78 protein-coding genes, 1 pseudogene and 1 CRISPR repeat array (2 of these 80 running past the window's edge) are annotated in these 115,343 nt (G+C 49.7%); of the genes and pseudogenes, 35 read left to right on the top strand and 44 right to left on the bottom strand.

Annotation, left to right across the window (positions count from 1 at the left end; all coding sequences use genetic code 11):
• A protein-coding gene (locus Q0577_RS25505; protein WP_298741406.1) for a TonB-dependent receptor crosses the window boundary here: on the bottom strand, positions 1 to 2,472 show its 5' portion. The gene continues 663 nt to the left of window position 1, outside the view; the window shows 2,472 of its 3,135 coding nt (coding positions 1-2,472); it begins with the start codon at positions 2,470 to 2,472; its stop codon lies off the left edge, out of view.
• A gap of 446 nt (positions 2,473 to 2,918) precedes the next feature.
• On the opposite strand from Q0577_RS25505, the gene Q0577_RS25500 reads away from it, so the two are divergent.
• Positions 2,919 to 3,707 carry a nucleotidyltransferase domain-containing protein gene (locus Q0577_RS25500; protein ID WP_298741404.1) on the top strand — a complete coding sequence of 263 codons (789 nt, stop codon included), beginning with the start codon at positions 2,919 to 2,921 and terminating at the stop codon, positions 3,705 to 3,707.
• Positions 3,708 to 3,798: 91 nt separating this feature from the next.
• On the opposite strand, the gene Q0577_RS25495 is transcribed toward Q0577_RS25500, so the two are convergent.
• Both Q0577_RS25495 and Q0577_RS25490 read right to left on the bottom strand, forming a co-directional pair.
• On the bottom strand, positions 3,799 to 4,203 hold the full coding sequence (locus Q0577_RS25495) for a response regulator (RefSeq protein WP_298741402.1): 405 nt from the start codon (positions 4,201 to 4,203) through the stop codon (positions 3,799 to 3,801).
• Positions 4,204 to 4,331: 128 nt separating this feature from the next.
• Entirely contained in the window at positions 4,332 to 4,754 is a 423-nt protein-coding gene (locus Q0577_RS25490; protein WP_298741400.1) for a DUF1801 domain-containing protein, read from the bottom strand.
• Positions 4,755 to 4,872: 118 nt separating this feature from the next.
• Here Q0577_RS25490 and Q0577_RS25485 point away from each other — a divergent pair, with 118 nt between their 5' ends.
• On the top strand, positions 4,873 to 5,547 hold the full coding sequence (locus Q0577_RS25485) for a phosphatase PAP2 family protein (RefSeq protein WP_298741398.1): 675 nt from the start codon (positions 4,873 to 4,875) through the stop codon (positions 5,545 to 5,547).
• Here the strand turns inward: Q0577_RS25485 and Q0577_RS25480 are convergent.
• Positions 5,524 to 6,252: an SGNH/GDSL hydrolase family protein gene (locus Q0577_RS25480; protein WP_298741396.1), complete on the bottom strand. Its 729-nt coding sequence runs from the start codon at positions 6,250 to 6,252 to the stop codon at positions 5,524 to 5,526. The two genes, Q0577_RS25485 and Q0577_RS25480, sit on opposite strands and share 24 nt — an antisense overlap.
• Positions 6,253 to 6,438: 186 nt before the next feature.
• Between Q0577_RS25480 and Q0577_RS25475 the strand changes: the two genes are divergently transcribed.
• Both Q0577_RS25475 and Q0577_RS25470 read left to right on the top strand, forming a co-directional pair.
• On the top strand, positions 6,439 to 6,894 hold the full coding sequence (locus Q0577_RS25475; protein WP_298741394.1) for a VOC family protein: 456 nt from the start codon (positions 6,439 to 6,441) through the stop codon (positions 6,892 to 6,894).
• Positions 6,895 to 7,263: 369 nt separating this feature from the next.
• A complete protein-coding gene (locus Q0577_RS25470; protein ID WP_298741392.1) occupies positions 7,264 to 9,768 on the top strand; it encodes a phosphocholine-specific phospholipase C in 2,505 nt (834 codons plus the stop codon).
• Here Q0577_RS25470 and Q0577_RS25465 read toward each other — a convergent pair.
• On the bottom strand, positions 9,752 to 10,123 hold the full coding sequence (locus Q0577_RS25465) for a hypothetical protein (protein ID WP_298741390.1): 372 nt from the start codon (positions 10,121 to 10,123) through the stop codon (positions 9,752 to 9,754). The two genes, Q0577_RS25470 and Q0577_RS25465, sit on opposite strands and share 17 nt — an antisense overlap.
• Positions 10,124 to 10,325: 202 nt before the next feature.
• On the opposite strand from Q0577_RS25465, the gene Q0577_RS25460 reads away from it, so the two are divergent.
• Positions 10,326 to 12,764, top strand: a complete 2,439-nt coding sequence (locus Q0577_RS25460) for an ABC transporter permease (RefSeq protein ID WP_298741388.1) — start codon at positions 10,326 to 10,328, stop codon at positions 12,762 to 12,764.
• A gap of 3 nt (positions 12,765 to 12,767) precedes the next feature.
• Here Q0577_RS25460 and Q0577_RS25455 read toward each other — a convergent pair whose 3' ends face one another.
• The 3 genes from Q0577_RS25455 to Q0577_RS25445 form a co-directional block, all read right to left on the bottom strand.
• The gene (locus tag Q0577_RS25455) at positions 12,768 to 14,096 is read right to left on the bottom strand and encodes an AarF/UbiB family protein (RefSeq protein WP_298741387.1); all 1,329 of its coding nucleotides are present in this window, start codon (positions 14,094 to 14,096) and stop codon (positions 12,768 to 12,770) included.
• A gap of 10 nt (positions 14,097 to 14,106) precedes the next feature.
• Positions 14,107 to 14,736 (bottom strand): TetR family transcriptional regulator C-terminal domain-containing protein, encoded by a 630-nt coding sequence (locus Q0577_RS25450; RefSeq protein WP_298741385.1) that lies wholly within the window; start codon positions 14,734 to 14,736, stop codon positions 14,107 to 14,109.
• A 230-nt stretch (positions 14,737 to 14,966) separates the two neighbouring features.
• A complete protein-coding gene (locus tag Q0577_RS25445; RefSeq protein WP_298741383.1) occupies positions 14,967 to 15,878 on the bottom strand; it encodes an alpha/beta hydrolase in 912 nt (303 codons plus the stop codon).
• A 43-nt stretch (positions 15,879 to 15,921) separates the two neighbouring features.
• Here Q0577_RS25445 and Q0577_RS25440 point away from each other — a divergent pair, with 43 nt between their 5' ends.
• Positions 15,922 to 16,401: a DUF4251 domain-containing protein gene (locus Q0577_RS25440; protein WP_298741381.1), complete on the top strand. Its 480-nt coding sequence runs from the start codon at positions 15,922 to 15,924 to the stop codon at positions 16,399 to 16,401.
• Between the two features lie 70 nt (positions 16,402 to 16,471).
• Positions 16,472 to 16,900 carry a nuclear transport factor 2 family protein gene (locus Q0577_RS25435; protein WP_298741379.1) on the top strand — a complete coding sequence of 143 codons (429 nt, stop codon included), beginning with the start codon at positions 16,472 to 16,474 and terminating at the stop codon, positions 16,898 to 16,900.
• 26 nt (positions 16,901 to 16,926) lie between these two features.
• Here Q0577_RS25435 and Q0577_RS25430 read toward each other — a convergent pair whose 3' ends face one another.
• Both Q0577_RS25430 and Q0577_RS25425 read right to left on the bottom strand, forming a co-directional pair.
• Complete coding sequence (locus Q0577_RS25430) at positions 16,927 to 18,219, bottom strand: amidohydrolase (protein WP_298741377.1); 1,293 nt, start codon at positions 18,217 to 18,219, stop codon at positions 16,927 to 16,929.
• A gap of 57 nt (positions 18,220 to 18,276) precedes the next feature.
• The gene (locus Q0577_RS25425) at positions 18,277 to 23,145 is read right to left on the bottom strand and encodes a PKD domain-containing protein (RefSeq protein ID WP_298741375.1); all 4,869 of its coding nucleotides are present in this window, start codon (positions 23,143 to 23,145) and stop codon (positions 18,277 to 18,279) included.
• A gap of 154 nt (positions 23,146 to 23,299) precedes the next feature.
• On the opposite strand from Q0577_RS25425, the gene Q0577_RS25420 reads away from it, so the two are divergent.
• The 3 genes from Q0577_RS25420 to Q0577_RS25410 all read left to right on the top strand — a co-directional run bounded on the left by Q0577_RS25420 (position 23,300) and on the right by Q0577_RS25410 (position 25,811).
• Positions 23,300 to 24,289 carry a 2-dehydro-3-deoxygalactonokinase gene (locus tag Q0577_RS25420; protein ID WP_298741373.1) on the top strand — a complete coding sequence of 330 codons (990 nt, stop codon included), beginning with the start codon at positions 23,300 to 23,302 and terminating at the stop codon, positions 24,287 to 24,289.
• A complete protein-coding gene (locus Q0577_RS25415) occupies positions 24,279 to 24,944 on the top strand; it encodes a bifunctional 4-hydroxy-2-oxoglutarate aldolase/2-dehydro-3-deoxy-phosphogluconate aldolase (RefSeq protein WP_298741371.1) in 666 nt (221 codons plus the stop codon). Before Q0577_RS25420 ends, Q0577_RS25415 begins: the two co-directional genes overlap by 11 nt.
• A gap of 66 nt (positions 24,945 to 25,010) precedes the next feature.
• Positions 25,011 to 25,811 (top strand): SDR family oxidoreductase, encoded by an 801-nt coding sequence (locus Q0577_RS25410; protein ID WP_298741369.1) that lies wholly within the window; start codon positions 25,011 to 25,013, stop codon positions 25,809 to 25,811.
• A gap of 6 nt (positions 25,812 to 25,817) precedes the next feature.
• Here the strand turns inward: Q0577_RS25410 and Q0577_RS25405 are convergent, their stop codons facing one another.
• Entirely contained in the window at positions 25,818 to 26,693 is an 876-nt protein-coding gene (locus tag Q0577_RS25405) for a PHB depolymerase family esterase (RefSeq protein ID WP_298741367.1), read from the bottom strand.
• A gap of 92 nt (positions 26,694 to 26,785) precedes the next feature.
• Here Q0577_RS25405 and Q0577_RS25400 point away from each other — a divergent pair, with 92 nt between their 5' ends.
• The 4 genes from Q0577_RS25400 to Q0577_RS25385 all read left to right on the top strand — a co-directional run bounded on the left by Q0577_RS25400 (position 26,786) and on the right by Q0577_RS25385 (position 31,155).
• Entirely contained in the window at positions 26,786 to 27,154 is a 369-nt protein-coding gene (locus tag Q0577_RS25400) for a helix-turn-helix domain-containing protein (RefSeq protein WP_298741365.1), read from the top strand.
• A gap of 77 nt (positions 27,155 to 27,231) precedes the next feature.
• A complete protein-coding gene (locus Q0577_RS25395) occupies positions 27,232 to 28,947 on the top strand; it encodes an IlvD/Edd family dehydratase (RefSeq protein ID WP_298741363.1) in 1,716 nt (571 codons plus the stop codon).
• A 26-nt stretch (positions 28,948 to 28,973) separates the two neighbouring features.
• A complete protein-coding gene (locus Q0577_RS25390) occupies positions 28,974 to 30,287 on the top strand; it encodes a gluconate:H+ symporter (RefSeq protein ID WP_298741361.1) in 1,314 nt (437 codons plus the stop codon).
• Positions 30,288 to 30,318: 31 nt separating this feature from the next.
• Positions 30,319 to 31,155 carry a metallophosphoesterase gene (locus Q0577_RS25385; protein WP_298741359.1) on the top strand — a complete coding sequence of 279 codons (837 nt, stop codon included), beginning with the start codon at positions 30,319 to 30,321 and terminating at the stop codon, positions 31,153 to 31,155.
• Between the two features lie 3 nt (positions 31,156 to 31,158).
• On the opposite strand, the gene Q0577_RS25380 is transcribed toward Q0577_RS25385, so the two are convergent.
• The 17 genes from Q0577_RS25380 to Q0577_RS25300 form a co-directional block, all read right to left on the bottom strand.
• On the bottom strand, positions 31,159 to 31,299 hold the full coding sequence (locus Q0577_RS25380) for a hypothetical protein (RefSeq protein WP_298741356.1): 141 nt from the start codon (positions 31,297 to 31,299) through the stop codon (positions 31,159 to 31,161).
• Positions 31,300 to 31,363: 64 nt separating this feature from the next.
• On the bottom strand, positions 31,364 to 33,100 hold the full coding sequence (locus Q0577_RS25375) for a hypothetical protein (protein WP_298741354.1): 1,737 nt from the start codon (positions 33,098 to 33,100) through the stop codon (positions 31,364 to 31,366).
• 301 nt (positions 33,101 to 33,401) lie between these two features.
• Positions 33,402 to 34,736, bottom strand: coding sequence for a condensation domain-containing protein (locus Q0577_RS25370; protein ID WP_298741352.1), 1,335 nt, complete (start codon positions 34,734 to 34,736; stop codon positions 33,402 to 33,404).
• Between the two features lie 12 nt (positions 34,737 to 34,748).
• Positions 34,749 to 36,041 carry a condensation domain-containing protein gene (locus Q0577_RS25365; protein ID WP_298741350.1) on the bottom strand — a complete coding sequence of 431 codons (1,293 nt, stop codon included), beginning with the start codon at positions 36,039 to 36,041 and terminating at the stop codon, positions 34,749 to 34,751.
• Between the two features lie 11 nt (positions 36,042 to 36,052).
• A complete protein-coding gene (locus Q0577_RS25360) occupies positions 36,053 to 37,249 on the bottom strand; it encodes a nucleotide disphospho-sugar-binding domain-containing protein (RefSeq protein WP_298741348.1) in 1,197 nt (398 codons plus the stop codon).
• A gap of 36 nt (positions 37,250 to 37,285) precedes the next feature.
• Positions 37,286 to 38,494, bottom strand: coding sequence for a nucleotide disphospho-sugar-binding domain-containing protein (locus tag Q0577_RS25355; protein WP_298741346.1), 1,209 nt, complete (start codon positions 38,492 to 38,494; stop codon positions 37,286 to 37,288).
• A 17-nt stretch (positions 38,495 to 38,511) separates the two neighbouring features.
• Complete coding sequence (locus Q0577_RS25350) at positions 38,512 to 39,273, bottom strand: alpha/beta hydrolase (RefSeq protein WP_298741344.1); 762 nt, start codon at positions 39,271 to 39,273, stop codon at positions 38,512 to 38,514.
• On the bottom strand, positions 39,264 to 39,563 hold the full coding sequence (locus Q0577_RS25345) for a phosphopantetheine-binding protein (protein ID WP_298741342.1): 300 nt from the start codon (positions 39,561 to 39,563) through the stop codon (positions 39,264 to 39,266). The genes Q0577_RS25350 and Q0577_RS25345 overlap by 10 nt, the downstream gene beginning before the upstream one ends.
• A complete protein-coding gene (locus Q0577_RS25340) occupies positions 39,551 to 43,843 on the bottom strand; it encodes a beta-ketoacyl synthase N-terminal-like domain-containing protein (RefSeq protein WP_298741340.1) in 4,293 nt (1,430 codons plus the stop codon). Before Q0577_RS25340 ends, Q0577_RS25345 begins: the two co-directional genes overlap by 13 nt.
• A gap of 26 nt (positions 43,844 to 43,869) precedes the next feature.
• Positions 43,870 to 50,958: a type I polyketide synthase gene (locus Q0577_RS25335; protein ID WP_298741338.1), complete on the bottom strand. Its 7,089-nt coding sequence runs from the start codon at positions 50,956 to 50,958 to the stop codon at positions 43,870 to 43,872.
• Positions 50,959 to 51,886: 928 nt separating this feature from the next.
• Positions 51,887 to 53,329 carry a TolC family protein gene (locus Q0577_RS25330; protein WP_298741336.1) on the bottom strand — a complete coding sequence of 481 codons (1,443 nt, stop codon included), beginning with the start codon at positions 53,327 to 53,329 and terminating at the stop codon, positions 51,887 to 51,889.
• Between the two features lies 1 nt (position 53,330).
• Positions 53,331 to 56,444, bottom strand: a complete 3,114-nt coding sequence (locus tag Q0577_RS25325) for an efflux RND transporter permease subunit (RefSeq protein ID WP_298741334.1) — start codon at positions 56,442 to 56,444, stop codon at positions 53,331 to 53,333.
• A gap of 20 nt (positions 56,445 to 56,464) precedes the next feature.
• Positions 56,465 to 57,580 carry an efflux RND transporter periplasmic adaptor subunit gene (locus Q0577_RS25320; RefSeq protein WP_298741332.1) on the bottom strand — a complete coding sequence of 372 codons (1,116 nt, stop codon included), beginning with the start codon at positions 57,578 to 57,580 and terminating at the stop codon, positions 56,465 to 56,467.
• 71 nt (positions 57,581 to 57,651) lie between these two features.
• A complete protein-coding gene (locus Q0577_RS25315; RefSeq protein ID WP_298741330.1) occupies positions 57,652 to 58,047 on the bottom strand; it encodes a hypothetical protein in 396 nt (131 codons plus the stop codon).
• 93 nt (positions 58,048 to 58,140) lie between these two features.
• Complete coding sequence (locus tag Q0577_RS25310) at positions 58,141 to 59,079, bottom strand: transglutaminase family protein (protein ID WP_298741328.1); 939 nt, start codon at positions 59,077 to 59,079, stop codon at positions 58,141 to 58,143.
• Between the two features lie 12 nt (positions 59,080 to 59,091).
• Entirely contained in the window at positions 59,092 to 60,033 is a 942-nt protein-coding gene (locus Q0577_RS25305; RefSeq protein ID WP_298741326.1) for an alpha-E domain-containing protein, read from the bottom strand.
• 120 nt (positions 60,034 to 60,153) lie between these two features.
• On the bottom strand, positions 60,154 to 61,599 hold the full coding sequence (locus Q0577_RS25300) for a circularly permuted type 2 ATP-grasp protein (protein WP_298741324.1): 1,446 nt from the start codon (positions 61,597 to 61,599) through the stop codon (positions 60,154 to 60,156).
• A 210-nt stretch (positions 61,600 to 61,809) separates the two neighbouring features.
• Between Q0577_RS25300 and Q0577_RS25295 the strand changes: the two genes are divergently transcribed.
• From Q0577_RS25295 to Q0577_RS25280, 4 genes are read left to right on the top strand one after another with little or no spacing between them, the layout of a single operon-like run.
• Positions 61,810 to 64,998, top strand: a complete 3,189-nt coding sequence (locus Q0577_RS25295) for a SusC/RagA family TonB-linked outer membrane protein (RefSeq protein ID WP_298741322.1) — start codon at positions 61,810 to 61,812, stop codon at positions 64,996 to 64,998.
• Between the two features lie 18 nt (positions 64,999 to 65,016).
• Entirely contained in the window at positions 65,017 to 66,552 is a 1,536-nt protein-coding gene (locus Q0577_RS25290; protein WP_298741320.1) for a RagB/SusD family nutrient uptake outer membrane protein, read from the top strand.
• Positions 66,553 to 66,582: 30 nt separating this feature from the next.
• Positions 66,583 to 67,266, top strand: a complete 684-nt coding sequence (locus tag Q0577_RS25285) for a hypothetical protein (RefSeq protein ID WP_298741318.1) — start codon at positions 66,583 to 66,585, stop codon at positions 67,264 to 67,266.
• A gap of 12 nt (positions 67,267 to 67,278) precedes the next feature.
• On the top strand, positions 67,279 to 68,259 hold the full coding sequence (locus tag Q0577_RS25280) for a DUF5007 domain-containing protein (RefSeq protein WP_298741316.1): 981 nt from the start codon (positions 67,279 to 67,281) through the stop codon (positions 68,257 to 68,259).
• A 387-nt stretch (positions 68,260 to 68,646) separates the two neighbouring features.
• On the opposite strand, the gene Q0577_RS25275 is transcribed toward Q0577_RS25280, so the two are convergent.
• From Q0577_RS25275 to Q0577_RS25225, 11 genes are all read right to left on the bottom strand, one after another.
• Positions 68,647 to 69,246 carry an FMN-dependent NADH-azoreductase gene (locus Q0577_RS25275; protein ID WP_298741315.1) on the bottom strand — a complete coding sequence of 200 codons (600 nt, stop codon included), beginning with the start codon at positions 69,244 to 69,246 and terminating at the stop codon, positions 68,647 to 68,649.
• Between the two features lie 112 nt (positions 69,247 to 69,358).
• Positions 69,359 to 69,724 carry a DoxX family protein gene (locus Q0577_RS25270; RefSeq protein WP_298741313.1) on the bottom strand — a complete coding sequence of 122 codons (366 nt, stop codon included), beginning with the start codon at positions 69,722 to 69,724 and terminating at the stop codon, positions 69,359 to 69,361.
• 202 nt (positions 69,725 to 69,926) lie between these two features.
• Positions 69,927 to 70,916 carry a glycoside hydrolase family 43 protein gene (locus tag Q0577_RS25265; RefSeq protein WP_298741311.1) on the bottom strand — a complete coding sequence of 330 codons (990 nt, stop codon included), beginning with the start codon at positions 70,914 to 70,916 and terminating at the stop codon, positions 69,927 to 69,929.
• Positions 70,917 to 71,059: 143 nt separating this feature from the next.
• Positions 71,060 to 72,178 (bottom strand): cellulase family glycosylhydrolase, encoded by a 1,119-nt coding sequence (locus Q0577_RS25260; protein ID WP_298741309.1) that lies wholly within the window; start codon positions 72,176 to 72,178, stop codon positions 71,060 to 71,062.
• A 132-nt stretch (positions 72,179 to 72,310) separates the two neighbouring features.
• Positions 72,311 to 73,846, bottom strand: a complete 1,536-nt coding sequence (locus tag Q0577_RS25255; RefSeq protein ID WP_298741306.1) for a RagB/SusD family nutrient uptake outer membrane protein — start codon at positions 73,844 to 73,846, stop codon at positions 72,311 to 72,313.
• 19 nt (positions 73,847 to 73,865) lie between these two features.
• On the bottom strand, positions 73,866 to 77,195 hold the full coding sequence (locus Q0577_RS25250; protein WP_298741304.1) for a TonB-dependent receptor: 3,330 nt from the start codon (positions 77,193 to 77,195) through the stop codon (positions 73,866 to 73,868).
• A 122-nt stretch (positions 77,196 to 77,317) separates the two neighbouring features.
• Positions 77,318 to 78,400 (bottom strand): FecR domain-containing protein, encoded by a 1,083-nt coding sequence (locus Q0577_RS25245; RefSeq protein ID WP_298741302.1) that lies wholly within the window; start codon positions 78,398 to 78,400, stop codon positions 77,318 to 77,320.
• Positions 78,401 to 78,479: 79 nt separating this feature from the next.
• A complete protein-coding gene (locus Q0577_RS25240) occupies positions 78,480 to 79,040 on the bottom strand; it encodes an RNA polymerase sigma-70 factor (RefSeq protein WP_298741300.1) in 561 nt (186 codons plus the stop codon).
• A 42-nt stretch (positions 79,041 to 79,082) separates the two neighbouring features.
• Entirely contained in the window at positions 79,083 to 80,327 is a 1,245-nt protein-coding gene (fabF, locus tag Q0577_RS25235) for a beta-ketoacyl-ACP synthase II (RefSeq protein ID WP_298741299.1), read from the bottom strand.
• A 79-nt stretch (positions 80,328 to 80,406) separates the two neighbouring features.
• Positions 80,407 to 80,958 (bottom strand): TetR/AcrR family transcriptional regulator, encoded by a 552-nt coding sequence (locus Q0577_RS25230; protein ID WP_298741296.1) that lies wholly within the window; start codon positions 80,956 to 80,958, stop codon positions 80,407 to 80,409.
• 97 nt (positions 80,959 to 81,055) lie between these two features.
• Positions 81,056 to 82,087, bottom strand: a complete 1,032-nt coding sequence (locus Q0577_RS25225; RefSeq protein ID WP_298741294.1) for a hypothetical protein — start codon at positions 82,085 to 82,087, stop codon at positions 81,056 to 81,058.
• Positions 82,088 to 82,276: 189 nt separating this feature from the next.
• Between Q0577_RS25225 and Q0577_RS25220 the strand changes: the two genes are divergently transcribed.
• Positions 82,277 to 83,605, top strand: coding sequence for a sugar porter family MFS transporter (locus Q0577_RS25220; RefSeq protein ID WP_298741292.1), 1,329 nt, complete (start codon positions 82,277 to 82,279; stop codon positions 83,603 to 83,605).
• Between the two features lie 94 nt (positions 83,606 to 83,699).
• On the opposite strand, the gene Q0577_RS25215 is transcribed toward Q0577_RS25220, so the two are convergent.
• Positions 83,700 to 84,614 (bottom strand): AraC family transcriptional regulator, encoded by a 915-nt coding sequence (locus tag Q0577_RS25215; RefSeq protein ID WP_298741289.1) that lies wholly within the window; start codon positions 84,612 to 84,614, stop codon positions 83,700 to 83,702.
• A 20-nt stretch (positions 84,615 to 84,634) separates the two neighbouring features.
• On the bottom strand, positions 84,635 to 85,528 hold the full coding sequence (locus Q0577_RS25210) for an NmrA family NAD(P)-binding protein (RefSeq protein ID WP_298741287.1): 894 nt from the start codon (positions 85,526 to 85,528) through the stop codon (positions 84,635 to 84,637).
• Positions 85,529 to 85,956: 428 nt separating this feature from the next.
• On the opposite strand from Q0577_RS25210, the gene cas9 reads away from it, so the two are divergent.
• The 3 genes from cas9 to cas2 are packed head-to-tail and all read left to right on the top strand — an operon-like array spanning position 85,957 to position 90,576.
• Positions 85,957 to 89,334 carry a type II CRISPR RNA-guided endonuclease Cas9 gene (gene cas9 / locus Q0577_RS25205; RefSeq protein ID WP_298741285.1) on the top strand — a complete coding sequence of 1,126 codons (3,378 nt, stop codon included), beginning with the start codon at positions 85,957 to 85,959 and terminating at the stop codon, positions 89,332 to 89,334.
• Entirely contained in the window at positions 89,334 to 90,233 is a 900-nt protein-coding gene (cas1, locus tag Q0577_RS25200) for a type II CRISPR-associated endonuclease Cas1 (protein ID WP_298741283.1), read from the top strand. Before cas9 ends, cas1 begins: the two co-directional genes overlap by 1 nt.
• Before the next feature lies 1 nt (position 90,234).
• Positions 90,235 to 90,576 (top strand): CRISPR-associated endonuclease Cas2, encoded by a 342-nt coding sequence (cas2, locus tag Q0577_RS25195; RefSeq protein ID WP_298741281.1) that lies wholly within the window; start codon positions 90,235 to 90,237, stop codon positions 90,574 to 90,576.
• 134 nt (positions 90,577 to 90,710) lie between these two features.
• Positions 90,711 to 97,172: direct repeats of the CRISPR family, unit length 36 nt; unit sequence AGTGAAGATAGTACGTTTTTTCAATCAATCGACAAC.
• A gap of 334 nt (positions 97,173 to 97,506) precedes the next feature.
• On the opposite strand, the gene Q0577_RS25190 is transcribed toward cas2, so the two are convergent.
• Complete coding sequence (locus Q0577_RS25190; RefSeq protein ID WP_298741280.1) at positions 97,507 to 97,929, bottom strand: helix-turn-helix domain-containing protein; 423 nt, start codon at positions 97,927 to 97,929, stop codon at positions 97,507 to 97,509.
• 133 nt (positions 97,930 to 98,062) lie between these two features.
• Between Q0577_RS25190 and Q0577_RS25185 the strand changes: the two genes are divergently transcribed.
• Entirely contained in the window at positions 98,063 to 99,196 is a 1,134-nt protein-coding gene (locus Q0577_RS25185) for an alkene reductase (protein ID WP_298741279.1), read from the top strand.
• A 477-nt stretch (positions 99,197 to 99,673) separates the two neighbouring features.
• Here Q0577_RS25185 and Q0577_RS25180 read toward each other — a convergent pair whose 3' ends face one another.
• Positions 99,674 to 99,946 (bottom strand): hypothetical protein, encoded by a 273-nt coding sequence (locus Q0577_RS25180; RefSeq protein WP_298741278.1) that lies wholly within the window; start codon positions 99,944 to 99,946, stop codon positions 99,674 to 99,676.
• A 233-nt stretch (positions 99,947 to 100,179) separates the two neighbouring features.
• Between Q0577_RS25180 and Q0577_RS25175 the strand changes: the two genes are divergently transcribed.
• From Q0577_RS25175 to Q0577_RS25120, 11 genes and pseudogenes are all read left to right on the top strand, one after another.
• Positions 100,180 to 100,416, top strand: coding sequence for a helix-turn-helix transcriptional regulator (locus tag Q0577_RS25175; RefSeq protein ID WP_298741277.1), 237 nt, complete (start codon positions 100,180 to 100,182; stop codon positions 100,414 to 100,416).
• 65 nt (positions 100,417 to 100,481) lie between these two features.
• Complete coding sequence (locus Q0577_RS25170; RefSeq protein WP_298741276.1) at positions 100,482 to 101,057, top strand: helix-turn-helix domain-containing protein; 576 nt, start codon at positions 100,482 to 100,484, stop codon at positions 101,055 to 101,057.
• 77 nt (positions 101,058 to 101,134) lie between these two features.
• Entirely contained in the window at positions 101,135 to 103,363 is a 2,229-nt protein-coding gene (locus Q0577_RS25165; protein ID WP_298741275.1) for a heavy metal translocating P-type ATPase, read from the top strand.
• Positions 103,364 to 103,371: 8 nt separating this feature from the next.
• Entirely contained in the window at positions 103,372 to 104,433 is a 1,062-nt protein-coding gene (locus tag Q0577_RS25160) for an iron-sulfur cluster-binding domain-containing protein (RefSeq protein WP_298741274.1), read from the top strand.
• 82 nt (positions 104,434 to 104,515) lie between these two features.
• Positions 104,516 to 104,728 (top strand): heavy-metal-associated domain-containing protein, encoded by a 213-nt coding sequence (locus Q0577_RS25155; RefSeq protein ID WP_298741273.1) that lies wholly within the window; start codon positions 104,516 to 104,518, stop codon positions 104,726 to 104,728.
• A 57-nt stretch (positions 104,729 to 104,785) separates the two neighbouring features.
• Entirely contained in the window at positions 104,786 to 105,196 is a 411-nt protein-coding gene (locus tag Q0577_RS25150) for a hypothetical protein (RefSeq protein ID WP_298741272.1), read from the top strand.
• A gap of 39 nt (positions 105,197 to 105,235) precedes the next feature.
• Positions 105,236 to 108,508, top strand: a pseudogene (locus Q0577_RS27280) (CusA/CzcA family heavy metal efflux RND transporter).
• Positions 108,492 to 109,739 (top strand): TolC family protein, encoded by a 1,248-nt coding sequence (locus Q0577_RS25135; RefSeq protein WP_298741267.1) that lies wholly within the window; start codon positions 108,492 to 108,494, stop codon positions 109,737 to 109,739. The pseudogene Q0577_RS27280 and the gene Q0577_RS25135 overlap by 17 nt, the downstream one beginning before the upstream one ends.
• Entirely contained in the window at positions 109,717 to 110,919 is a 1,203-nt protein-coding gene (locus tag Q0577_RS25130; protein WP_298741265.1) for an efflux RND transporter periplasmic adaptor subunit, read from the top strand. Before Q0577_RS25135 ends, Q0577_RS25130 begins: the two co-directional genes overlap by 23 nt.
• Before the next feature lie 7 nt (positions 110,920 to 110,926).
• Entirely contained in the window at positions 110,927 to 112,132 is a 1,206-nt protein-coding gene (locus tag Q0577_RS25125; RefSeq protein WP_298741263.1) for an efflux RND transporter periplasmic adaptor subunit, read from the top strand.
• A 73-nt stretch (positions 112,133 to 112,205) separates the two neighbouring features.
• Positions 112,206 to 112,751, top strand: coding sequence for a DUF3347 domain-containing protein (locus Q0577_RS25120; protein WP_298741261.1), 546 nt, complete (start codon positions 112,206 to 112,208; stop codon positions 112,749 to 112,751).
• An 88-nt stretch (positions 112,752 to 112,839) separates the two neighbouring features.
• Here the strand turns inward: Q0577_RS25120 and Q0577_RS25115 are convergent, their stop codons facing one another.
• Positions 112,840 to 113,922: a mechanosensitive ion channel domain-containing protein gene (locus Q0577_RS25115; protein ID WP_298741259.1), complete on the bottom strand. Its 1,083-nt coding sequence runs from the start codon at positions 113,920 to 113,922 to the stop codon at positions 112,840 to 112,842.
• An 83-nt stretch (positions 113,923 to 114,005) separates the two neighbouring features.
• On the opposite strand from Q0577_RS25115, the gene Q0577_RS25110 reads away from it, so the two are divergent.
• Positions 114,006 to 115,343: the 5' portion of a hypothetical protein gene (locus Q0577_RS25110; protein ID WP_298741257.1), read on the top strand. 135 nt of this gene lie beyond the right edge of the window; only the first 1,338 of its 1,473 coding nucleotides appear in the window; the start codon lies at positions 114,006 to 114,008; its stop codon lies beyond the right edge, outside the window.

Raw genomic sequence — 115,343 nt, 5'->3', positions numbered from 1 at the left:
CACGGGCAGACCCACCTGTACGATCACCGGTGATACCTGCCCGGTGGGAGCCAGGGGGAAGAAGCTGCTGGCGCCACCCAGGCTCAGCACTTTATTCCGGTTGGCGGCAAACACCAGGGTAGAGCGCCAGCTGAAGTGTTGCGTTTTCACAGGTTGGCTGTTCAGGCTCAGCTCAATACCTTTGTTCTCCACGCTGCCTACGTTCTGCAGGGAGCTGGCATAACCGGTATACAGCGGAAAGGGTACATGCAGCAGCAGGTCGCTCGTCTTTTTATAGTACACATCAAAGACCAGGTTCACCCGGTCGTTAAGGAGGCCCAGGTCAACACCCGCGTTATATTGCGTGGTGGTTTCCCATTTCAGATCGGGATTGGCAATCTGCAGCGGGGCGATACCGGTTACCAGTGCGCCGTTGAAATAGTAATTGGTAGGCGCCAGCGCCGCCAGCGCGCTATACGGAGGCACCTCCGAGTTGCCGGTGCGGCCGGCGCTGAGCCTTATTTTCAGGTGGCTGATATGGCGGTTGAGGGGTTGGAAAAAATCTTCCTGGCTGGCGTTCCACGACAGGCCAATGGCAGGGAAAAAGCCCCAGCGGTGATTAGCCCCCAGCCGCGAAGATCCGTCTGCCCGCTCAGAAATGGTGACGTTGTACTTGTGTTTATAAGAGTAGTTCACCCTGGCCAGGTAAGAGTTCAGGGCAGACTGGTGAGCGTTTGACTGCGATAGCAGGGCCGTGGCGGCATAACTCAGGTTGTTATATTCAGTAAGATCGTTTGGGAACTTTTGCGCGCTGGCTACTGCAGATTCGTCTTTTGCAAACTGGGTGGTATAGCCCGCCAGCACGTTCAGAAAGTGTTTACCTGCAAAAGAATGATTCCAGGTCAGTGTGTTCTCATTCAGCCATGTTACCGCAGTACCGCTGCCTACGGAAGCATACCCGCCGGCAGAATAGCCGTTGGAGCCGGCGCCCGGTGCGGCGGTATTGGAGGGCGCATAATAGTTCTGTTTGGTGTTCAGCAGGTCTGCACCAGCGGTTACTTTTAACACCAGCTCATCCAGCAGGCGGTACTCAGCGGAAATATTGCCCAGTACGCGTGTAATGTTACTATGATTTGTAGTGGCGGTAATATCCTGCAACGGATTGGTGGGCGTAGTGGTATACGGACTGTTGATGTTATAGCTGCCATCGTCATTCCGGATCTTCGCCACCGGGGAGGATAATATCAGGCTGGGAAAGGCGCCGGAGAAATTGATGCTGTTGTAAGCCGGGCCAAATAATTTATCAGACGAAGCCTGGCTGCCAAATACATTCGTGTTCACCTTGAACCTTTCATTCACAATCCTTTCGTAGTTGATACGGCCGGAGTAGCGTTTAAAACCGGTGTTGAGCAATGTGCCCTGCTGGTTGAAATAGCTGCCGGAGATCAGGTAGCGGTTCTTGTCATCGCCGCCGGAAACAGACAGCTCGTGATTTTGGATAGTGGCGTCCCGCAGGCCGGAGCGCTGCCAGTCGGATCCTTCGCCCAGGGCGGCTATCTGCTGGTCTGTAAATGTTTCCGGCTTTCCATCGCTTACATTGATATCATTCACCAGGGAGGCCCATTGCGAGGCGTTGAGCAGGGAGAGCTTTTTGGCTACGCGCTGCCGCCCTGCATAGACGCTGTAGTGCACATCGCTGCTGCCTCTTTTTCCCCTGCGGGTGGTGATCAGCACTACGCCGTTGGCGCCACGGGACCCGTAGATGGCGGTGGCAGAGGCGTCTTTGAGGATCTCCACAGACTCAATATCGCTGGGGTTGATGGTGGAGAGCGCATTTATACTGGCGCCGCTGGATGCGCCGGTATTCGTGTAATCATTATTGTTATATACAATGAAACCGTCTATTACATACAGGGGTTCGTTGCCAAAAGAAATGGAGTTGCCGCCACGAACGCGGATGGTAGCGGTACTGCCCGGCTGCCCGGAGCTTTGTGTAACGGCAATGCCTGATACGGCGCCCTGCAGCAGGTTGTCAAAAGATACGGTGGGCAGGGCCAGTACAGCTTTGGGCAGGGAAGCCACCGATCCCGTAAGGTCGCTTTTTTTCTGGGTGCCATAGCCTACCACCACCACGTCGTTCAGCTGTGTATTGGCTTCCTGCAGCGCGATATCCAGGTTGCCATAGCTGTTAACGTTGATCTCCTGCGTTTTATAACCTACATAGCTGATGATATAGGTAACGGGTATGCGCTGTCCCGTTACGAATTTAAATGCGCCGTTGTTATCTGTTACCACGCTGTGTGTAGTGCCTTTGATGCGCACTACGGCGGCAGGCAGGGGATCCTTGGTTCTTTCGTCGAAAACTTTACCTGCCAGCAGCACATTGTTGTTTTGCGCCCGGCCTGCAAAGCCGGTCAGCAGCAGGAAAAACAGGAGAGAGCAGGAAATACGATAGCGGCAGGTATATTTTTTATACCTTTGGAACAGATTCATGTTAATGATGTTTTATCGTTAATGTAAATCAGCGATGATGATCAGTAAGTGATTGGCGTTACTGGACTGATCTCATCCCCCTCCCGGTAATTTATTACCGGGTTTTTTTCGGCGATCCTATTTTGTGTATATAAGTTGGTTTTAAATTAAAAATATCCTGTATCTGGAACAGCACTGGTTGTTCACGAGAAAAACTGAACAGGAATGAAGGAACCAGCACTAACAACAACAATATTCCTTTAAAGGGAAGATGTAGTAGCGGCCCGGTTGGGAGGCCGGTCTGGATAATGATGATAAGGAAGATTTGATGGTTGATACTGCCCGCATAACAATAGTAATTGTTGAGCATCTGGCTTGGTGGGCGCCAAATCCGGTTACAAAGATAACGTTAGTTTTTAAAAAGTCTACTAAACTGGTAGGAAATTATAAAAAATTCTTCAGCAGGTATGATGATACAACAGCAATTTGCAAAAAGTGCGGCAGCGCTGTTAAGGAACGATCCCGGTGTAATTGGCCTGGCCGCAGGCGGTTCATGGATCCATAAAGAAATGGATCCCTATTCAGACCTGGACCTTGTACTTGTTACCAGGGAAAAGGTAGCGGGCAACAAGTCTGCCATGCTTGCTTACGCTGCAAAGCTGGGCCAGTTGCTGAACGCTTTCACAGGCGAGCATGTTGGCGAGCCGCGTTTGTTGATCTGCCTCTACGATGATCCCCTCTTGCATGTAGATATCAAGTTTGTTACCCTGCCCGAATTCCATGACCGTGTTGAAGACCCGGAAATATTGCTGGACAAGGACGCTGCGCTGGCTGGTGTTATCTCGGCTACCACAGCCGTGTGGCCTTACCCGGATTACCAGTGGCTGGAAGACCGCATCTGGACATGGGTGCATTACATTGCCACCAAAATGGGCAGAGGTGAGTACTTTGAAGCGCTGGATGGTGTAGGCTTCCTGCGCGCCAGGGTGCTGGCGCCGCTGATGCAGGTAAAAAACGGTATTCGTCCCAAAGCCCTGCGTAAGGTGGAAAAAGAATTGCCTGCTGCAGATATGGACGACCTGATTGCCACGGTAGCCGACTATGATCCTGCTGCCATTTCAGAGGCATTACTGCATTGTGTCCGCATCTATAAGGCATTACGTGCACAACTTTTCCCGGCAGACATTACGTTCCATACAGCATCCGAACTGCGGAGCATGGCATATCTGCAGGAGGTTAGTGCAATGGTGCAATAACGTTTATGCGGCAAATTTAGATTTAAACAGGGATTAGCTGCGGGCAGTGATCAATAAAGATGAGGTAATGGTTTCCTATAGCCGGCACTTGTTATTTTACGAGGGTCCATTTTTCGGAAAGCACGTTGGATAAGGCTTCACATAATTCTGCATAAGTGGTGGGCTTTGTAAGGAAATGCATGGCGCCCATCTGGATGGTTTCCGAAAAATCGTCAGACAGCGTGGAAGTCGTGTAAATAATAATACGGGTCTGGTGCAGCTTCTTCAGCTTCTTTAATTCTACCAGGCACTGTTTACCGCTAAGCATCGGCAAATTCAGGTCAAGGAAAATGTAGTCTGGTATAGGAGCCCGGTCAGTACCAAGCATGTCAAGGGCTTCCATTCCGTTTTTGAAAGTGTAGCACACAGCAGACCCATCAACGTCTTTCAGTGCATCGCAGAAAAATTCGCGGTCATCTGGGTCGTCGTCGATGATCCAAAGTACTTTTGATTTCATTGGGTTGGATTTAGTTGTTTTGAAGAAAAAGGCTGGTGGGCTAAATTACCGAATTTTTAGTATTCGTAAATGGATGAATGTGCTAACAAATTTTCTGAAAACAGGTATTCACGGATGTTTACGACCTTTTATCCTGCGGAATACTTTGCTTTCAGGGAGCGGGATGACGCAGCTACCAGTTCCTTCAGCACACCGGTGTCAACATCCTCCAATTTTTTGATATACAGACATCCTTTGCCTGTTTTGTGCTTTCCCAGTTTTTGCAGCAAACTTTCATGGTTATCGCAGCCCAGCATCAGGTAGAAAGTGATCGCCTCCTTGCGGGGAGAGAAGCCTGCCAGCGGCGCATCTCCTTCGTGCCCGCTTTCGTATTTATAGTGGTAGCTGCCAAAGCCCACAATGGCGGGGCCCCACATCTTCGGGGGGTAACCGGTGGCTTCCTGCATCAGCTGCAGCGCGGTATAGCAGTCGCGGCGTTTCTTTTCATCCGGCACCGTGTCAAGAAAAGCCTGTACGCTGTTTTCGGTAGGGCGTGTTTTGGGACTTGCCATTAGGAAGATTTTAACATTTCACGTATAACAAAGATAAGCCCACAGGCGTTATCAGTGTCAGAAGCCTGCAAAAATGCTTCAATCCCTGCCGGAATATTTGCTTGTTTTAAATTGTACAATGAAAGATCAACTGGTTGCTAAACTCTGTGCTGTTACTATAGTACTACAGCTGTTCTTATGTGGAAATAATGGTGCCCAGGCACAAAGCCTTGATATTAAATGGCTACGATCTGTTAATTACAATTCCGATAAAACGGAGGTGACTTACAAGGCCATGAATGGCCTTAGTAAAAGCGTGTATTACGTGGCGGTGGGCGTACCCCTTGCACAGCTGGCGGTAGGCTACAGCACCCACGACAAGGAAACCATCCGGAACGGCTGGTTAAGCCTCGCAGGACAGGGACTAACACAGGCCATTACTTTTGCAGGAAAATCCACCATCCGCCGTCAGCGGCCCTATCTTAAATATCCTGACATTCATACCAATGTGTATGACGATACCTATTCCTTTCCCTCCGGCCATACTTCCATGGCCTTTTCAACAGCCACTATGTTATGCCTTCAGTACCCGAAATGGTATGTAATAGCGCCCTCCTTAGCCTATGCAGGGGCGGTGGGCTATTCCAGGATGTACCTGGGCCGCCACTATCCCAGCGATGTATTTGCGGGGGCGGTAGTAGGAGCAGGCACTTCTTACCTTTGCTTTAAGGTAAATAAATGGCTGCAGGGAAGACGTGCTGCCCGTCAGCGCCCCCTGGTGAATCCTTTCTCACCCCTGGAGCAACCGTTTTAAATAAGCCGGGTAGCTGTCCTTGTCCAGGCTGCCATCGCCCCAGGTGATACTGTCGCCAAAGCATACAATGCGGCCGGCGGGCAGCTGATTATACATGATGTAGTCATAAACAGCCAGACCTATTACCCGGTATCCTTCGGGGGTAGGGTGAACACCGTCTTTCCGCGGACTGTTAGCCTCGTTCAGCAGCAGGCAGCTGGCTTCCGTACCGATATTCCCGATCTTCTCAAACAGGCTTCCCACATCCAGCAGGGCGGTTTGCCTCCTGGCGGCGGTCTCTTTTATGATATTGTTCAGCGCAGCTCTTTTCTCCTCCGGGCTTTCCGTGGCAAAAAACGCGGCGGGATGCCTGCTCTGTACATAGGGGCTGTAAAAGGGAAGGAGGGTCATGAGCAATACTTTGCTGCCGCTGTTGCTGATGCCCTGCACCAGTTTGTCCAGGTTCTCCCGGTAAATGTCAGCAGGAATATATTTGGCATGGTTCAGTCCGTCGTTGGTGCCCGCCATCAGGATGGTCAGCTCCGGTTGATACGCCAGGCAGTCTTTATCCAGCCGGTCCAGCAGATCCTGTGTATTATTGCCGGGCACTCCGGCATTAATAATCCTTGTATCTTCTTCCATCCGGTTGCGTGCACTTAATGTAAAGGGTAATGTGGTAGCGATGGCTTTCAGCGCCGTACGGGCAAGAAAGGTTCTTCTGTTCATAACAAACGCTCTCAGGTTTGAGGTTTGAGGTTGGTTGCAGGTTAGAAGTTGCAGCAATTCTCCAGTTCGAAAGACCTGCCATGAACCTCAAACTTCTAACGAACCTCAAACCTCAAACTTCAAACCTTTAATATACAAATTTCCAGGTACGTTTGTTAAATTTGGATATTAACCAAATGTCCCGTTATGATCACTAAAATGTCGCACACTTCTTTATTTGTGCTGGACCAAGACAAGGCTTACGATTTTTATGTTAACAAACTGGGTTTTAAGGTACATACCGATGTGGTAATGACGGATGACAACTGCGAAGACGGAGTAAAAGCCGGTAAGGATGCAGACAACGCATATCGCTGGTTAACCGTTAATCCGCCGGACCAGCCCGACCTGGAGATTATCCTTATGCCGATCAGCGGCCTGGACTTCGAAGCGCAGAAAGCGGTTCGCATACTGCTGGAAAAAGGCCTGCTGGGAGCAGGCGTACTATATACACCTGATTGCAAAGCTACCTATGAAGAGCTGAAAGCCAAAGGCGTAGAGTTTAAATGCCCGCCGCGTGAGCAGTTCTATGGTATTGAATGTATCATTTCTGATGGAGTAGGCAACTGGTTCAGCATGACAGAACCTAAAGTACAGGAGTAATATTCCTTATAGCTATTAAGAGATGCTTAAAATGTGTTGACAGATCGAAGCACATCAATGTAAGATCACAGAACGGCGTTGCCAGCTGACAGATGTGTCGTGACAGATCGAAGGTGTTCGATGTAAGATAACAGATGTGTCATGAAAGCTGACAGATGTACCGCGTCAGCTGACAGATGTACCATGACAGATCGAAGGTATTCGATGAAAGATAACAGATCTGTACCGCCAGCTGACAGCTTTTCCGTGTAAGCTGACAGATGTACCGCGCAAGATCACAAATGTTGCCATTTCATTAATTATGCTGCCTCACTAGGTTATTAATAAACCTTGAATATTTTTACGCTTTGTAAACAATTGTATACCATCATGGATTCAAGAAGGGAATTTCTCAAAAAAGCAGCCCTGTTATCGGGCGCTGCAGGCTTCGCAACATTACCGGCTTCTGTTCAGCGCGCACTGGCTATCGATCCTGCCCCGGGCACTACCTACCTGGATGCGGAACACATTGTGTTCCTCATGCAGGAAAACCGCTCCTTTGATCACTGCTACGGTGCATTGCAGGGCGTACGCGGTTTTAACGATCCACGGGCCATCCGCCTGCCCAATAAGAACAGCGTATGGCTGCAGACCAATGCCGCCGGCGAAACCTACGCTCCCTTCCGCCTCAATATGAAAGAAACCAGGGTTACCTGGATGGGCTCACTGCCGCATTCCTGGAGCAACCAGGTTGATGCCCGCAACAATGGCAAATACGATAAATGGCTGGATGCAAAGCCCTCCGGCCATCCTGAATATGCTAAAATGCCCCTGACCATGGGCTATTACACCCGCAGGGATATTCCCTTCTATTACGCCCTGGCAGACGCCTTTACCGTGTGCGACCAGCATTTCTGCTCTTCACTGACCGGTACTACGCCCAACCGCCTGTATTTCTGGACGGGCACCATCCGCGCGCAGCAAAACGAAAACTCGCCCGCCCTGGTATGGAACGAGGAAGCGGATTACACCAACATGGCGAGCTGGAAAACCTTTCCGGAAAGACTGGAAGAACAGGGTGTTTCCTGGAGAATTTACCAGAACGATATCAGCGTGGAAGGTGGTTTTACCGGGGAGGAAGACAGCTGGCTGGCCAATTATGGCGATAACCCGATAGAGTACTTTTCCCAATTCAACGTAAAGCTGTCCGAAAGATACCTGAACTACCTGGATAAAGCAGCCGCTAAACTGCCTGCAGAAATAGCCGCACTGGAAAAACAGGTAGCCGCTGCAGCGGCAGACAAGGCAGAAGCGCTCAAAAAAAGCCTCCGGCGTAAGAAAGACGAACTGGCAAGGGTAAAGAAGGATCAGCAGCTGTATACCCGCGAAAAGTATGAGAAGCTTTCGCCACAAATGAAAAGCCTGCACGAAAAAGCATTTACCATCAATAAAAAGGATCCCGAATTCGGCAAGCTTACCACTCTGCAATACCAGGACGGTAACACCCCCCGTAAAGTGACGATCCCCAAAGGGGATATCTTGTACCAGTTCCGGGAAGATGTAAAGAACGGCAGCCTGCCTGCCGTATCCTGGCTGGTGGCGCCGGAGAATTTCTCCGATCACCCCAGCTCCGCGTGGTACGGCGCCTGGTATGTATCTGAAGTGATGGACATCCTTACCAGCAACCCGGAAGTATGGAAGAAGACCATCTTTGTGCTCACCTATGACGAGAATGACGGTTACTTTGACCACGTGCCGCCCTTTGTTGCGCCTAACCCGCGTGATAAGAACAGCGGCAAGGTATCCGACGGTATAGACGCCGGGGTGGAATTTGTAAGCAGGCAGCAGGAACAGCAACGCACCTGGATATCTGAAGATCATAAACGCGAAAGTCCTATCGGCCTGGGCTACCGGGTACCCCTGGTGATCGCATCGCCCTGGAGCCGCGGCGGATGGGTGAATTCCCAGGTGTTTGATCATACCTCTTCGCTTCAGTTCCTGGAAGAATTCCTGCAGCATAAAACAGGCAAATCAATACAGGAAACCAATATCACCGCCTGGCGCCGAACCGTATGCGGCAACCTCAGCTCTGTGTTCCGGCCCTACAACGGCGAAAAGATCAAACAGCCTGCTTTCGTTGAAAAGAATGCTTTCATTGAGAGTGTGCATAAGGCTAAATTCAAGGGGGTACCCGACGGTTATAAAAAACTAAGCGATGCAGAAATAGCGCTGATCAACCGTAACCCGGCCGCTACTCCTTTAATGCCCAGCCAGGAGAAAGGTATCCGTCCCTCCAATGCGCTGCCCTACGAGCTTTACGTGAACGGGCAGTTGAAAAACAACAGCTTCGAAATATCTTTTGCCGCCGGAAATAAAACCTTTGGCAAGAAGGCCGCAGGCGCGCCTTTCACAGTATATGCGCCGGACAGCTGGAAAGGCAGTGATAACACGGTGTGGTCTTATGCCGTAAGTGCAGGCGACCAGCTGCAGGATACCTGGCAGCTGAGCAATTTTGAAGGCGGGCAATATCATTTACAGGTACATGGCCCTAATGGCTTCTTCCGCGAGTTTAAAGGCAGTGGCAAGGATCCGCAGGTAGGCGTTAGCTGTATGTATGCCCCTGCTGCTGCGCAGCAACTGCTGCTTAAGCTGGTTAATAACAGCAAGGCGGCGTTAACCATAGAGATCACCGATAACTCCTACAAAACGGGCAGCCGTACACAGGTCTTAAATGCCGGTGCATCAAAAGACGTGCTGCTGGACCTTTCAAAAAGTTTCGGCTGGTACGATCACAGTGTAAAGGTGAAAGGCGCCGATGGCTTTGAACAGCGTTTTGCCGGGCGTGTGGAAACGGGTAAGAGCAGTTTTACGGATCCGCTTATGGGGAGGGTGTAGGGTAACGCGTGCTGAACTGCGCTGAATCTGCATTTGTAAGCTGTTTGATGTAGGCGGCTGTTGTGGCGGTTTTGCTATGCTTCAGGTATTGCTGAAAGAATATCGATGCCAGTTTGCAAATGGTATCATAATTTTCCGCATGTACATACTGGGTAGAGGGCTGCAGCTTTTTGGCGATAATCGCCATGCTGGAGAAGTCTTCATGCGTGCCATTCGTAAAGCGCAAATAATACTTTTCCTTTGCAGGGATATGCGCTGAGAAAACGTATACCGAATCAAATGCACCGGAGCGGCCGCTACTAAGGTACATATACGGCATGGTCAGCTTCTCCGGCGTATAGGGAGGCAGCTGCAATAGCCGGTCGTACTGCTTATCCCAGGCAGTGTCAAAACCGTAATAGTGCGTTTCCGTTCCATCATGTTAAAGTAATGCTACTGTCCGGAAGTGAACACGCTGCTTTCAAAACCGGACATTGTAATATTTGAACTGTTTGATTATCAATGGCTCATCGCCAGGCATTACCTTTGTATCATCATCGCAACTTAAACCAGAGTTGATGCTGAAAAACTATTTCAAGATCGCCATCCGGCAACTTTCCAAACAGAAAATGTATGCAGCTGTTAAAATAGGCGGCTTTGCTTTGAGTATTACCGCCTGTTTGCTGATTGCTTTATATATCAGGCATGAGTTGAGTTACGACAGCTATTACCCCAATGCAGACCGCATTTACCGTGTGATAGGAGAGCTGGAGGATGAAAGCGGGATGAGGAAGGGCGCCTCATGGCCTGCGCCATTTGCCCGGGCCATAAAAGATGATTTTCCGGAGATAACACTGTCAGCGCGTTTAATGTCTAACTCTTTGTTCACCGGCGCAGGTAATAACCAGTTGCGGCGGGCTGATAAGGCAGAGAATACTTTTGAAGAAGGTTTTGCCTATGCAGATCCGGAATTGTTGCAGGTATTCACGATACCGATGGTGTATGGCGACCGCCGGCAAGCCCTGAAAGAGCCCAATACCATCGTAATATCCAGGAGAAAAGCAGATAAATATTTCCCGGGCGAGGACCCGGTAGGAAAGGTATTGATCCTGAACGATAATCTTAAAACGCCCTACCGCATAGGTGGCGTGATGGAGAATTTCCCGGATAACAGCCATTTGCATTATGATTTCCTGCTGACGCTGAGAGGAGTGGAGTTCTGGCCGGGCGAACAAACAGAGTGGCTGGCCAGTAATTATGAAACCTATGTAATGCCGCGCCCCGGTACTGATATGGACAGGTTTAATGCCATGCTGCTGGATTTGGTGGTGAACAAGTATTACTTGCCCGCATTAAGGCAAATGGGCAGTAAGGTGGCAGAAAAGATCGGCAAATCTTTGCAGTTAAGGTTCATCTCACAACCGGTAAAAGATATTCACCTGCGATCAGGCGGTATTGACGGCGGGCAGAACAGCATCATTTTCGTATGGCTGTTCGGCGCTATTGCGGTGTTTATCCTCGTGATCGCCTGTATTAACTTTATCAATCTTTCTACCGCCAGATCAGCCAACCGCGCAAGAGAGGTGGGTTTGAAGAAAGCGATCGGCTCTTATCGCAGCGACCTGGTGAAGCAGTTCCTCTCAGAATCATTGTTGTACAGTTTTCTTTCTTTCTGCATCGCAATGCTATTGGCCTGGTTGCTGCTACCGTATTTTAATACACTGTCGGGTAAATCCCTGTCTATACCCTGGACTGCCTGGTGGCTGGCGCCATTGCTCATCAGCGCTGCATTTACAATCGGTATTGTAGCGGGGCTATATCCTGCACTTTATCTTTCTTCCTTCCAGCCAATGGCGGTATTGAAAGGCAAGCTAAGCCAGGGCACAAAGAATAAGGGTCTGAGAAGCGGCCTGGTGGTGTTCCAGTTCACTACTTCCGTGATCCTGATCATCGGCACATTTGTGATTTACCGCCAGATGCAGTTTATCCTTAACAAGGAACTGGGATTTGAAAAAGAGCAGGTGATGATGATCCAGGGCGCCAATACACTGGGGAACCAGGTTGGCGTGCTGAAACAGGAGCTGGCGAAGCTGCCGCAGGTACAGCATGTAGCGATCAGTGACTATCTGCCGGTGTCTGGTACAAAAAGAAATGGCAATCCGTTCTGGAAAGAAGGGAAGCAGACGGAGGAAAGTGAAGTGAGCGGGCAGTTCTGGAATATAGATGCAGACTATATTGAAACCATGGGCATGCAGCTGGTAGCCGGCCGTAATTTTTCGAAGAACATGCCTACATATTCACAGGCGGCAATTATCAATGAGACCATGGCCGCGAAGTTGTTTCCCGGGGAGAAAAATGTGGTAGGAAAACGCCTGACCAATGGCGGTCCGCCACGTGAGATCGTGGGGGTTGTAAAGGACTTCAACTTTGAAAGTATGCGCAACCGCATTGTCCCGCTTTGTATGGTGCTGGGTAACAGTCCTACCATTGTGTCCGTCAAATTGAAAGCCGCGGATATGCAAAGGTCCATCGCCGCCATCACCGGCGTATGGAAAAGTATCAGTCCGCTTCAGCCTTTCCGGTATACCTTCCTGGATGAGCGTTTTGCAGCCATGTATGATGATGTGCTCCGTACCGGGAGAATCTTCAGCAGCTTTGCCATACTGGCCATTATTGTAGCTTGCCTGGGATTGTTTGCATTGTCTGCCTACATGGCGGAACAGCGCAGTAAAGAGATCAGCATCCGTAAGGTGCTGGGGGCTTCTGTAACGCAGGTCACCACCCTGGTATCCAAAGACTTTCTGAAGCTGGTAGCGATAGCCGTATTGCTGGCGTCACCAATTGCGTGGTGGGGCATGCATCAGTGGCTGCAGAATTTTGCTTACCAGACTACCATCAGCTGGTGGATCTTTGCAGTGGCGGGTGTACTGGTGCTGATCATCGCGTTGATAACGATCAGTTTTCAGTCCATCAGGGCAGCAGTGGCGAATCCGGTGGATAGTTTGCGGGGGGAGTAGTTCCTAAGAAGCCTGCTGGTGCATCAGCGCCGTTGAACGGCCTATCCCCGTAAAAATATCTGCTTTCAGCTCACTCAGGATGGAATACAGCCCGAAATACGTGCGGTTCACATACAGCGAATGGCGGGAGCCCCTGGCTACTTTGGAATCGCGCACTTCCTTCAGGTTGTACAGGTAATCCATGTAGGCGTATATTTCCGCGAAGTAAGACTCGTTGCCAAAGTCAAAGCGGTCCTGTGTGAAAGGCAGGGTAAGGAGGTCTATCATCTGCTGAAAGAGCCCTGAATAAAAAGTGATCTCCTTTTCCGTATCAGTAGGATGGATCATTTCCAGGTTCATGTAGATCTCCATACGTTTGGCCTCATCTTTCAGCACCTCTTTATCTACCAGCATGAAATAGTTCTGGTAAAAGTCTGCAGGTATTTCCTTGATGCAGCCGAAATCGAAAATGCCTACGGTGCCATCATCGCGCATCAGGAAGTTACCCGGGTGCGGGTCTGCATGCACTTTTTTGAGCTGGTGCATCTGGAAATCGTAGAAGTCCCACAACGCCTGGCCAATGCTGTTGCGCGCCTCCTGCGAAGGATTGCGTTGCAGGAATTCTTTCAGGTGAAAACCGTCCAGCCAGTCCATGGTGATCACTCTTTCTGAAGAGAGCTCGGGATAATAGCCGGGGAACACCAGGTTGGGAATATGTGCGCAAAGGGCGGAGAGTTCCATGGAACGGTGCAGCTCCAGTTTGTAATCCGTTTCTTCCAGCAGTTTGGTCTCTATCTCCTCGAAGTATTTATTCATATCTACTTCGTTCATCCCTACGATGCGGACGGCAAACGGTTTTACGATCCGCAGGTCAGACTTTACGCTGTTGGCCACGCCGGGATACTGTATTTTGATAGCGAGCTGTTTGCCCCATTTGCTGGCCCTGTGAACCTGTCCGATAGAGGCGGCATTCGCAGCCTTCATATCAAACTGGTCGTACAGCTGCGTGGGCGATTTACCCAGTGTTTTAAGGAAGGTGTTCACCACCAGCGGACCGGAAAGGGGAGGAGCGCTGTATTGCGACATGGAAAAGAGGTCGGAGTATGCTTTGGGCAGCATGCCTTTATCCATGCTGAGCATCTGCGCCACTTTCAGGGCGCTGCCTTTCAGCTGGCTGAGGGTGTCGTAAATATCTTCTGCATTGTCTGCATGCAGCTCCTCTTTGCTGGTGGTAGGATCCATCAGCTTGCGGGTATAATGTTTGAGATAATTGGTGCCTACTTTCAATCCGGTGGTAATAAAACGTCCGGCCCTTTCCACCTTGCCGGTAGGGATGTTCGATTGTTCCTTCATACCATGCTGATTATTGTTTCCCTGTGAACATGAATTTACCGAAATCCAGCAGGCCGTCTATAGTGTTTTCACCGATCAGCTGGAAACTGAGATGCACTGCTTTTTCAATGGCGGCATCGGTCATTTCAAATTTATCGCTGGTATCTGTGATCCAGTAACGCAGCACAAACAGCGCCTGTACCCAGAAACCATGTACATACTGGTCAGAAATATATTTTCTTTCCCTGATCTCTTTGGTCTGGTAACCTTCCCTGATCAGTTCTTCCGCATACTTATAGAAAGCTTTGCGGAAGCTTTCCAGTTGTCCCTGGTGCAGTACCGGGAAACCGAATTTCTCTTTCTGGAGGAGAATATAGCTGCGGTCTGCCTTCAGTTTCTGTACCCACAGGAAATAGAAGGTGAGCAGCTTTTCCCGGGCGGAATACTGCTGGTAGATCTCGTCCGCCTTCAGCTGATCAGTGGTTTCCTCGAAGATGCCCAGCCAGATATCCCTTTCCAGGGATTCGAGAGAGCTGTAGCTGTCATAGAAAGCCGTTTCAGGAATGTTGACGATCTTACAGAAGGCATACACAGAAACAGGGGCTTTACCATTCTCCAGCCAGTATAATTTATACGCATCGCGTAGTTGTTGCTTCTCCATAATGCAAGTATTTACGGTTTGGGCACAGGGTTAATATTCACTATACAAATTTACGGCAGGCAAACGGATAATGAACAGCCGGCCGCCCGATAGTTGCGGCATGAGTGTTAAATAAAAGCCAAAAAATGTTTGCCAGTTTGAGGGTTTGATAGTTTAAAGGTTTGAAACGTTCGCGAACGTGATCAAACTTTCAAACCTTTAAACTTTTAGTCTCTCTGACTGTCAAATGTTCACAATTTTTGTAATACCTGTGATAGCGTGTCATAAAACGCTTTCGGTTGCTCAAACATCGGGAAATGTCCGGATTCCTGGATCCAGTGCAGTTGCATGGAGGGGTGGATGATCTTCAGCTCGTAGGTGTAGAAGGCAAGTGCATCCTGGCGGCCGGAGATCACCTGGATGGGGCCTTTATAACGGCTTAATGCGGGACGCGCCGTAAGGTCATATCCGCTGCGCATAAGGTCTTTGATCATCAGGTCGCGCATGGTGGCATTGGAGGGGGCGGCATTAATCTGTGGTAAAAGGCTGTCTATCTTGTACTTATTGTAAATGTAGCCATAACGGACCAGGCGGTCGTAAGCAGCCGCTTCTTCCGCGCTCCGGTTTGTTTTTGCGGACAGGGAGTCCAGCTGCCGCAGCTCCGCCAGGCCTAACCTGGATCTTACATTAGCCAGGTGCACGGCAAAAAGCTCCTGCGATATTTTATAATAGCCGGGCGCTACCAGTACCAGGGCCTTCACTTTTTCAGGATGCGTGGCCGCATAGCACATAGCCAGCATCGCGCCCCAGGAATGGCCGTAAATAAGCGCCTGTTTGATCTGCAGGTGATCCTGCAGGCGGCCCACATCGGCTATGGCCGACTCCAAAGTAATGGTAGTGGAATCAAAGGGGGCAGGAATGGAACGCCCGGTGCCCCGCTGTTCAAGCAGGATAGCCTTATAGGACTTACCCAGTTCCATGGCCACTGCTTCCTGCTGGCGGTAGGAATTACCGGGGCCGCCGGTCAGAACAATAACAGGGGCGCCTTTACCGTATGTATGATAATACAGGTAACCGTTGGCATATTTTATGGAGTCTGTTTGCTGTGATCGGGCAGTATTGCATAAAAGCAGGGCGATGATACAGTAGATGGGTGAACGCATAATACAGGATACTTGGTATAAAATTATTAAAATGTACAGAGTCATGAAACAGTTATTGAAGGGAATGTTATGCCTGGCCATTGGCCTGGCCAGTACAAAGACGATGCTTGCACAGGATAAGAAAGCGGAAATAAAAGAACTGATAGACGCCCGCTCCTACGTATTCAAAGCACAGACCATGCTACCCATGGGGGGACGCAGCAGGCAGCTCACCACTGATTACGATCTCAAGATAGCGAAAGATTCCATTATCAGCTACCTGCCTTATTTTGGCCGTGCCTATACCGCACCGATCGATCCTTCAAAGGGAGGCTTACAGTTCAAATCAAAGGACTTTGAATATACCATAGAAAATAAACGCAAAGGAGGATGGGACATTGTGATCAGGCCGAAAGATGCGAACGATGTACGCCAGATGTCGCTGATGATCTCCGAAGAAGGTTATGGTTCCCTGCAGGTGCTGAGTAATAACCGGCAGCCGATCACCTTCAACGGGTATATAACGGCAAGGGAAAAACGCTGACAGCGTCCCTTGTCATGAGTTGCGATACCAAATATTATTGATTACTTTTAAGGTAATCAAATACCTGGTAATGAAACGCCCTTTATTATTCCTCGTTTGCTGTGCCATGATGCACATTGCTTCTGCACAATCCAAAGATGAAAAAGCAGTTGGCCAGGCGGTAGAAAGCCTGCGTAAAGCGCTGTTAGACGGCGATAAGGCTTCGCTTGAAAAAATAGCAGACAACCGCCTCAGCTACGGCCATTCCAGCGGCAAGATCGAAGATAAAGCCGCTTTTGTAGAAGCGCTGGTAAGCGGAAAATCAGACTTTGTAACATTGAACCTGTCTGATCAGACCATCACCGTAGCCGGTAATACCGCCATCGTACGTCACACCCTCGATGGAGACACGAAAGACAACGGCCAGGCAGGTACGGTGCACTTAAACGTACTGCTGGTATGGGTGAAAGAAGGCGGCGGGTGGAAGTTGCTGGCGAGGCAGGCGGTGCGGCCGAAGTAGGAGAGGGGGATGGGATGAAGCCCCCATCACCCTTTCTTCAGCTTAGCATAATCAAACACCAGCTGGCAAAACACTTTAACGCCTACGTCTAGTTTTGAGTCGTCAATAAAGAAGTCGGGCGTATGATGCGCTGCAGCTTTAGCCGCTTCCTGGTTGGCGGGCATGCCGCCCAGGAAGAAGAAAAAGGCGGGCGCTTTGTCGCCAAAGAAAGAGAAGTCTTCAGCGCCGGTGGTCCATTCCGTTTCATATACATTCTCTTTTCCCGCGGCGGCCTCAATAGAGGGCGTCATCATTTTCACCAGCGTGGGATCGTTATAGGTAACTTTCGTTTTTGTATCAATCACTACTTCTGCGGTAGCGCCGGCTGCAGCTGCAATGTTTGTGGCGGTGATCTTCATGCGCTCATGCACCTGCTGCTGCATTTTGCTGTCGAGCGTGCGGATGGTGCCTTCCATCACCAGCTCTTCGGGTATGATGTTGGGACGCACGCCTGCATTGATCTTGCCTACCGTGATCACCACCGGGGCTTTGGTCAGCTCCATTTGCCTGCTCACAATGGTCTGGAAACCCTGGATGATCTGCGTGGCCACTACCACCGGGTCTATACCGCTCCAGGGTTGCGAACCATGGGATTGCTTCCCTTTCACTTTAACGGTGAACCAGTCGCTCGAAGCCATTTCTGCTCCTGATTTAAACTTTATCTTACCGATGGGCGTCTGTGAATTAATGTGCAGACCAAAGATCGCGTCTACTTTCGGGTTATCCATCACACCTTCTTTGATCATCAGGGGTGCGCCGCCTTCTTCATCGCCCGGAGGACCTTCTTCAGCAGGCTGGAAGATGAATTTTACGGTACCGGGCAGGTCTTTTTTACTGGCGCTCAGCACCTGGGCAGTGCCCAGCAGGATGGCCACATGGCTGTCATGCCCGCAGGCATGCATAACCGGTACTTTTTGCCCGAGGTATTCAGCAGAATCAACTGATTTAAAGGGAAGCTGTGATCTTTCGTATACGGGCAGGGCGTCCATATCGGCGCGCAAGGCTACCACCGGGCCGGGCTTGCCGCCTTTCAGGATGCCAACTACGCCGGTTTTGCCAACGCCTGTCTGCACTTCCAGTCCCAGTCTTTTCAGGTGTGCGGCCACGTAAGCGGCTGTACGATATTCCCGGTTGGAAAGCTCGGGATGCTGATGGAGATGTCTTCTCCAGGCAATAACAGAGTCTTTGACGCCGGCTATACGCTGATCCAGTTCTATTACCTGGGCGATGGCCAGCACAGGGGCCATAAGCAGGAACAGTACAAGCGGATGTGTCTTCATTGGTTTTCGATTTTGGTTGCTATACCAAAATACGATAACAATTATGAAATAGGAAGCTTATTTGATTATCGTCACAGTGCCCCTGAACAGGAAGGTAGTGCCATCTTCGCACACGGTTTCCAAAGCATACACGTACGTACCCATAGGCGCCAGCTGGTTTTTCCAGCTGCCATCCCAGCCCGCGTTGGCATTGTTGATCTGGAAATGCGATCTTTCAAATACCAGGGTGCCCCAGCGGTCAAAGATGCGCATCCACGACACTTCTTTGATGCCGCGGCCTTTGGGATAGAACCACTCATTCCTGCCGTCCCTGTTGGGGGTGAGAGCAGTAGGCAGGAACACCGCACCTTTGTCGCATGTAACCTTCACCAGCACTTCATCCATCGCCTTACAGCCGTATCTGTTTTCCACTTCCACCTGGTATTGGGTGGAAAGGTTGGGCAGGGCCGATGTAGTGGGGCAGTTAGCGCAATCCAGGAATTCCGCGGGTGTCCAGCTCCATTTGATCACATCCGGGCTGCCGGTGGCGGTGAGCGTGAGCGCAACACCCGCCATGGAGGCCTGGTCGGGTCCTGCATTCACGGTGGGTAAGGGGCGTACATCTACTACCAGGGAGGTGTCATGGGTAAAGCAGCCATCGGCGTCATAACCGGTTACCTGGTAGGTAAAATTGCCCGGCGCCTGGATGCTGGCATTTGGAAACTGGCTGTTTGCATTATCCAGGCCAGGTCCCTGCCAAACATAATGATCTGCTCCCCACGCACGCAGGGGGAGCACATGTCCCAGGCAGATAACGGTATCCGGCGTGGCCTGTATGGTAAAGGGTTGCGCTACGCGGATGCTCACCTGGTCTGTATTGTTACAGCCGTTGGCATCCGTTACGCTGACGGTATAGGTGCTGTTTACTTTCGGAGAGGCAACAGGGTTGGCTGCCTGCGGATTGTCCAGGTCTTCGGCGGGCGACCACTGGTAAGTAACACCGCCGCCCGCACTGAGTGTGGTGCTGTTACCCAGGCATATCACCGACGGTGTGGCCGCCGCATTGACCACCGGTTTGGGCAGGATGCTGATGTTATGCTGCGCTGTATCGCTGCAGCCGTCTTTACTGCTGGCCGTCAGTACAACGGCGGCAGCGCCGGTGTTGCTGTATACCTGGTCTGCAGGCGCCTGTACATTGCTGGTATTACCATTGCCAAAATCCCATTTCCAGCTGACATCATTCACCCTGGCCACCGTTCCGCTGAAGCTGACGGGCGCATCCTGGCAGGCTTGTAAGGGGCCTGTAATGCTCAGCTCCGGCTTGGGATAAACCTGCACGGTCTTGCTTACCGTCTGCGTACAGCCCACAGCGGTAGTAGTACTGAGGGTGAACGTATAGGCCTGTACTTTATCCAGGTAGAAACCGGGATTGGCGCTGGTCTCATTTTCTGCAGGGAGGTCTGCTTCGTAGGTCCATTTATATGTTGCCTGGTATTGCAGCTCGTCAATAGAATAGCTGTTGAATGTTGGGTTGAAAGTGATCCAGCCCGAATCGCATACATAAGCGGGATCGGCATCCAGCCGCACATCCAGTTTGTCTACCACGATGGCGCTGTCCAGGAAGGCAGTGCCTTTACACCCGCCGGAATCGTAAAGGATGAGGCGTGGCCTGTAAACCCCCGGATCTTTAAAGGTATGTTTGATGGTAGAATCGGTTGTTTCCATTACATTGCCATCTGTAAAGTCCCAGGCATAATTAACCGCGTTCAATGCAGATACTTTAAACTCGATCTCCTTTGTAAGACAGCCGCCGTAAGAGGAGGTAGCGATGGTGGCATAAGGGCCTTTTACTTCCACTTCCTGTTCATATTCATCTTCAGTATCGGCATCGCCCACTACTTTCAGCTTCACCTTAAATTTTCCTACATAGGTATAGGTATGAGAAGGATTGGGAATGGTGGCAAAGCTGCCATCGCCAAAATCCCAGTAAACGCTGGTATAGTTAACAGATGTATTGGTGAAGCGGGCAACCACCGGCGGACAACCACTGTTATTCACAAATGAAGTGGTAACGGTAAAGCCGGCGCTTACCCTGGATACCTTTATTTGTTTTTTAGCGCTGTCTGTACAACCCAGGTCATCTTTCACCAGCAGCTTTACGGTATAAATGCCTTTGTCGGGATAGTTCTTCAGCGGACTAAAACCGGTAGAAGTGGTATTATCCCCGAAGTCCCATTCATAGGAGGGATCACCACCTGTTTCCGTAGTGAGATTACTGAACCTTACATTACCGCCCGGCGGTATCAGTGAAGCACTGGGCCTGAAATCAGCATTGGGGCCGTTCACCTGGAGATAGCTGCCGGTAATGGAGTCGGTACAGCCGTCTTCATCTGTCACCATCAGTGAAGGATAGAAGTAACCGGATCTGTTATAAGTGTATTTGAAAGGCGGTGCCGTAAATACTTGGGCGCCGCTGCCATCGCCAAAATCCCAGGTCCAGCTTTTGATGGGCTTTCCATAGGTAATGTCTGTCTGGTCAGTAAAGGTCAGCTCCGTGCCGCGGCATTCCTGTACATCCGGTGATGCGAATTTTGCAATAGGGCCATGTACATTCACTATTACGTTATTGCTGGAGTCCAGACATCCCTGGTGATTACGCGCTATGTAGCGGATGGTATCATTTCCGGGTCTGAGGTTGACAAAACTGGCCACATCGTAGTTGTTGGTATCCCAGGTGGCAGGCGTCCCATCTGAAATGTGCCAGTTGTAGTAAGAACTGTCATATATAGATCTGTCAATAGACGTTACACGGGTGGTGAGTACTTCGTTGCCGCACAAGGTTGTTTTGTCAGCAGTGATGATAACAGGCGTTGGTGCATACACGTTAATATCCGCAGAATCTGAACTGGTACAGACGCCATTTGTTACCGTAAGCTTCACCTGGTATACACCTGTTTGATCATATGTATGTCTGACCGGAGTTGTTTTACTGGTGTAGGTGTTTTCCTTTCCGTCTCCCCAGTCCCATTTCCAGCTGCTGATGTCGCCCGGAGAATGTTCGTCAAAGCTGATAGTTGTACGTTGGTCACAGTTAATGTCCTGCATGCTGAAGCGGGGGAAGGGATTCACGGCAGTGATGTACGCAGGTTTGGTAATGCTTTCGGTGCAACCGTTATTGGAAACGGTCAGTGTTACCGAATAGGTGCCAGGCGCCCGGTAGCTATGCGTGGTATGTTGCCCGTGTCCACGTGTACCATCGCCGAAATTCCAGGAAAAGTTTTGACCGATGTTTGTGGTGGCATTGAAATGCACCTGGTTGTTACCGCAGATCTGGGGTGCTTCGGGAGAGGAAAAATCAGGAACCGGTTTTTCATAGATCCTGACAGGTTCGCTGGTACTTGCTGTGCCTTTACAGCCCCGGGTAGTGGTATAGTTCAGTACCACCGGGTACACGCCTGCGTTATTATAGATGTGCGAAGGCCGGGCAGCTGTTGACCTGGGGCTGCCATCCCCAAAATCCCAGTCATAGGTAGCGATAGTGTCGCCGTCGCTGATGGTGCCGTAGAAACTGGCGGTATGCCCTTCGCAAACGCTGGAGAGGGCCGGGTAGATGGTGACTTCCGGTTTTTGCACCTGCACATATGTTTCTGCGGTGCTGGTACACCCGGACGCATTGGCTGCCGTTAGCCTTATGTTGAAATTCCCAAGGCTGTTATAGGTGGCCGTGGGATGTTGCTGCGCAGATGTTTGCCCGTTGCCAAAATTCCAGTTCCAGCTGGTAGCGCCCTGCGACTGGTCGGTCAGCTGTACGATCACCGGTACATCGCAGATAGCCTGCTGATCGGTGGAGAAGCTGGCTTTAGGCGCGGGTTTTACTACATAATCCTTCGTTATGGTTTCCTGGCAGGTACCATAGTTGGCAGTCATCGTTACTTTTACGGTGCCGGCGCCTTCGGGGGTGTAATCAGGAGACTCGCCATTACCAATGTAACCTTTATCAACACTCCAGCTCAGGCTGTTGGCCTTTGGGGTGTTGGCGGCGGTGAAGCTGGTAGAATTGTTCTCACAAATGCTCTCCGGCAGCTGAAAATCCGTTTTAAAATTGGCTACATTGATATCCGCGGAGGTTTTGGTAGCAGTGCAGCCCCTGTCGTTGGTTACTGTGAGCTTCACCTTGTAAACGCCCCTTTGGGTATAGGTATGCGCGGCCGGGGTAGCGCCGGTAGCTGTGCCGCCATCGCCAAAATCCCATTGATAGGTGAGGACACCCGGACCGCTGGAAGTGTTGGTGATACGCAATTCGCCGGGTACAGTGCACAGGAACCTGTCAGATACGCTGAAACCGGCTACCAGGGCAGGGCCTGCATCCACAATATTGCTGATTGATTTAGACGCCGTACAGCCATTGCTGTTGGTAACGGTCAGCGTAACGGTGGGCGACATTACGTTTTTGTAGGTATGCACGGGGTTGCTGCCGGAACCGGTGTTGCCATCACCGAAGTCCCAGCTGTAGGTACTGATGGTACCGTTTACCGGGTTTGATCTATCCGTGAATGTGACATCAAAGGGAATACAGCCTTTGGCAGGGCTGGCGGTAAAATCTGGCTGGGGTCTAGCCCATACGGTAACGCTCTTTTCTGCAGAGCTGGTATTACCCGCCGCATCTTTTACCGTCAGCGTCACTTTATAGGTGCCGGGCGAGGTATAGGAAGCGCCGGGGCTTTGCTGCGTAGAGGTAGCACCGTTACCCAGGTCCCATTGCCAGGAAACCGGGCTGCCGGTAGAATTATCATTGAACGTCGTAATCAGGCTTTCGCAATCACTTGTTTTACTGGGGGTAAAATCCGCTTTCAGCTGTGCTTCAGCTGTAGTACTCTGTAAAAGGGGCACAAAAAAAGCAATGTAGGTGAAAGCAACACCGGGGATTGCCTTAAAGCTCAGGATCATGCGATATGGCATTGGCTATTGGAAATTAGGTTAAAATTTTAAATTCCAGAGGGAACAGAACAGTTAGCCGGCGGCTTCCCAACTTTGGAATTGGTTTTTGGAATTTGGAATCTGGTATTTGGATTTTGGCCATTGGCTTTTGTAACTTCATGGTATGGACAAATTCCTGAGCTGCGATTGGGGTACTTCCTCCTTCCGTTTAAGACTGGTACAAGCCCCTGCGCTGACTACCATAGCAGCCATACATACCGGTAATGGTATTGCCGCCACCTGGCAGGCCTGGCAGAATGCAGGTTTGCAGGGCTCCACGGAAAGGTGGCGTTTTTACACAGACAGGATCAGATCCGCTATCCAAAGCATTGAACAACAGGCAGGTCCCCTACCAGGAGGCATACCGTTGATTATTTCGGGCATGGCTTCCTCCTCCATTGGTATGATGGAGCTGCCCTACGGCAGCCTGCCTTTTGCCACAGACGGCCGTGGTATATTGACCCGCCTGGAGCCCGCCGGCGACAACCTTCCGCATGATGTGCTGCTGATCTCAGGCATACGCAGCGAAGATGATGTGATGAGGGGAGAAGAAACCCAGCTGATAGGCTGCATTGGGGGAACCAGGACGGCCGGGGAGGCCACCTACATTTTCCCGGGTACACATTCCAAACATATACAGGTGAAGAACGGAGCAGCCACCGGTTTCCAGACCTTTATGACCGGCGAGCTGTTTGAACTGCTGCGGCGGCACAGCATTCTGAAAGATGCGGTAGCTGCACCCGAAGGGGCTTCGCAGTCTCCGCTCAGCAGCAGTTTCAGGGAAGGAGTGATGGCCGGCGCAAAAGACAGCCTGCTGCACGCCATTTTCCGTGTCAGGACAAACCAGCTGTTCGGTCATCTTACCAGCACAGAGAACCTGGATTATCTCAGCGGCCTGCTGATTGGCGCAGAACTGCAATCCCTGGCAGCAGGCAACGGACAGATCTGCCTGTGCGGCGGCTCCCACCTGGAAAAACATTATGCGGCAGCGTTGGACGTTCTCGGACTAATGCAGCGCAGCAACATTCTGCCCGCACAATGGATAGAAGAAGCAGTGATCAGAGGACAGTATTCTATATTCAATCACTTAACAGTACAACACCATGCCTGGTAAATTTTCACGTGAATTATTTGACAAAATACCCATCGTAGGTATACTGCGTAATGTACCCCCGCTCACCGTGCCCATACTCGCCCGTTATTACGCTGAAGCAGGTCTCACGAACCTGGAAGTGACCATGAACTCCGACGAGGCCCTCACCACCATCACCCGGCTGGTACAGGATTTTGAAGGAAAGCTGAACATCGGCGCGGGAACGGTATGCACCCTCGAAGACCTGGAAAAGGCGCTGGCCGCCGGTGCGCAGTTCATCGTCACCCCCATCCTGCAGGAAGAGGTGATCAAAGCCTGCGTACAACAGCAGGTACCCGTTTTTCCCGGCGCATATTCTCCAACGGAAATATATAAAGCCTGGCACCTGGGCGCTACCATGGTGAAAGTGTTTCCGGCTACCAAACTGGGCGCCTCTTATATAAAAGAGATCCTGGCCCCGATGAATTACCTGAAACTGTTACCTACGGGCGGTATCAGCCTGGATAACCTGACGGACTTCCTGAAAGCAGGCGCCGCCGGACTCGGTTTAGGCAGCCAGCTGTTCCCCCAGAAGCTGATAGAAGAAGGCAAATGGGAACGGCTATCTGAACTGTTCAGAGACCTGGTAGCCACTTACAAAGCATATAATAATGAGCTGCTGGCTGTTAGCCGTTAGCTTTAGCTGTTAGACATTTACCAACAGCCAACAGCTAAAAGCCAACAGCTGAAAGCTATTCTTCCCATGTCAAAGGTTATACTCATCACCGGCGCGTCTGCAGGATTAGGCGCTGCCATCGGTAATTATTTATACGCAAAAGGATACAGGGTGTATGGCACGTCCCGGAACATCAAAGCCGGGACGCAGTCATTTACCACCCTGCAGATGGACGTCAACAGTGAGGCCAGTGTACAGCAGGCGGTGAACACCATCCTGCAGCAGGAGTCGCGCATTGATGTGCTAATCAACAACGCAGGACTAAGCATTGCAGGCGTTACCGAACACCTGTCGCTGGCCGATGTGCAGCAGATCTTTGACACCAATTTTTTCGGCGTGGTACGAACCTGTCAGGCCGTGATGCCGCACATGCGTAAAGCAGGCAGGGGACTGATCATCAACATCAGCTCCATCGGATCGGAAATGGGATTACCCTACCGGGGCATTTACAGCGGCAGCAAAGCAGCGGTAGACCGCTTTACAGAAGCACTACGCCTGGAAGCAGCGGCTTATGGTATACAGGCCTGCTGCCTGCAGCCCGGCGCCGTACACACGGGTATCAATGCGCATCGTGTAAAAACAACCGTGCCCGCAGGATCGCCCTATAAAGACAGTTTCGAAAGAGGTTATGCAGCGATAGACGCAAGCATCGATCACGGATCTGATCCCGGTATTTTCTGCCCCGTTATTGAGAAGATCATCAACAGCAGGTATGTGAAACGATATTACCGGGTTGGCAAGCCTATAGAAAAGTTGTCTGTGATATTGAAGAAATACCTGCCGGAGAAAACTTATGAACGCATGATACGAAAGTATTACAACCTCTGAACGTATTCAGTTAAGCAAGCCGAAAAATTCAATGGCGGCTTTAGGCGTATCAAAGTTCTTCACCGTTTTTCCCGTTATCAGTGAAAAGAACCGGAACCTGCTTTGCGGGATGGTATGACCTCCTTCATGGATGGTATAAAGTTTTACCACCGGCGATGAATCTTTCAGCCAGCTAAGGCATTCCACATTATCAGCGATCTGCTCATTCTTTTGAACCAGCGCAGCTCCGCACCTGTCGGCCAATACTTTTGCCGTTTCGTATGCAGACATAACGGTGCCTATCTTTTTACCAAGAAATGTAACCATACCACCCTGGTAGGGGATGATGGGATCCTTGGTGCCGCTTACCAGCATTACCTTTACCGGGTGGCCATGCACCGGGCATGAGCAGGTTTCCAGGGTGGGGAGGTTGGCGCTTACTACACAGGCAGTATTGATAAAGTTGTCTTCCATGGCACACCTGAGCGCCATTCCGCCTCCGTTGGAAAAACCGAAGGCAAAAACCTTGCTGGTATCTATGCGGTATTGCCGGTGTGCGGTGTCAACCAGCTTTTTTATGAAACCTACATCGTCTATGTTTGCTTTATGTGCAGGAAAGGGGGAGTCTGCCCGGCAATCATTCCATGTATTTTTGTACCCATCGGGATATATCACCAGGTACCCCAAATGATCGGCCAGTTCATCCAGCTCATAGCCCGTATATTTTCTTAAAGTCTGGCCATTGGTCTTACTGCCATGCAACGCTACAATCAGGGCCGCATTTTCTTTTAATGCTGGAGGAACGTACACACGGTATTTACGTACCTGGTCTCCATGACTGATTGCTGCTGTTGTTATTTTGCCGTTGAGCTTTGGTCGTTTGGAACTGAAAAGTGTAGCCATTTATTTGTTTGAAATTGTAATGCGAAGTTAGCTACCTTTACTAATCATTTGATAGTACTAAACAAAAGGTTAGTGGTAATATTCAGGTTAGTATGGTAAATAAAACATCAAAGATCTGCGCACCATCTGATGAAGCATGTAAGATCTTTTTGCGGTCGGTTGGCGATGCCTTATATGTCGTTGGCGGTAAATGGAGATTGCAGATCATCATTGCGCTGTATAACGGCAATAACCGGTTTAACCAGATACAGCGTACGGTGGAAGGTATTTCTGCCCGGGTGCTTTCCAATGAACTGAAAGAACTGGAGCTGATCGGGTTTATTTCCCGGGAAGTAGATGCCGGGTCAACACCGGTAACGGTAAGTTACCAGTTAACGCCGTATTGCAACACCCTGGAGGAGGTAATAATGGCATTGAGCAGATGGGGAATGAAGCACCGGAAGAAGATGACTGCGAAATAGATTCTTTTTTTAAAAAAATGAGGTGTTTTTTGTAAGTTGTCATTTAATGTGTTAATCGTACAACTAAAAATTATACCATGTCCACGTTCAGAAGCGCTAACTGGTTCGGGAAGAAAGACAAGATGGGTTTCATCTATAGAAGCTGGATGAAGAACCAGGGCTTCCCCGAAGATCTTTTTGACGGCCGTCCGGTGATCGGTATCTGTAACACCTGGTCAGAGCTCACCCCCTGTAACGCCCATCTCCGGGACATTGCAGAAGTAGTAAAGCGCGGTGTTTATGAAGCAGGCGGCTTTCCCGTAGAATTTCCTATTATGTCGCTGGGCGAAACTTTGCTGAAGCCCACCGCCATGTTGTTCAGGAACTTAGCCAGCATGGATGCGGAAGAATCTATCCGTGGCAACCCGGTAGATGGCGTAGTGCTGCTGACGGGCTGCGATAAAACCACCCCATCCACTTTAATGGGCGCAGCCAGTGTTGACCTGCCAACAATCGTTGTTCCGGGAGGGCCTATGCTGAATGGCCGCTTCCAGGGCCAGCAGATCGGCTCGGGCACCCACGTATGGAAGTTTGCCGATGATATGAAAACCGGGAAGATGACCCCGAAAGACTACCTGTTTGCCGAAAGTTGTATGTCACGCAGCGCGGGCCATTGTATGACCATGGGCACTGCCTCTACTATGGCCTGTATGGTAGAGTCGCTGGGCATGACGCTCTCCGGCGCTGCGGCTATTCCGGCTGTAGATTCCAGGAAGAAAGTACTGGCGCACCTATCGGGCAGAAGGATCGTGGAAATGGTGAAAGAAGACCTGAAAATATCCAGGATATTAACCCGCCAGGCCTTTGAGAACGCTATCAAGGTAAATGCGGCCGTAGGCGGATCTTCCAATTTCATTATACACCTCACGGCCATCGCGGGCAGGGTAGGAGTAGAGCTGAACCTGGAGGATTTTGACCGCCTGGGCAGCCATGTACCCCTGCTGCTTAACCTGATGCCATCGGGTAAATTCCTGATGGAAGACTTCTACTATGCGGGCGGCCTGCCGGTGATCCTCAATGAAATGCGGGAACACCTGCATATGGACACCATCACCGTCAGCGGCAAATCACACGCAGAGAATATAGAGGGCGCCTGCAACTGTTATAACCGTGAGGTGATCTACCCCTACAGTGATCCGCTGATCAAAGAGGCCGGTATTGCCGTATTGAAAGGCAATCTGGCGGAGAACGGAGCAGTGATAAAGCCTTCTGCCGCCACACCTGCACTGATGCAGCACCGCGGCAGAGCCGTTGTATTTGAAACCATTGAAGACTATCATGCACGGATAGACGATCCGGCACTGGATATAGATGAAACCTGTGTGATGGTGCTGAAGAACGTAGGTCCCGTTGGCTATCCCGGCATGCCGGAAGTAGGCAATATGGCCCTGCCCAAAAAGCTGCTGGATAAAGGCATTACCGATATGGTAAGGATCTCTGACGGCAGGATGAGCGGCACGGCCTACGGTACCGTTGTACTGCATGTATCACCGGAATCCGCCATTGGCGGCACCCTGGCCTTTGTAGAAAATGGCGACATGATCGAGCTTGATGTTGCAGGCAGACGCCTTCACCTGGACGTACCGGCAGATGTACTGGAACAGCGCAAAAAACGCTGGAAAAAACTGGATATGCCAACCGACCGGGGATATGTGAGCCTGTATGTGAAACACGTGATGCAGGCAGATAAAGGCGCCGACTTTGATTTCCTGGCCGGAAACTCCGGATCTGAAGTAGCGAGAGATTCCCATTAAATTCATGTTTGAACGTTTAGATATTTATGACCTTACTGATCATCTTCCTTTGTATTGTATGTTTGATATTATTGATCTCCTGGGGAAAGGTAAATGCTTTCCTGGCTTTCCTGGTGGTGTCTATCGCCACCGGTTTGATGCTGGGTATCCCTTTAAACCAGGTGCCGCAAACAATATACAAAGGCATTGGCGATACATTAGGGTCACTGGTGGTGGTGATCGTGCTGGGCGCCATGCTGGGTAAGCTGGTGGCCGAAAGCGGCGCTGCACAGCGCATTGCACGGGTGTTAATGAAAACCTTCGGTGAAAAGTATATTAACTGGGCGCTGATGCTCACGGGCTTTATCATCGGTATTCCTTTGTTTTATAATGTAGGCTTTGTGCTGATCATACCGCTGATCTTTTCCGTAGCTTACCAGTATAAGCTGCCGGCGGTATATATCGGGCTGCCCATGTTGTCATCCCTTTCTGTAACACATGGCTTTTTGCCGCCGCATCCTGCGCCGGCGGCGCTGGTGGGACAATTCCACGCCAATATGGGCCTTACCCTGATCTATGGGGTGATGGTGGCCGTTCCTGCCGTGATACTGGCAGGTCCGGTGTTCGCAAAAACACTGAAGAAGATCGAAGCCAGGCCGCTGGAAAGTTTCAATGTACCGCCCAGGCCCCTCAGCGAACTGCCGGGCGCATTCAACAGCTTTTTATCTTCTCTGCTGCCGGTGGTGATGCTGATCGTCACTACTATATTGCTGTACATGATGCCGGGCGATGGTCCGGTAAAAAACTTCCTCACCTTTATTGGCGAACCGGGTGTTGTAATGATGCTTACCGTTGCCATTGCTACTTTCAGCCTGGGCACCGGTATGGGTATGACCATGCAAAAGGTAATGAACATCTATGGCGAAGCGGTAAAAGATGTGGCAATGGTGCTGTTGATAGTAAGCGGCGCGGGCATCCTGAAGCAGGTGTTTATTGACAGCGGTGTAAGTACACAGATAGCGGCCGTTGTGCAGGACTGGAACATCCAGCCGCTGGTGCTGGGCTGGCTCATTGCTGCACTGATCCGGGTAGCGCTGGGCTCTGCTACCGTTGCAGGACTTACCACGGCGGGTATACTGGCGCCCATGATCGGGCAGCTGCATGTAGACCCCAGTTTGATGGTGTTGTCTATCGGTGCGGGCAGTCTCTTCTTTTCCCATGTAAATGACGCCGGTTTCTGGTTATTCAAGGAATATTTTAACTTGTCATTGAAAGATACTTTCCGTTCCTGGTCAATGATGGAGACCATTGTTTCCATTGTGGGCCTGGCAGGAGTACTGATACTGCATCTGTTCGTATAACACCTGTTCGTAAACATTAACCTGATTCTGTATGACACTCTCCCGCAGACGTTTTCTGCAAAACAGCATCAAGAGCGTGATCCTGCTGGGCATGGGCAATGCGCTGCCCGCTTTTATGCCCGCCGGTTTTACACTGCCTTCAAAGAAAGATGTAAAGCTGCGCTTTGCGCTTGCATCAGACGGGCATTACGGTGAACCGAAATCCGATTATGCCGCCCTTCATAAAGAAATGACCGGCTGGCTGAATGCAGAGGCCAAAGGCCGCGGACTGGACTTTGTAATGGTGAATGGCGATGTCTTCCATAACGACCCGGTGTTCCTGCCGGAAGCAAAGATAGTATGGGACCAGCTGAAAGTACCCTACTATGTTTCTCACGGCAATCACGACAGAACGGAAGAATCGCATTGGGAGCAGGTATGGGGTACGCCTTTCGATCACAGCTTCACAAAGAAGGATGCCGGCTTTATTGTACTGAACACCGCCGATGTAAAGGGAGAATATACCGGGCCTGATCTTGAACGCACCAAAGCATTGCTGGATAAATACAAATCTTATCAACACCTCTTTGTGTTCATGCACATCACCCCGGTGAAATGGACCAAGTACGGGATAGACCGTCCGGATATCGTAGAACTGTTCAGCCGTCAGCAGAACCTGAAAGCCATATTCCAGGGTCATGATCATGATGAGGATGGCATGAGGGAAAAAGAGGGCAAATATTATTTCTGGGATGCACACGTAGCAGGCACCTGGGGAACGGCCTACAAAGGGTACCGGGTTGTGGAAATATTAAAGAACGGATCTGTCCTCACTTACCAGACCGACCCGTCCGCTGCAAGACAGGTCAATAATAACCGTATCGCTTAAACGCTATAGCTTAAAATCAAGGTCAAACAGGAAACGTTCAGGCTGCGTCAGCGGCTTGCGGGGCAGGTATTCATCCTGTGCCGATGCATAAACAGGCTGCAGCAGCGCAAAAGCTGCAATAATAAGTGGTGTTCTTATAAGCATTGAATAGACGTTGATAAAAATCTTTAACGCCGAAAGCTATACGCTAAAAGCTAAAAGCCAACAGCTAAAATAAACTGATCCCTGCCTGCCACCCGATGGTGCCGGGCTTATCCTGCCGGTAGCCTGTTTTAGGCTGCGCTTCCTGTGTATTGTAGATGGAGAGTGCGGGCCCGGCAAACACGCTGAAGTATTTTCCGAAGCGGTAATTCAGGGAGGGTAGTATACGGGTTAACAGCGGCATACGTTCCCACTCACCCAGGTACACGTTCTGCGAAGTAAATTCGGTGGTGAGCGACAGGCGCTGGTTCATCGTCCACTCGCGTCCAAAGCCCCAGCCAAAGCTAAACAGCTTGTGATTGTGTGCTGTATTGGCTCCCGCCAGCAGTATACCATAGAATTTTTTAGTGCCGGTTTTAATGGCAATGTTCCAGGGGGTGAGCTCATTAGCCGAAACAGCCAGCCGGTAATAGCCGCCTTTTTTAATAATATTCACCAGGCCGATGCTGTAGCCGGAAGAGGTGTCCGCAATATTCACAATGCCTATTTGTACACCTTTCAGGCGCCGTGCATAGTTAAAGGCGCCTGCCATCTGCAGGCCTTCCACATCGCTGGTGCTGATATTGCCGCCGCCAGCCGCCTGGAAGCCCCGTTGTACAGAATCGGTGTAGTTGAATGCACCCGCCAGTTGGGCGCCCTTTACGGTACCATGTACTATATTGAAAGCGCCAGCCGCCTGCAGGCCTTTCATGCTGTCTTTCGCCATGTTGAACACACCGGCCATCTGTGTGCCTTTTACCTTTCCTTCCACAATATTGAATGCACCTGCTGCCTGGAATCCTTTCAGGGTATCCAGCACCATATTATGCACACCGGCCAGCTGTACGCCTCTTACCTGGCCGCCAGTGATGTTGAATACGCCGGCGGCCTGGAAACCGCTGACCTCCTTTTTATTGATATTGAACACGCTGCCCAGCTCAAAACCGTGCAGACCTGCGGCATAGCCGCCTATAACGTTAATGGAAAACTTATTGATCACCTGTCCGTCCATATGTCCGTGAGTACCCAGTCCGGGTACCAGCGAATACTGGAAGGGTTTGTTGGCAAAGAAGCCTTTCAGGTTGATGCTCTGCATACGCTGTTTGGAAGAGAGGAAGAACTTTCCCAGCCAGGTTCTGTCTACCCCAATGTCTACCGGCGCCAGGTTCACCGGGTCTGCAGGGCGGATGGTGATGGTGGGCACTTCCTGGTCAATACCCGGAAGCACAGTAAGGGTGGTATCGCGGTAAAGGTCTTTACTGACCGTAATGGCGGTAATATATCGTTCGGTGCTTTTCAGGCGAAGCCGGAAAAAGCCTTCGTTATTGGTCAGCGTAGAGATGAACTGCTGCTTTTCATATACGGTGGCATTGGCGATAGAGCTGCCGTTGGTCCGGTCTCTTACATAACCGGTAACGGTATAGGTACGTGAAGGATCAGGGCCCACGTGCTGGATAATGATATGATCACCTATTTCGCGGTACTGGCGGGTATTGCCAAAGAGCATGTCCAGTACCTGCTTAATAGATTTATGTTGGGCATAAACGGTAACCAGGCTGTCGTTTTTAACCACATCGCTGGTGTAGGAAAAGTGAAGCTTTCCCTGGCGGCTCAGTTCATTCAGTACCACCAGCAGGGGCTGCTGTTTAACATTAACAACAACCGGTTTTTTCAGGAGTTGTTGCGCGTGGCCGGGGGAAGATATACAGAGCAGAAAGCTAACAATAATGAATACTATTCTTATCAAGGCGAATGAAGAATTCATGCGGCAAGATACAAATTACTATCTGAATGCATATGGGAGTGTCTGTTGTGACAACAGGTATCAGCAGGGGTCATTATTTAAATAAAAAACCCTGCGCAGACGAGCAGGGTCTATCCCTTATTCCTCAAAATAAGATATTAAAATCCCGCAGTAAAATTATGGCGTTAAAAATGGGGAGAAGCTAATCCGATGTTAATGATAAAAAAATAAGGGCCGGATTGAAATCCAGCCCCCTGATAAAATAGGAAAATTCATTTAATGTCAACACTAATATCGCACATCATATGTTGTGAAAAGTAAATCATTCGTTAACAGAAATGTTAATAGCTGTCCTTCCTGCAAGCGGTGCATGTAATGCCGTCTCCAGCCCGGATTCCTTTATGATCGTTCGCATAGCCGCTTCTTTAATGGCCAGCGCGTCTTCATAAGGGAGGAAGGCATCGTTGGATATGAACACGAAATCCATTTGTCCGCGGAAGGTAGTGGTCACCAGTGTATTCGGGTTACGCCAGGGAAAAGCTACGGTAGGGCTGATGATGGTTTCCACCTCAAAGCTATGGAAGCGTTCAGGTATGTTGAGCCGTCCCATATTCGAAAAGGTAACATCGTGGTTGCCATTGGTCACCTTCAACAGCTTCACCAGCAGTTTGAGCGAACTATGTATGTATTCGCCGATCATCAGTTGCATGAACACATTCAGCTCAGCTATTTTAGCAGACAGTTCTTCTTTGAGCTGGTAGGCCTGTACCCAGAAGCTGCGTGCTGTAGCGGGCGCTTCTTCGTTGAGCGACAGGTTAACGGTGGGTGCATAGGCAAACAGTGTATCCGGTTTAATTGCGTCTATGAAACGGCGTATATCCACCGGTGTGATCACCCTGTTACGTGCACGGCTGCCCTGTACTTCCCGGAAAGCGCGCAGCAGCGCTACACACAAGGCCGCATGCACACTGGTGCCTTCTGCTTTGCAACGTTGTACAAATGCGGCAGATGCTTCCCTGTCCAGTTTCCAGTGCAGCAGGTAGTCTTTTCCTTTAGGCGGTTGTTTTTTGCGCCATAATACTGCGGAGAGTGTGAGCCAGGCCAGTATGGCGGATCGTTTACCTTTACGCTGCAGTTTTTTATTCTCCAGGTAGGGACGGGGTATCAGCGCCTCAATGTCATGAAAAGTATCGTAAGGCGGCAGCTCCATATCCGGCTGGTCAAGCGCGGTGAGCACTTCCTGCAGCAGGGTGGCAACAGAGACGCCATCGCAGATGCAGTGATGGCACACCAGGATCAGCTCGGAAATGGCTGCATCACGTATCCACACCATCCTGCAGAGCGGGCCGTTACGCATATCAAAGGGTGTGGCCCACTCTGTCATAGACTCCCGCTGCCAGTCGTCTTCCTGTTGTCTTTCAACAATGCGGACAGGTATGGCGGGGATAGGGTCGCTGCTCACAAAATGTGGCAGGCCCTTTTTGCCGGGCGCTACGCCGGCCCTCAACAGGGGATGTTTAGCCTGTACTTTCGCCAGCGCCTGGTGCAGGTAGTGCAATTGTATATTGCCCCGTACCCTGGCTACAAATGCGCTGTTCAGCGGCGTGTTGCCGTCGCCGTACATGATCCTTTCACCGATAATGAGTTTTCTCTGCATGTTATTCAGCGTTTAGTATTCCGCATGCTGCGTTAAGCGTTCTGTGTTCCGCGTTAAGCTTTTTATCGCTTCCATGGCCTTGTCCCTGATAGCTGCCGCTTCTTCTTCAGACAGGTAGGCATCATTCGAGAGAAAGGAAAAGTTCATCTGCTCATCGAAGGTGCTCACAATAATGCCATTCGGGTTGGCCGATTTGAATACCAGGATGGGGTTATGAACGGTCTCCACTTCAAAGGAGCTGAAGCGCTTGGGAATATCCAGGCGTCCCATATTGGAAAAGGTAAGATCATTGTTGCCTTTGGCCGTGCTCAGGTATTGCGACAACTTTTTCACTACCGGGTGATAGTATTCATTGATCATGATCTCCTCGTATACTTTCAGGTTTTCCAGTTTTTCAGACAGCCTGGTGTTCACTTTCTTCACCTGCGCAGAGAAGTCCAGGGCAGGATCTTTTTCCAGTGATAAAGTAGTGCTGGAAGCAAAGCCAAACAGCATATCGTCCTTGATCTCCGAAATATACCTGCGCAGGTTCACCGGACAAAAGACCTGGTTGCGGGCCTTGTTTCCTTTTACCTGGCGGAAGGCCCAGAGAAAGGCGGTGCACAACGCTGCATGTACGGTGGTGCGATCTTCCTTGCAGCGGCGCACCAGCGCGGCAGTGGATGCTTTATCCATCTTCCAGCGAACGGTGTAGTCTTTACCCCAGGGCAGCTCTTTCTTTTGGGGCACAAAGAACAGGAACAACCGGAGGAAGGCGGAGGTAATAAGACCTTTGCGTTTGTTCTTCCTGTCTTCCAGGATCACGCGGGGCACCAGGTCTTCTATCGTGTTGAATGAGTCGTATTGGCCAATCTCCAGCTTTGGCTGATCAGTCAGTGTCAGTATTTCGCGGAAAAGTGTAACAATGGAAGCGCCATCGCAGATGCAGTGATGGCACACCATAATAAGATCAGATACTACACCTGAACGGATCCATACCATGCGCAGCAAAGGTCCTTGCTGCATATCAAAACGAAGTGAGCACTCCTTTTCAGACTCCCGCATCCAGTCGTCTTCCGAACTCCGTTCTACGATGCGTAAGGGGATCTCCGGTACAGGTGTTGGTGTCACAAACCAGGGTTGCCCTTTGCTGTCTTCCTGCACGGCAACAGTGAGCAGCGGATGTTTGGCCTGTACCTTGGCCAGCGCCTGGCGTAAAGCGCTTTCACTGATGGCGCCGCGTATCTTCACGGTAAAGGTGATGTTCTTGGGTATGGTGCCATCCCCATAGATGAACCTTTCGAGGAAAAGTAGTTTTCTTTTCATAATGTGTGTCTTTAGAATGCTACCAGGCGTTTGCTGGCGGCGAATGTTTCCAGGTATTCCACCGCCTTGTCATTACCGCCCGCCTGTATATAGGTGTCTCTGATATGTGCTGCAGCGCTGCGGTACTGCGGGTTTCGCAGTATTTCCCACATCGCGGCCTTCAGGTCGTTTACCCGCAGGCGTTTGTAACGCAGTTTGATGCCGCAGCCTGCTTTTTCTATCAGGGAGGCGGTATGGAAATGATCATATGCAATAGGTGTAATAAGCATGGGCAGCCCGTTCATGAAAGTATCGTTTACGGTGTTGAAACCACCGTGGCAGATCACGGCATCCATTTTAGCGATCAGCTGTGTTTGCGGCACATAACCCTGCACAATAAAGTTATCGGGCCACTGTTCAAAGATGTCAGGACTGGTGGCGGCAACAATGGTAAGCGGCTCATCGGCAAATGCTGCTATCAGCTTACTGAAGAAATCTTTGCGGATATCCACCAGCAAGGTACCCAGGGATACATATACTTTGGGACCAACGGCTTTCTCCAGGCGTTCCCAGTCAAACGGGGTGTTATTGGGACGGCCCTTAACGGGGCCTACGAATTTCATATACTCCGGCGGCTGCGCGATAGCGGCAAACTCCTGCGAGGTGAATACCAGGTTCAGCTCTCCGGAGTTCACTATTGCGGTACTGGCGTAGATGCCGAAAGACTGCTGCAGCTCAAGTATATTCCTCACCCACCAGGCATGCACTTTGGGAGCGCTCATGGCGTCTCCGCCTACATCCGGCGGCACAGGGGTGGTGGTAACATAGGGAATGCCCTTGTTATAGGCACAGATAGCGCCCGCAAATGTGATGCAGTCGTTGACGATCACATCCGGCTGGAACTCATCTGCAATACGTTCCAGTCCTTTCATGATGAAGCGGCAGAAAGGCATATAGGTTTCTTCCAGCGCCAGCTTCAGTGTTTCTGCGCCAGAGATGTTGGGACCATCATCCTGTCTTTTCAGTATCCGCCGGATCTCCGGCAGGTGTTCTTCCAGTTCTGCATGCGGTACAATAAAGCGGCCGCCTGCCGGTATATGTTCTGCAGCAATTTCCTGTATGCCCACCCATGTCACCTGGTGCCCGCGCCCTATTAAGGTGGCGCCAACACTGAGTGTGGGACTGATATGCCCGAAAAAAGGCGGTACTACAAATAAGAATTTAGACATGGTTGTTTGTTTTTTTAGTCGATGGCATGTTGTGGTTTAGGTTCCTGTGGCTACGGATAACGGACTGCCTGCCAGCTGTTCCAGTAATCCGGCTGTTCTCGCGGTGCCGCCGGCTTGTGTAAATGATTGCTGCATGGCGCGCGCGGCTGCGGCGTATTGCGGATCCTGCAATACTTCGTGCACTGCCTGCCGCAGGTGTTCCGCTTTAAAGCGCTTGAAGTTGAGGCGTTGCCCGCTGCCCGATGCGGTTACCCTGCCAGCTACAAAAGACTGGTCATAGGCAATGGGTATCACCACCAGTGGCAGGCCTCCGGCCAGTGTTTCGCAAACAGTATTATGGCCGCCATGACATACCACGGCATCGAGATGCGGCAGCAATGCCAACTGTGGTATTTTTTCCTGTACCATGAAATTGGAGGGCCATTCCTCAAAAAGCGCCGGGTCTGACACTACCACCACAGTGAGCGGTTCGTTGCCGAATGCTGCGCATACCTTGCTGAAGAATTCTTTTTTATAGCTGTGGTCAAAGGTGGTACCGATGGACACCAGGATCTTCAAAGAGTGTTCCATGTGATAGAACTTTTCCCATTCAAAAGGGATGACAGCGGGGCGGTGCTGTATTACCGGCCCTACAAATTTGTAGCGGTCTTCCAGGTCGCTATCGCCAAAGAACTCGCGCGAGGTGAATACAAGCGCCATGGTATCTGAACATTGCAGGGAACGGTCTGTATCCAGGCCCAATTCCTGCTGCAGGGCAATGATCTTCTGGTCGCCCCATTCCTTTACTTTAGGTAAATCGTCCATGGCCCTTACTGCAGCAGGAGCGGTAACGGTGGTGACGCAGGGGATGCCTTTTTTAGCAGCGGCAATGGCGCCTGCAAACAGTTCATGATCGTGGATCACCACATCGGGCCGGACAGTGTCCAGCCATTGTGCAATGCCGGGGTACATGTAACGGTTCAGTGGGATCAGCACATCATCATAGAGGAACTTGATGCTTTCAACGCCGTAAACATTCTTTTGCCGGATGGCGTCCAGATAGCGCGGACCATCCTGTGTGGCGGCATGGTCTTCATCATAGCTCACCAGCAGTAGTTGTCCACCGGGGGGAAGTTTCTCCTGCAGCGAAGCTTCCAGGCTGATCCAGCCCACGTCATGTCCGCGCAGCAGCAATTCCGCTCCCACGCTTAAAGTAGGATTGATATGGCCCGTAAGGGGAGGAACAACGAATACAAATTTTGCCATAGGCCTGGTGCTTATAATTAGGTTCCAAAAAAGTCTTTCAGTGCATAAGCAATAGGGAAGGGCTCCTGCACGGGTATGTTATGATCGCCGTTTACCAGGATCAGCTGCGAGCGGCTGATCTTCTGATGCAGCTGCTGCCCTGCAAACATGCAATCTGATGCATTGCCGTAGATCAGCAAAGTTTCATGCGGGATACCGGCCAGCTGCGGGCTGGAAAAGAAATCCCTTTCCTGCTGCATGTCCTGGCGGATGCTGCTTTCTTTCAGCAGCTGTTCATACATACGATGACGGCGTTGCAGCTGCCGTTTCCCGGGTCTGACAGCGGTATCTCCTGCATGATCATTAATGAAGTGCACCAGCAGCTCTTTGCTGTAGATGTCTGCAATACGCATGGTTTCCTGTTCATACGGGTTGGGGCTTTCAATAATGGCCAGTTTATTGATCCTTCCCGGAAAGCGCATAGCGGCCTTCAGGGCAATCAGTCCGCCGTAACTGTAACCTGCCAGGTGAACGGTGTCCAGCCCCAGTTTATCCATCAGCTCCAGCAGCTCATCGCTCATGGTTTGCAGATCGTAACCCTGGCTGGATCTTCCGCTCATACCGTGACCTTTCAGGTCATATAACACAACATGGAACCGTTGAGCCAGTACCGGCGCAATGTTGAAATAATAGATAGACAGGTTGGTGAACATACCGTGTACCATCAGTATAGTCTCCGGGGCTCCTGCATTCATTTCCTGTAAGTGGATGCTGGTATGCTGAAGCGATACTACAGGCATGACTGAATGTATTTGGTAATGTCTCCCAGGTTAAGGTTGATGATCTCATCCAGGTCCATATTAGACAGCCAGCCGGTAAAATCGATATCCTTTCCGAAATGGGCTTTTACCTTTTCAGAGAAGGCCACAATTTCAATGCTGTCCATCTCAAGATCTTTGGTGAAAGAGCTTTGCGGGGTAATGTCGAGGTCTTCCACGAACTCCTGGCCGATCACTTCCGTGATAAATTGTTTCAGTACCTCGAGGATCGCTTCTTCGCTCAGTTGTGTAGGTTGTGTTAACTGGTCCATCCGATTATGTAGTTTTTATACTTAATTGTGTGAATGATGATTCCTTTTATCTGCAGGTCGTCTCCATCAATCCGCTCTACCGTATAAGCCTTTGGGTTACCCTGCAAACCTTTACCCAGTGATTTGCCGTAAGCTTCTTTGGCCGCCCAGCAGCGCGTAAGCCATTCGGCTTCATCACGCGATCCGATGAGGGCCAGTTCTGCGGGGTCAAACACCAGTTCCTTGAAGGCCGTATTGTGTTCGCGTATTTCTTCTATATCTATTCCTACAGGCCTGTCTGCACGTGCAATAGCGACAGCATCCGTATGCTTGTGCGCCAGTGAAAGATGGATGCCATCGGCAGCGCCTCCCCTGGGGAACGGCTGCCCGGCTGCGGTAGCTGCAATAGCAAACTCTACCGGGTAGTGCAGGTCGCCGGCGCGTTGCAGTACACTCTTCACCGCATCTTTGGCCGCTACACGACTAATGATCCATTCCTTCTTTTTATGAAGGGGCAGTTCGTTGTAATGCTTTTTCTCTTCCTGGTTGAAATAACGTTTTACGATGAAGTCCCAGGAATTCACACGGCTATACGCATTATGGAACATGAACACGCCGGGCACGATCTCTGTGGACAAAGCATGCCTTGGGGAGATCAGCGCATTCCACAGGCGCTCATCTATTTCCAGGCGGCGGTTCTGCCAGCCCCTGATGATAGCCCATACCTTGTTATCCCGTTTCAGGATGAAATCAGCAAAGGCAAATTCTTCGTTCAAAGATGTAAGCTGGCAGGTACATTCAAAAGTGCCCTGCTGATCATCCAGCGGCGCATACAGCGCTACTTCCTGGATCTTTACCGGGAAGGCAATGCGGTCTTTCGGCAGTGTAAGCTGCAGCCAGAGACCAAAGAGCTGACCGGCGTTATCGAGCAGGGAGCCTTTACCTGCGCCGCCTTCTATAATACCGCGGATGCCTTTTTCTGCCACTACAGTAACTTCCCGAATGCCCTGGTAAGCAGGGCCATGAAACATGCGTTGGGTGTACACCTGTTCTGGTGTAATCTGAATGTTCAGCGGGGCGCCAATGCCTGCACTGGTTTTATCGGGTGTGTTGTATTGTTCAGACAACTGTATTTCTGCATTGGCGTATTTCTCAAGATCGAGGTAAAGCCGGTCAGGCGCTTTCCATTCGCCCAGCACCTTTTCGCGGAAAGGCTTTGCCACGTTCATCCACTGGAACACTTTTACCTGCATGATCTTCTGCACCAGCATACCAGGGGCATTGGCGGCTGCAATGTCGCCAAACACTTCCAGTATCATGGTCATGGGAATCACCGGCTCCATGTCATCTGCACAGTGCCATCCGGGTCTTTGCCTGATCAGGGAGTGATCTATCAGGTAGGGGTGTGTATCCAGCGAAATATCCAGCGCATGCACCAGCTTTGCTGGTTGGGCAACAGGCGGTGGCGGCGGCTGTACGGCGGTATAATGGCCATTCCCGTTTGCGCCATTGCGGTAAGTTGTTTTCTGCTGAAAGGCTTCCAGCAGGGAATGCTGTATCCGGGAGATCTCTTCGAAATTCTCCAGCAGGGCCTGCATCACGGGAGAGTCAGCTGTTGCGGCCACTGCTTTATGCTGCGCTTTGCCCACCGGCAGCTGTTTCAGTGCCGCCAGTTCATTTACAATAGGAGAGCCTAATTGCAGCTTAACAGGGGCTGCCGTTTTGGTTTTAGGCGCAGCGCCTGTTTCCATAAATGCCTGGTTCACCGCCCTGCCTTCTACAAACAGTGCGGCCAGTACTCTTTGCAGCTGACAAAGACCTGATCTTACAGGTACGCTGGCCGCCACGGCGCTATAAGTTTGTTGTTTCAGGGTGTCGTCTACAAAGCCTATCAAACCACCGGCGCCCACCTGGATAAAAACCCTTACTCCTTCGCTGTACAGTTTTGCAATCAGCTCGCGAAAGCGCACCGGTTGTAGCAGATGTTCAACGCTTAAGCGGCGGATGTCTGCTACCGCTGAAGGGTATGTGCTGAGTGTAGTGGCCGACCATACAGGTACGGCAGCGGGGCGGAACTCCAGTAGATCCATCCCTGCCAGCAGCAGGTCCAGCTTGTCTTTTACGAAAGGAGAGTGGAAGCCTGACTGGAAATGCAACACCTGGTGGAAGATCTGTTCTTCACGCAGTACGGCAGTGAACTTACTTACCGCATCGTTGGTACCGCAAAGGATCACCTGTTGCGGACAGTTATCAATAGAGAGATAAATATCTTCTGTGCTATCCAGCAGGGGCTTTAGTTTTTCATAACCACAGCCGGCTACCAGGAAAGTGGCATTCTGCTGTTCAAATAGTGCAGGATCCAGTTGCGCCTGCAAACGGATGAGGGATTGTTCTTCCACCATACCAGCCGCCCGCCCGGCCAGCCATTCTCCCAGGCTATGACCGGCATTGAGATCAGGTTGAACCCCCAGCTGCTTCAACGCCGCATCCAGTATACCACTGTTCTCCATCTGATGCTGCGCAGCCGCCAGCACACCGGTTGCCCCGCTGATATGCGGCAACCCCGGCAGGTTAAAATAACGGGCAACACTGGCCGTTTCTCCGTTCACCAATCCATCCAGGCCGGGAAAAAGAAATGCCACCTTGCCGTCCTGTGTTAACAGCGGATCATTGGAAAACCAGATGTCCTGTTTATTACGCCAGGGAGCATCTTTACTGACGATCCTGATGGCTTTCTGTATACGTTCCGGTGTGGGATCAAAAACGGCTATACGATAGTCGCCTTCACCACTAATGGCAGACCGCTCTTCCAATGCCTGGATGAGGGAAGCTTTATCGGGACGGGCCAGCAGTAACACCGGGTCACGTTTCAGCGCAGGCGCCATGCCGCTGAATGATTTTTGCTGCCGGCCCTCTTGCATGTGCAAACTTTCCAGCACTACATGTGCGTTGATGCCGCCAAAGCCAAAAGCATTCACACCGGCGCGGCGGGGCAGCCCGGTATCGTCCCAGGAACAGGCTTCCAGTACGGGACTGAACCTGGTTTGCTGCATTAACGGTAACGGATCTTCGCAGTGCAGGGTAGGCGGCAGCTGACCGTGGTACAAAGCCAGTGCGGTCTTGATCAGTCCCGCCATTCCTGCAGCGGGCATGGCATGCCCGATCATGGATTTAATGGTACCAATGCCTGCTTTGGGCAGCGCGATATCACTGCCAAACACCTGCAGCAGTGTTTCCAGCTCTGTCTTGTCACCTAACTGCGTGGCGGTGCCATGTGCTTCCAGGTAACCTATTTCACGGAGATCTGTCTTCGCTTGCTGCCAGGCCTGCCGGATGGCTTTGGCCTGTCCTTTTATGGAAGGGCTCATCACGCTTACGCCCGCGCCGTCGCTGGATACGCCTACGCCTTTTATCACCGCGTAGATACGATGGCCATCACGTATCGCATCATCCAGTTTTTTCAGTACAACAAATCCGCAGCCTTCACCTATCAGCACGCCGTCTGCGCGCTGGTCAAAAGGGCGTATCTGTTCATTCCTTGACAGGGCGCCCAGTTGTGTAAAGATGCTCCAGAAAGGGGCGTTCTGCGAGGCATGCACCCCGCCTGCGATCACCATATCAGAGCGGCCACTTAGCAATTCTTTTACCGCATGATCTATGGCGATCAGTGAACTGGCGCAGGCTGCATCTACGGTATAGGCGGTTCCGCCCAGGTTCAGGCGGTTGGCCACCAGTGAGGCTACCAGGTTAGGGATCAGTCCCATAGCGGTATCCGGTCCAAAGCGTCCTTTCTTTACCTGGAACTCTTTCTTAACACGATCCAGCTCTTCCTTCTTCAGCTCCGGCAGCAGGTGCTGCAATACCCGTACAATCTGTTCGCCGGTGCGGATGATCTCAATGCCTCTTACTGCACCGGGTCCAGGATAGTTGCCTTTACCGATGATGATGCCGGTATTATCCAAAGGCAGTTCTTTTTCAAACACATCCGCATCTGCCAGTGCTTTATGGGCCAGGCTCAATGCCAGCAGTTGTTCAGGTTCTGTGCTTTCTACTACCAGGGGAAGGATGCCGAACTGTATAGGATCGAATGCCGCATATTCATCTATGAAACCGCCGCGCCGGCAATAGAAGCGGTCTACCGCTGTTTCGCCGTCAAAGAACATGCGTTCCATCCGGTTTTCGGGTACGGTTTGTATAGCGTCTACACGGTTGATAATATTCTTCCAGAAAGCCTGCAGATCGCCTGCTCCGGGGAAGATGCATGACATGCCTATAATAGCTACATCAACACTTTGGTTCATCAAAAGATAGTTTAGGGGTTCAAACGTTAGAATGTTATGTTGCCCGCCATGATGACTACCTGGCTCTCGTTACCATATTTCAGTTCATCAATAAAGGTTTCCATACCATCAGACAGGGGAATAAGCGCAATGCCGCGGCGTTCGTATTCCTTTTCAAGGGAGGGAGATACCATGCCGGTGCCTTTCCAGGGGCCCCAGTTGATGGCCATCACCTTGGCTTTGAGGCGTTGCTTCAATACACGGGCGTAGCGGTCCATCACGCTGTTGGCGGCAGCATAATCGGTTTGTCCGCGGTTGCCGTATACAGACGCTACGCTGGAGAAGAGGATCACGAACTGGGTTTCTGCATTCAGGTGTTCAGACAGCACACGAAGGGGCGTTACCTTGGTAGAAAACACGCGCTCAAAAGACTCCGGTGTTTTCTGGTGAAAGAGTTTATCTTCCAGCAATCCCGCGCCATGCACAACGCCGTCTATCCGCCCGTATTCGCGGTACACGCCTTTGATAAAATCGCGCAGGGCGGTTTCATCGCGCAGGTCCAGTGAGTGATAGGTCACCGTGGCGCCATGCTGTTCCAGTGACTGAATGGTTTGCAGTATCTGGTTGTACTTATGGATCTCTGCCGTCTTCTTTTCTATATCTGCAGGCTTTTTCAGCTGGCCCTGTGTTACAAGGTACTGGCGGATCTCATCTTTGGTTTTCAGGAAAGCATACTGATCCTGCATGTGTTTACGCGGGTCGGCCGATCTGCCTACCAGGATATAATGACAGGCGTATTCTTTCGAGAAGCGGATCATCAGTTCTGCTGTAATGCCTTGTGCACCGCCCAGTACCAGTATTACAGACTGCCTGTTCAGCCGGATGTCGGGCGTTTGCCCGATGGTGAGGCGGGAGGGCACTGGCTCCAGGGTCTGGCGGCTGTCATCCTGGTAAAATACCTCTGCAGGACCATCCGGGTGCAGTATTTCATCCAATGTAATAGCGGCTATTTTTTCGGGCGCCGGTTTAAGCGGCAGGTTGATATTGATAGTACGGCATTTGGTATGCTCGTATTCTTTATCCAGGCTCTTGAAGAAGCCGGAATAGCCCTGGAAATGCTGCACCAGCTGCATGTTGGTATCATGTCCCAGGTGCCCGTCAAAATCAGAAACAGCGTATACCCATTTCACTTTATTGAAGTCCAGTTTCTTCACCAGTGAGAATGCCGTGATAATATCCGGGCGTTGCGGTGATGAGAAGATGTCCAGGATAATGAGGCCATGATAACCATCCAGCGGATCATTGGGCTGTATGATGGTGGCGTTGGCACCCTGCTTTTCCAGGCCTTGTTTAATGGCAAGGGCAATAGGCCCCCCATCATCTGTAATGGCAAAGCTGTTTCCCTGCAGGCGAACCGTACTTGCGGCGTCCAGAGCAGAAGGCCTTAGCTCAAAGCGCATGCGTGACAGCGTTTCTTTGCCGTCGTGGCCGTTGTGGGAAAAGCCCTGTTCAATGATCTTCCTCGCTTCCTGTACCGGTTCAAAGTCGCCTGCGGCAGTAGCCCCCAGCCAGCTGATAAGTCCCTGCAGGGTCTTGATGGCCGCCAGCTGTTCCATCAGTTCCTCTCCCTGGCCGCCGGCAGATTGCAGGCCGCCCAGCCTTGTTTTCAGTTCACCGATGATCTCCATGCGTTTGATGGAGTCGATGCTCAGATCAGCTTCCAGGTCAAGATCCAGTCCCAGCATGTCTGGCGGATAGCCGGTCTTTTCGCTTACTACGCTGAGCAGCACGGCCTGTATTTCGGCAGCAGATTTGCCCGCGGCGTTTGAGGTTGGAGGTTGGAGGTTGGCGGTTGGTGGGAGGTTGGAGGTTAAGGGCAGATCATCCGCAGGAGGCATCGTACTGGTATTGCTGGTGGTGGCTGCGTTTTCAGAGATCCAGTCTACCAGGCCTTTCAGGGTTTTGATGGCGGCCAGTTGTTCTACCAGTGTTTCTTCGCTGTGGACGGCGTGTTTAAAGCCGCCCAGCCTTGTTTTCAGCTCACCGATGATCTCCATGCGTTTGATGGAGTCGATGCTGAGGTCTGCTTCCAGGTCCATTTCCATGCCCAGCATGTCTGGCGGGTAGCCGGTTTTATCGCTGATTACGGAAAGGAGGATGCTCTTTACATCCAGCGCAGTGTTTACGGTAGCGGCGGCAACGGCGGCCATGGTGTGTACGCCGTTCGTGTAATGCTGTCCGTTACCATTGCCATTGCTGTGCACCGGTATGGTTTTGCGCGGTGTCAGGTCGGGCAGGGGGGCGCTTTCAAAGTGCTGCGGATGATGACCCAGGTATCCCAGGATCACATCGCGCTGCGCCTGTACAATATGTTTGAGGCTGTTAAGATAGGTTTCTACCAGTTGTTCTGCGCTGCCCTGGTTGTTGACCACCACCGGGTTGGCAGCGGCGCCTTTCAGCTGCAGCGGTGCAACAACTGGTAGTGCGCCATGGGCAGGCAGCTTGCCGTTGGAGGGTACGGCATAGTGACCGTTCACCAGCCATACTGTGCCGCTCTTTTTGTATTGTTCCAGGGCGTTAAGATCCAGTTGGCGTACGTTCCTGCCGTCAAACAGCTGTTCCATGCGCACGCTTCTGCCGCTGGCAATATAGCGGGCGATGGTGTGCAGCAGGTGGGTAATGCCCGGCTGGTCTTTATCTTCTGTATGCAGTATCAGCTCGTCATCGCCGATAATGGCTTTAGTCAGGTTGCTCAATACTTTGCCGGGGCCCACTTCAATGAATACACGGGCGCCCTGTGCATACATTTGTTCTATTTCTTCCGTAAATCTTACCGGTTTCACCAGGTGTTCTGCCAGTCTTTCGCGGATCGCATCTGCGTTGCCGGGGTACATGGCAGCGGTGGTGTTAGACCATACGGGGATGGCCGGCGAGCTGAACCTGGTTTCCTGCAGTGCGGTGCTGAACAGCTCCTGTGCGCCTGCGAGTAAGGGACTATGGAACGCGCAGGCTACCTCCAGCCGCTGGAAGGAGATATTAGCGCCCTGCAGCTTTTCTGCCAGCTTCGCGATGGCAGGCGTTGTACCGGCTACCACCCATTGCAGGGGAGAGTTATGGTTCACCAGCCATACATCGGCCACGCCGCCGGTAAGTCCGGCCAGCACTTCTTCCTTACAGCTTACCGCCAGCATAGCGCCTTTGTCTGCACCTATTGCATTGAGGATGGAAGCAGCTCTTTTTTCACTCAGGGGTACCAGTTCATTTTCTTCAAATACACCTGCAAAGCATAACGCAGGCAGTTCGCCATAGCTGTGGCCTGCCGCCATATCAGGCTGTATGCCCAACGCCTGCAGGAAGGTGGCAATGGCCAGGTCTACAATGCCCAGCAGCGGTTGCGCCAGGCGCGTATCCTTAATGGATGAACGCTGTTGCTGCTGTGCCGCTTCATCAAACACCGCCGGGGGAAACAACAGTTGTTCATAGTGCGGTTTATCTTTCAGCAGCCGCCGCATGGCCGGAAAGGTAACGAAGAGATCGCGCGCCATATTCACGCGCTGACTGCCCTGTCCCGGGAAGAGGAATGCCACTTTACCTTCCAGTGCTTCCGTAATGTACACCCCGTTGCTGGCAACGCCTGATACAGCGAGGTCCAGCTTCAGGCGCAGGTCTGTAATGCTGTCTGCTACGATAGACAGCTGAATGGGATCGCTGTTGTACTGGTACAGGCTCCAGGCAATGTCTTTCAGCGGGATGTTGTCATTACTGTCTATCAGCTGTTTTACAGTGCTGAGCAGCTGCTTGGCTGCATCATAGCTGTTGCCGCGGAACACAAACAGTTCAGCCGGCCATGCGCTGATCACGGGGGCGGATGGTATGGCCGCTACGTGGTTCTCGATCACTGCATGGAAATTGGTACCGCCAAAGCCAAAGGCGCTGATGCCGGCTACTCTTTTATCGTCATTCCAGAGGCCTGTCTGCGTGTTGAATGCAAAAGGACTGCTGGCAGGGTTATAAAAGCTGTTAGGCGTTTTAAGATGGATGGTGGGCGGTTTTACGCCGTGGTATACAGAGAGCGCTGCTTTGATCAGACCTGCCAGGCCTGCGGCGCATTTGGTGTGGCCGATCTGTGTTTTAACAGAGCCCAGGTGTGTTTGCGCACGGGTAGCGCCCGCGTGTATCAGCATATCAGAAATGGCGCTGAGCTCTGTTTTGTCGCCTACCACCGTACCGGTGCCATGCGCTTCAACCAGTCCGAGGGTAGCGGGAGAGATACCCGCCTGTTCATAGGCCCGTTCCAGCGCTCTTGCCTGGCCTGCCTTGCGGGGCGCCGTCAGCCCCAGGCTCTTACCATCGCTGGATCCGCCTACGCCTTTGATCACTGCATAGATGGTATCTCCGTCGCGTTGTGCATCTTCATATCGTTTCAGCACCATCATGGCAATACCTTCGCCCAGCGTTGTGCCGTCTGCGTTAGCATCGAAAGTGGCGCACCTGCCATTGCGGGAAAGTGCGTGGGTGCTGGCGAACATCAGGTAGTCATTGATGCTGTTGTGCAGGTCTGCCGCACCTGCAATCACCATATCCGATTTTTCCAGTATCAGCTCCTGGCAGGCGAGGTCGATGGCCGCAAGTGAGGAGGCACAGGCCGCATCTACGGTGTAGTTGCGCCCGCCAAGGTCCAGCCGGTTAGTGATACGGCCCGCGATCACATTGGCCAGTATACCGGGGAAAGAATCTTCCGTGAGCTTAGGCAGCGCATCGTTCAGTTCAGGCGGTATCTCGCCGAAGATCTGCGTGAAGAGGGAACGGAAGCCGTAGTTGTTGGCAAGGTCTGTACCCGCTTCCGTGCCAATGATCACAGACACGTTCTCACGGTTGATATTGGCGCCGCCATAACCTGCATTATCCAATGCCTGTTTGGCCACCAGTAAACTCAACAGCTGCGCCGGATCAATAGCCGCCAGCGATTGCGGCGGTATACCAAAGGTAAGGGGATCAAAATCTATTCTGGGAATGAAGCCGCCCCATTTGGAAGGGGTCTTTTCTCCATTTGTAGATGCGGGATCGTAGTAGAGTGATTTGTTCCATCGCTCGTCCGGCACTTCTGTTACACAATCTTTCCCGAGGATGATGTTGCGCCAGTATTCTTCTATATTCCTGGCGCCGGGGTAAATACAGGCCATACCTACAATGGCCACGTCCAGCGCTTTGCCTGCAGGTGTGGGTAATGCGGGCAGCGCGGCCTGTTTTATGAGGGTGTAGTTATCTTCCGCTACGGTTTGGTGCAATTCGGCCACGGTGATAACGTGCTCTTTCAGGGCAGCCACCTGGCCAATCATATACATACCGGAGCGCAGCTGATCGTCCTGGTTGATCATCACCAATGCATCGCCCCTGCGTTCCATACCTTTGGCGGCTATACGCAGGCGGCCCACATTGAGCTGTTCCAGCTGGGCCCATATTTCTTTCTTATCGGTACCGGTTTGCTGCAGGCGTTCTTTTTCGGCGTTGAAGAAGTCGGCAAACGGAGTATACAGGCAGCGTGTTTCATGGCCTGGCGCGGTTTCCAGCAGGATGGTATCCTTATGCTGCAGTGCCTGATCCTGGAATTGCTGCAGGATGGCGCCGCTGCTCACGGCTTCCTGCGTATAGATATAAGCGGTACCCATCAGCACGCCTATCTTTGCACCTTTGGCCGCCAGCGGCGCTGCCATCACCGAGATGAATGCAGCAGAGAGCGGATCGTGAATACCACCGGCAAAGAAGATGCTGAACTGTTCTGCATGTTCTTCCTGCAGCAGGCGTTCTACCTGTCTTTCCCACAGCACCAGGCTGGAGAGCGGGCCCACGTGGCCGCCGCATTCCCTTCCTTCAAACACAAATCTCTTAGCGCCTTCCTTGATGAACATATCCAGCAGGGAGGCAGAGGGCACATGCAGGAATGTTTTGATGCCTGCCTGTTCCAGGGCCTTTGCCTGTGAGGGCCTGCCACCGGCAATGAGTACAATGGGCGGCTTTTCTTCTTTGATGTAGCTGATCTGTTCTTCGCGTAGCTCAGGCGGCGCAAATCCAAGTATGCCCACGCCCCAGGGCTTATCGCCGGCAAGTGATTTGGTATGGGAGATCAGCTGCCTGGCCTGTTCTCCTTTCAAGAGGGAGAGCGCCACAAAAGGCAGACCGCCTGCCTGGGCCACTGCTGCGGCAAATGCAGGTACATCGCTTACGCGCGTCATGGGCCCCTGCGCAATGGGGTAGGGGATCTGCAGTTCGCGGGCAAGCGCATTACCGGGACTGAGCACATTCAGCTTCTGCGCCTGGCGCAGGTGGCCGTGTGCGGCTTCCTGCAATGCAAATACCAGTCGGCTTAGTTTTTTATAGCGCTGTACGAGGTCTATACCAATGGCAATGTCTTGTCCCAGGGGCAGGTAGCCTTTTTCAGGATCTGTTGTGCCTAAGTATTTTTCCAGTTGCTGCTGTGTAATGTTTTCAGGCAGTGCGGGAGAGTTGGGCCTCACCAGTACGCGGAAGCGATCCAGCACTCGTGTTTCATTGCCGTTAAGTTTCTCGCATATATTTTTCAATGCAGCAGGGGCGCTGCATTCAGGGAACAATATCAGCTGGCTGTCCAGCACAACGCCTGCTGCGCCGGTGGCGCCCAGTGCGGCTGCGGTATGGATACCGGCGCCACCCTGTACCCAGATGGCTGTATCTTTTATTTCCCTGATCACGCGTTGAAAGAGGATAAAGGAAGATTCGTCGCTTACCTGTCCGCTGCCTTCATTTCCTTTAATGATAATACCACTGGCTTTGGCAGCGCGGGCTTTATGAGCTTCGCCAACGGTATGTACCTGGTAGAACACCTGTACATGCGCTTTCAGCGGGATCTTTGTACCAAAGGGCATAATGGCCAGCGTAACCTGGTCTGGTAAAGTAATGTCTGCAAGGGCGGCACCTGTAAAGCAAACGCCGAAGGGTTGGCTGGTTTGTGCGGTGAGGGCATTCAGCGCATCGATGGCTTGCTGTTTATCGCGGCCAAGATGAAGAACGGGTGTGGCGTTGGCTTTCATCAGGCTTAGTACAAGACGCACATCGGGTTGTTCATAAGGAGTTACTCCAATAATTTTCATCTTTCCCATAGTAATAAGTTTGCTCCGGGCATGGCAAAACACTGGTTAACTAATTTTTCAATTAGCATAACGCAGGATTTATAATGGCCTAATCGGAAACGTTTATGGCTATTCTGAATCAGTTGGTTCCTGAATCCTATATATACATACGGTCTATCTTACAGACAGGGTTGGCGTTGCATACATATTTTTTCTTCGAACATAAGCGCGACGGTAAGATGATGCTTTGAGATAAAGATGAGACGGATAAAGGTTTTTCGATCCTAGTCAAAGATACATCCGGGTTAAGGGCTTTCATTATAAAGATATGCTGTTCACCGTTAATAGTTCCTATCTGTTGTGCTCACACGTTCGTCATGCTGATGGCATGTGTTTATCAAAACCTGGCATCCCTCATTTAAATGATGTTTTTAAGCGGGCGATGGCATCTTTGCCGCCTGAATAAGTATAAAAGGTGTTGCTAAAACAATTGCATTCAAGATTTCCGCATTCCTGGTGTGGTGTAATTGAGTGTTCATAGGCTTGCAGTTTTGAATAATTTCCTTTATGAATGTACAAAAAAAGTAAACCGTTGCACCGGTGCATCCAATTTGTATGTGGTATGGTGTATTCCCAAAAGGAATAATATTTTTTATGGAAACGCCGAAAGGTCCGTCCAGTAAGGATTGTAAGCAGTAGAGCTGCTATGTTTACAAATCATTAAGTTTTAGAAAGGGATGAAGGATGAATCGGAATCGTGCAGAAATATTCAAAGGGTAACTGCGCAAATATGCTGTGAGGTTTATCAGATATTTACGCAAGGTTTTCAAAAGTACTGCTCATTTAAGGAATGGTATCGCGCAGCAGTTTTTAAAAACTACTGCGCAGTTACCATGGTCCTTATAATATTATTTTAGCAAAATATGTTGGAGCCCGTTTATTCTCAACAGGAATACTGTTATTTCCATCCTCCGCCCAGTGCCTGGTACAGTTGTACCGTACCAGCCAACATTTCTTTTCGCGCCTGTATCAGTGAAAGTTCTGCTTCCAGCACACTTTTTTGTGCGGTAATGATCTCCAGGTAGGATGCATATCCGGCCAGGAACAGGTCATTTGCTGTAGCCACTGCGTTTTGCAGTACACCTACTTCGGCAGACTTTAATTTATATACCTGCTGCTGGTTGTCGATGTTGCCCAGGGCTACCGCTACTTCCTGGTAAGCCCGGAGTATCTGCTGCTGGTAATTGTTCCAGGCGATCTTTGTATTGGCATGGGTCATCTGGTATTGTGCAGACAACTGCTTCTGGTTGAACAGCGGCGCAGTAATACTGCCTAACACACCGTAGGCAAAGGAGCCAGGGTTCAGCAGCAATCCTGCCTTGAACGCATTATAACCTGCATAAGGTGTTATATTCAAAGAGGGGAGGAAGGCTTTACGAGCTGCGGATATATCTGCTTTGGCGGCTCCCAGTTCCAGTTCCGCCTGGCGGATGTCCGGACGGTTCACCAGCAGCTGGGAGGGCACGCCTGGTTTCCAGGCGGCAGACAAAGTATCCACGGTGAGTTGTTTGCCACGGGGAACAGGCTGCGGAAATCTTCCCAGCAGGTAATTCAGCCGGGTTTCCACCTGCAGCAGCCGCTGACGCGTAGTATACTGGCGGCTGCGGGTATCCAGCAGCTGCGCCTGGAACTGTTGCTGCGCTAGCAATGTAGCGCGGCCCGCTTCCATCTGTATGGACACGGTAGCCAGCGCTGATTCCTGGAGGTCAATGTTCTTCTGCAATACCACCAGCTCACTGTCCAGCGCTATCAGTTCGTAATAATGAGACGCCACTTCTGCCACCAGCAATGTGGTTACCAGCCGCTTTCCCTCGGCGCTGGCCAGGAAATGCATCAGGGCGGCCTTCTTGCGGTCTTTCAGCTTGCCCCACATATCTATCTCCCAGCTGCTGCGCAGGCCCAGGAACAGATCCGGTGTAGGATCAGGAATGCGCTGATCTTTATTGATGTTGGGAGAAAGATTGGTGTCAAAATTACCTACACCGTTCAGGGTGTAGTCGCCATACTTCTCAACGCCTGCGGAGGCATTGATGCTGGCTGCCGGCAACCAGGCATGCTTTGCTGCCATTAATACGGCGCCGGAAATCTTTACTCTTTCTCCGGCACTTTGCAGTTCATAATTGTGCCTTAATGCGGAATCGATCAAATCCCGCAGGTAAGGATCCTTAAAGAACTGCTGCCAGGGTACGCTACCAATACCCGTGGTGTCGGAGCTGTTGTTGAAGGTGTCCGGCAGCTTGCCCGGCTGCGGCAATACCAGCGGCTGATGAAGGCGACAGCCCAACATCAGCAGGGCGTACAGCATAGGGAGATAAATATAAATAAGCGATCTCTTGTTCATGTTAATTCCGTTTAGTGCTGTGCGTTAGCGATGCAAACAATACATATAAACCTGGTATCACCAGCACCCCGAAGAGCGTGCCTATCAGCATGCCGCCCGCTGCGGCCGTACCAATGGAGCGGTTGCCCATGGCGCCGGCGCCGGAGGCGATACACAGCGGTATCAAACCTGCGATGAACGCAAAGGAGGTCATAAGGATGGGACGCAAACGGGACACTGCGCCTTCCATGGCGGCTTCCAGCGGGTGTAAGCCCTGCCTGGTCCGCAGTATGGCAAATTCCACGATGAGGATGGCGTTTTTGCCCAGCAACCCGATCAGCATTACCAGGGCCACCTGCGCATAGATGTTGTTTTCCAGTCCAAGCAACTTTAATGAAAAGAATGCACCGAAAATACCAGCCGGCAGTGAGAGGATCACCGGCAATGGCAGCAGGAAGCTTTCATACTGCGCTGCCAGCAGCAGGTACACAAACACCAGGCATATGGCGAAGATGTATACCGCCTGGTTGCCGGAGAGGATTTGCTCGCGCGTCATACCACTCCATTCATAACTGAATCCCCTGGGCAGTTTGGCGGCTTCCTCCTCAATGGCTTTGATGGCATCGCCGCTACTGAAGCCCGGGGCGGCATCGCCATTGATCATGGCCGCCAGGTACATGTTATAGCGGGTGAGCTGTTCAGGCCCGTATACCCTTTCCAGGCGGATGAAGTTGGAGAAGGGCACCATTTCATCTTTATCATTCTTCACGTAGAGGTGCAGCACATCTTCGGGCTTGGTTCTGTACTGCGGCGCTGCCTGCACCATTACCTTATACATCTGCCCAAAGCGGATGAAGTTGGATGCATAGTAGCTGCCCAGTAACGTCTGCAGCGTTTCCATGGCGCGTTCTATGCTCACACCTTTCTGAGCGGCGCGTTCCTGGTCTACATGGATCATGTATTGCGGGAAGCTGGGATCAAAGCTGGTGAAAGCGGTGGCAATCTCCGGCCTTTGTTTCAGTGCCGTAATAAAATCATTGGTCACCTTGGCGGTTTGATCCAGGTTACCGCTACCTGTTTTATCCAGTATACGCAGCTCAAAACCGCTGGCATTACCAAAACCAGGCACGGTAGGCGGCGGGAAGAATTCGATGCTGGCGTCGGTTATATGTTTTACTTTTTCAGAGAGCAGGGCCATGAGCTCGTTCACTGATTCTTTTCTTTCTTCCCAGGGCTTGAGGTTGATCATGCCCATACCGTAGGAGGCGCCTGCCACTTCGTTCACCAGGCTGTAACCCGCCAGTGTGGATACAGATTCTACGGCGTCCATCCTGCTGGCGGCAGCGTATACTTCTTTCAGCACCCGCTGTGTACGTTCTACGGTAGCGCCGGGGGGCGTGGTCACGTTCACATAGATCATGCCCTGATCTTCCGACGGAATAAAGCCCGAAGGCAGTATGGCGCTGGCGCCCCAGGTGGCCACAAAGAATACGGCCAGCAATACCAGGGTAACAATACGCCTGCCTGCAATACGGCCCAGGAAACTGCGGTAGCGGTTGGCAGTGGCATCATAGCCTTTGTTGAATTTGCGGAAGAATTTTGCCATCCAGCCTTTGGCCTCCCGGCCGTGCGTGTTCTTCAGCATGATGGCGCAGAGTGCAGGCGTAAGCGTTACCGCATTGATGCCGGATATCACGATGGCGATGGCCAGCGTTAAAGAGAACTGCCGGTAGAATACGCCTACGGGTCCGGAGAGGAATGCTACCGGTATGAACACCGCAGACATTACCAGGGTAATAGCCACCAGTGCGCCGCTGATCTCTCTCATGGCCGCCAGCGTAGCTTCCAGCGGTGGCAGGTGCTCTTCGCTCATCTTCACGTGCACGGCCTCTACCACCACAATGGCATTATCCACCACGATACCGATGGCCAATACCAATGCAAACAGTGTAAGCAGGTTAATGGAGAAGCCCATCAGCTGCATGAAGCAGAGTGTACCGATAAGAGCCACCGGCACTGCCAGCGCAGGGATCAGCGTAGAGCGGAAGTCCTGCAGGAAGATGAATACTACAATGAATACCAGTATGAACGCCTCTACCAGGGTGCGCAGCACTTCATGGATAGAAGCATCCAGGAAGCGGGATACATCGTAGTTGAAGTTGTAGTTCATACCCGGGGGGAAGGAACTTTTTTTCAGTTCTGCCATGCGGTCTTTCACTTCCTGTATCACCTCGCTGGCATTGGAGCCGGGGCGTTGTTTCAACATGATAGATGCGGAAGGCTTGCCATCTGTTTCCGATACCATGCTATAGGTAAGCGCACCAAATTCCAGTTCTGCCACGTCTTTCAGGCGAAGCATGGAACCGTTGCTTTCGGTGCGGATGATGATGTCTGCATATTGTTGCGGCTCAAAGAATTTACCGGTGTAGCGCAGTACATACTGCAGCAGCTGCGGAGCTTTGTCCGAGCTCTCGCCCGTTTTACCGGGGGCGGCTTCTATGTTCTGCCTGCGGATGGCGGCAATCACTTCTTCTGAAGAGATATTATAAGCCAGCATACGGTCGGGCTTCAGCCATACGCGCATGGCGTATTCCTTGGCGCCCATGATCTCGGCGCGGCCAACGCCGTTGATCCTTTTCAGTTCCTGCAGTACGTTGATATCTGCAAAGTTGTAGATGAACTGCTCGTCCATCTGCGGGTCATCACTCATGATGTTGAGGTAGAGCAGCATACTGTTCACCTCTTTTTCTGTAGTAACCCCTGCTTTAATCACTTCTTCAGGCAGCTCGTCAATGATGGTGGCCACCCTGTTCTGTACGTTCACGGCTGCCTGGTCGGGATCAACGCCGACCTGGAAGAATACGGTAATAACGGTGATACCGTCATTGGTGGAAACAGAGGACATGTACGTCATGCCGGGCACACCGTTAATGGCCCGTTCCAATGGTGTGGTCACTGCTTTGGTACATACTTCGGCGTTGGCGCCGGTATACCTGGCCGTAACGGTTACGGATGGAGGTACGATATCGGGGAACTGGGTTACGGGCAATGTAAAGAGGGCCAGTAATCCCAGCAGGGTTATGATCAAAGAGATCACGAGCGACAGCACCGGCCGCTTTATAAAAGTATCAAACATGTAATTTTTTTTAGGACGCTTTACATTTTTAACAGGCTATCCAGTGGTATAGCAACGGGTTCTATGCGCATACCGTCACGAAGGCTTTGAGTACCTTCGCATACGATCCGTTCACCGGGCTGCAGGCCATTCTTGACGATGTAAGAATAGTGCAGGCGTGAGCCGGGGGTAAAACTGCGCATGGCAATGCGGTTGCTGGAGTCTACTACAAATACGTAGTTCTTGTCCTGCATTTCAAATACCGCCTTCTGCGGGATGATGAGTGCGTCCTCTACTGAATTTTCCAGCTGTACGTTGCCGCTGGCGCCATGCTTCAGCAGCTTTTGCGGGTTGGGAAAGCGGGCACGGAAAGCGATGGCGCCGGTGGAGCTTTCAAATTCGCCTTCCACTGTTTCCACCTTACCCGCGTGATTATAAGGAGAGCCATCTGCCAGTATCAGGCTCACGGCTTTATTATCCGGTCCTTTCTTGGATTTCTTGTATTCCAGGTATTCTGTTTCAGATACATTGAAGTAGGCATATACTTCATTGATATCAGAAACGGTGGTGAGCAGGGCGCCGTCTTCTACCAGGCTGCCTGTTTTCAGCGGTATACGGTCTATTACGCCGTCAAAGGGAGCGCGGATATTTGTATAGCCCAGTTTCATGGCAGCGCTGGCTGCGGCAGACCTGGCCTCGTCAACACGTGCATGCACGGCGGCCAGTTTTGCTTCTGCTACTTCCTGTTCGGTTCTGGCGATCACCTTTTTTTCTACCAGCATTTTAACGCGCCTGAGCTCTACTTCTGCAGCCTTGGCTTCTGCCACAGCGCTGCTCAGGTTGGCATTGGCTTCGGCCAGTAGCGCCCTGTATTCTTCGTCGTTAATGGAGAAGAGCAGCTGTCCTTTTTTTACTTCCTGTCCTTCGTCCACATAGATCTTTTCCAGGAACCCGTTCACACGGGCCCTGATCTCCACATTCCGCACTGCCTGTAGGCTGGCCACATAATGATGTTGAAGCAAGGTATCTTTTTCAACCAGTTCCGTAACAGGAAATGGCCTTTCATTTTCTTTAGCGGTGTTTGTATTTCCGTTGGTGGTACATCCGTATATAGCAATAGCACTCCATCCCGCAATGGCCCAAATATAACGCTGCATTATTGAGTCAGTTATCAGTTAATAATTAATAAAATAAAGTCTGGAAAAAAAGGGTGATATGGGGGCCGGGATCAAAATAGGGTGTACCGGAAGAGGAAGTTGTAGTAAGCGGGTAGAAACGCGTCAAGCCATCGGTAGATGCCAGACTTGTTCTCTTCTTCGAGTATGAAATGATCCTGTTTGTCTTCAGGATAGATAATACGCTGACTGATGCTGAACTGCCGTGAAGAGGCGTTGAGGTAGTAGCGGGTCTTCTTTTTACTTTTAGTGGCGCGTACCACTTCCTGTCCATCATCCTCCTGCTGGGTGAGGTCGAACAGGTGGGAAAGATCTCCCAGGTTAAGAACATGATGGGTGGCATTCGCCTGCGACAGCTTATTGTTGGCTGTAACAGACTGAATGTGGAGGCCGTACAATAGAATGCACAGCAGCCACTTATATGATATTTTATACTTTATCATCCCCATGCTGGCCTGCAAAGTTAGAATACATGCATTAACGGTCAAAGCAAAACTGTATGAACGGTGCACAGTTTTAACTTTCCTTTAATAAACAGGCACTTATTGCTGTCCCGCAAAAGTGCCGTCCGGCAACTCTTCCGTTCGCTGGTGCTCCGTAGTATGCAGGTGAACATTGTTCATTTCCTCAAAAATATGACCGTCTTCATAACCTACGGAAACGAATACCGTCAGTTGCTGACGGGCGGGCCCCTTGAAGGTGCCCTTTACCGGGCTGCAATCTGAAAAGTGCCGTCCTACGGACAGTTTGACATGTTTGTTTGTCACCCAGACATTATTGGTAGGATCTATCCCCGCCCATCCATAGCCGGGTATCCAGGCTTCTACCCAGGCGTGGGTAGCGCCTTCGCCGCGCATGCCGTTCTTGTTGGGGCAGATGTAGCCGCTTACATAGCGGCAGGGAATCTGGCAGGTACGCAGCACCTGCAGCATGATATGCGCAAAATCCTGGCAAACACCTGCGCGGTGCTGCAGTATCTCATCTACCGTAGTTTCTACATTGGTAATGCCCTTAATGTATTTAAAGTGTTTGAAAATATATTCGCTGCAATGTTCCACCATGCCGGCGATGCTGTCATAGTGCTGTATGCTTGCAGCAATGGTGTCTATGGCGGCCTGCGATTGTATGGTATCGCGGGCGGCGAGCTCCAGCAGCTGCAGCTGTCCTTCCATTTCGGCGTTGAGCTGTTCGGCGCCGGTGTGGAAATTGATCTTCAGCTGGGAAGACGCGGTGGTACGCACCAGCAGTTTGCTTTCTATGGACAATACCTTGTGCGGCGGCAGCACGTTGAACAGCCCTGCCTTGTTACCATAGTAATCGGTAAAGGTCTGAATATCCGGGTGGTCGGTGATGAACAGGTCGTGTTGCAGCACTTCCTGGTCGGGGCACTGGTAAGGAAAGATCTTGATCTCGTTGGCGCTTTCTTTTACCGGCCGGTCGTACTCGTAACGGGTAATATGGTGGATCTTGAAAATAGACATATTGTTATCAACTTATGCGTAAGAGAAGAACTGCTGGCTGAGCTTTGTTGTGAACTGCAGCAGCTCAAGTCTGATCTCCTCCAGGAATTGCTGTAAAGATTCATTGTTCAGTGTTTCGAGGTCGGTATACCTCACCTTGCTGTTCAGGCGGCCAAAGCGGCGCATCAGCGATGCCACCTCACCGGAGGTGTTGCCGCGGATCACTTCCTGCAAACGGCGTTCCATCCTGCCCAGCGTATGTGCCACGGAATGCGGAAAGTTATCATTAAAGAGCACCTGGTGCAACACATTATAGTTGTAATTGGCTGAGCGGTAGGTTTTGAGGTGCAGCTCATAACCGGATAAGGACAGCAGCAGGTAACGCCATTGCATAATATCCCTGATATCGTCCAGGTTGTAATCAATACGCTGGTATTCCCTGTTAGTGAGGATAATGGTCTCCAGGCAGCGTTCCACATATTTCCCCAGGTTCATGAAGCTCCATCCCAGTCCGCGCGACATGGTAATGTCTGTTACCCCGTTATACAGCACCGTGTGCCGGGTAATGAGCTGCATCACCTCTACGGCTTCGTAGCTGTTGAGGCGTTTATCCAGGGTGGTCTGGTTCATGAGGTGATAGATCGCGTTCACCTCTTCCCATACTTCCTTGGTGATGTGGTCCTGTACGCCCCGGGCGTTCTCACGCGCCTTGCTGACGATTGCCTTCAGGGAATTATTGTTACCGGTATCGGTGATCAGGTTCCGGAGTGCAGCGCCCGTATTGAATGCAATGGCGTCAATCTCTGCAGGTGTGGAGGCAGAGAATGTTTCCAGCACCGGTTTCCAGGTAAAGGAGCCATCGGCGTCCTTATCCAGCGAGAGAATGTAATGGGTGGATACGGCGCGTAAAAGGCCGCCGGCCCGCTCCATATAGCGGTTCATCCAGAATAATGCATCGGCTATTCTACTGAGCATGGGTGATTAGCTTTTGGCTGTTAGCTGTTAGCTATCAGCCAGGAAATGTTTTATGATGTTAATGAACGTTTAAAAAAGCCGGGCTACAGCTAACAGGTAATAGCCAGTAGCCAACAGCTGTCAATCAACTACCCACGTATCCTTGCTGCCACCGCCCTGGGAGGAGTTCACCACCAGCGATCCGGGGCGGAGGGCCACACGGGTTAGTCCGCCCGGAACGATCTGTATGCCCTGTGGCCCGCAAAGCGCATAGGGGCGCAGGTCTACATGGCGGGGTTGGAAAACGCCGTCTATAAAACAGGGAACGGTAGACAGTTTGATGATGGGCTGGGCGATGAAGTTACGCGAGTCTGCTTCGATAGCCGGCCTGGCTGCCGCCCATTCTTCCTCAGTTACCTTGTTGCCCATGATCATGCCGTAGCCGCCGGATTGGTTGGTGCGTTTGATCACCATCTGCTGAATGTTATCAAACACATATTTACGTGCATCGGGCTGGCTCAGCTCATAGGTAGGTACGTTGGAGAGGATGGGCTCTTCATTCAGGTAGTAGCGGATCATGGCCGGAACATAGGCATAAACGGCTTTATCATCGGCCACACCATTACCCACGGCATTCACAATGGCCACCGTGCCTTTGCGGTAGGCGCTCATGAGGCCGGGTACGCCCAGGGCGCTGTCCGGACGGAAGATCAGCGGGTCCAGGTATTCATCGTCTATACGGCGGTAAATCACGTGTACCTGTTCCAGGCCGTTGGTGGTTTTCATATATACTTTATGGTGATCCACCACCAGGTCGCGGCCTTCTACCAGGGAAACGCCCATCTGCCGGGCCAGGAAAGTATGTTCGTAGTAAGCGGAATTGTATACGCCTGGCGTGAGCAGCACCACGGTAGGGTTGGAGATCTGCGGTGGCGCCAGCTGCAACAGTATCTCATGCAGCAGCAGGGGATAGTTGCTGACGCGTCTTACATGGTTGGCAGACAACATTTCGGGAAAGATGCGTTTGGTCACTTCCCGGTTCTCCAGCATATAGCTCACGCCGGAGGGGGTACGAAGATTGTCTTCCAGTACATAGAAATTACCATCATCCCCCCGGATGAGGTCTATACCGGATATATGTATGTAGATATCATGCGGTACTTTAATACCATATACTTCGCGGGTGTAGTGCGGGCAGGAGGCGATGAGGGCAGCGGGCACCACTTTATCCTTAATGATCTGCTGCTCATGGTAGATATCCTTTAAGAAGTGGTTGAGGGCTTTCAGCCGTTGCTTGATGCCGTTTTCAACATGTTCCCATTCTTTGCCGGTAATAATACGCGGAATAATATCAAAGGGAAAGATCCGCTCAATACCGGCGTTATCGCTGTATACGGTAAAGGTAATGCCCTGGTTCATGAAGAGCTCTGCGGCCAGGCGGTCTTTCTGCTGCAGGGCGGCTACATCCAGTTCTTTGAGGGCGGCAAATACTTTGCTGTAGTGGGCGCGTATCTGGTTGGTGTCGCACATCTCGTCCCAGATGCCATCCGTACAGCGGTAACCGGGCAATAAGTTCTCGAGGCCCATTGCTATACTGTTTTTGGGTTAGTAAAATATGATTCCCGTCAAACGTTTACTTCCCAATGGTTTATAACAAGATAGCATTTATATAATATATATGGAGGGTTTTTTTCATCAGTCCGGTTAATATCTGTAAATGGACGGGTAAATAAGGTAATAAGATTGCTGACTCCTTTGATTAGTTTTCGTCATTATCAACCTTAATCTAGTAGATGTATGAAACATTTCTACCTGGCATTACTATGCCTATTGTACCCGTTTGTGCTCCTATATGCCCAAACTCCCACCGTCAGAATCGAAGGAACAGTGACCGACCAGGAAAAACAGGCCTTACCTGGTGTATCTGTACGGATCAGGTCTACCAACATCGGCGTTGTGACAGACGCCAAAGGAAAATTCTCTATTGCAGCCGCTCCCGGCGCCACACTGGAGATCTCTTTTGTAGGCTTCAGTAAAACGGAGGTTAAAGTAAAAGAGGGGCAGACAGGCGTCACCGTAGTACTGAGCCCTTCCGCCAGCGCACTGCAGGAAACGGTGATCATCGGTTACCAGCAGGTAACGCGTAAAAAGGCTACTGCCGCTATTTCCAGCCTGTCGGGCAGGGAGATACAGAACCTCCCGGCTGCCAGTTTTGATCAGCTGATGCAGGGCCGTCTCTCCGGCGTAAACGTGCAGAACTACACCGGGGAACCCGGTGCACGCGGTACCGTATCCGTACGCGGTAATACCACGGTGAACCGTGATTACAACGAGTTCAAAGTGGTTAACTCACCGCTCTATGTGGTAGACGGGATACCGCAGCCGCAGGACGAGTATGTGGCCAACGATGTAGGCACGGGCACCAATTTCCTGGCAGGCATCAACCCTATGGATATTGCCACCATCGATGTACTGAAAGACGCCTCTGCCGCAGCTATTTACGGTTCGCGTGCAGCCAACGGCGTTATTATGATCACTACCCGCAAAGGACGCTCCGGTACCCCCAGGGTGAACGTGACCAGCTACTTTGGTGTAACCCAGCGGCCGGAGCTCAGGGATGCGGTACTGGGTGTAACTGAACGCCGCCAGAAAATGTCGCTGATCCAGCAAAGCCTTACCTATGCCCAACAGCAGCAGCTGCCTTACATCATGACAGACAGCCTGAACCCGGCTTACAATGGCAATACAGACTGGCAGGACCTGTTCTACCGCACGGGGCTGCTCAAGAACCTGGACCTGAGCATCGGCGGCGGAACAGAGAACTCCAATTACCGCTTCAGCGCAGGCTATTATGATGAGCAGGGCGTAGTAATAGGTACCGACTTTAAAAGGTACTCCATGCGTTTAAACCTGTTATCGCGCGCATTGAACAACAAGCTGGATATTAACCCGATCATTGCCTTTTCGCGGACAGACAGGCACCGCGGTAACGGTAATCCGGGTAACTCCATCAACCTTACCACCAACGGCGATCCTCAAAACCCGGTAACGGTTGGCGCAGGTCAGATGCCCTCTTCCCTGTTCGCGCTGGACCCTGCCAAGAAAGCAGCCCTGCTGGGCAACTACCAGGACCAGCTGGATCAGAATATGGATAACCAGCTGACACTGAACCTGAACCTGGGATACAATATTTCATCGCACCTGCGGCTCAACTCACAGAACTCATATGTGTACCGCACCAGCAGGAGGGACTATAACAAAACCAATGAGCTGACCTCCAACAACGGTAACTTCTCTTTTTCATTTGCAGATAATGGATACAACATCCTGTCATCTAACTATCTGAGCTATACGAACAAATTCAGGAAGCATAACGTAAGCATGATACTGGGATCGGATGTGCAGTACGATGTGTACCAGAACACCCGCTCACTGGGCTATGGCGGTTCTTCAGATCCCATACAGGTGGTGCAGGGTTTCCGGCAGACCAATATCAGCACCTCGTCTGATTACCAGTCTTACGGGCTCTTGTCTTATTACTCCCGCCTGGCGTACGACTTTGATGAAAAATACCTGTTGTCTGTCAGCGCGCGCTATGATGGTTCATCCCGCTTTGGTAAAGACAGCAAATGGGGCTTCTTCCCCTCGGCATCCGCAGCCTGGCTGTTATCAGAAGAGAAGTTCCTGAAAGATCGTAGTCCTTTTACCCTGGTAAAACTGAGGGGCAGCGTAGGTACTTCGGGCAATCTGCCCACGCAGAACTACCTGCAGTATAACCTGTATAAAGTGAACAACGGCGGCTTTAACGGGAACGATAATGCCACATCGTATAACGGGGTAACAGCCATCACGCCCAACTTCAGAGACGGCGCCGCACAAAAAGGCCTGAGCTGGGAACGTACCCTGCAATGGAACGTAGGTACCGACCTCGAAGTAAAAGACGGTATGTTTGCCGCTACGGTGGATGTATATAATAAACAAAGCTCCCTGCAGCTGTTCAGCATTCTGCTGCCGGTGACCTCCGGCTATGACCAGGCGCTCACCAATACTTTGGGTGTAAGGAACTCAGGGGTGGAATTCACCTTCTCCGGTAACCCCCTGGCACATACGAACTCGCCGGTAAAATGGTTTACCCGCCTGAACGTATCCTATAACAAGAATATGATCACCAGCCTGCCCAATGGCGGCAGGGATATCGTTTTCCAGAATGGCGACCGTTTTGATAAATCGCACATTCTTTCTGTAGGTAAGCCCGTGAATGCATTTTACCTCTATCGTACATTGGGCGTATTTGCTACGGATGATGATGTACCGGGCAACAAGTACACCGGTGAAAAATATCGTAATGGCAATGGCACCTACCGCGCCGGAGATTTCTACCTGGCAGACCTGGACGGGGATAATTTCATCGAGATATTCAACGACGGACTGAACCCGGATAAGCTGCCTATAGGGGATCCCAATCCTAAAGTGACCGGTGGTTTTATCAACGAATTCAGCTGGAAGAACTTTGTGCTGAACATTTTCTGCGCCTTTACATTGGGCCGTGATGTGCTGAACCTGTATAAATCAGACCAGTTCAGCAACTCCACTGCAGGTGATGCTGTCAATAATTTTGTGCGGTATTCCACACCGGATTTCTCAAAGCTGGATATCTGGCAGCAACCCGGCGACAAAGCCACCTATGCCCGCTATGATGTAGGTACTTACCGTTACTATTATACTTCCGCACAAACCTTCTTCCTGGAGAAAGGAGATTACCTGCGCATCAAAAGCATTAGCCTTACCTATAACCTGGGCAAGGAAATGCTGAGCAGGTGGGGCCTGCAACGCCTGAGCGTATTTGGCGTAATGGATAATGTAGCCATGTTCCAGCGCTCCAAAGACCTGCCGGATGCAGAGGCGGTGAATCCATACGGGGAATACAGCGGTAACGGATACCCTATTCCGAAGAAATTCACCATGGGCTTTAATGTTAATTTTTAATGCGGAAAACCCAACAATATGAAACGTACACATCTCAACAGCTTTATCATACTCTTTTTGCTGGCTTGCTGCTCTTTCTCCTGCAGCAAACTGCTGGAGCAGGAGCCGAAGAACAGCACCTACCTGGAAAAATACTGGCAGAACGCCCGCGACTGTGAAAGTGCGCTGGCAGGAAATTATGCCCTGGTAAGAAATGCGCTTGCATTCCGGAACAGCTACTATATGTATGGAGACGCTATCGCCAAGAACTATTTCGTAATAGATTACAATGGCGACGGCCTGGAAGGCATCCAGAACGGCGATTTTTCTTTCACCTACAATGTGAACGATTTCGGCAACTGGACGCGCTATTTCAAAGCCATTACCATGAGCAATACCATCCTGGAGCAGGTGCCTAAAGTGCCCGAAGACAACCTGGCAAAAGACGTGGATGATGTGCAGGACTACAGGAACCGCGTCATGGGGCAAGCCCTGTTCCTGCGCGCTTTTACCTATTTTGTAATGACCCGCATCTGGGGTGATGTGCCCCTGGTAACCGAGTTTTACGAGAACCCCCTGGAAGCGCCGGAACTGCCCAGGAGCACGAAAGCGGAGGTGATGCAGCAGATCGAAAAAGATTGCCACGAGGCCGCAAAACTGCTGGACTGGGGCTATGGCAGCAATACCGGTGGCATTGCAGTTACCGCCAGCAGGGGATCTGTTTACGCCTTACTGGCGCACCTGTACCTGTGGCGCGGCACTACACTGAACGCAGCTTCCGGCGGTACGGTGAACATGAATGACATTAACAGCGCAGATACCACCATCAGCGCCCTGCTGGCTAACGGCGGTTACCGGCTCACTGATACTGCGCAATACTACAATACCTTCATTGGCCGATCTCCGGAAGGCATCTTTGAACTGAATATAAGCGAAGACCAGTTTGAAGGCTCTTCGTCAGGTATCGGTATGGAGTTCCTGCGCGGCGATCAATACATCAAATACAAAGGCGACTATGCACGTATGGCGGTAAGGCCCGAATACTTCAGCCGTCACTTCCGTAAGGGACAAACAGTGAATGATACCATGGACGTGCGTTTCCAGAAAGGATTTGATTACCGTGATGATTCCAGGCCCCTCTGCCGTAAATACAGCAATATCATATACCGTAACCCCGGCGTAAAGCTGGATCCCTATATGAGTAATAACATGATCATCTTCCGCCTGTCAGATATGATGCTGTTACAGGCAGAAATAGCCCTGTATAAAGGCGATAATGCCAAAGCCTTACAGGTGATCAATTTCTTCCGCACCCGTAACAATACCGCCGCGCTGGACATGCCCTCCAACGCTGAAGAGCTGATGTATGAATACATCCTTGAAAGAGGGAAAGAGCTGTTCCTGGAAGGGCACCTGTTCTATGACATGGTGCGTACCCGTGCCTACTCTTATATCGTAGACTGGCTGACAGACCAGCGTTACGCAAGAGAAGGGTTCTACTGGCCGGTGGATCCCCGCTTGTTCAGGGGCAACAAATTCCTGCAGCAAACCACTTACTGGAGAGGCAAGATCTGATCATCCATTACTCATAACAAACAATTACTTATGCAACACTTTCTGAAAACAATATATATCCTGGTCTGTACGGCATTGCTTTTTTCCTGTAAGAAGGAAGACTATAAGAACGATGGCGGCGTACACGATCCGCATGTGAACATGAGCACCTATGATTACCTGCGCTCGCAAAAAGTATTTGATTCCCTCGTATACCTGATAGACAAAGCAGGTTTGAAAGACGTGGTGAACAGTGATATCACTTTCTTTGCCGTGACCAACTACGGGGTAGAAGCCTATGTAGACATCCGTCAGAAACGCGCCGCCAGACAAACCGGCGACGAGAATATCCCCTTCAGCATGGATAGTATTCCTGTTCAGGAGCTGAAGGATTCACTGCGTATGTACATGATCAAGGGAAAGATCAACCGTGAGCAGATGAACCGTACGGGCCAGCTATATGATTGTATCCTGGGCAATATTCCCAATAAAAAGTTCATGATCAACCTGCTGCGTACCTATCCCTACAACGACTACGTGTCTTATGTGGACATGGTGAACTATACGCTGGTAATCGGCAGCCGGGACGACCAGGCAGCTGATCCTGACCTGATACCGCAAAGCGAGAAGGATAATGCCGCAGTTTGCCAGACATCCGGTATTATCACTACTACCGGTGTAGTACATGTACTGAACGGCTATCACCGTTTGTTCTTTAACACAGAGGTTTACTAAAAAAATAATCCCATGAGAAATATATTATTGTGTATACTATCCGTCACTCTATTTATAACTGCCTGCAAGAAAGTAAAGGAGGGTTTCCTCAGCGACCAGATGCGCTACAAGGATAATGTGATCTATTGTAAAAGGGGACTGGTGCTGCAGCAGTCAGACCGTATCAATACAGATGAATCTACTCCGCCGGTCACTTTCAAACTGACGAACCTGCGTGATAAAAGCTCCGGTAAACCCGCGCCATCTGCATTCTTTGAAGACTACGAGGTGCTGGTGTTTAAAGAAGGAGAGTCTTTCAACGTGGATACAGATACTTCTGTAGAGCAGCTGAACAAGAAGCGGGAGGTGCAAAAGCTGAAGCCGATGTACTTTAACGAGAACAGCGGACAGTTTGTTTTCAATAAGGCATCTGTGAACCTGCCCCTGGGTGATTATGTATTTGACATCACCGCTCAGAATGTGAACGGCACCCGCACGTTTGCCGATTTCGGACAGATCACTGTTGCCGATCCGGACCTGGACGATATCTTCACCATAGAAGATAATGTGTCCAACGCATTTGACGTTAACGATGTGGTAACGCCTATGCGTAACCCAAGGATGACGCTCACAAAAGTATCTGACGAAGGCGCCCGTGTGATCCTGAAACTGGTAGACAAGAACGGCAGCCCGTTTAACCCCAAGGCAGGGGAGATCATCAAACGCGGCGACCGCCCGGTGTTTGAGAATTATGCCCGTTTTCACCCGGTAAACACAACGGATACCGCGATGATCATTGATTTTGAGCTGGCGCCTTTCCCGCTGACCAAATATCATGACGGCGTTACGGACTGGGGCCACCTGATGTATTACCGCATACCGTCCCGCTATGTAAATGTGGATAATATGACGCCGAATGCGTATTCAGTAAACCCGCGTTTTGCGTTTATGCTGCGGCTGGAGGGCACGTATATAGTAGAGATCAGGTTTACGGATGTGGTACGCACACCGTGAGTTGATAAAAGGGAGAAGAAGGGGGCGAAAGCCTCCTTCTTTGTTTGGGGAAAGATGTATTTTTTACGTCCAAAATGGAACATTCAGCTATTATTAACAAATTGGAGGCTTTTAAACGAAGAAGCAGGTTTTCAGCAGCCGAGTGGGTGTAACAATTGCGGAGCGTACAATTTACTGGATGTTGGGGAGGGAGTAAAATACTATAGACCTGGTAACTATACTCATATCGAGCATTTAAGTAAAGATGATTTTACCAGAGAAAAGGCGTTGGCCCGTCTTGAGCAGACCAGGTATTTCGGGAAAAAATAGAATATGGTGAAACATGATATTAATTAAAAGAGGCTGTATCGTGCTTTGATGCAGCCTCTTCTTATCAGCGTTACTCTTTCACACCGCAATACTTTTAATCGCCTTCTCCAAAGCATGTTCCTTTATCCCGGGGATAGACGTTCCTTCCGCTCTTACCACTGTCACATCTGTAATACCAATAAATCCGAGTACGGCCTTTAAGTATGGTACTACGAAATCATTTGCCTGTAAAGGGCCTTCAGAATAAACGCCGCCGGAAGAAGCGGCAATGTAAACTTTCTTCCCTGTCACCAGCCCTTTTGGTCCGTTTTCCCCGTAGCTGAATGTGACACCGGCCCTTCCGATGTGATCCACCCAGGCTTTGAGCGAAGAGTGAATGCTGAAGTTATACATGGGGGCGCCGATCACGATAATATCCGCATCGAACAGTGCTTTGATCGCCTCGTCAGAATGTTGCAGCGCTTCAATATTTTCAGCACTCCGGGCTTCGGGCGGCGTAAAGAAAGAGGTGATGAGCGCTTCCTCCAGGTGAGGAAATTGTTTGGTGACGAGGTTGTATTCCTTCACCGTACTGCCGGGCCATGTGGCCAACAGTTTTTCAACAATTGCATTGCCCAGCTGGATGCTGTAAGAGGCATTACCCCTTGGGCTTGAAATTACGTGCAGTATCTTTTTCATGATTTTATATTTTACTTAAGCAAAATGATTCCCTGCGGATCTTCAGATCCGTTAAAAAAAACTGTTGAATAAAAATGTAGATGATCGCTCCGCGAAAGGGAACAGCGGCGCGTTAGGCGGCCTGGAGTTTACGCTGATAGGTGATGTAGGAAGCTATCAGCAAGGCCATGATCACCAGCGGCATGATGCGCATACTGAGCGGGTCTCCCGAAGCGGTGTGTGCGATAAAAGCAGATATAAATATTATGGTAAACCCGGCATAGGTCCATTCTTTCACTTTGTTTCCAACGGGGGCGAGTAAAAGTATCGCTCCTATAGTCTTAAAGATAGCCAGTTCCACCCTGAAGTAGTCTGGGTAGCCAAGATGCTGGAACCCGGCGCGTAAGGCATCCTGCGTAAGATATGCATATGCAGAGTATGCCATTATGAGCGCCACTATCGCGGTAGTTGTCCAGTAAGTGATTTTAATTGCCTTCATGATCTTGAATTTGATGAGGCAAAATTATTTATATCACCTGGCATATCACCGCTGCTATCCTGTAGGTAAGTGCTAACCTTTGGGTTAGCAGGGAGGACAGAGCATTGCAATTTGAGAAAAAGAGAATTTTTTGGAAGGAAATTTGGGAGTACTTAACTAGTTGAGCAATAATTAATTAGTGTTATGTAAAGGTTGCTCGCTCCTACCTCACCACCTGCGGCCACCCATCCTTATAAACAATCCTGCTGATACACATCACCCTTGGGCCCTTTTGCTGCGGGCGCATAGCATGATAAGCGATCCATTCATTCCCCTCATCATCCGTAAAGATCGAATTATGCCCTGGCGCCAGCCAGCGGTCATCCTTTTCGAGGATCACGCTGTTGTTGCTGCCATTCACTTCTCCCAGGCGTACAAAGGGACCTGTTGCATGGTCTGCCCTGGCAATCAGTACGGCATAACTGGGATTATCGCCGCAGCAGTTATCTCCTGAATAATAGAGGTAGTATTTACCATCATGCAGGGTTACCCAGGGGCCTTCAATCAGGTGACTGTACTTGCTTTCCTGTTTGGCCCACAATACCGGCTGCGGTTGTGATCCGGGTTTAAAGCTCTTCCAGTCGTCTGCCATCTCCTGTACGCGGATAGGCTGGCCGTCAGAGCCCCAATACAGCATTTTTTTACCTGTTTCAGGATCGACGAACGCCATCGGGTCAATATTCCCGAAACCGGTGCCGCTGCGCAGCGGGGTGCCTTTGTCAACAAAGGGGCCTTCCGGTTTATCGGCAAAAGCTACGGCCAGGCATTTGTTGGTCTGCTGTTCATCTGATTCTGCAGAATAGAACATCACATACTTTTTCATGCTGCTGTCGTACAGCACATGCGGCGCCCAGAAATCCTGTGTAGTAGCGGCCCATGAAGGCTTTTGCGGCAGGGCATCGCCCATGATAGTCCAGTGTTGCAGATCGGGGGAAGACGCCACCTGGATGTTGATCGTTTTACCGTTATACAGGGTTTGCGTAGCGTAAGCATAGTATTTACCATTTGCACGGATGACGGTAGGATCAGGAAAATCCTGATCCAGCACAGGGTTTATAATGCCCGTGTCTGCAGGCGGTTTGCGGGTACCCGGCATATCGGACGATGAACAGCCGTGCATGCTAAACAGTAACAGTAAGGGGAGGAGTTTCATAATCTAATGTTTGAGGTTTGAAGTTCGAGGTTTGAGGTTGGTGGAAGGTTTAAAGTTATTTCGATGTCAGAACAAATGACTTATTCTGAACATGCAAACTTTTAACGAACCTCAAACCTCAAACTTCAAACTTGAAACTTGTGTTATTTTGTCAGGCTTTTGATCAGCGTTGTTTCTTCCTGCCTGTAAGGTGTGCCATCTGTATGAAATATATCATGGAACCACAGTTCCGGTTTAGCCGTGTAGGTTTTCTTCCAGCTGTCCCAGGCGTAGATGGTTTGTGTTTTACCGTCTACCAGTCCCCAGCACCAGGCGCCTACCTTGTATTTTTTCATGATGGGAAGGCTGCCTTCAAAGGTGCTGCCGTTGCCTCTTGCCATGTATTCCGTACAAAGGATGGGACGTTCGTAGCGTTGCAGCCATTTGATACACTTTTCCAGTTCCTGCGGCGCTTCGTAATTGTGGAAGGAAATAATATCTGACTGTTCCAGCTGTACTTTTTCTATCGGCTTCAGTGTGGCATCGGAAGACCAGTTACCAGCCCATACGGCGGAGGTGAGCGGCTGCGATGGATTTACAGACCTGGCCCATTCGAAGGACTTTTGCAGGAGCGGCAGCACATAGTTTACTTTATCCGGCAGTTCCTGTTTGCCGTAGGAGGAAGTGTTAGGGTTATCCGGTTCGTTCCAGACATCCCATCCCAGTATCCTGTTATCATTGGCAAAACGGCCTACTACTGCCTTCACATAGGCTTCCAGGCGCGGATATTGCGCCGGGTCTTTCAGGGCTTTATAGCCCGGGTTCTGCACCCACCCGGAATTATGCACATGCGGTTTGGGCGCGCGTTGTTTACCGGTCTTAGGGAAAGGATCCCAGCAGGAGTCAAACAGCACAAACAGCGGTTTGATATGGTGCCGGGCGGCTATCTGCAGAAAGATATCCATACGTGACAGAAAGCCTTGTGCATCCTGCTGATACAGCAGATCATGCAGGTATACCCTGGCGGTATTCATGCCCAGGTTTTCCGCCCAGCCCAGTTCACGATCAATTGTAGCGGTATCAAATGTGGCGGCCTGCCACATTTCCAGCTGGTTAATAGCTGTGCTGGGCGTGAAATTACAGCCTACCAGCCAGCCTTGCTGTGCGTACCAGTCGCGCGCCTGGTCCTGTGTCCAGATGCCTCGTCCGTTTTGTTGTTGTGCATAAATGTTTCCAAAGCCAAGCAGAATGGTCATTAATAGCGTCAGCAGATGTTTTCGCATATTTGAAGTTTGATGTTTGAAGTTTGAGGTTTAAAGTTTGATGTTTGAGATTTAAAGTTCCGGACAAGTATGCTGTAATGATATACCTGCCCAAAGCTTCTAACCTCAAACGAACCTCAAACTTCAAACGATTTACCAATTCGGATTTTGCTGCAGGTGCGCATTGATGTCCATCTCAGATTGCGGGATGGGCAGCAGGTTGTGTTTGCCGGGTTGAAAATTCTCAAAGTCCGGGTCTCTTTTGGCTACTGCGCTCACCTTTACGGCATCATTCAGGTCGCCCCAGCGAATCAGGTCGTTCCAGCGGGTACCTTCTCCGGCCAGCTCGCAGATGCGTTCATGTTTGAGCTGTTGCAGAAACTGTTCCTTGCCCAGTCCGGGTTTTACTACGGACAGTTTTGCCAGATGCGCGCGTTCTCGTACCTGGTCTACATAGGGATAGGCCGCGGCGGTTTGTCCCAGTTCATTCAGGCACTCTGCATACATCAGCAGTACATCGGCATAACGGATCACACGGAAATTGATGGGAGAGTAGTAGTTGCTGAAATCTCTCCAGTAATCATCCAGGTATTTGTGGAACCACACTTCCCGGTTATCCGGGCCATACCGGTCTTTAAATGTTCTGCCGTACACCAGCGTAAAATCAGGACCTCTTTCATCCAGTGAATCCCAGAGACAGGTAACAGCCAGGCGCGGATCACGTTGGCCATCTATCGTCTTCTCCTGGCTCAGCGTGTCTACCACCCAGCGGCGGCATTGTCCATCGCTCCAGCCCACACCACGCGGACCAAAGAACTGCGAGCGCTGGTTGCCGGATGCAGAGTTAGCCGCATCTACATCTGGACCGCCTATGTTGGCATCAGAGAACTGCACTTCAAACACAGATTCTTTATTGTTCTCGTGCAAATGTGTAAAATTATCCTGGTAGTTTTCCATCAGGCCGTAATATCCTTTTCCTTCGCCTGTTACCAGCCAGTCAAAAGCAGCTTTCGCTTTATCAAACTTACGCTGCTGCATATACAATTTTCCCAGCAAAGCATAGGCGGCGCCTTTGGTGGCCCGGCCAATATCTGCGCCACCATATTGTGCGGGCAGATCGGGAATGGCTTCGGTCAGGTCTTTTTCGATCTGTGCCCAATCCTGTTCCTGTGTAGCGTACTCCGGCAGATCGGTGGGCTCGGAGGGCGTGAGCTGCAAAGGCACGTTGCCCCACAAACTGGTGAGGTTGAAATAATATAAAGCCCTAAGGAATTTCGCTTCACCCAGGTATTGCTTTTTCAGCGTTTCATCCATTTCAATATTGGGAACGTTGGCAATCACCTGGTTGGCGCGGTAAATGCCCTGGTAATGATGCAGCCACACATGCATGCCGCAGTCAAAGTTATAGTTCACCACGAGGAACTTCTGCCAGTTCTGAAGTTCCAGCCAGGGGCTACCGCTATAACCTTCATCTGAGCGGAGATCGAAATTAAAATGGATCCATCGGGCATAGCCGCCTATACGGTAAAAGCTGCCGTAAACGGCATTAACACCGGCTTTGGCGTCCTGGCCTGTTTTCCAGAACTGGTCTACCGCCGGTGTATTCGGATTTTCCACTTCCAGCTTGTCGGTACAAGCTGAAAACAGCAGGCTGATTAAAAGACTTATATGAAGAATTGATCTGTTCATGACTGTTGATTTGAATGGTTCAGAATCCGCACTGGATGCCAAAAGAAATGATCCTGCTGGCCGGGTAGTTTCCGGCGTCGTGCCCCCTTTCCAGCACAGAGGCAGCGGGATCAGGATTGCCTACCACATCGGGATCAAGGCCCGTATATCCCGTAAAGGTGAGCAGGTTTTGACCGCTTACGAATACACGTGCGTGTGCGAATCCCACTTTACCCAGGATGGTATTGGGCAGCGTGTATCCCAGCTCCACGTTGCGCAGCCGTACGTAAGTGCCGCTTTCTATCCAGCGGTCAATATCTCCGCGCGTATTAAACTGTATGCCCAGCTCGTTGCTATACGCAATGCGGGGGAAGTCTGTGTTGGGATCTTCAGCCGTCCATGGTTTAACATCGCGGCGATAGTTGGAGTTGTCATCAAAACGGTCCATCACGCTGCGTACACCGTTGAACAGTTTGTTGCCGAAGTTGCCATACAGCATCATCGAAAAGGTAAAGTCCTTATAAGAAGCGTTGAATGCCAGTCCTGTCTGCAGTTTGGGCCACGGGCTGCCTACATAGGTGCGGTCGTCATTATCTATAATATCATCGCCGTTTACATTTACATAGCGGATATCGCCCGGTTTGGCAAAGGGTTGTACTTTATAATCATCGATCTCTTTCTGGTTCTGGAAGATACCGTTGGATTTCAGCACATACCATTCACCGATGGAGCGTCCTATTTCACTGCGGGTAAGGCCGGTAGAAATATATGTTCTGCCTGCGCCCAGGTTACCCAGCTCGATCACTTCATTCTTTATGGTAGTGAAGTTACCGCTGATGTTATATTTGAAAGCGCCCTTATTATTGCGGTAGGTAACGCTTACTTCTACACCGGAGTTACGCAGTGAGGCCGCATTGGCAAAGGGATTACCACCGTCATTACCCGTAGTACCGGCTATGGGCAGCTGTACCAGGATATCTTTTGTGGTAGCGCGGTAGTATTCTGCTGTTACATCCAGCGAGTTATTGAGGATGGAAGCGTCGAAGCCTACGTTGAAGGTCCGTTTTTCTTCCCATTTAATATCCTGGTTCACGAGTGAAGTTTGGATAGCACCGGTCTGTATGCTCTGCGACTCACCAAATACGGCATAGGGGAAGAGGTTAAGAGACGGTATGCGGGCATAGTTCGGGATAGTAGAGGTATTACCCAGCACACCATAAGAAGCCCTTAATTTCAGATCGCTGACCCAGGGCACTTTGAAGAACGCTTCCCTGCTGATACGCCAGGCGCCTGATACGGACGGGAAATTACCCCAGCGGTTATCTTTACCGAAGCGGGAGTCACCATCCCGGCGGAAGGTGAGGGAGAGCAGGTAGCGCTCTGCATAGTCGTAGTTGAGCCTTCCAAGGTAGGAGAGTGTTACAAATTCCTTACTGTTCCCTTCTACGGTTTGCAGGGTGGTGCCTGCATCCAGCTGATCGAAATAGCGGCCTGCCGGGTATTGCGCGATGTTCTGCTTACCTGCTCCTGTCAGTTCATAATCTACCGTACGGTAGCTGATACCGGCTACACCATTGATGTTGTGCTGGCCAAACTGCTTGTTGAAGTTCAGCGTATGCTCATATAACATGGAGAGGAACTGCGCCCTGTTCTCGTACAGGTTGGAAGGATCTACGGGCTGATTGTAGGTCCAGGAGCCCAGCTTCCGCAGTGATTTGAAATGATCGAAGCTGGTTTCTACGCCCAGGTTGAATTTATAGAATAACCAATCCACCGGGCGCACTTCTGCGTAAGCATTACCCCTGATCCTGAAATTATACTGATCGCTCTGTATCAGGTTATTGATGGCAACCGGGTTGGTGCCGAAGGTATAGGCTTTATCGCTGCCATAGCCATAACCGCCGGGGTTGTTGGCATCGTAGAGCGGTATTACGGGCAGCATCCTTACCATATCGTAGAAGGGATTGCCTTCCATCCTGTCTTCATGCGCATTGGTAATGGAAAGGTTCTCGCCAATGCGGAATATACCGCGGGAGCCTTCTGTATTTACCCGAAGGCTGATACGGTCAAAGGAAGTGCCGATGACGGTACCCGTATTTTTAAAGTAGTTACCGGAAATGAAATAGGATGCATTTTTGCTACCGCCGGAGAAGTCGAGGCCATAATCCTGGTAAGCACCGGTGCGCATTACCGCATCCTGCCAGTCGGTATTGATATCAGGATTGAATTCTGTAGAAACGCTGGCCATAGGCTCTCTGCCGCCATTGATATAGGCGGTTTTGTTCAGCTCAGCAAACTCGAGGTTATTGGTAAGGTCCCACCTTTTCGGTATTTTCTGAATGCCATATTTGGCATTGAAGTTTACGCGCATGGGGCCTTCCTTTCCTTTCTTGGTTGTGATGATCACTACGCCGTTGGCTGCATTGGCGCCGTAGATGGCGGCGGCAGAAGCGTCTTTCAATACCTGTATGCTTTCTACATCGGCAGGGTTGAAATCACGGTTGCCGTAGGAGATAAGACCATCTATCACGAACAGCGGATCATTATTATTCAGTGTACCTACGCCACGGATCTCTATCTTGGATTCCTGTCCGGGGCGGCCGCCGCTTCGTACATTCACGCCCGTAGCCAGGCCCTGGATGGATTCGCCGATGGTGGTGGCGGTAATGCGCTGGGCTTCTTCCGTTCTCACTACTGATACAGCCCCGGTGAGGTCTTTCTTTTTAACGGCCTGGTAGCCGATCACAACGATCTCGTTCAGGGACTTGTCGCTGGGCTGCAGCACGATATTAATGGAGCTGCGGCCGTTCACGGGTACTTCCTGTGTTTCGTAACCAATGTAGCTGCATTCCAGCACGGCGTCGTCGGGTACATTCAGTTCAAATTTTCCGTCCACATCGGTAAGTTTGCCGATAGAGGTACCTTTCACTTTAACGGTAACGCCCACCAGCGGCAGCTGATCTGGCCCGGTAACGCGGCCATTTACTTTCACGTCTGTAGTGATTTCACCGCGGGGGGTGATCACCACCAGGTTGTCGTCCAGCAGCTTATATTCGAGGCTGGCGGGTTTCAGAACCTGTTCCAGTACGGCGAATACATCTGCCTGTTGCACCTGTACGCTGACATTGTTCCTGTCTTTCAGCCGGCGGTCGCTGAAAAGGAAATGATAGGGTGTTTGCGACTCTATCATGGCCAGTACTTTTTTTATACTGGCATCGCTGACATGCAGGGATACTTTTTGCGAGTGCACTTTAGCGGATAATTGAAGACAGGCCGTCAGAATAATGAGGAAAGTAAATTTCATAACAAAGATGGCTCTAAGTAGCGCACGCCTGTCCCGGTAAGCATGCACCAGTTGCTTTTTTTTCATAACTTTAGGAATGTTAGTGAATAATGGGAAACGTTGAGCTCTTACCTTCAGGCGCTTCCTGTAAAACTAATACGCGGGGAATGGTTGCACATTTCCCGTTTTTTATTTTAACTGTTTAGTTGTCAGTAAATTTCCACATGACCATTATCGATTTTGTATTTAAAAGGTTCTGTTAACTGCAGGGCTTTGAGCGCTGTTTCCAGTTTTTCATTCCTGAAAATACCGGTAAAGCGCAGGTTGGCCAGTTCTTTATCTTTGAATGTGATGTCTACGTTATACCAGCGTTCCATCTGCAGGGCCAGGTCTTCAAAGCGTTCGCTCCTGAATATGAGCCGGTCTTCTGTCCAGGCGGTTTCAATCATGGCGCTGTCCTGGTCGGGGAAGTAGGTAGGTTTGCTGATCATCAGCGCCGGTTGCGGATTGCCCGCGATGGTGTCCGGCGGTGTGTTCGGAATCACCAGCTTTTCGTTGGGTTTCAGGCGGATCTTTGCATCCGGCCTGTCTTTCAGTATCACTTCTATGGCGCCCGTCAGCAGGGTGGTTTCGTGCTTCAGGTCATCCGGGTAGGATTTCACATTAAAGGAAGTGCCCAGTACGCGGATATTCATTTTGCTGGTGCTGATCAGGAAGGGTTTACCGGCATCGGGGGCCACTTCAAAAAAGGCTTCCCCGGTGAGGACCACTCTTCTTTCTTTGCTATTGTCAAAATTTTCCGGGTATTTCAGCTCACTGTCGGCATTCAGCCATACTACGCTGCCATCGGACAGCATGATGCGGGAGCGGTCGCCTTTATTATTATGCTTACTGGCCATGGGCGCCGCAGGCTGTGGCGGTTGCCGCCGGAAGTACATGGTGAGGAGATACGCACTGCCCGCCAGCAGCAGGAAGAGGGCTGCCACTTTGAGCCAGGAAAAGGACCGGGGCTCTTTGTATTCCGGGAACGGCACAACAGGCGTTTCGGCATCCGGCCATTGGGCAGGATCGGCCTGTTTGATATTATCCACCAGGCGGGAAAAAGCCTGCTGGGTAATACGGTTGGGATCCGCTTTGTCCTCCCGCTGTTGCCAGAAGGCCATGAGCAGGCGTCTTTGCGCGGCCAGCTCCGGGTCGGCGGCTATCGCGGCCTCCATCACGGCGCGTTCTTCGGCAGTGAGGGAGCCCTGCAGCTCTTTGGATAATAACCAGGAGAATTGGTCCGCGTTCATAATATAAGATGGCTTGTTATGGGGTTAGACACCGAAAAAGGAGGAACTACGTATCGGGGAGGAAAAATTTTTAAACTTTCTAATGAGAAATCCCCTGTAATGTTACCCTTAACTGTTTCACGGCCTTAAAAAGCTGTGTCTCCACGGTCCTGGGGGATAATTGCAGTATCTCCGCCACCTGTTTGCAGGTGAAGCCTTCTTCCTTCACCAGTTTGAAGATACGTTTACGTTCAGGAGGCAGTGCGTCTACCGCCTGCTGGAGTTTGAACAGGAGCTCTTTCCATTCAGTAGCATCCGCCGGGCTGGCGGTATCTACCATATGGATCTCCTGCGTCTGGTCGGTACTGATCACATGATAAGTAGAGAATTTGCGCAGGTAGTTGAGCGACTGGTGACGCACTGCTGTAAAGAGGTAGGTTTCCACATGGGTGATTTCGCCGGTGGCGGCGCGGTTCATCCAGAGTTTCAGGAAAACATCGCCAACGATCTCTTCTGCCGGTTCACGGTTATGCACATAGGCAATACTGAAATTGACAAGGCGGAGGTACAGTTGTTCGAACAGGGCCTGGAATGCCTGCTGGTCGTTATTGGTACAGACCTTCTGCCATAATTCGTACAGGTATGTTTTATCGGTTGGCAAAATAAACGTGGAATTACAGGAACCCCACGAATATAGCAAAAATCAGTTAATATCCCTGAAGACTACAATGCCGTTGTGTCCGCCGAAACCAAAAGTGTTGCTCATCGCCACTTTCACTTTTTTCTCAATCGCCTGTTGCAGTACGATCTGCAGTCCGGCGGGAATAAGCGGGTCCAGTTGTGTGGTGTTGATCGTAGCGGGAACAATCCCGTTGCGGATGGCCAGGATGCAGGCAATCGCCTCTATCGCGCCAGCAGCGCCCAGTAAGTGTCCTGTCATGGATTTGGTAGCGCTGATATGCAGATGTGCGGGCTGCTCGCCAAATAATTTGCTGATCGCTTTTATTTCACTGAGGTCACCTACGGGCGTGGAAGTAGCATGGGCATTGAGATAATCCACCTGTGAGGGATTCAGTCCTGCGTCTTCCAGGGCCAGTTGCATTGCCTTATAAGCGCCCAGTCCTTCGGGGTGTGTTGCGGTCATATGATAGGCATCCGCGGTCATGGCTGCTCCGGCTACTTCGGCATAGATGTGTGCGCCACGGGCTTTGGCATGTTCATATTCTTCGAGTATCAGGGCGCCGGCGCCTTCTCCCATTACAAAGCCGTCCCTTTCCACATCGAAGGGGCGGGAGGCCGCAGCGGGATCATCGTTACGGGTAGACATCGCCTTCATGGCACAGAAACCGCCTACGGAAGCTTCTGTAACGGGCGCTTCAGAGCCGCCGGTAACGATCACTTTTGCCTTACCCAGCCGTATATAGTTCAGCGCGTCCATGATGGCCGTGTTGGAGGTGGAGCAGGCAGAAACGGTGGTATAGTTGATGCCCATCATGCCGTATTTCATGGAGATCATGCCGGAGGCCATATTGGCGATCAGCTTAGGCACGAAATACGGGCTGAAACGGGGATTAAAGTCGCCCTGGGTATATTCCTTCACCTGTTCTTCGAAGGTTTGCATACCGCCTTGTCCGGAGCCCCAGATAACGCCTGCATCAAAAGGATCTATTTTTGACATGTCAAGCCCCGAATCTTTCACGGCTTCCTCTGCCGCGGCGAGTGCGTATTGAGTGAAAGGGTCTGTTTTACGGATATCGGCTTTATCCAGCAACTGTTGCGGATCAAAGCCTTTTAGCTCACCGGCGAACTGTGTTCTGAAGCGGCTGGGATCAAACCTGGTGATGCGTGCCGCGCCGCTTGTTCCTTTTACCAGGTTGTCCCAAAAGGCGGCGGTTGTATTGCCAATCGGTGTTAAAGCGCCTAGTCCGGTGATAACTGCTCTTTTCATGAGATATATTTGTTTTAAGCTGTTAGCTGTTAGCATTTAGCCATTAGCCAGCAGCCAGTGGCTAATAGCTAATGGCTAGTTAAATCAGGTCTTTCGATAGTTGTTTGCTCATCCTTCCAAAGATATTACCACCCAGCACGCGGGAGTACAGCAGGGAAGACATCAGGTTAGACATTACCATCAGGGCCCTGTCGTACGCATCGCCTTCAAAGCTGAAATTTCCGGCTTCCCTTCCTTCTTCCAGGCAGTCTGCCATCCAGTCAAGTATTCCTTTACACATTTCCTGTACTTTTTGTTGCATGGCCGGCGAAAAAGTATCGTAATCCGGGGTTAAAGAACCCACCAGGCAGATGGTGCGCTGTTTGTAGCGCTGCTGAAAGATAGCGATCATTTTTTTCAGCCGGGCATCAGGCGAAAGCTTTTTCCACTGATGTATGCCATCGTTCAACCTTGCGATCTCCTGTTCAATGACGGCAATGCCCAGGTCAGCTTTATTGGGAAAATGGTAATGGACGGCCGCATTTTTAATGTCCAGCGGCGCAGAGATATCCGCGTAACTGAATGCATTAAAGCCTTTTGTACGTATGAGCTGGTCCGCCAGCTCAATAATTTTTTCCCTGGTATTAGACATGTGTTTTAAACATTCGAAGGTACAAAGATACTGACTGATTAGTAAGTAAGCAAATATGAGGAGGGTTTAAGCGTTTGAAAGGTTAAGGGTTTGAATGTCAGGGCTGTTGCAACACCAGGGAGTCCAGGAAAAGCGGGGCATTGGTGAACAGCTGTTCTTTATAAGGACGCTTCAGCTTGTCCAGCAGGCGGGTCATATTAAAACCGGTGGCGTAGGTGTAGTTGGCAGAATGGGTGGTTTCAAACAGCCAGGTGTTTTTCTCCAGCTGGAAATCACTGAACTGTTTATTGGCCGTATAGAAAGTATCGCTCTTTTGCAGGGCTTTGTCGGGCGGTAAGGTATGGAAACTGTTCATCAGCTGGTATTCCACATAGCGGGCGCTGCCTTCCAGCTTCTCATAATATCCTTCGTATTTGCGGATGTCGATCCGGAGTTTCTCCCGGCAGGAGTCCCGTTTTTCCTTTCGTTTATCCTTAAAGAGCTGAAGATAGGTGGCCATGGTGGTGCTGTCTGTACTGCTGATGGCCAGTAGCAGCAAGCCGTTCTCTTCATCTGTAAGGCGTTTAAACCAGCTGTGCCCTTTGTACACACGGTGAAGGCTATCCGCAGTAACAGGATATACATTTCTCAGGTAGTAGTCGAGCATGGGCTCATGTCGGAACTGGAACCCGTGGAAATATTCATGCAGTACCATGGTGGCCCATTCTTCCGTTGAGCCCAGGTCGGTCACCACTTTCTTAGTGGTTTCAGGACTGCTGCAGAACATAAATGGGGCCCTGAAATTAAATGCCGTGGTATCCAGCAGGTCCATCCCGGTGCTCATATGGAAGGGATGGTGGTTAATACGTTCGGGCGTCTTATATATGTTGATCTCCGCGCTGTGGTAGATCTGTACCGGGCGGAACATCGCCATGAAACGCGGAGTAGGATTGGTGATGTAGGAGGCGGAATCGGTGAAATACACCAGCGGCACATCGCCCGCCACGGTGTTGAAGCCGGGCCAGTATTCCTGTCCCAGGGTAGCCTTTAAATGCATGATATAGCTGATTCGGCTGATCATCATTTTTTCTTCCGGCTTCGGCTGAAGCGGGAACACTAAAATCAGCAGGAAAAGGAGGATCAGTTTCATGCGGCGGATTGAAAGTTTGAGCGTTTGAAGGGCTGAGCGTTTGAAAGTGCGCCTGTCGTCCGGCGCGGATGTCAGCCCCTGATGGTTCCGAACTTTTAAGTTATGTAAAAATGATGAAATAATATGTATCTTAAAACGATGAATTCCACTATCCACCCTGGTGAACAACCTTAAACAATTAATCCAAGAATGAACAAACAACTTTTCACGGGCTGCCTGGTAGCTGCATTGGGCGGTCTTTTATTCGGTGCAGATACGGCGGTGATCTCCGGCGCAGAACAATCGATCAAGGAAGTCTTTCAGCTGGAAGGTTTCTGGCACGGGTTCACCAACGCCATCGCACTGATCGGCACAATAGCAGGCGCTATTGCCTGTGGTATCCCGCTGGACAAATACGGCCGTAAAAAAGTGCTGCTGCTGGTAGCCGTGTTTTATATTGTATCTGCTATTGGTTGCGGACTGGCGCATTCGTGGCCCGCTTTCCTCATTTATCGTTTTATTGGCGGTTTGGGTATCGGGGCATCATCCGTAGCCGGACCGATGTATATTTCAGAGATCGCGCCGCCCAGGTTAAGAGGCCGGCTGGTAGCGCTGTTCCAGTTCAATATTGTGCTGGGTATTTTGCTGGCGTATTTCTCTAATTATTATATCAATAATATTGTTGCCACGGATGCCTGGCGCTGGATGCTGGGTGTACAGGCAGTGCCTTCCATTGTGTTCTTTTTCCTGTTGTTCGTTATTCCTGAAAGTCCGCGCTGGCTGATGAAAAGTGGCCGGACAACGGAAGCGCGTAAAGTGCTGGTGGGCCTGGGCAACACAGATGCGGATGCCATTGTAGCGGATATTGCTGACTCATTAAAAGAAGAGCGCAGCGGGCATGCTGAAAAACTTTTCTCCCGCAAGTTTTCCTTTCCCATCATGTGCGCGGTGCTGCTGGCTACTTTCAACCAGTTTTCAGGGATCAATGCGATCATGTATTATGCACCGCGTATATTTTCTATGACGGGCCTGGCAAGAGATACGGCATTGTTCCAGGCAGTGCTTATAGGCGTAACGAATATGGTGTTCACGATCATCGCCATGTTCGTGATCGATAAGTTTGGCAGAAAGACCTTGCTGATAGCGGGCTCTGTCGGGATGGTGGTCTTCCTGGGATTAACGGCCTGGGCATTCCACACCCAAAACTTCGGCGGTTATATGGTGCTGGTATACCTGGTAGGATTTATTGCCAGCTTTGCTTTTTCGCAGGGCGCGGTGATATGGGTATTCCTGTCGGAGATCTTCCCGAACTCCGTACGCGCCAAAGGGCAGGCCCTGGGAAGCTTTACACACTGGTTCTGGGCTGCGGTGATGACCTGGCTGTTCCCGATGGTGGCAGAATTACCTTATGGCGGTACACTGGCGTTTAGTTTCTTTTGTGTGGCGATGATCCTGCACCTGGTGTTTGCGGTGAAGGTGTTGCCAGAAACGAAAGAGAGGAGTTTGGAAGAGCTGGGCAAGGCCGTGGTTAATAATTAAGCATTAATAACTAATAATCCCGGGACAAGGGGCCGGAAAGGCACTTGTGCCGGGATTTTTTTTGTGTTTTAATGAAGTGTTTTAATTGTGCGTTTTAGTTAAAAGATCTTCTGAAATTTAATGGGGAGAGGTTGGTTTTGATTTTAAAAAGTTTATTGAAAGATTGCGGGTGTTCAAAACCGAGTTCGTAAGCGATCTCTCCAACAGAAAGATTTGTAGTGGATAGTTTTTCTTTGGCTTTTTCGATCAGTTTTTCATGAATATGCTGCTGGGTGCTTTGCCCGGTGAGTACCTTTAACAGGCCGCTCAGGTAGCCAGGGGATACATTCAGTGATTCCGCAACAAAATGCACGGTGGGCAGACCTTTACTGGCAAGATCGGGTTGGTTGAAATAATCGGTAAGCAATTTTTCCAGGCGGTCAATCAGCTGGTGGCTGGTGATCTTCCGGGTAATAAACTGTCGCTGATAGAAACGGCTGCAGTAGTTCAGCAAGGTCTCTATTTGTGAAAGGATGATACTTTGACTGAAGTTGTCGATATTGGCGTGGTATTCTTCCTGTATGTTTTGCAGGAGATCGACAATCTTATTTTCCTCTTTCTCTGAAAGGAACAAGGCTTCGTTCACGGAGTAGTCAAAATACTCGTATTGTTTGATGGTGGTGGCAAGCGGTGTGTTCCAGAAAAAATCAGGGTGGATGAGCAATATCCACCCCGTAGGCTTAGATCCTTCATTATTTTTCTGTTCGATGCTGAATACCTGTCCGGGAGCAACAAAGAACACGACGCCTGCGTCAAAGTCGTACTGTTGTTGTCCGTATTTAAACTTCCCGGAAAAATTCCTCTTTAAGGAGATCGAATAATAATCCTGCACCAGGGTTTCCGTTTCGGTGGAATGTTCCAGGTCTTCCACCCGGATCACACTCACCAAAGGATGTTCCGGTTGCGGCAGCCCGCGGAACTCATGAAACTGGCTGATGGTTTTTATTCTGTATGGCTTAACACCGGACATGTACTGCTGTTTTTGTTAAGTTATGATTTTTCTTCCTGGTTAAAAACTTTGGCAAAGGTAGTGGCAAAATCTTCCAGCGATACTTTTCCCGAAATATGCTCCGGTACTGCTGTGCCTTCAAGCATGATGCCTGAGTGGATGGCAAGTCCGAGTTCAACCAGGTTTTCTGCAGCATTAAGCGGCATACCCCTTGCTACCAGCGATTGTAATACCTGTTCTTTGGGTAAGACAAGCCACTTAAGCTCAGGCAGGTTGATTGCTTTTCCCAGGACTGCAGCCACCTCGTTACAGGTGCGGTAATCGCTGAAAACATAACGGACCTTTTTAGTGCTTTTTACATCGGTGATTTCTTCTGCAACCGCTGCAGCGATGTCTGTTGGCGATACTAATGCCAGTTTGTCTTCACCGCCATATACATTACCAATGAAGCCGGCAGTTTTGATCATGCCGACCAGGTTGAATAAGTTGTAATAAAAATAGCCCGGCCTGACGTGGGTAAGATGGATATTCGCAATACTGTTCAGCAATTGTTCCGTTTTGTAGGAGCCGGATATAAACCCTGTGCCTGAAGGCAGATGAGCGCCGTAGCTGCTCAGGTAAATTACCCTTTTGATGCCCGATTGTGCAATGGCTTCGGCATAGCAGCTGCCTATGTGCTGATAATAACTGATCTGGTCTGCCACACTGAAACGCGGTGGATTCATACAGTAAACGGCGTCTGCCCCTGTAAAAGTTTTGCTTAGAAATGCGGTATCTTCTACTGAACCAATTGCGGCCTGTGCGCCCAGGTCCCGGATGGCTTGCTGCTTTTCGGGGCTGCTGCTGATGACGGTTACGGAGTGGCCTTGTTTAACCAGGGTTTGTGTAAGTGGTTTACTGATGTTCCCTAATGATCCTGTTACGATAATTTTCATGTTGCTGAGATTATAATGCAAAGGTCAGGGTTAGGGGGAAGCCGGTTGTATCCAAATCTAAGGTTGTTGTAGCCAAAAATGGGGGAGGGGGGAATAAAAAAGCCCCACCGAAGCGAGGCTGAAGGATTTTGATCCTAAGGCATATAGCCTTATTGTCGAAAGATTGAAAAAACGATTAATTTCTTTGTTGAGGCAAACTTACTTAAAGCGAATATATTAAAATTACGGGAAAACGGAATTTTTAATCAAAAAAAAATTTTTACTTTGTAGATAAACAAAACAACATGTTGACACCCAATGACCAAATCACCTATGGGGACAGGGAATGCTCTGGCTGAAAAATGCCACAACCATCCAGTAATATACCTATAAGTACACAGGGGTAAATATCGCCCATTCAATTTATCAACCACAACAATTATCCCGCTATGACGAAAGTTCTAGGTTTAGATCTCGGCACTAACTCTATTGGCTGGAGCGTTATCAGCTTCCAGGCAGCAACCCAAACCGGTAGCATACAGGCCGCCGGCGTTCGTATTTTCCAGGAAGGGGTAGACAACCTCGGAGACGGTGAGCGTGAAATGTCAAGGAATGCCTCCCGCAATCAGAACCGGGGCATCCGGAGGCAGCACTTCAGGCGAAAGCTCCGTAAGCGTCAGCTGATGAAACTATTGCGGAAAAATGAAATGTGCCCGCTGAATGAAGATGACCTCAGTGCATGGTTCAGGCTAAATCCCTACGTCTTGCGCGCGCAGGCTATAAAGGGAAGGATCTCCCTGGTGGAACTGGGAAGAATATGTTATCATTTTGTGCAGCGAAGAGGTTTTCAAAGCAATAGCCGTAGTATAGATGTTAAAGAATCCAAAACGCTATTTGAAGGCGGGGAGGGTAAAATTGGCATAAAAGAGACACAGGATCACCTCAATGGATCAACTTTAGGCGATTACCTCTATTCCATATTTCCAAAAGAGCGGGAGCCGTTTCAAGGAGGCCTTCCCAGGATACGTAACCGGTACACTACCCGGAAAATGTATATAGATGAGTTTGAGGCAATCTGGCAGGTACAAACGGATTACCACCCGGAGCTTACCTATGAATTAAAAATGCAGCTGGGCGGCAGGAAGAAAGACGGGCACATTACGGACGGTATACTGTTTTACCAGCGTCCTTTACGATCACAAAGGCATTTAATTGGAAACTGCACGTTTGAACCTTCGAAGAGCCGGTGCCCCATCAGCCATCCATTGAATGAGATCAGGAGAATATGGGAATGGGTGAATACCGTGGAGTATAATGGCGTTGCGCTAACAGGAGAAGAAAGGAATTTGATAGTTAGCTGGTTACAGACAAAGGATAAGGTTGATTTCAAAGCTGTTCGGAAGCTGGTTAAGAAGGAAGGGGCAGGGTTTAAGTTTAACTACCAGGATGACGATAAGGTAGTAGGTTGCCCCACCATCAGTAAGCTTTGTTCTAAGAATGGGTTTGGTGCTGGTTGGTTCGCCTTTGACGAAAAGCAACAGAACGATATCTGGCATGCATTGCACTTTTTTGAGGATAGGGATAAGTTAAAGCAGTGCGTCATTGACAAATGGCAGCTAAGCGAAAAGAATGCAGAATATATCTCTAATATCTTTCTGAAGCAGGGATATGCATCGCTGAGCATGAAGGCCATCCGTAATATACTGCCCTTCCTGGAAATGGGGTATACTTACGATATAGCGGTGGTACTGGGGGGTATAAAGAATGCGTTTGGCGATACCTGGCAAAAGTTGACCGCTGAGCAGCAACAGTTTATTTTTGATAATGTGCCGGAAATGATCCGTAGTGGCCTGAAGGGAGGATTTATCAGTCATCTGAAACAGATGCTGCAGGAGCAGTTCGGGCTGTCAGACAAACAGCTGAATAAGTTATATCATCATAGTACGATTATCCGGCAGAAGGAGCTGTTGTCCCGGCTTCCCACCGGTGTGGAAGCGGATAGAACGCTGCAACAGATAAGAAACCCTGTAGTGACCAGTGCATTGTTTGAGCTGAGGCGGCTTGTGAATGAGCTGTTGGATAAGTACGGATCCTTTGATGAGATTAAGCTTGAAATGGCGAGGGACCTGAAAATTACAAAAATGCAGCGGCAGCAGATACGGTTTGAGCAAAAGCGCCTGGAGGCCCAATACGACCGTATAAAGGAGGAGCTGGATAAGCTGGGGCAACGGCATACGCATGAAAATATCCTGAAATACAGGCTTTGGGAGGAATGTCAGCGTACTTGCCCATATACAGGCCGGTCAATCTCCCCTTCGCAGCTGTTTTCTTTAGACAACCAGGTGCAGATAGAGCATATTATTCCATATAGCCGCTCACTGGACGACAGCTACCTGAATAAAACCCTTTGTTTTACGGAGGAGAATGGCAGAAAGGGCGAAAAAACGCCTTATGAATACTATTGTCTTGAAATGGGAGAAACAAAATGGGAGGAGATAAAGGATAGAGCTTTAAAGTTGTTTTATGACACAAAGGAGTTCCCGAAAAGATACCAGAAATTCAAACGGTTTGTGACGAAAGACATTGCAGAATTGAACGATTTTATTGCACGCCAGCTGAATGATACACGTTACATCAGCAGGGAAGCCAAATCATACCTGGAACAGATTTGCAGTACTATCATCGTATCGCCAGGTGCTGCTACAGCTGCCTTGCGGCACCATTGGGGCCTGGATAGATTATTGAATCTGGAAGAAAACGAAAAAACACGGGACGACCACCGCCATCATGCCGTAGATGCAATAACCCTGGCCGCCACCACACGTAGTCATTTATATAAACTGGCTAATTGGAACAGGTATGAAAAAAAGCGTTGGCAGGATGCTGCGGATAGAATAGGGTTACCATGGACATCTTTCCGGCTGGATGCAAAAACGGCGATTGATAATATATTGATATCGTATAACAATCGACAAAGGGTACTGGTCAGCAGAACATATAAGGTGGAAAAACAGGGAAAGGTTTTCAGGAATAAAGGTGTAGCGGCAAGAGGGCCCTTGCATAAGGAAAGTGTTTATGGCAAACCTAAGAGCTATGGTGCATCAGGTACGACTTATCATATCAGAAAGCCATTGGAGAATATTAAGGAAAGTCAGCATGTAGAGAAAATTGTTGATCCAGTTGTAAAAAGACTCATTTATGACCGGTTGGTATCAATGGGAGTGGATATTACTGCGAAAAAGTATAAAGTACCCCCCGGTGCATTTTTTGATCCTGAGGGACGGCCTGTAATTTATTTGCCAAATGAACGCGGCGAAAGAGTACCGGTGCGGAAAGTGAGGATCAATGAGGAAATTAATAATGCGGTAATGCTCAAGCCGAGTATGAAACTGAATCAATACGTGAATCCAAGGAATAATTACGCATTAGTGGTATATGAAAAGAATGATGGCGAGCTTGAACGACAAGTAATTTCCTTTTGGCAGGCGGTTGAGCGTAGGCGTGAGACAAGAAAGATTATTGAGTTACCAGAGAATGCCAAACAAATCATTTCTATTTTCAGGGAGAATGATATGTTTTTACTTGGCTTGGAACCGTCAGAGATACCTCAGGCCAGATTGCAGGACCACCTTTATAAAGTACAAAAAATAGCAGGAGCGGATTATTTTTTTGAGATATGTTTCAGAAAGCACACTGATGCCAGAAAGGACCAGGAAGCAAAGGAGGATTACAAGTATATTAAAAACTTTGGAAAAGGAATTACCGGATGGCAAACCCATAAGCCGATTAAAGTTCGTATAACCACCGCTGGCGAAATCATTCTTTAATGATCAAGAATATATTATCCTTTTCAAACCCTTTTCATTTAAGTGTGAGATGGCAACAATTAGTCATTACGCCTAAAGAAGAAGGTGGGAAGGAAATAATACGATCAATTGAAGATATTGGCTATGTGTTCCTGGATCATCCCCAGATCACTTATACGCATGCAGTGCTACAATTACTAGCCGAAAACAATGTGGCTATCGTGATATGTGATGCCAGGCATCATCCCAGTAGTATGATGATGCACCTGGATACACACCATATACAGGCTGAAAGATTCAGGGCGCAGATTGCTGCCAGCGAGCCGCTCAGAAAGCAGTTATGGCAACAGACGGTAAAGGTAAAGATCAGGAACCAGGCTGCAGTATTGGCAAAGGCTGGGGCCGCGACAGCAGCGGCAGCACTTAACAACCTGGCAAATAAAGTTTTGAGTGGAGACATTACCAACTGTGAGGCGCAGGCAGCCCGGATCTACTGGAAGGCCTTGTTTGGAACTGATTTTGAACGATTCAGGGAAGGTTTGCCTCCCAACCCCTCTCTTAATTACAGCTACGCTATAGTAAGGGCGGCGGTTGCCCGGGCATTAGTTGGAAGTGGATTATTAGCGACATTGGGCATACATCATCGTAATAAGTACAATGCATTTGCACTGGCTGATGATATTATGGAGCCCTACAGACCCTTTACAGACTGGCTGGTATTTAAACAGGTGAGCAGCATACCGGATTATCATGTATTAACACCGGAACGAAAGGCGGAATACCTTGACCTGTTGAACTGTGATTGTATTATAAAAGGGCAGACCTCTCCAATGCAAATAGCAATGGAAATAACGGCTGCTTCATTGGCCAAATGTTTTGAAGGCGCCTTGCGTAAGATAGAGTATCCAACCCTGCCTTAATATGCTTGCCAGTGACCGGTTAAATGCCTATCGCATTATGTGGCTTTTTGTTTTCTTTGATCTTCCTGTGGAAACCAAGAAGGAGCGGAAAGCTGCGACGGGTTTCAGAAAGAATCTGATGAAGGACGGCTTTAATATGATGCAGTACAGTGTCTATGTACGACACTGTGCCAGCGATGAGAGCGCCCAGGTGCATATCAGGCGGATTAAGACATTTGTTCCTGAGAAAGGGCAGGTGAGTATATTGAAAGTAACAGATAAGCAGTATGGTGATATTATGAATTTTTGGGGAGCAAAGGAAAAATCGCTCCCTTCGGGGCCGAAGCAGTTGGAGATGTTTTAGGCGGTGGGGTAGGGCTCAGCTGGTTAGGACAGAAAAAAGGGAAGAGGATTGCTCAAACATGGGCTTTTTTCTTCCCTTTTTTTAGTGAAAAACCCCGCCTAATAACCTGTAAATAAGTGTTTTAGGCAGGGAATAGTGAAGATAGTACGTTTTTTCAATCAATCGACAACAAAGGGTAAAAAGGATTGAAGATCGTTTTAGTGAAGATAGTACGTTTTTTCAATCAATCGACAACATTATATCCACCAACTTTAGTTACGAAGTGAGTGAAGATAGTACGTTTTTTCAATCAATCGACAACCAATATCAACTGCTGCAGCGCATTGCTAGAGTGAAGATAGTACGTTTTTTCAATCAATCGACAACCGCGAGACATGAATATTTCCGTCAGCTTAGAGTGAAGATAGTACGTTTTTTCAATCAATCGACAACGGCGAAACGCCCAGCTAGAATATCCGGTATAGTGAAGATAGTACGTTTTTTCAATCAATCGACAACGTATGTGCCTATGGATATATCCATAGGGGAAGTGAAGATAGTACGTTTTTTCAATCAATCGACAACGAAGGCGGCACCATTCCAGATCCGGGAGGTAGTGAAGATAGTACGTTTTTTCAATCAATCGACAACGAAGTACTGGAATATAATCCCACAAACGAAGTGAAGATAGTACGTTTTTTCAATCAATCGACAACTCCGATTATCATACCCAGCTTATCGTCTTAGTGAAGATAGTACGTTTTTTCAATCAATCGACAACCTCCGTCTCATCCTTCTGTCTCAGGGTCTCAGTGAAGATAGTACGTTTTTTCAATCAATCGACAACATGATCCAGTAATCGCCTTTCCGCAATAGCAGTGAAGATAGTACGTTTTTTCAATCAATCGACAACCACCGGAAGCCATTTCGATTAAGTAATACCAGTGAAGATAGTACGTTTTTTCAATCAATCGACAACCCGTGTGTCATAATCCTATCTATTTAATGAGTGAAGATAGTACGTTTTTTCAATCAATCGACAACATAGTTGTTCTACAATATGGCTGAAGCGTAGTGAAGATAGTACGTTTTTTCAATCAATCGACAACAATAAGGCCAGGGAAACAAACTTGGAACTTAGTGAAGATAGTACGTTTTTTCAATCAATCGACAACCTCGCACAAGAGCTTAATACCCAAGGGGCAGTGAAGATAGTACGTTTTTTCAATCAATCGACAACTTCCGTGCCCAGGCATTGGACGCTATCGAAGTGAAGATAGTACGTTTTTTCAATCAATCGACAACAGATAGAGCGGATTAGATATACCAGGCGAGAGTGAAGATAGTACGTTTTTTCAATCAATCGACAACTTATCCCTCGTTGACAAGTCAGGTGATAGAGTGAAGATAGTACGTTTTTTCAATCAATCGACAACCACCTCCGCGCCATCATAGTAAGGCCCGCAAGTGAAGATAGTACGTTTTTTCAATCAATCGACAACAACTCAGATGAACTACTACCTCCATCCATAAGTGAAGATAGTACGTTTTTTCAATCAATCGACAACTCCCTTTGGAGCAGCCATTCAGCAACGGCCAGTGAAGATAGTACGTTTTTTCAATCAATCGACAACATTGTTACATAGTTAAACCCAGCCACTCCGAGTGAAGATAGTACGTTTTTTCAATCAATCGACAACCTTTTTCCACTTTGGCTTAATGATGCCCCAAGTGAAGATAGTACGTTTTTTCAATCAATCGACAACTTTTACAGGTAGTATTCCGCTACCCATTTAGTGAAGATAGTACGTTTTTTCAATCAATCGACAACGGCGCAATTATTTTTTAAAAATCTTACAACAGTGAAGATAGTACGTTTTTTCAATCAATCGACAACATACCGTTACCCAAATGGATATTCGGGTAAAGTGAAGATAGTACGTTTTTTCAATCAATCGACAACGGGCTTAAAGACGAGGACGCGGCGGCGGAAGTGAAGATAGTACGTTTTTTCAATCAATCGACAACAATAACCCAGTCGCTGCGATATTTGCTCGAAGTGAAGATAGTACGTTTTTTCAATCAATCGACAACACGACGCTGTTTTTAGGCATGATCGGTGCAGTGAAGATAGTACGTTTTTTCAATCAATCGACAACCATAATCGGTTAACATGGCACAGAAAAGAAGTGAAGATAGTACGTTTTTTCAATCAATCGACAACTGACGTAGATCTGACCTACACTAACTATCAGTGAAGATAGTACGTTTTTTCAATCAATCGACAACCGCCGCTCGTAAATGGTCATCTGCTCCCAGAGTGAAGATAGTACGTTTTTTCAATCAATCGACAACAGATTGTGTAAACAACGAAACTGACTGTCCAGTGAAGATAGTACGTTTTTTCAATCAATCGACAACGTTAAAGAAGCCATCCGGGAAGGCATCTGCAGTGAAGATAGTACGTTTTTTCAATCAATCGACAACCTTTTTCAGGGTATCTAATTCCGAAGGAGAAGTGAAGATAGTACGTTTTTTCAATCAATCGACAACATCGAGTCCTGAATACTGTTCCGCCTCCCAGTGAAGATAGTACGTTTTTTCAATCAATCGACAACAAGAATGAATAGTGTGCCAAGCAAGTTCATAGTGAAGATAGTACGTTTTTTCAATCAATCGACAACAACAAGTCCGCTAAGGACCTGTATGCTGAAAGTGAAGATAGTACGTTTTTTCAATCAATCGACAACCCCTCGAAGTCTTTTAAAAACGGTATCAAAGTGAAGATAGTACGTTTTTTCAATCAATCGACAACACCGCTGGGAGCACACGCAAGACGAATGCAAGTGAAGATAGTACGTTTTTTCAATCAATCGACAACGTCCGGACTACGATCCGGAGCTCAGCAGGAAGTGAAGATAGTACGTTTTTTCAATCAATCGACAACTGGTGGGGCTGCCAGGAAGTACACGCCGGAGTGAAGATAGTACGTTTTTTCAATCAATCGACAACTGCTCGGCTGATGCCTAATTCTGCAAGTGTAGTGAAGATAGTACGTTTTTTCAATCAATCGACAACTCATAAGCATCAAGAAGCCGACGCCTGCCTAGTGAAGATAGTACGTTTTTTCAATCAATCGACAACGAATCAAAAATTAATTATGAATCAGAACGAAGTGAAGATAGTACGTTTTTTCAATCAATCGACAACAAAATAATTGGGTGCATTCGTCTGGCGATAAGTGAAGATAGTACGTTTTTTCAATCAATCGACAACTTGGGGATTACACGGCCAAACGGATTGAAGAGTGAAGATAGTACGTTTTTTCAATCAATCGACAACGACATGTGCAATACAGTTGAAGAATTGACAGTGAAGATAGTACGTTTTTTCAATCAATCGACAACTTGCCGATGTGGCTTATGGAGTGGATAATAGTGAAGATAGTACGTTTTTTCAATCAATCGACAACCAATTGCCCTTATAATTAGGATCTCGGAAAGTGAAGATAGTACGTTTTTTCAATCAATCGACAACCTTTTCCATTTTCATAAGTTTTTTGTGATAGTGAAGATAGTACGTTTTTTCAATCAATCGACTACTGATTTACATAATTGTGCAAACATGTAATAAGTGAAGATAGTACGTTTTTTCAATCAATCGACAACCTGAGCGGAGGCCTCCTTTTTCCAGAACGAGTGAAGATAGTACGTTTTTTCAATCAATCGACAACTATAACAATCGGGAAGTGAAGGAAGAACTAGTGAAGATAGTACGTTTTTTCAATCAATCGACAACATTGGCAGCATCAGAATCGACTTTACCCAAGTGAAGATAGTACGTTTTTTCAATCAATCGACAACCGGCTTAGCGAATGATGGGCAGTAAATTGAGTGAAGATAGTACGTTTTTTCAATCAATCGACAACCTGCCATGCACCATGTTTCGCCTTCACATAAGTGAAGATAGTACGTTTTTTCAATCAATCGACAACAAGTTCATCGATAATGGATTCACGCTAATAGTGAAGATAGTACGTTTTTTCAATCAATCGACAACGGTTCCGTTATCTGTTGTCGAAGTAGCAGAAGTGAAGATAGTACGTTTTTTCAATCAATCGACAACCTGTTGCTGGGCCATCTGCTGCTGTTGCAAGTGAAGATAGTACGTTTTTTCAATCAATCGACAACATTAAACTTGCGTGAGAGATGGAATCTATTAGTGAAGATAGTACGTTTTTTCAATCAATCGACAACCAACACAACGGGCATTACTTCAAGATAAGAGTGAAGATAGTACGTTTTTTCAATCAATCGACAACTAAAGGGGGGCTCATTCGGAATAGAGTTAGAGTGAAGATAGTACGTTTTTTCAATCAATCGACAACAGAGATGATATGGTCGTAGCTGTACCCCTAGTGAAGATAGTACGTTTTTTCAATCAATCGACAACTATCTTATAGGCTCCCCATTTAGCGAGAGAGTGAAGATAGTACGTTTTTTCAATCAATCGACAACACAGGTATTGTCGGGCGGGTAGGGGAATGGAGTGAAGATAGTACGTTTTTTCAATCAATCGACAACGTAAAAGATTATGCTAAGAAACAGGGCAGGAGTGAAGATAGTACGTTTTTTCAATCAATCGACAACAACGATAAATTACCAGTGCTGCAGAAAAAAAGTGAAGATAGTACGTTTTTTCAATCAATCGACAACTTATGAAAATGGTACGAAATAGCATGACACAGTGAAGATAGTACGTTTTTTCAATCAATCGACAACGGCTTCCCACCCAAATCCATAATGATGATAAGTGAAGATAGTACGTTTTTTCAATCAATCGACAACGAGTCCATGCTTCATTGCATACCCTATGGAGTGAAGATAGTACGTTTTTTCAATCAATCGACAACTGTCTTTCCGAACAACTTACGCAACCAGCAGTGAAGATAGTACGTTTTTTCAATCAATCGACAACAGAAACCTCCCCAATTTGATTCTGCGGCCAAGTGAAGATAGTACGTTTTTTCAATCAATCGACAACCAGTCTATACATTTGTTCCAGCTCCTTCAAGTGAAGATAGTACGTTTTTTCAATCAATCGACAACCAGTCTATACATTTGTTCCAGCTCCTTCAAGTGAAGATAGTACGTTTTTTCAATCAATCGACAACTACAACCAATGCGGGTGGCGGGGGTTCATAGTGAAGATAGTACGTTTTTTCAATCAATCGACAACTCTGGAATTGGTGTATGAACAGGAATAAAAAGTGAAGATAGTACGTTTTTTCAATCAATCGACAACACTACCAGTATTCTGTATACGAAGTGATACAGTGAAGATAGTACGTTTTTTCAATCAATCGACAACGCAGGGGGCCGCTGCCTGTAAAAATGTATGAGTGAAGATAGTACGTTTTTTCAATCAATCGACAACATTGACAAGAACATACGTTTAAACTTCAAAAGTGAAGATAGTACGTTTTTTCAATCAATCGACAACTTATTCATATTGCAAAATCACGCATCCAGAAGTGAAGATAGTACGTTTTTTCAATCAATCGACAACGCCGGCCTCATGGTCTTTGTATCCGTAAAAGTGAAGATAGTACGTTTTTTCAATCAATCGACAACTACGCCTCACGGTGACCGACAACTACGGGGAGTGAAGATAGTACGTTTTTTCAATCAATCGACAACTGGTTTTTGACCGACCATGAAGCCAGCATAGTGAAGATAGTACGTTTTTTCAATCAATCGACAACTAGACAATGGCACGCCCTAGCGTAACTATTAGTGAAGATAGTACGTTTTTTCAATCAATCGACAACAGTGTGCCATCAGCGATAATGCACACGTCAAGTGAAGATAGTACGTTTTTTCAATCAATCGACAACCCTGGCGGGAGTAATGGCGCCGGCATCTGAGTGAAGATAGTACGTTTTTTCAATCAATCGACAACAATGGGATAATAAACGCTATTAGCGCTGTAAGTGAAGATAGTACGTTTTTTCAATCAATCGACAACAATACTATAAAAAGGATTGACGATATGGGAGTGAAGATAGTACGTTTTTTCAATCAATCGACAACGCAGCTGATGAGTAGGTCGAATCCCTCTCTAGTGAAGATAGTACGTTTTTTCAATCAATCGACAACACGCGCTGTAGTTAATACAGCGGTTTCAGAAGTGAAGATAGTACGTTTTTTCAATCAATCGACAACAAGAAAGCAGCTACCAATGTTGTTGGGGGAAGTGAAGATAGTACGTTTTTTCAATCAATCGACAACTGGAAACCTATCGCAAAGCCTATCCGATGAGTGAAGATAGTACGTTTTTTCAATCAATCGACAACTGGCTCCTCCCCACATTGAAGGCGGACAGTAGTGAAGATAGTACGTTTTTTCAATCAATCGACAACCCAAAGCTGGAAGATATGAAAGAAGAGATAGTGAAGATAGTACGTTTTTTCAATCAATCGACAACTGATCTGGGAAATGTTCAAAATCTCTAATAAGTGAAGATAGTACGTTTTTTCAATCAATCGACAACATTAATAAATTGGGTGTCTTCAGGGCTTAAGTGAAGATAGTACGTTTTTTCAATCAATCGACAACAGAGACTACGTAAAAGATAGTGTTGGCATCTTTGGAAATGGATATTCCCTCTACTTCTGTAAAGTCGCTTTTTAAAGAGCTCCATCCTTCGTTAATTCTGCGCAAAATACAACCGTCAAAAAATTGATCAATGCAGACTTTCTACTTCCTTTCTTCATCACTCACTTACGTTTTGCTGAAAAGTCCAGATTTATATGCTGAAAAGTCTAACCCAGACAGTGGGCATAACAAAGTCTTGGGAGTCAACAGGGGAATCAAATACCCGCAATTCAAGGAAGTGCTAAGAGGAGAGTAGCGCCAGACAGGAGCCAGTCCAGCAGCAGAACATCCCCCCTTACCCAATCCTCCGCTCAACCGCCATCTTACTATGCATCAAGCAAGCCGATTTCTCCGTTTGCCTGATCTTAGGATCCTGGCTGATCACCGTTTCCAGGAACTCCCGGTTGGCATCACCCCATTGGTTCATGGCATCGATAACGGGCATTAACGACCAGCCAATAGCTGTTAAGGAATATTCTACCTTAGGCGGTAATTGCGGGTAGATCTTCTTCTCCACCATACCATGCTCTTCCAGTTCTTTGAGCTGTACGTTCAGCACCCGGCGGGTGGCTCCGGGCAACAGGCGCTGGATTTCACTGGGCCGTTTTACACCTATGGCGATGGCATTGAGCAGCGATGGTTTCCATTTGCCGTTCAATATTTCCCTGGTAAGGTGCAGCCCGCAATCAATAGCGAGGGGTGTTTTTCTTTCGTACATATACCTACTCCTTTGTATAAAGGTACGTATTGCATCTAAAACGGGCATAGGGGATAAAATTATCCCTAGGCCATTAACTTCGCCGATATTGTTATGCCTCCTGATGCGTCATAGGTTTGCATGAAAAAAGATCATGAAAAAGGTGAAACAGCCGCTGTTGGAAGCATACCAGTTAGGCGATCTGAAATTAAGGAACCGGGTGGTAATGGCCTCGCTCACCCGCGGACGCGCCACTAACCCGGGCCTGGTACCTACGCCCCTGATGGCTGAATATTATGCGCAGCGCGCCTCTGCAGGATTAATTTTGTCTGAAGGCACATGGGTGAATGCAAAATCAATCGGGTTTATCAATGTGCCCGGCATCTATACCCGCGAACAGGTAGAGGGATGGAAACTAGTGACGAATGCCGTGCACGATAAAGGCGGTGTGATCTTCTCGCAGCTCGGCCATATTGGCGCAGCATCCCATCCTGATTTCTTTGACGGCGAACTACCGGCGGGACCTTCGGCAATTAATCCCCAGACGAAATCTTTTACTCCCAATGGTTTTAAAGACTCGCTTACACCGCGGGAGCTCACCGTTGCAGAGATCAGGCAAACGGTGCAGGACTACCGGCAGGCTGCACAAAACGCTAAAGACGCTGGGTTTGACGGCATCGAGATTCATGCGCAGACAGGGATGCTGATCCCGCAATTTTTAAGCCTGGCTACCAATCAGCGTACAGACCAATATGGCGGCAGCATTGAAAACCGCGCCCGCATTGTTTTTGAAATACTGGATGCCGTTACATCGGTATGGAACAGTACCCGTGTAGCGATCAAGTTTACGCCCGTAGCGATCAGCCACGTGGGCATCATGAAACCCGATGTGGAAACCATCCCGATGTTCCAGTATATCCTTAAAAAGCTGAATGATTACAACCTGGCCTACCTGCATATCGTTGGTCCTGCAGAAGATCTGAGCGGCACACCGGTAGAGGTATTGCAGGATAATTACTTCAGCCATTTCCGCAGGCATTATAGCGGCAGGCTAATGGCCAACCTGGGCTTCACGCAGGAGAGTGGCAACGCCATCCTGGAAGCAGGTTTGGCAGACCTGGTCTCTTTTGGCGCACCCTTCATTGCCAATCCCGACCTGGTAACACGATTTGCGCATCACCTGCCGCTTGCCGAAAGTAACCGCGATACCTATTACGCCGGCGGCGAAAACGGGTACACCGATTACCCGAACGCCGTATATGACCTCGCAGATGCATCGTCGGAATAATGCTGTTACCCATACCCGGGCAAACCAATATCCTGTAAAGGGGGAAACGGATTAAAAGCGGTCCTTTTCCCCCTTTTCCCGGATGAAGACTTTTCATTGTATTTAGCTGGTACAAAAAGCAACTAAGCAGGATTAACCTCACATCCCACAAATACATTGACCCATAAAGCGCTCCAAACTGTAATGTTTTTTCAGGATGAGATGCTGACAGATTGAAGAACATCGATGTAAGACAACAGAACGGCGTTGACAGATCGAAGAACATCGATGTAAGATAACAGAACAGCGTTGTAAGCTGACAGAACGGCCGTGTAAGACAACAGAACGGTATTGCAAGCTGACAGAACTTCCCTGACAGATCGAAGAACATTGATGTAAGATTACAGAACGGCGTTGTAAGCTGACAGAACTTCCGTGTAAGATAACAGAACGATGTTGCCAGCTGACAGATCTTCCGTGTAATATTCCTGGCAGGAATTACAGGTGCTCATAATAGTTGTTTTTTTGCTCCGATAATGACCGTTTACACCGTGCTATTAATGCCAGCAGATCATAAGCAAGATCATTCGCTACTTGCAGCAGGGTCATTTGATCTTCTATACTGCACATCTCAGGGTACTGCCGGTAAAGATGATACCAGGCCTCACTCCATTTACATTCGCTGATGACAAAATCTTTAAAATTTTCAGGGAGCTCCTGTATCCTTTCATGCAATGCTTCAAATACGGGGGTAAAAACAGGTTTGGACATATGGAAAGATTTTTAACAACAATGGAAAAATAAAAATCGACAAAGTTATTCCCGGTCCCATCAAATAGCCTGATAGTAGCTATTAATAGCAGGACCTTCATAAAATTAATTTATGCGGTTAGTAAATTAGGGGCAAAGTAATCTATACAATGATAATGCGAAGATAAACAAAAATTCAATTGAGGGGTTAAAATACCGCATTTTTTTTATAAAATTCGTTCATCTTACTCACGATGAATAAAACAGACGCTGAGATATTACAGCAATTTGGAGCCAACCTGAAAAAGGTGAGAATGGCTAAAGGGTATAGCTTACGTGAGCTATATGCGTTGTGTGGTATAGATAATAGTACTATCAGTAAAATGGAAAAGGGCGAAATTAACATCACCATTCTCACCATCGTCAAACTTGCCCAGGCATTGGAAGTAGACATCAACAACCTCATATCCTCACGGATTTTAAACGTATAATTATATAAATCTTCCCCCTTATTATATAACACCCATCCCGCTAAAACAACCGAACTTTGCCCCCTATGCCGCAATATACGCTTCACATAAAGGGAATGGTTTGCCAGCGCTGTATCTCCGCCGTAAAACAGGCGCTGGAAGCACTGGGATTGGAAGTATTGCATATTGACCTCGGGATGGCAACCATCTCATCCAGCCAGTCTCCAGACATGCAGTTAATCGCTGAAAAACTGGAAGCACTGGGATTCAGCCTGCTGGAAGATAAACAACAGCAACTCGTAGATAAGATCAAAGCCCTGGTGGCCTCCGTATACTCCGGCGAATTCGATTTCCCGGAGAACTTCCGCTTTTCAAAATATGCGGCTAAACAGCTGCACCGATCCTATGAAGTATTGAGCCAGGCATTTTCCGCTGCAGAAAACACTACACTGGAAAAATACATCATTGCTTACCGCGTAGAAAAAGTAAAAGAGCTGCTGGTTTATACACCCGCCACACTGGCCGATATCGCTTTCCGGCTTGGCTTCAGCAGCGAAGCGCATTTGTCGCGCCAGTTCAAGGCGCAAACGGGTCTTAATCCTTCCTATTTCATCAAATTGCGTAAAGAGAAGGAACAATTAGGCCAGCATCCCCCCAGGTAAATTATGTACATCTTTCCCTTTATTGTATAAGCGCCAGCCTTGTGATCCGGGGTAAATTTGCATAAAACAGATGAGCTATGGCAACAACGATGATAAAGGATAAATTGAAGAAAGACACCTTCCCGGTACTGGAAATGACTTGTGCCGCTTGCGCCGTAAGCGTGGAGTCCATGCTGAAAGCTGCCGAAGGTGTACAGGATGCAGGCGTAAATTTCGCCAACCAGAGCGCCTGGGTAACTTATGATCCGGGCATCGCCACACCGCAGTCATTACAAAACGCCGTACGCGCTATCGGGTACGACCTGGTCTTAGATACAGAGAACCGGCAGGAAGTAAAGGAAACGGCTCAACGTAAAGCATACGAGGCGCTGAAGCAGCGAACCATCTGGTCTTCCGTGCTTACATTGCCGGTGGTGATCATCGGCATGTTCTTCATGAATATACCTTATGCCAACTGGATCATGATGGCGCTGTCTACCCCGGTAGTCTTCTATTTTGGCCGCTCTTTCTTTGTCAATGCATGGAAACAGGCCCGGTTCCGCGCTGATGCCAGTATGGATACCCTGGTGGCGCTGAGCACCGGAATTGCCTGGCTGTTCAGCACATTCAACACCATCTATCCGGCCTACTGGCATCAGCGCGGTTTACATGCGCATGTATATTTTGAGGCCGCAGCAGTGATCATTGCCTTTATCTCACTGGGCAAACTGCTGGAGGAAAGAGCCAAATCCAGCACCTCTTCCGCTATTAAAAAGCTGATGGGCCTGCAGCCCCAGACCGTAACGCTGGTACAGCCGGATGGCCAGCAGCAGGAAGTGCCTGCAGAACAGGTAAAAGTGAATGATATTATCCTCGTAAAACCGGGCGCAAAGATTCCGGTAGACGGTGAAGTAACAGCCGGATCGTCTTATGTAGACGAGAGCATGATCAGCGGGGAACCTGTACCGGTGCAAAAAACTGCCGGCGAAAAAGTATTTGCAGGGGCCATTAACCAGCAGGGCAGTTTCCAGTTCCGTGCACAGAAAGTGGGCGGAGACACCGTATTGGCGCAGATCATCAAAATGGTCCAGGAAGCGCAGGGTAGCAAGGCGCCCGTACAAAAACTGGCGGATAAGATTGCCGGTATCTTTGTACCCATGGTGATTGGTATTGCATTGCTTACCTTTGCGGTTTGGATGATCGCAGGCGGACAGCATGCTTTTACCCACGCACTGCTGGCTGCGGTTACCGTACTGGTGATTGCATGTCCCTGTGCCCTGGGCCTCGCAACGCCCACCGCCATCATGGTAGGTGTAGGCAAAGGCGCTGAGCATAATATGTTGATCCGGGACGCAGAAAGCCTGGAACTGGCTCACCGCGTAAATGCGGTCATTCTGGATAAAACCGGTACCATTACGGAAGGCAGACCCGCTGTTACCGATATATACTTTTCTTCGGATGATGGCAAACCGGTACTGCTGGCGATGGAGATGCAATCGCAACATCCGCTGGCCATCGCCGTGGTACAGCACTTACAAAGCGAAGGCGTACAGGTGGCAGATGTTAATCGCATCGACAACCTCAGCGGGCGCGGTATAAAGGCGCAGTATAACGGACAGCAGTTCCTGGTGGGTAACAGCCGCCTCCTGGAAGAGCACGGCATACAGCCCGATGCCGCCATCGCCGCTAAAGCTGCGGAATGGCAGGATGCCGCAAAAACGGTGATCGCCTTTGCGGCCAACGGAAAAGTGACGGGCATCATCGCCATTGCGGATAAGATCAAGGCGACTTCCCAACAGGCGATTGCCACCCTGCAGCAACGTGGTATCGCCGTTTATATGCTGACGGGCGATCAGGCCCAGACAGCAGCCGCAGTAGCCCGCGAAACCGGTATACAGCACTATAAGGCGGGGGTGATGCCTGCAGATAAGGCCGCTTTTGTAAAAGAGCTGCAGCAGCAGGGCAGGGTAGTGGCCATGGTAGGGGATGGTATTAATGACAGCCATGCATTGGCGCAGGCAGATGTGAGCATCGCCATGGGCAAAGGATCGGATATTGCCATGGATGTGGCGAAGATCACGCTCATTACGTCAGACCTGAACAGCATACCGCAGGTGTTGAAACTGTCCCGCCGCACCGTACGTACCGTACGGCAGAACCTGTTCTGGGCATTTATTTATAACCTGGTAGGGATACCGCTGGCAGCGGGCATACTCTATCCTTTTAACGGGTTCTTATTAGACCCCATGATAGCAGGGGCGGCGATGGCGCTCAGCTCCGTATCCGTTGTGAGCAACAGCCTGCGCCTGAAGCTGTCCAAATTTTAGAACGTAACATGATAATGCAACGATATACCTGGAAAACCAGGAAGATAATATACCCGGCAGCAGATGCAGTGACCATACAGTTTGATACCAATGGACAAGCCTTTGATTATCTGCCCGGACAATACGTGAACGTCTATATCACCATCAACGGAAAAACGGAACAACGCGCTTATTCCTTGTGCTCGTCTCCCTACACCGGTGAAGCGCCGGCTATTACTGTAAAGCGTTTGGAAGGCGGCCTGGTAAGCAATTACCTGGCAGATCATGCCCACGAAATACAGGAATGGGAAATAGAAGGCCCCCTCGGCATCTTTACCGCAGATGTAGCCCGTTTTGCACACGAACAGGTATTGCTGATAGGTGGGGGCAGTGGTATGACGCCATTGTTCTCTATCGCAAAATCGCTGCTGTATCGTTCAGCCGTAAAGGTGAATATAATTTATGCCAGCCGCCTGCAGGAAAATACGCTCTTCTTTAATGAGCTGAATTTACTGGAAGCGGAATTCCCGGAGCGTTTGCAGGTGCACTATGTTTTCAGCAGGCATGACCGTGAACGGATAGCAGACTGCCGCCGGTACATCAATGAACGGTTGAATGGCCCGCTGCTGAAAGAGATGATCGGCGCCATGATGGGAGAGAAGCTGCAAAAGGCCGCCTGGTTTGTTTGCGGTCCGGAAGGCCTGATCACACTGGCGGAAACCGTAGCAGGTGCATTGGAGATACCGGCGCAACAGCTGCTCAAAGAGTATTTCAACCCCGCCGCCGCTGTGCAGGAAGTTCCACTGCCGGATGCCAGCAATGAAGTATTACTGCATTTCTTTGAGCGCAGCAACCTCCTGGAAGTAATGCCAGGCAAAAGTATTCTGGATACAGCGCTGGAAGAAGGCATTCCCCTGTTCTATTCCTGTAAGAACGGCACCTGCGGCAGATGCGCGGGTAAGCTGCTGTGTGGTAAAGTACATATGAAAGCCAATTACGCCCTGCGCGATGAGTTACTGCAGGTGGGATATATACTGCTCTGCCAGAGTTTCCCGCTGGATAATGAGGTGACGGTGGCGGTGGATGATTAATTATGTAAAAAGTATCGCTTAAAATGTAAACGCTTCGCCTCGCTTCCGCGCTAACTTTGACTCAACATTAAAGCAAGGATGTATGAAAACGTTAAAGTTCAAAACAAATATCAAATGTTCCGGCTGTGTAGCTACTGTTACACCTTTCCTGAACGAAGTAGCCGGGCGCGATGGCTGGGAAGTGAACCTGGAAAGCCCGGAGAGAACGCTGACAGTGACTACAGATAAAGCAGTAGCTGAAGGAGATGTTATTGCCGCCATGCAAAAGGCAGGGTATAAGGCGGAAGGGGTCTAAGGGGCTCCTTTTTTCGTCTTCCTGCTTTCATTCAAAAATCACTATTTTTGCTTATTCATGAAACGCTTCATCGCCGTCATATTAACCTTCATCTACCTCGGCACCGCCATGGGCGCCAACGTGCAATTGCATTATTGCATGGGCAAGCTCGTGAAATGGGAGCTGGGCAGTGAAAAGAAGGACCTGTGTGACTTCTGCGGCATGAAGAAAGGTTCCCAGGAAACCAGCATCGGCAAAAAGAAATGCTGCGAAGATGAGTATAAAGAGCTGAAACTGAAGAAAGATCAGCGCGCAGCAGAAAATATTCAGCCGTTCCTGTTGATACCCACTGTCACCACCCCCACAACGGCATATACCCTGCCGGACATAAAAGCGGTATCCCTGGCTACCGAATTTCCCGTAGCGGCCGCACCACCGGGTACGGACGATGTTCCTGTTTTCCTCCTGCACTGTAATTTCCGCATCTGATAAGATAACCCCGCTTGTTCCCTTTGCCTCCTGCAAAGGATGTTTCCGCATTCCTTTTTTATTACTAACAATTACAATTTTATGGTACATAAGATCATTGAATGGTCCTTACGTAACCGTTTCATCGTGATCGTACTGGCAGCCGGCCTGTTTGCCTGGGGATTCTTCGCCGTGAAAAAGAACCCTATCGACGCCATTCCCGACCTGTCTGAAAACCAGGTGATCGTATTTACGGAATGGATGGGCCGCGGTCCGCAACTCATAGAAGACCAGGTGACTTATCCGCTGGTGACCAACCTGCAGGGTATTCCCAAAGTGAAATATGTACGGGCCAATTCCATGTTCGGTATGAGCTTCATCTTTGTCATCTTTGAAGATGATGCGGATATCTACTGGGCAAGGGAACGGGTGCTCGAAAAACTCAGCACCATTACCCGCCAGCTGCCGCCCGGCGTTTCGCCTACCCTGGGCCCCGATGGCACCGGTGTAGGGCACATACTCTGGTATACGCTGGATGCTCCGGATATTGACCTGGGAGAACAAAGGGCTATACAGGACTGGTACGTGAAATTTGCCCTGCAAAACGTACCGGGCGTTAGCGAGATCGCTTCCTTTGGCGGCGCACAGCAGCAATACCAGGTCACCATCGACCCCAATAAACTCCTGTATTATAAACTGGGTGTGGCAGATGTGATCAATGCCGTACGTACCAATAATAATGAATCCGGCGGCCGCAAATTTGAGCTCAGCGATATCGGCTATATCATTAAAACCAGCGGCTACCTGCAGTCCATTGAACAGATCAGGAACATCCCGGTAAAGAACCAGCACTCCATTCCCATCCGCGTGGCAGATATAGCCACAATACAGATGACCGGCGAATCAAGGCTGGGCATTTTTGACCAGGATGGTAAAGGTGAAAGGGTAGGCGGCATCGTGGTAATGCGCTATGGCGAGAACGCAGACGCGGTGATAAACCGTGTAAAAGCAAAAATGAAGGAAGTGGCAAAAGGCCTGCCTGCCGGTGTACAATTCGATATTGTATATGATCGCGGTACGCTCATCAAGGAATCTGTGAACTCCATCAAACGCACGCTGATAGAAGAAATGATCGTTGTCTCCATCGTGGTGATCGTCTTCCTCTTCCACTGGCGGAGCGCACTCAGTATCATCATACAGATACCCATTACCCTGGCGGCGAGTTTTATCCTGCTGAATGCTTTCGGCATTTCCTCCAACATTATGTCATTAACGGGTATTGCGCTGGCCATCGGCGTGATCGTGGACAATGGCATCATCATGAGCGAGAATGCCTATAAACACCTGGCAGAACGCTATGCAGCCTCACAGCAAAACAAACAGGAAAATTAAAACACTATGAACTGGCTCCGAAAAATATTCCGTAAAGAACCGTCCTGGATCAGCGAGACAGAAAGACTGGCTGTGATAGAGCAATCCAGCAAGCAGGTGTCCAGAGGCGTGTTCTTTGCCACTATCATTATCATCACCTCTTTTCTGCCCGTGTTTATGCTCACCGGGCAGGAGGGAAAACTGTTCCATCCGCTGGCATTTACCAAAACCTTCATCATGCTGGTAGACGCCCTGCTGGTGATCACCCTGGCCCCGGTGCTGATCTCTTTCTTTATGAAAGGGAAATTCAGGCCCGACAATGCCAACCCGGTGAACCGTATACTGGAACGCCTCTACGAACCGGTGATCCGCTGGGTGCTGCGCTGGCGCAAAACCACACTGGCCATTAATGTGCTGGCGCTGCTGATCTCCATCCCCCTGCTGAAAAGCCTGGGCACAGAGTTTATGCCGCCGCTGGATGAACAAAGCATCCTCTTTATGCCGGTTACCTTACCGGATGTCAGCAACACAGAGATCAAACGTATTCTGCAGGTGCAGGATAAGATTATCCGCTCAGTACCGGAGGTAGATAAGGTACTCGGCAAAGCGGGGAGGGCCAGCACGGCTACAGACAATGCGCCCATCAGCATGATAGAGACCATCATCATGCTGAAGCCGAAATCGCAATGGCGCGAGGGCCTCACCAAGAAAGATATCATCGCGGAACTGGACGCCAAACTGCAGATACCCGGCGTGGTGAACGGATGGACGCAGCCCATCATCAACCGTATCAATATGCTGTCTACCGGTGTGCGTACGGATGTAGGCATCAAGGTGTTCGGGCAAAACCTCGATACCATTGCAGCGGTTTCAGAGAAAGTAAAAAGGGCGCTGGAAGGTACCGCCGGTGTGCAGGACCTTTACGTGGAACCGGTGACGGGCGGCAAATACCTGGCGATAGATATTAAAAGAGACGCATTAGCCCGTTACGGGTTGAGCGTGGATGATGTGAACCAGACCGTAGAAACCGCACTGGGCGGCGCTCCCATCGGCAACACCATAGAAGGGCGCAGACGCTTTTCCATCAGCGTGCGCCTGGCGCAGGACTACCGCAACAGTGTAGACCAGGTACGCCGTATACCGCTACGCTCTCCCGCTTTTGGAGAAATACCGTTAAGCGAAGTGGCGGAAGTGCGCTTTGAGGACGGTCCGCCGATGGTCACCTCCGAAAACGCCATCCTGCGCGGAGCAGTGATGTTCAACGTCAGGGGCCGCGATCTCGGCAGCACCGTACAGGAAGCGATCAATAAAATCAATGCGGAAAAACAGGTACTGCCGCAGGGATATTTCCTGGAATGGAGCGGGCAATACGAAAACCTTATCCGCGGTAAACAAACGCTGATGTGGATTGCGCCGGTTGTACTGGTGGTGATCTTCTTCTCCCTGTACTTCGCCTTTCATTCTGTGAGAGAAGCCTTCCTGAGCCTGATCACCGTACCCTTTGCACTGATCGGCGGCGCATATATCATCTATTTCTGGGACGTGAATCTCTCCGTAGCGGTGGCTGTTGGCTTTATCGCGCTGTTTGGTATAGCGGTGGAAACAGGCATTGTGATGGTGATCTACCTGAACGATGCCATGCAGCAGCTGGTGAAGCAGAAAGGTAATGCTGCGGCAACCATTACCCGGGCCGACTTGCTGGAAGCCGTGGTTTCCGGCGCCGCCAAAAGATTGCGGCCCAAGCTGATGACGGTATGCGTGTCGCTGTTTGGCCTGGTACCGGTATTGTGGGCTTCCGGCGTAGGTACAGATGTAATGAAGCCCATTGTATTACCCATGATCGGCGGTGTGCTCACCTCCTCCACGCATATCCTGCTGGTAACGCCACTGATCTTTTTAATGACAAAAGAATATGAATTACGCAAATACGGTAAACTGGAAGTATATGCCACGCAACATTAAAATAATGACAGGGTTGCTGTGCATGCTGCCTTTACAACTATTGGCGCAGCAGCCCGTATTATCGCTGGATACCATCCTGCAGCGCATTGAACGCAACAACGTACAGCTGAAGTCTTATGCACTGAAGGCGGATGCTTATAAATACAGCGCCGAGGCGGCTACGGCCTGGATGGCGCCGATGCTGGGCGTAGGTACGTTTATGACGCCTTACCCCGGGCAAAAGGTGAGCGAGATGGACAAGGGTTCCATTATGTTCGAGATTGAGCAGGATATTCCGAATACCTCCAAACTGCGGGCAAAGAAAAAATATATCGCTTCGCAGGCGGAGGCGGTACGTGTGAACAGGGAAGTAAGCCTGAACGATCTGAAAGCACAGGCTAAACGCCTTTACTATAACTGGCTGATCGCTGAAGAACGCATCCGTGTGCTGGAACGCAACCAGGAGATCATGGAAACGATGAAGAAGATTGCAGAGGTAAGATATCCCTATAACCAGTCGCAGTTAGGCAGCATTTATAAAGTGAGCGGACGGGTAGCAGAGAATGATAACATGATCCATATGCAGCATGGCGTGATCGACAAAGCCCGGGCCTGGCTTAACAGCCTGATGAACCGCCCGGGACTGGAAGCCTTTGAGATAGACACCACATTTGCGCCGGTGTTCAGGCCTGCCGCCACCTACGATACCGCCACACTGGCGGATACCCGGAAGGATATACGTAAAATGGATGCGGACATTGCATCCATGCAGCTGAACATCGATGCCATGAAGCTGGGCAAGCGGCCTGATTTCAAGGTGCGTTTTGATCATATGGCGCCGCTGGGCGACGGAATGCCCAGGCAATACAGTGTAATGGGCATGGTGAGCGTGCCGATTGCGCCCTGGGCCTCTAAAATGTACAAGAACGAAGTAAAGGCCATGGAATTGAATGTGCAATCCATGCAGATGGAAAAAGCCGGTATGCTGCAGGAAACACAGGGCATGCTGTATGGTATGGAAGCAGACATCCTGTCTATGCAGGAGCATATTGCCGCCACCGAAACAAAGATCCTGCCCATGCTGCAGCGAACACTGGATGCGGATTTCCTTTCATACCAGGAAAACAAGCTGGAACTGCCGGTGATCATCAACGACTGGGAAGCGCTTACCATGGCGCAGGCAGACCTGCTGAATGAAAAGCTCAAGTATTATGAAATGATCGTGGAATATGAAAAACAATTGTATCGCTAATATATTGTTCCTGCAGCTCATGGTCTTGCTGTTTGCCTGCAAACAGCAGGCACCGCGAGAAGCGCAGCATCATGGCCATGGTCATGAGGAACCTGCCCACCGCTACGACCGGGACAGCGCACTGCTACCGCTGCTGAAACCGGTGAATGAACAGGTGGTGGCGCAGCTACCCGCTATTCGTCCCGCGAAGCTGGAACAGCCGATTACCCGCCAGCTGCAGGGCGTGGCGGTATATGATACCCGCAGCGAAACAGGACTCGCCAGCAGGGTGGCGGGCCGTATAGAAAAGCTCTATATCAAATACAACTATCAGCCTGTAAAGAAGGGGCAGCTCATCATGCAGCTCTATTCACCGGAGCTGGTAGCCGCGCAAAGAGAACTGCTGTTCATCGCCGAAGGCAATGATGATCCGGCCCTGCTGCAGGCCGCAAAGCAGCGGCTGCTGTTGCTTGGCATGACTGCTGCTCAGCTGGAACAGGTATTACGCAGCCGACAGCCGGCTTATAGTGTGTCTGTTTACAGTAACGCCAGCGGGTATATTATTGACAAGGCAGCTAAAACGGCCGTTAACACAACAGTATCTGCTGCTCCGGCTGTAGGTGATATGGGAGGCATGAACGCGGCAATGCCCGCTTCCGCCGTGCAGCCTGCAACGCCAGCCGCCGGTACGCCGGTGTTGCTGCGGGAAGGACAATACGTAAGCGCCGGGGAAAATCTCTTTACCATTTACAAAGCAGATAAGCTGGTAGGAGAATTTGCAGTACCATCTTCTTTTGCTGCAGAGATCCGGAAAGGCCAGGCCATACAGTTGCAAAGCCTGGCAGACAGCAGCCACAAAATAGCAGCTGCTATCGGACTGGTACAACCGGTTTTCCGCAATGGGGAGAACTTTATGCTGCTGCGCGTGTACCTCCAGGGCCAGGCTTTTAAAGCCGGTGAATTGCTGACGGCAAGCCTTACCCTGAAAGCGCCGGAGGGCGTATGGCTGCCACAGGCGGCTGTACTGCAGCTGGGTGATAGGCATGTAGTGTTTAAAAAGGAAGGGGGCGTATACAAACCCTTTACCATCCATACAGGTACAAAAGCAGGCGGATATATCCAGGTACCGGATAGTACGGCGGCCTGGGAAGTGGCTGCCAATGCGGCTTACCTGGTAGACAGCGAAAGCTTTATAAAATGATCAGCACATGGAAAGAAAACATTTTATCCGTAATATAGTCATGACCGTAGTAGCGCCTGTGCTCCTGCTGAGCGCCTGCAACACAAAGAAAACGGCAGACAAAGGGGAGCAGACTTATACCTGTCCCATGCACCCGCAGATCATACAGCACGGCCCGGGATCCTGTCCCATCTGCGGGATGGACCTGGTAGCGGTGAGCGCCGCAGGTAAGCGTAATGAGCTGATGCTGGACCGCAACCAGGTGGCGCTGGCCAATATTACCACCATCACCGCAGGCGCGGGCGACCTGGGTAATTTTAAAAGACTGAACGGGCGGCTGTCAGTGAACCCGCAACGTACCGTATACATCAGCAGCCGTGTTCCGGGCCGTATTGAACAGCTGTATGTAAAGGAAACCGGCGTACCGGTACACAAGGGGCAGCCGCTGTATAAGATCTATTCTGAACAGCTGGCCAGCCTCCAGCAGGAATACCTGGTGGCAGTGGCACAGCGCGAGGCGTTCCCGGATAATGCCCGCTTTCAGCAGATAGAAGATGCCGCCCGGCAGAAACTGCAATTGTATGATGTATCTGCACATACGCTGGAGCAGATCCGGCAAAATAAAAAGGCAGATCCCTACATTACCTATACCGCTGCCGTCAATGGCGTTGTAGCCGCAGTATCAGCAGGAGAGGGGCAGTATGTTGCTGAAGGCAGCACCATCCTGCAGCTGGAGAATTACGACCAGCTGTGGGTGGAAGCCGATGTATATCCTGCGGAGCTGAACCAGGTACGCATCGGGCAGCAGGTAAAAGTGGCGGTAAGCGGATGGGAAGACCAGGCAGCAGATATGCAGGTGGAGTTTATCAGTCCGGCGCTGCAAACCGGTACGCAGGTGGCCCGGCTGAGAGGCACCATCTCCAACAATAAACAATTATGGCAACCCGGTATGCAGGCCAATATTTACCTGCCCGCCGCACAGCGTTCCAATGTGATCACACTACCCGCTGGCGCTGTGATCCGCGATGAAAAAGGCGCACACATCTGGATCAGGAAAGGGCGCGACCGCTATATACCGCGTATGGTTAAAACAGGCGCTGAAAATGCAGACCAGGTAGAGATCAAAGAAGGATTACAGGCAGGCGAAACGGTAGTGGTAAGCGGCGCTTACCTGCTGTACAGCGAATTTGTGCTGAAGAAAGGCGCCAATCCCATGGCGGGACATCACCACTGATATTGTACGCCATTCAATAAACCATCAAACTCTTAAACTATCAAACTTTTAAACGCTTAAACTTTCAATGATTATGTTAAAACAAGCAATGAAAGCCGGTATACCGGTATTGACAATGATCCTGCTGGCAGCCTGTGGCGGCGGCAATAACAATGCAGCAAAAGAAAACGCTGCAGCGCATGAAGACCATGCAACAACAGCTCCTGCGGCGCCTGTAAAGCTGAAGGATGAAAAAGCGAATGGGGTATACCAGCACTATGTACATCTTACCACAGCGCTGATCAATAGCGACGCTGCAGAGGCAAAGGTAGCAGGTACAGCTATCGCTGAAAGCGCAAAAGAACTTGACAATGCGGCTGCTATTGCAGATAATGCGCAGAAAATAGCGGCTGCATCCAGCCTGGCGGATCAGCGTGAACTGTACGCTTTATTAAGCAAAGATGTGATTGCACTGGTGAAATCCAGCGGCTTAAGCAGCGGTGAGCTGTACGTGGATTATTGCCCCATGGCCAATAACGACAAAGGCGCCAACTGGTTATCTGCCGCAGCGGAAATTAAAAATCCCTACTTTGGCGACCAGATGCTGACCTGCGGTGAAGTAGAAGAAACAATTAAATAATGTAGAATGTAGAACGCGTAACGCTGAACGCTGATAGAGTGATACACCAGGCGTTTTGCGTTACGCGTTCTGCGTTTAGTATTTAACATTAAGCGTTCTGCATCTTTTGCGGCTCTTCCAGCCTGATCTTTGGCAGGCTGTCCGGGTAGTTTTGCTGTATAAACGCGATCATCTTTTCTCTCAGGTCGCAACGCAGGTCAAATGCCTTACCGGAGGTGCTGGCGCTCGTCAGCAGGCGTACCTCCATTGTTCTTTCAGTGGCATTGGTAACGTGCACTACCTTTACTCGCTTGTCCCACAGCGGATGATCTTCCAGTAATCTTTCAAATTCCTTCCTGATGGCGTCTACAGGGCAGGAGTAATCCACATAGAGAAATACAGTGCCGAGTATGGCAGAACCGGTGCGGGTCCAGTTCTGGAAAGGTTTCTCAATAAAATAATTGATAGGCAATATCAGCTTACGCTGATCCCAGATGCCTACTACTACATAGGTGAGCGTAATTTCTTCCACTCTTCCCCATTCTCCTTCCACGATCAGCACATCATCAATACGGATGGGCTGTGTAAACGCGATCTGCAGACCCGCGAGAAAATTACCCAGCGAACGTTGTGCTGCAAAACCGATGATGATACCGCCAACACCCACACCGGTGAGCAAACCGGTACCGATCTTACGGAGGCTTTCAAAGCTCAGCAATACCGCACAGACCACCAGTATTACGATCACGGTGACGGCTATTTTGCGCAGGAAAGACAACTGCGTTCTGATCTTGCGTTCGCGGAGGTTATCAGCCTTGCGCAGATCGTATGCATGTTCAATATAGTCTTCCAGTACTTTTACAACACCGATCAGGATATAACCAAAACTAATGATCACCAGCACTTCCACTATAGAGCTGATTGTTCTTTGCTGTTTCGGCGCCAGCTCCATCAGTGGTATGACCATATTCAGTACCAGTATGGGCAGAAAATAATTCACAGGCTTGCCCATACGTTTGAGAACAGACCGGATAACAGAATACTCGTCCGGCGGCGCCTGCGGAGATTTACGCAAGACCAGGGCCAGCAATCCTTTAATGATCAAACCGGTAATCAGGGCACAAGCGGCCAACACTACATTTCCTACAAATGGCGGAAGATGACGAATGAATTGTTGTAATTGTTCTAGCATGCGATAAATATACAAATGATCTGGGTTTTTTGCCAAGCCTTAATGGTATAGTGTTTGTGCCAACCTTATTAAAATCTTGTATCATGGGAAAAGATAGAGAAGGAACATTTCATCCGAAGAAAGGGAAACCCTCAGGCTCAGGCCGCGAAAGCAAGCTGGGTTTGCGCGATAATATGGACCCTGCAGCGCTGGAAAGAGATGAGGAAATAACGGAGAAATATACCTCCGGCGAGGATGAGCTGGCCCCCAATGTGCACATGCGGCATGTTAACCGGAACACAGCAAAAGGAGATGAAGAAGAACACCTGGCCAATTCATTGAGAGAAGAGCCGGATGTACTGTCCAGGAAGCGATACAACGCTCCCGATAAACCTGCGGAAACCCGGCAGGCTGAACCGGTGAATCAACGTTTAACCCGGGAAGATTTCAGGGCATTGGCCACACATCGCGCAGATAACTGCATTACGCTCTACATGCCTGCACATAAATATGGTGTGGAGGTGAACGAACGGCAGGACCCCATCCTGTTCAAACACCTCCTGCAACAGGCGCAACAGCAGCTGCTGCAGAAAGGTGTACCACGGGAACAGGTAGAGCCGCTTTTAGCTGCCGGTTTTGATATGCAGCGGGATGATGCCTTCTGGCGCAAACAACAGAAGGGGCTGGGCGTTTTTATTGCGCAGGATTATTTCAAATATATTCAATTGCCATACAGTGTAGATCAGCAGTGTTATGTTAATCACTCATTCTATACAAGTCCCCTGCTGCCATTGCTCACCAGCAGGGAACATTTCTACCTGCTGGTAATCAGTAAACGGAAAGCTACCTTATACGAAGCAGACGCCTTTGGTATGCAGGAAGTGCCCATTGAAGGCATGCCGCGCGGTATTGATGATGTGGTGCATTTCGAGGAGAAAGATGGCCAGCAGCTTTTCCGTACGGGCAGCTCCGGTGCAGGACAAGGGGCTAATTACCATGGCACCGGTTCCGGCAGACCCGATGACAAGGCGAATATTTCCATGTACATGGATGAAGTGGATGAAACCCTGTGGAAAGAGCTGCTATCCACACAACATGTTCCACTGATGCTGGCGGCAGTAGAATACATGATCCCCATCTTCAGGAAAAGAACAAATTACAGGCACGTAGTAGATGATGCGCTGACAGGCAATTTTGAACACGAGAACATCAACGCGCTGTACGAAAAAGCTCGCGAGAAAATGAAGCCCTACTTTGAAGAGGAACGGCGACAGGCCCTGGAACAATATGGTAATAACAGCGGCAACGGCCTTACCTCCACCATGCCGGATGATATCATTCCCGCCTGCTACTACTCACGCGTGGATACGCTGTTCATCCGGAAAGACGCCCAGCTGTGGGGAAATTTCAATGAACAGGACAATAAACTCGTGCTGCATTCA

This window comes from uncultured Chitinophaga sp., from assembly GCF_937898475.1.
Classification (GTDB): domain Bacteria; phylum Bacteroidota; class Bacteroidia; order Chitinophagales; family Chitinophagaceae; genus Chitinophaga.
This window is presented reverse-complemented; position numbering and strand designations above follow the sequence as displayed.

Bases quoted from the DNA above. Each gene is read 5' to 3' on its own strand.
- Q0577_RS25500 (WP_298741404.1), top strand. From the start codon at position 2,919: ATGATGATACAACAGCAATTTGCAAAAAGTGCGGCAGCGCTGTTAAGG.
- Q0577_RS25495 (WP_298741402.1), bottom strand. From the start codon at position 4,203: ATGAAATCAAAAGTACTTTGGATCATCGACGACGACCCAGATGACCGC.
- Q0577_RS25490 (WP_298741400.1), bottom strand. From the start codon at position 4,754: ATGGCAAGTCCCAAAACACGCCCTACCGAAAACAGCGTACAGGCTTTT.
- Q0577_RS25485 (WP_298741398.1), top strand. From the start codon at position 4,873: ATGAAAGATCAACTGGTTGCTAAACTCTGTGCTGTTACTATAGTACTA.
- Q0577_RS25480 (WP_298741396.1), bottom strand. From the start codon at position 6,252: ATGAACAGAAGAACCTTTCTTGCCCGTACGGCGCTGAAAGCCATCGCT.
- Q0577_RS25475 (WP_298741394.1), top strand. From the start codon at position 6,439: ATGATCACTAAAATGTCGCACACTTCTTTATTTGTGCTGGACCAAGAC.
- Q0577_RS25470 (WP_298741392.1), top strand. From the start codon at position 7,264: ATGGATTCAAGAAGGGAATTTCTCAAAAAAGCAGCCCTGTTATCGGGC.
- Q0577_RS25460 (WP_298741388.1), top strand. From the start codon at position 10,326: ATGCTGAAAAACTATTTCAAGATCGCCATCCGGCAACTTTCCAAACAG.
- Q0577_RS25455 (WP_298741387.1), bottom strand. From the start codon at position 14,096: ATGAAGGAACAATCGAACATCCCTACCGGCAAGGTGGAAAGGGCCGGA.
- Q0577_RS25450 (WP_298741385.1), bottom strand. From the start codon at position 14,736: ATGGAGAAGCAACAACTACGCGATGCGTATAAATTATACTGGCTGGAG.
- Q0577_RS25445 (WP_298741383.1), bottom strand. From the start codon at position 15,878: ATGCGTTCACCCATCTACTGTATCATCGCCCTGCTTTTATGCAATACT.
- Q0577_RS25440 (WP_298741381.1), top strand. From the start codon at position 15,922: ATGAAACAGTTATTGAAGGGAATGTTATGCCTGGCCATTGGCCTGGCC.
- Q0577_RS25435 (WP_298741379.1), top strand. From the start codon at position 16,472: ATGAAACGCCCTTTATTATTCCTCGTTTGCTGTGCCATGATGCACATT.
- Q0577_RS25430 (WP_298741377.1), bottom strand. From the start codon at position 18,219: ATGAAGACACATCCGCTTGTACTGTTCCTGCTTATGGCCCCTGTGCTG.
- Q0577_RS25425 (WP_298741375.1), bottom strand. From the start codon at position 23,145: ATGATCCTGAGCTTTAAGGCAATCCCCGGTGTTGCTTTCACCTACATT.
- Q0577_RS25420 (WP_298741373.1), top strand. From the start codon at position 23,300: ATGGACAAATTCCTGAGCTGCGATTGGGGTACTTCCTCCTTCCGTTTA.
- Q0577_RS25415 (WP_298741371.1), top strand. From the start codon at position 24,279: ATGCCTGGTAAATTTTCACGTGAATTATTTGACAAAATACCCATCGTA.
- Q0577_RS25410 (WP_298741369.1), top strand. From the start codon at position 25,011: ATGTCAAAGGTTATACTCATCACCGGCGCGTCTGCAGGATTAGGCGCT.
- Q0577_RS25405 (WP_298741367.1), bottom strand. From the start codon at position 26,693: ATGGCTACACTTTTCAGTTCCAAACGACCAAAGCTCAACGGCAAAATA.
- Q0577_RS25400 (WP_298741365.1), top strand. From the start codon at position 26,786: ATGGTAAATAAAACATCAAAGATCTGCGCACCATCTGATGAAGCATGT.
- Q0577_RS25395 (WP_298741363.1), top strand. From the start codon at position 27,232: ATGTCCACGTTCAGAAGCGCTAACTGGTTCGGGAAGAAAGACAAGATG.
- Q0577_RS25390 (WP_298741361.1), top strand. From the start codon at position 28,974: ATGACCTTACTGATCATCTTCCTTTGTATTGTATGTTTGATATTATTG.
- Q0577_RS25385 (WP_298741359.1), top strand. From the start codon at position 30,319: ATGACACTCTCCCGCAGACGTTTTCTGCAAAACAGCATCAAGAGCGTG.
- Q0577_RS25380 (WP_298741356.1), bottom strand. From the start codon at position 31,299: ATGCTTATAAGAACACCACTTATTATTGCAGCTTTTGCGCTGCTGCAG.
- Q0577_RS25375 (WP_298741354.1), bottom strand. From the start codon at position 33,100: ATGAATTCTTCATTCGCCTTGATAAGAATAGTATTCATTATTGTTAGC.
- Q0577_RS25370 (WP_298741352.1), bottom strand. From the start codon at position 34,736: ATGCAGAGAAAACTCATTATCGGTGAAAGGATCATGTACGGCGACGGC.
- Q0577_RS25365 (WP_298741350.1), bottom strand. From the start codon at position 36,041: ATGAAAAGAAAACTACTTTTCCTCGAAAGGTTCATCTATGGGGATGGC.
- Q0577_RS25360 (WP_298741348.1), bottom strand. From the start codon at position 37,249: ATGTCTAAATTCTTATTTGTAGTACCGCCTTTTTTCGGGCATATCAGT.
- Q0577_RS25355 (WP_298741346.1), bottom strand. From the start codon at position 38,494: ATGGCAAAATTTGTATTCGTTGTTCCTCCCCTTACGGGCCATATCAAT.
- Q0577_RS25350 (WP_298741344.1), bottom strand. From the start codon at position 39,273: ATGCCTGTAGTATCGCTTCAGCATACCAGCATCCACTTACAGGAAATG.
- Q0577_RS25345 (WP_298741342.1), bottom strand. From the start codon at position 39,563: ATGGACCAGTTAACACAACCTACACAACTGAGCGAAGAAGCGATCCTC.
- Q0577_RS25340 (WP_298741340.1), bottom strand. From the start codon at position 43,843: ATGAACCAAAGTGTTGATGTAGCTATTATAGGCATGTCATGCATCTTC.
- Q0577_RS25335 (WP_298741338.1), bottom strand. From the start codon at position 50,958: ATGGGAAAGATGAAAATTATTGGAGTAACTCCTTATGAACAACCCGAT.
- Q0577_RS25330 (WP_298741336.1), bottom strand. From the start codon at position 53,329: ATGAACAAGAGATCGCTTATTTATATTTATCTCCCTATGCTGTACGCC.
- Q0577_RS25325 (WP_298741334.1), bottom strand. From the start codon at position 56,444: ATGTTTGATACTTTTATAAAGCGGCCGGTGCTGTCGCTCGTGATCTCT.
- Q0577_RS25320 (WP_298741332.1), bottom strand. From the start codon at position 57,580: ATGCAGCGTTATATTTGGGCCATTGCGGGATGGAGTGCTATTGCTATA.
- Q0577_RS25315 (WP_298741330.1), bottom strand. From the start codon at position 58,047: ATGGGGATGATAAAGTATAAAATATCATATAAGTGGCTGCTGTGCATT.
- Q0577_RS25310 (WP_298741328.1), bottom strand. From the start codon at position 59,079: ATGTCTATTTTCAAGATCCACCATATTACCCGTTACGAGTACGACCGG.
- Q0577_RS25305 (WP_298741326.1), bottom strand. From the start codon at position 60,033: ATGCTCAGTAGAATAGCCGATGCATTATTCTGGATGAACCGCTATATG.
- Q0577_RS25300 (WP_298741324.1), bottom strand. From the start codon at position 61,599: ATGGGCCTCGAGAACTTATTGCCCGGTTACCGCTGTACGGATGGCATC.
- Q0577_RS25295 (WP_298741322.1), top strand. From the start codon at position 61,810: ATGAAACATTTCTACCTGGCATTACTATGCCTATTGTACCCGTTTGTG.
- Q0577_RS25290 (WP_298741320.1), top strand. From the start codon at position 65,017: ATGAAACGTACACATCTCAACAGCTTTATCATACTCTTTTTGCTGGCT.
- Q0577_RS25285 (WP_298741318.1), top strand. From the start codon at position 66,583: ATGCAACACTTTCTGAAAACAATATATATCCTGGTCTGTACGGCATTG.
- Q0577_RS25280 (WP_298741316.1), top strand. From the start codon at position 67,279: ATGAGAAATATATTATTGTGTATACTATCCGTCACTCTATTTATAACT.
- Q0577_RS25275 (WP_298741315.1), bottom strand. From the start codon at position 69,246: ATGAAAAAGATACTGCACGTAATTTCAAGCCCAAGGGGTAATGCCTCT.
- Q0577_RS25270 (WP_298741313.1), bottom strand. From the start codon at position 69,724: ATGAAGGCAATTAAAATCACTTACTGGACAACTACCGCGATAGTGGCG.
- Q0577_RS25265 (WP_298741311.1), bottom strand. From the start codon at position 70,916: ATGAAACTCCTCCCCTTACTGTTACTGTTTAGCATGCACGGCTGTTCA.
- Q0577_RS25260 (WP_298741309.1), bottom strand. From the start codon at position 72,178: ATGCGAAAACATCTGCTGACGCTATTAATGACCATTCTGCTTGGCTTT.
- Q0577_RS25255 (WP_298741306.1), bottom strand. From the start codon at position 73,846: ATGAACAGATCAATTCTTCATATAAGTCTTTTAATCAGCCTGCTGTTT.
- Q0577_RS25250 (WP_298741304.1), bottom strand. From the start codon at position 77,195: ATGAAAAAAAAGCAACTGGTGCATGCTTACCGGGACAGGCGTGCGCTA.
- Q0577_RS25245 (WP_298741302.1), bottom strand. From the start codon at position 78,400: ATGAACGCGGACCAATTCTCCTGGTTATTATCCAAAGAGCTGCAGGGC.
- fabF (WP_298741299.1), bottom strand. From the start codon at position 80,327: ATGAAAAGAGCAGTTATCACCGGACTAGGCGCTTTAACACCGATTGGC.
- Q0577_RS25230 (WP_298741296.1), bottom strand. From the start codon at position 80,958: ATGTCTAATACCAGGGAAAAAATTATTGAGCTGGCGGACCAGCTCATA.
- Q0577_RS25225 (WP_298741294.1), bottom strand. From the start codon at position 82,087: ATGAAACTGATCCTCCTTTTCCTGCTGATTTTAGTGTTCCCGCTTCAG.
- Q0577_RS25220 (WP_298741292.1), top strand. From the start codon at position 82,277: ATGAACAAACAACTTTTCACGGGCTGCCTGGTAGCTGCATTGGGCGGT.
- Q0577_RS25215 (WP_298741289.1), bottom strand. From the start codon at position 84,614: ATGTCCGGTGTTAAGCCATACAGAATAAAAACCATCAGCCAGTTTCAT.
- Q0577_RS25210 (WP_298741287.1), bottom strand. From the start codon at position 85,528: ATGAAAATTATCGTAACAGGATCATTAGGGAACATCAGTAAACCACTT.
- cas9 (WP_298741285.1), top strand. From the start codon at position 85,957: ATGACGAAAGTTCTAGGTTTAGATCTCGGCACTAACTCTATTGGCTGG.
- cas1 (WP_298741283.1), top strand. From the start codon at position 89,334: ATGATCAAGAATATATTATCCTTTTCAAACCCTTTTCATTTAAGTGTG.
- cas2 (WP_298741281.1), top strand. From the start codon at position 90,235: ATGCTTGCCAGTGACCGGTTAAATGCCTATCGCATTATGTGGCTTTTT.
- Q0577_RS25190 (WP_298741280.1), bottom strand. From the start codon at position 97,929: ATGTACGAAAGAAAAACACCCCTCGCTATTGATTGCGGGCTGCACCTT.
- Q0577_RS25185 (WP_298741279.1), top strand. From the start codon at position 98,063: ATGAAAAAGGTGAAACAGCCGCTGTTGGAAGCATACCAGTTAGGCGAT.
- Q0577_RS25180 (WP_298741278.1), bottom strand. From the start codon at position 99,946: ATGTCCAAACCTGTTTTTACCCCCGTATTTGAAGCATTGCATGAAAGG.
- Q0577_RS25175 (WP_298741277.1), top strand. From the start codon at position 100,180: ATGAATAAAACAGACGCTGAGATATTACAGCAATTTGGAGCCAACCTG.
- Q0577_RS25170 (WP_298741276.1), top strand. From the start codon at position 100,482: ATGCCGCAATATACGCTTCACATAAAGGGAATGGTTTGCCAGCGCTGT.
- Q0577_RS25165 (WP_298741275.1), top strand. From the start codon at position 101,135: ATGGCAACAACGATGATAAAGGATAAATTGAAGAAAGACACCTTCCCG.
- Q0577_RS25160 (WP_298741274.1), top strand. From the start codon at position 103,372: ATGATAATGCAACGATATACCTGGAAAACCAGGAAGATAATATACCCG.
- Q0577_RS25155 (WP_298741273.1), top strand. From the start codon at position 104,516: ATGAAAACGTTAAAGTTCAAAACAAATATCAAATGTTCCGGCTGTGTA.
- Q0577_RS25150 (WP_298741272.1), top strand. From the start codon at position 104,786: ATGAAACGCTTCATCGCCGTCATATTAACCTTCATCTACCTCGGCACC.
- Q0577_RS25135 (WP_298741267.1), top strand. From the start codon at position 108,492: ATGCCACGCAACATTAAAATAATGACAGGGTTGCTGTGCATGCTGCCT.
- Q0577_RS25130 (WP_298741265.1), top strand. From the start codon at position 109,717: ATGAAAAACAATTGTATCGCTAATATATTGTTCCTGCAGCTCATGGTC.
- Q0577_RS25125 (WP_298741263.1), top strand. From the start codon at position 110,927: ATGGAAAGAAAACATTTTATCCGTAATATAGTCATGACCGTAGTAGCG.
- Q0577_RS25120 (WP_298741261.1), top strand. From the start codon at position 112,206: ATGTTAAAACAAGCAATGAAAGCCGGTATACCGGTATTGACAATGATC.
- Q0577_RS25115 (WP_298741259.1), bottom strand. From the start codon at position 113,922: ATGCTAGAACAATTACAACAATTCATTCGTCATCTTCCGCCATTTGTA.